Source organism: Anaerolineales bacterium (genome assembly GCA_030583885.1).
Lineage (GTDB): Bacteria > Chloroflexota > Anaerolineae > Anaerolineales > Villigracilaceae > Villigracilis.
The window spans coordinates 4,194,892-4,310,234 of sequence record CP129480.1 but is presented as its reverse complement, the minus strand read 5'-3'; the positions used below and the strand labels follow the sequence as shown (position 1 = coordinate 4,310,234).

Genomic DNA, 115,343 nt, shown 5'->3' with positions numbered 1-115,343 from the left:
TGGTTGTGGAGTTCAAAAGCAGGGTGGATGAGAATTTTTATGGAACGGCAGGTGTCATTCTACAGCCGGTCGGAACACTTCAGGCAGATGGAATGTTTGCCCTGCCATTCGATATGTTCGGTTTCTCTGTGATCGGCAGCGAGTCCACAGTCAACGGGATCAATGGTCCGATTTGTTATCTGGCGTTGAATTGGGCACCCGTCGAGGTCCAAGCCTTGAATGTGGACCCGGAAGTATGGCACACCTATCAAATCCGCCTGCATCAAGTCAGCCGGATCAAATGGACGGGAACCGTGTCGGTGGATGGGTCGGATCTGTGTCGGATGACGATGCCGGCATTTGGACCGCTGGAGATCCAGGTCTGGAGCGACAATTATCTGGTGAACACCCAGCCGCAGCGATGGTGGCAGATTGCAACGGTTCTTGAGTTGGGTTTCCAGGAGGGTGGGAACAAGGAGTTTCATCTGGATGACATTCGTATCTATGAAGAAGTGAAGTAAAAATCACGTAATGAAAAATACGCCCGGTCGTGAACCGGGCGTATTTTTGTGGGAACGGTAAGCGACACATGCAACCCACCTTGTCCTCCTGAACAGTATAGTCACGCCCATGAGTGAGTCGTACCAGTCCAAACAGGAACGCCGGCAACGGTTGTTGGAGTCAATGCCTGAGGGGCTTCGTCCACATGTTTCCGTGCGCAACATCGAAGCCGTGGCAGCGCTTTCCCCACAGGCACAGACTCGTTTGCTGGAAGCCGTTCAAGCCGGGCTCAAGCGATTGCCGCGTGCCATTGAACAATTACGCGCCGACCCGCAGACTTCTGTTGCAGACCTGCTCGCCCCTCCTACACAACCTGAAACAGAACTACCTGCACAGAACCACTCTGCATCCATTGGACAGGAAGTGGCGGATTTGATCCAGGAGTGCTTTCCGGATATGCCGCGCCTGTCGGCGGAGGCGCTGGCAGATGCGGACGTGATGCAGGTCGTGCGCTCCGTGGCAGAGACCCATCAGCAGGTATTCAAATCGGATCACATCAAAACGGATTTCGTCATGCTGACTTTGTATGGATTGATGCGACAGACACTCGAACGACTCGAAGAGATCATTGAAGAAACCCCTGCCTTACGGCAGGCTTTTGAAAAAAACAACGAATGGAGAAAAGAAGAAACATGTTGAAACGTATTGCCTCAACCGGCGTGAACCTGGTGGTGCTGGGCGTGTCAGTTGGAATTTTTTTGGTGGCGTTCATCGCCCTCAATGCCCTCGGTGCGGCACAAAAGCCGCCTACCATTTCTGTGTTATCCGCCACGCGTGACTTAAACATCGGCGACGTCATTATGGCAAATGACCTGGCGGTCAAGACCGTCTTTCAGGATGACAACGCAAGTTTATACATTCCCGGTGAGGAAGTGACCGGTGTGGTCGGCGGTGTGGTGGCTCAACCCATCTTCAATGGACAACCTATCTTTCGTTCGGCGATTTTGGCACAGGCGGCAGAAGGCACAAGGCTCTCGGCTGTGTTGGCTCAATTCCCCGGACATAGTTTGTTCCCCCTGCCATTGGACGCGATGAATTTGGTATCGCCCGATGCAGAAGCCTTCCTGCCCGGCGACCTGATCGGCGTGACGGTCGTGATCAGCACCCGCCCCCAACAAATGAGCACACCGACCCCGATGCCGGAACTCGTCATTGATCCGGGATATGTGGAACCAACCATTCAACCCTCCCCGCTTGAGTTGGAACAGGCAGATGCCATCAACCGTTCCTTCCCGCCGCTTGCCAAGGATCTGTTCCCGATGGGTGTGCGTGTGATCGCGGTACAGGGACTGCCACAACAAACAGAGTCCTCTGAAGACAGTGGTTCCTTCAATCTGGATACCCAGCCAAAGATGTTGATCCTGCTCGTGCCGAATGAAAGTCGCGAAGTGTTATCACTTGCCCTGCAGCAGGGAGATCGTTTGGTGGTCTCACTCATGGCACGTGGTGATGAGGTACCAAGCGCCGGCTTTACCTATTGGGACTTCGAAGACTTGTTCAAACAGGATCGCGAAGAAGTCCTGGGAGGAGGACAGTAATGCAAGTATTGTTACTCGGTGCAGGGACAGTCACCTCGCGTTTGAACATGCAGCTCGCAGAACAAGGTCATTCTGTTATCGCTCAGATCGCAGCCTTTACCCCGCAGCATATTGATCTGTTCGATTTCCGTGCCCTGGTGGTGGTCTCGCCTGAGTCTTCGGTCTCGCCGGAGAGTCTGGTCAAGGCTGCTGAACGTGGCAAACTGATCTTCGTGGTCGCTGGGGTCGGCGATGGCATGGCGTCTTGGGCGAATGGTGTGGGCGTGCCTTCGATTGCCTATCCACCCTCGGATGTGGATATCAATAAGTTGTATGAAGAGATGCGTAGGGCAGATGCCGGCAATCTCGCGGCGGACGATCAGTATCGCAGAGCGGTGCTTGGCAGTGATATGTCAGCTCGCATTCAATCCGGGATGGCGGTGAGAAAGATTGCCATTACTTCACCAAAAGGTGGCACGGGTAAGACCACTGTGGCAGTCAATCTTGCGGTTGCATTAGCCCTCAGCGGAATTACGACTTATCTTGTGGATGCCGATGGCAACGCCGGTGCGCTCCAATATCACATGCGCATGGAGCGGGTCAATACCACCATGATTGGCTTGTTACGGCGTGAGATCGCCAAAGCCAGTAAAGGAGTCATGAGTGATGTGGCATCCGGTGCGGCGTATCTGAATGCATTTACCCCGTTGGAAAACCTGCCGACCCTGCGAGTCCTGCCCGGTCTCATTACCGATGATCTGGGCGATGAAGTCCTGCAACAGGAAGCCAAGGTCGCGGAAGTCATTCAAGGATTGTATGAAGCTGGTGTCGCCGCAGGTGGTGTGGTCATCATGGATGTGGGCATCAATCCTGCGCATGTCGTGCATCGTGCCGCCTTGAAAGCCGCCGAAGGCATTGCGATTGTGATCAAGCCGGAAATTCCCGATCTTGCAGAAACGCGCCGCTGGATCGCAAGGATGATCAACTCACTGGCAAGTGTGGTCGGCAAGGGCAGCGCGCATGAATTCGTCGGCAGCCGCGTCAAGCTATGCTACAACCAGGTGGTTGGCGATGGCTTCAAGGCGGCGCATAAGATGTTGCAACAAGCGCTAAGTGAAGACAAGATCGAACTGGCATTAATCCCCAATGGCATCATTCCGATTGTCGATCCACGCCTCGCTGCCCAAGCTGTGAACTCGGATCGGCGTGAGGATGTTTTGATCTGGCGGTACAAGAAAGAGAAGTTGGAGGAGCTCGGACCGTTCGCTGATTCATTACTTGGCTTTGCCTCCCATTTTGTACCAGCGGTGCGTGAAGGCGCATCCCGGATTGGGTTATTGCCGAACGCTCCCAAAAAGCGCGGCTGGTTCGGGAAGGGATAGCCATGTTCGATATTGCTGGAAAAACAATGAAGCCCGTCTCGGAGGTACGATCCTCGGATGAGATGGAGCGCTGGTGGAATGTTCTTGCTGAGGAAGGACGTGCAAAGAAGGCAATTGAGTCGTTGCAGAAGAGTCTGACCTCCACAGAGATCGAAGTGCTGGCTCGTCAGGTCTTCGAGGAAGTGAGTCTTCGTGCCGTCGATGCGGGCGTCTCTTTACCCAAGGAATACATCCTGCGGCTGATCGGGGAACTATCCGGCATGGGTCCTTTGCTGGAACTGATCGCCCGTTCTGATATTGAAGACATCGCCATCAACCTGGGACATATCTATGTGTACACGACATCAAATGGTTGGGAACATGCGGGTCCTGCACCGGATGGGATCGGCGACGCATTGCGCGTCATGATCGACCGCGCCGGACAACGCGCACCAACTCCCGATTACCCGATTGCGGATGCCATGTTGCAGGTCATGGTTCCGCTGGTGGATGGAACAGTGCGGAGAAAAGGTGTGCGTATCAACTATGTTATGCCACCCGCTTCGCCTTATGGCGATACGATCACCTTACGTGTCTCTAGCTATCGTACAGCATCTGACCTCACACATGGAAGTCTTGCTTTACTTTGCCAAAATAGACTCCCACCTGTCCCACGTCCAAAATTCGACCCGAAAGATTTCCCGCGTGGCAATGGCATTCTCACCCCCGAAGCCGCCAATTACTTGTTGAGTGTGATGGTGCATGGTGGGACGCTCGTCATCGCCGGCACAACCGGTTCCGGCAAGACCTTTGTGGGGCAGCGTATCCTGCAGGAAATGCTGGACTATTACCCGCGTGGTGCGATCCGTTTGTTTATCGTGGAGGACTCGAACGAGATTATCCTGAACGGCTGGAATGGCGATGGCAAAACCGATACAGGCAACATCATCTACACTGTAACCCGTCCTGAAATTCGCGGCGGTCCGCCGCCCGTCACCATGTATGACCTGATCCGTTCAGCCTTACGTTCGCGTCCGCATGGCGTCGTCATTGGTGAAGCGCGTGGTGCGGAAGCCTGGGAATTGATCCGTGCCGCAGCGACCGGACATGGACATTCTGCCTTCACCATCCATGCCACCAGCGCCGAGCATGTCTGGCCGCGCTTTTTGCAGGTGGTACAGGCGCATCCTGATGCGGCACGCATGTCCGAGATCCAGATCGCGCAGTCCTTTGCGGAAGCCGTGACCGCAGCCGTGTATATCGAGCGCAATCCGCAGCATGGACAGATCGTGCGTGAGATCGTGGAGGTATCCACCATCGTGGAACGCTCGGCTGCGCGCCCTTCGTTTTCCCCGTTGTTCAAGTATGAAGCCGGCAAGGGGTTGATGCCAACAGGCAACCGTCCCATGCGACCGGGCTTTCGTGCCAATGACTTGAACATCCCTGAGTCCATTTTCAAGGCAGGGTTGTAATGGCGGAGCAGACCATTGGTTCGACGAGAACCTTTGTATTGGCAAAGGGCTTTATACAGGTCGGCAATCACTCGGCTTTGATGGGTGAAGATGATACCAAGCGCTTATTTGCGGAAGTGTATGCCGACCCGGATCGCCCCGATGTGCGAACGCAGGAGGCATACAAGGCGATCCTGTCTTCCATGCAGCCAGGCTGGACACTGCGCGTTTTGCAATTGTTCTGGCCTGATCCCGAACCGAGGTTGGAGTTCCAGAAACAGGCAGGCCAATGGAAGCGACCTGAGATGGAAGGCTTGGATATCCTGTATCAGGGACTGACCTTGGCAGTGCAGGAGTATCCACTCCCTTTTGTACGTCGCACTGTATTCGAATTTGTATTACCAGGCGATGAAGGCATCGCCTGGTGGGAAGGACTCGTGGGATTATGTGCCGGCTTTGGGTTGCGGATTCGGTATCTGGATCAAAATGCAATTGAAGGCTTGACCCGCTGGGTGCTCAATCCAAATTTGGAATATCAACCTTGATGACACTCTTTTGCTAATGCATATTAAGAGATTAATAAATTGTCTTTATCTTAATAATTTATTCAGCTAACCAATCTATGATTGTTAGGTCACCTGAAATATTAAGATCGAAAACTTGCAAATCCTCAACATTTACAAGCAGAATAGTATTTATTGCAGTTTCAGGTTTAAAAGCATTTATAGCAAGCCAATTACTATTCGGGCTCCACGCAAGATTCTGCCCTCCAATATCCCACTCTGCTATCTTTTCACCATTCCGATTAAAGATAAAAGTTCTAAGTTGCGGTGTTAAATCTTCGTCTGAACTTTCAATTGTTGTAAATGCTAACCATTTACTGTCCGGACTCCAAGTCATAAAAAATCAGGCCATCTGTCCCATGCCGGAAGTGCCCCCATATACGCTCCCGGGCTATAAACATAGAAAATTTTTGATGAGTTCATTTCAAGGTCAAAGACAATTACACCTATGTCACCAGCCTTTCCTATATGACTTATCCAAGCAATTTGTTTCCCATCTGGAGACCATCTGGGATTTATCAACTCTGGACCATCTTCATGTACAGGTATCTCAGTCAATAACGGCGAGTCACTGTTATTGACTGGGAAAAGAGTAATATTTGTTTTTGTTTTTATGTCATAGATATGCCCCCCATCATAAGCAATAAGTTGCTTATCAGGAGAAATTGCGGGTGGCGTCAGAACACCACTTACCTGATCTATAAAATCTTGCTTTTGGTTATTAATAAATAATATTGTTGGAAAAAGTGAACAATTTCCATTTTCCGTATGGCATTGTGCTTGAAGGGACGCGTTTTGATGTACTTCATTCCTTCTGGAGCCAATAATCATAAAGTTTGGCATTTGCCAATTTGAAATGCACTTCCCAGGGTAAATATCAATGCATGTTTCGTGAATATCAAGAGTTTTCGAAAGGTTGGTTAGCTCCTCCTTTTCAATATCAAATACAAACACATCATCTAATTGGTCATTTCCACAACCAAAAAAGGATAGTAACTTGTCATCTGGCGACCAAAAAGGATCCCGTTCCCAACATTTTTCTGTACTGGTTACAGGTTTCTGATCGCCGCTTTGCAAATCTAACAGCCAAATATCAAGTTCTTTTTCATAGGCAACAAAACGATTATTATTTGAAATAGATAGGTTGTCGCCATTGATTGGAATTTGAATTGATTTACCCTGAGCGGCTGTAATCCATAGATTTTTTCCACAATCGCTCTTGCAGTTTTGAACAAAGACTAAACCGGGTTGAGGTGCCATTTCGGGAAATACAAATTCAGTATCTGTTGGGTCGCTTGTAACCTGGATTACTTGCGGCGATACGCCAGTAATTGCGGGGACAGGTGTAGAATATTGAACAGATTGAGTACATGAAACAATCACTAGAGTCGCAATCAGGTAGATATAAATTTTGGAAACCATGAATTTTGCACCTCGTTATTGGGTGGGACAACTTAGCATGTTTGTATCATTTACAGTCTGGTATGGATAATTGTTCACAACATTTTTTGAAAATTCGACAAGCGCATGATGTTGATTTTTGTAAAAAAAGTATATTCCTATCCAGTAACATTCATTTTCAAAATATGCAGATTGTTCATATAATACTTTGCCATCGTTTGGTCCATCGTGTGGGTTGTTTGGATCATCGTATGCTGGGTAGGTAGTGATATCGAAGGCATCTAATGCGCCTAACTCAATAAATCGTTCTTCGGTGAGACTGGTAATGGCGGAATTCTATGTGAGTTTCAGGAGCCTGCTCCTGTCTCTAAAATTTCATCCCCCCCTTGGAGGTAACGCAATGCGTAAGATCTCGAGGTTCGTTTTACAAGTTACTCTGCTCGGATTTGAAATGTTGTTGCTTTTCGTTTTGCGAGATCGTGCATCTGTCACTAAACACGAACGTCGTTGTCCGCACGGGACTGTACGACTCGCGCACCGGGGCAGGTCAGCATACCTAAAACCTGAGGGCACATGGACATGCCGCCTGTTTCAATATCGATGAATCCGTTAGCCTCGAACCTGGCTGACGTTGCCCAAGGTTTGCTCAACTTAAGATTGGAAATCGGAGGGAATGGTTACACCTCACATCCCATTTTTACAGCTCGCTTGCCGCTTGAGATGACCTTCACGGTCAATTTTAAATATGCAGTGTCTATGCACGGTCACTTTGCGTCGCCCGATATGAAAGGCATCGTTGTGGCAAGCAAAACCGTCGCTTCGATCAATAGAGGCGTAAGAGCTAGATAGACTCTTTCCTACATTATTTGCGAGAGAAGCTGATTTGCTTCTCTCACAAAATCAACCTTGGATTTCACCACTCTACGGAGCGCTTTGGTAATGCCCAACTTTTCGGGATAAGTTCTCTGTTTTTGTGATGTAGAATTTCCTTTCGCTGGTGTTATGGTCAAGTAATGAGTTGGTGCAATAGAAAGTGAAGTAATCATGGCTTGTACTTACACAATTGCGTCATCCGCCACGGCTTTTGTATCTTCATCCTACGCTGAGCGAAGACTTCATTTGATTCATTAATCAAGTTTAGTCGATCAGCATATCCACTGCACGCTTCCCAAGTACGAAAACTCAGATGATGGTAGTTGCTTTTTATCACCATGTTATAGTAATAATGATTGGACCAAAATATTTATTCGAGTTTGAAATATAGTCACCAATGGAACTGGGATATTCTACAACTTCTAGGTTTCCATTTTCTACGTCTAAAATATTAATTGTTGGGATATTAGGTGACTTATCATCAATGCTAACACACAATATTTTTTTTCCGTCATCTGACCACTGCCAACTTAATATTTTCCCTAGCAATTTTGAGGCGTTCAAAATGGTCTCCCCATTTCTTGCATCTACTATTATTAAGCCAAATGGGTTTTCTGAACTTATTTCTCTTGTGGCAATCCATTTGCCATTTGACGACCATGCAAGAGGGGCCTGATATTTCCCCGCAGATGAGGATGGTAGAAAATATCCATCACTGAAAGTCTCTGTATCAACTATGTAGAGACTTAAATCAGGGTTTTCAGATTGCTTTCCAAGGATTATCAGACGCTTGCCATCTGGTGACCATGATGCCCCAAAAAACTCTTTAATTATTTTGTTTGCACCGATTACATCTATTTGCTTTTCAGGATTGTTGATATCTACAATCTTTAGTTTTTGTGAATTATCATTTAGATCAAATGAAATCACAGAAATTAAGCTACTACTAGGCGCCCAAGAAGGATTTGATCCATCTGTCAGAGTAGTAAAACTTTCATCACTATTATTCCATAGCCACACTTTATGATATTGGGTTCCCGAATTGCTGGTTTGTTGTTCGTCAAATGCTAGATAATTTGCGCTAGGTGACCATTTTAAATTACTGAAGAGCCTTTCAGTATCAATGGTTGAAACAATAGAAAGTTTGTCTAATCGCATTATTTTGATACTAGATGTGCCCATGCAATAATTTCCTGGACACCACTCATAACTTTCTTGCCATGCAAGAAGGTTACGATCCGATGATAAGGATAAATCAGATATCCTGATTTCAAATTCGTCAAAATCCATCATCCCTTTGTCCTTTACTTTCTCAACAAGATCAGGGGAAACATCATTTGAGTGTGAGGCCTGTAAAAGTGAAATCCCTACGGGCGCCTCATAAATCATTGTAGGCTCGCTTTCATCAAGAGGAACGGACCAAATTTGGTTGACATCACCCAAATACTGGATATATACAACTTTCTTGTCGGAATTCTTACCAAATGGGGCAGTTAAGCCTTCAAACACTTTTATCATGACAAAAGATGATATGCTGACAGCCAATATTAAAAGGCTGACTACTAAGATCGCTTTTTTTCTATTTGTCTTGTCCATAGAAGTTGTTTTCCTATCCGCAACTCACTGGTATCGTGTAGAGAGATTGCCAGTGTCCATAATTCTCGACCAAATCTTTAACCTGGTTACATGTTGTTTGTCCAAAAAACACATTGTCCATAGGTAATATATCTCTCCAAAGATTTATCGTATTAGGTGCGGCGTTATAATCAAACCGGGTAGTGGCATGTCCGCCATAATTTGTATTCCAATTGGGGATACCCTCTTCACTCTTGATTATATTAAATGCTCGATATTCATCATACCCCTTTATCTGCCCAAGATAGGGATCAGCGTCAACCTGCAAACTTTGTTCCCCTATTGAGGAAATGGTTTTAGCCTTATTGTATGCACTTTCAAAATCTGCGATTTGGCTATCGTCAGGATATAACATTGCGGCTAACGGATCGCGAGCTTTAAGTTCTTCGGGTCGGGTAACATTAAGTGCGCCTTCAACAATATTAATAAGAGCTAGATAGACTCTTTCCTACATTATTTGCGAGAGAAGCTGATTTGCTTCTCTCGCAAAATCAACCTTGGATTTCAGCACTCGACGTTGAGCACTCTAGCAATGCCCAATTTTTCGAAATAAGTTCTCCATTTTTGCCGATATAGAATTTTCTTTCGTCGGTGTCATGGTCAAGTCAGGAATTGGCGTAACGGAAAGTAAATCAATAATGACTTGTGCTTACATAATTGAGTCATCCTCAGCGGCTTCCGTGATTTTCTTGTCGTGTTGAGCAGACACCTCGTTTGTGAACGCACCCAACTGGTTGATGGTGGAATTGATCCTTCCATCTGCCAGTCCCTGAATGGCGGCATCCACTTTGGCATAGGTTATTTATTGGTTACACTCCACAAGGTAATTATTGCTTGGTCATTCATTGAAATTCTATCCATTTCAGTTAACAGAAAATTGCCGTTTGGGCTAAAAGCCAATATTTTCACGGCATTTGGCAGTTTTTCAGATTCAAACATAAGCTTTCTGCTTACAACATCCCATATCTGAAATGCGTCACTGCCACCAATTGCAAGTAATTTACCATCAGGGCTTATATCAGCACTATAGACCTTGGTTATTATTTTGGAATGTATAGTGACAATAAAGTTACAGGATTCAGAATCCCACAAATCAATGTCTTTTTGATTGTTCAAGTTTTTGGCAGCAATTATATTTCCCCTGGACGAGAAAGATACAGGTTCTCCCCCTGGGAAACTACAAATAATTTTTTTCTTTCCTATATCCCATACATGTACTTGTTGTTCAGCATCTTTTCCTATTTTACTCAACCCTAAAACTAAAAACTCTCCGTCTTGGCTTAATTCAAAATTAAAAGCAGTTCCTTTTTCCTGAATTAGGGAGCCTTGGCACTGCTCTCCTTCCGAATCCCACACAAATATCTCAGAATATTCATTGCCAATTCCTGCAACTGTATTAAGTGAGAAAATTTTCTTTCCGTCTGAACTATATTTGATTTGCTCAATTCCAAAACATGGCTGCAGTTTGTAATCCCCCACTTCCTTGATAAGTTCTCCTGTATTTTGGTCGAGAAGAATAAGTAACGGGAAAGTAGGAATTGCGATAACTTGATTGTCGGGGCTGAAAGCTAATCCAAAAGAAATATCTACTTTATGGAACCAATCCTTTCCAGGATCACTTGCCCTATACATGTAAACACCAAAGACATTGTCATCTTTTTCGTTGCCAAGGACTGCAAAACTTAAACTATCCATCGACCAAGTGATATTCTCAACATCGTATAACTTCCACTCACCGATAGGAGTTACCAGCAGTACTTGTGGCTGTTTCCCAAGAAAAGTATTACAACTTGAAGTCAATAAAATCGCCACAATCAAAAGAGTGCTGGTTTTTATTATTATCCTTGATATCTTATCTACGATTGGTGTAAAGAACTTTAAGTTGATCATTTTATTTACCATAGAATATTATTTGTATACCTTAACTGGCACTGGAAAGGCGCTTATAACGTTCTCATATATCCTGTATGCATTTGTCCCTTCACCAACGAACAGGTCTAAAGTTTGATGTGACCTTCTGCTGACTTCAGGACATAGTTTTTCTCCCACATCTCTTACTGTAAAAATTGTATCTTTGCTATAGCTCTGCATAAAATCTGCCATGTCTGGGATACTAATCTCTGTGCCAAAGGTTAGAGAACCGCCTTCATCCGCTAAAGAGGGGCATACCGCTATGTATGGTGTCAGAAGAAATGAGACACAAAGAGCGAATAGTTAAGGTGTAGATTTCCCGGATGGTTGGGATTATACAGCAGCTCGCAGGTTCTGCAAGCGTCGTTCCTGTAACGTTCTTAGCTTGATCTCCTGTCGTCGGGTTAGTACCTCCTTGGCTCTGCCATAAAACATATCTGCCGGAGTTAAATTGTCCAGAGACTCATGATATCTCTGGTGGTTGTAATACTCCACAAATGATGCGACTTCCCGTTCCAATTCCTCCGGCAGGAAGTAGTTCTGCAAGTTCACAATGTTCTTCATGGAGCGATGATAGCGTTCGATCTTGCCCTGAGTCATAGGGTGATAAGGCGCGCCACGTGTGTGTTCCATGTGCTTCCGATCCAAAAAATCCTTTAAGTCTTTGGACAGATAACAAGAACCATTATCTGATAACAGCCGCGGACGATGTTCCACCAAGACCTGATCCAAGCCAGTCTTGTCGAGGGCGATCTGAAGCGTAACCTGAACATCATTGGCTGACATGGTGGGGAACAATTTCCAAGCCAGAATGTAGCGGGAATAATCATCCAGCACAGTAGATAGGTAGTACCAGCCCCAGTTCAAGATCTTGAAATAAGTGAAGTCTGTCTGCCACAACTCGTTCACCCGTTTAGTAGGGTGCACGAATTTGTCTGCTGCGCTCAATACTCGGAAGGCGGGACTCTCCACCAGATCAAAGCGCTTCAGAATCCGAAACACGCTTGATTCCGAGATGAAATAGCCCTGTTGGTCGGTAAAAAGCCAGGCAATCTGCCTTGAAGAGCGGTCTGGATGGTCCAATGCCAGATCCACCACCTGCTTGCGGACCGCCTCAGGAATACGATTCCAGAATTGGCGCGGACTTGGGTTGCGGTCGATCAAGCCATCCACGCCATCTTCCTCGTACTTTCGGTACCAGCGATAGAAGGTGCTGGCAGGAACGTTTAATTCTTCCAGGGTTTTCCTGACTGACAATTGCGAGTGTTCCACCAGATGGATGATCTCCTGTTTCTCTATCTGGCTGTGTCGCATACTAATGTTCGCAACAGGTACGCTTAATCCTCCCATGAAGTGTCCTTGCCCAGCAAGCTTTTTTTTAGCACTCGATTCTTGAGTGACAGTTCTGCTACCAACTGCTTAAGTTGTTCAATCTCGCTGCGCATTTCATCCACTTCACGGCTGTCTGCTTCGCGATGGATGTCTCCCACTAATCGTTGTTTACCTGCTTCAAGGAACTCTTTGCTCCATTTGTAATATAGATTGGGATGCAGTCCTTCGCGACGACATAATTCGGCTATGCTGGTTTCCCCGCGTAATCCTTCCAGCACGATCCGCATTTTTTCTTCCGCATTGTACTTCTTGCGGGTCTTCCGCCGAATCTCCCGGACTGTGGCTTCCACGGATGAGACTTTTTCTTCGGCCATTTTCTACTCCTTGGGTTTTCTGATTTAATCAGATTTTGGCCGGGATTTCCACCTTACTTTTTCCGCCCCTGTGTCTCATTTCTTCTGACACCATACAAAGAAATATTTAGCAAACACTCCATTAATATGCCGCTATCCAAAAAATAATATGTCTGTTGGTAGCGACACGGACGGACCACCCGTCCGTGTTTTTTTATATCATTCCGCGCATGTCATCCGATCACCCCATCCAAATTCCCTTCATCCTGCGCGGTCAAGTAGTCACTGCAAAGGATCTGTTGTATCAAAGCCGGGACGGAAAGAATCAGTTTCATTTTCCTGACCCGCGTCCCTTGCTGGACCGGATCGTACTCTCCGATCCCGTTCAACTCCAGCGCGACTTTGCCTCTGTGCGTGTCAGCGAGATCATCGACTTTCTTGCCGAAGCAGGCAAAGCCATGACCCTTAATCATGCCCGCATGGAACAGGCTTGTCGTTTCGGCATGCCGTTCAGCGCCCTGCCGGAGTCCATCGTGCGCGGCAGTTATGACCTGATCCCGGTGGTGTTCTCGAAACTGGCGTTGCGCACAATGGTCGAGAATGAGATCGGCTCAAAGTATTTGGACGGCTGGGTCGAGATGCCGTATGCGGACAAGATCGCCAGACGACGAGCCTATGGCGCACGCACCCTGCATTTCATCTCCGGCAATGTTCCGGTGGTGGCTGCCCTGAGCATCGCCCGCGCCGCGCTGATCAAATCGGACAATATCATCAAGGTCACGCCCAACGATCCGCTCACCGCCGCTGCCATCGTCGGCGCGATGATGGATGTCGATCCGAACCATCCGGTCACCAAACATTTCTCGGTCGTGTATTGGTCAAAGGAATTGCAGGACTTCGAGCACGAGCTGATCCAGCCACGCTATTTGGAGAAGATCATCTCCTGGGGCGGCGCGCTGGGCGGGATCAACTCGACCCTCAATCACGGAAACCTGCAAGCCTCCGGCATCGATGTGATCGCCCTCGGTCCGAAGTTCAGCATTTCCATTTTAGGACGTGAAGCCTTCCAATCCAGTGCAGAGATCGAAAAGGTCGCCAAGCTTACCGCCAAAGATGCAGGTTCCTTCAACATGGAGTCCTGCGGTTCATCGCGCTTCCATTTTGTGCAGGCGTCTCCGGATCAGGCGATGGAATATGCCCGGCGCTTGTACGATCACATGCAGCACCAGGACCCATCCTTGAGTGCCATGCCGAAGAATTTCCCAGCTGACCTGCGCGATGAGATCAACGCTACCCGCGCCCAGGACGATTTCTATTATGTGGTCGGCGGGGATAGGAACGAAGGCGCTGTAGTGGTAAGTCTGACCGGCAACCTGCCCGACTTCTTCCCAATGCACAAGGTTGTGGTGGTCATCCCCTATGAAAATCCGCTGCAACTCGTGGATCGCATCCATCCTTCCACACAGACGGTTGGCATCTACCCCGAAACTCTCAAGAAGCCCTTACGCGACCTCCTGGTGGCGCGCGGCGTGTGCCGCTTCATTTCCATCGGACATACTGTGGAGTATTCCATCGGCGGTCCCTTCAATTCAACCGAGATCATGCGGCGCGCCTGCCGCTGGATCCTGGATGAACGTTTTCCATCCAAATGGGAACTGCCCGGTTTCTATCTACGCAAAGCCTGGCAGATCTTCAAACATCATATTTTTTAGGAGATTCATTTCATGACCAACTCTATTCTTTCGGGCACGCCCGAATCCTGGACCCGCCTGCCGGTCCAGACCTTGTTCTCGCTTTCCAAACCGGAATTGGATGATTTGCAATTGCATTGGGCGCAAACCCGCTTTCAACAATTGCAGGAGCGCATTCCCGCTTTGGATGCTTTGGCGGAAAAGCAGGGTGTGAAGATCATCGCCGACTTCGAGACTCTTGCAACCATCCTCTTCACACACCAGGTCTACAAGAACTATCCCTTTGCGTTCATCGAACGCAAGCTATTCACCGAGTTGACGCGCTGGTTGAACAAACTGACTGCGCATGATCTTTCCACGCTCGATATGCGCGGCGTGAACACCATCGATGAATGGCTCACGCGTCTGGATGAAGCTGGCATGTTCGTCTTTCATTCCACCGGCACGAGCGGCAAGTTAAGTTTCTTCCCGCGCAGCCAGACCGAGAAGGAAGCCTGGGTCGAAGGCACCTACACCTTCCTGGAAGCCTTCATGCCGGGCATTCGCGATCTTCATCTGCCGGTCTTCTGGCCCGCGTATCGCAGCGGACGGCAGGCTTCCATGCGCCTGATCACACATTTCGGTCCGGCGCTCGCGGGTAGTGAGGCGGAATATCACAGCCTGTTCAACGCACCCATGTCGGCGGATTTCATGTCGCTGGCCATGCGTATGAAACATGCCCAGGAACACGGCGACCTGACGGCGATGGATACGATCAAAGCCATCTTCAAAACGAAGGGCGAGATCGTCACGCTGAAAGCACGCAGAGCAGGTCTCACCAAAGCCTTCTTCGACAAGATGGTGCGCGAGTATCGCGGTCGGCGGGTCTTCCTGATGGCTTCCGCCACGGATCTCCTGGATGTGGCAGTCGAGGGCTTGGCAGCCGGACAGGAGAGAGTCTTTGCGTCCGACTCGGTTCTTTTGACCGGCGGTGGTTTCAAAGGACGCAAGACAATAGCCGATTGGAAGGACATCCTGAAGAAATTCTACGGCGTGGATCAGGTCTTCATGTCCTATGGAATGACCGAACTCAACACCTATAACATCGCCTGTTCCAAGGGCGTATATCATGTCTTCCCCTGGAACATCCCAATGGTATTAGACCCGGACGGCACACCTTTACCGCGCACCGGGGTGCAGACCGGACGTGCTGGCTATTTCGATCTGCTCGCTCAAACCTATTGGGGCGGCATCCTGACCGGTGACCGCATCACGGTTCACTACGATGAGGAATGTGGTTGCGGTTGGAAGGGTCCGTGGATCGAAGACAACGTGCAGCGCTTCAGCGAACTGATGGGCGGCGAAGACATCATCTCCTGCGCCGGGGTGCAGTCGGCATACAGTGACTTCATGGAATACATCGCCGCTGATGTACCGGAGGGAGCGTAGGTAGTATGGACCTTGCCGCATTGACCATGCTGGTTTTCGGCATGGTGATCGTGGGATCGGGGCTGACCGGACTCCTCGCACCACAGCTCCTTCTGAATGTGTTGGGCATATCGGACAGCGGTTCTGCCAATCAACTATTTCTGATGGCGACTTCCCAGGCATCGCTGGCGATGGGACTGTATTACATTCTGGCTTCCGTCAACGAAACACGCATCTTTTTTCAATGGAGCGTGCCCTTGCGGATCATCAACTTCCTGGTGTTTGCCGTCATGATCCCACTAGGCATTGCACCAACCCAATGGCTGCTGGTGGCAGGGCTCGAACTGGCAGGCGCATTGGCAACAGCGATTGCATTGGCTTCCAAAAGCGACTTCACATACAACCCGTTCCATGTAGTACGGATTGCCAGCCTGACTCTGGCTTTGATTGGAGGCATCCTCGCGTTCAAGCCATTTGGCATCTATGGCAGCGCCTCCGCCTTCCTGCTGATCTCCAGCGCTGGCATGATGTATGCCTATCGCCGTTTCGCGCCTGCGATCCCGGATCAAGCCCGATAAAACGATCCTGCCTCCCCTTAGCGACACGGACGGAACACCCGTCCGTGTCTTTTTGTATCATGCCGTCCATGTCTGAACCTCAAGACCAATTCGTTACCTCCATTGCTTCGGAAGCTGTGGAAGTGCTGGAAGATCAGCTGCTCTTTCCGGGCGGCTATCTATTACCGCTCTCCGCGCGTGGCACAGGTGTACCGGGAATGACAGATCGCCCCTGGTCGCGTCTTTCTGCCGATGTCTTTTATCCCAACCTGCCGGTGATGTATTCCTTATCCATGCGTCGTGAACCGCCGGATGTGCTACGCGGATCCTTGCGTGCGCGTCGCACCTTGTTCGAAGGTTTCATGATGGCGCTGGCAGAGAAGACCGGTCGCCGACCTTCAATGGCAGAACGTTCCGCCGATCACGCGATGGATGCTGCTGAGTCGGAACTGACCTTCGGCAAGCCGGCCTTCAAGATCGCCCTGATGTCAGCACTCTTTGTAGAGCGCAATCGTTTCGAAGAAGCGGAAGCCGCACGACGAGTCATTGAGTCCAATCTTCGCGCGCGTGGGCTCACAGCCCAAAGACTCTTCTATATTGCCGAACGTGCCCTGCATCACTTCCAACCCGGAGGAAAGTTATTTCCCGGATTGGATGAGCCGACGCTGTTCCTGGAAGAAACACTTCTATTATTGCCTGCACCATCTAGACAGGTCATGCCGGTCGAGGATTCCGTCTGGATCGGCACGCATGCCAGGGATGGACGGGACATCCACTTCTCGTTCACCAAGGGGCTTGATCCGGCAGTTCCGCCTCCACCCCATGCAACAACTCTTATTCTTGGAGAACCAGGTGCTGGTAAGACCAGCCTGTTGCGCTGGATCATGTTGCAACGTTTATTACAAGGCAGGACGGTCATCTCCATCGATCCCGAAGGCGAGAACAACAAACTCTGTGAAGCTGTCGGCGGAAAGGTTGTACCTGCTGGCATTCCCGAAGACACAGAAACCTGCCTCATTCATCCCCTGCAAGGCGAAAACCCGGCAGAGTTGTTGCTGGCTGTCCGTTTCCTAATCGCCTCCCTCGCCGGTGAGTCGGTCCTATCGCCAGCTGTGCAAGCTGCCCTGCATGAAGCGGTAAAGCGTCGTTGGGATCGCAGACCCGGCGCGATGTCGATTGCGGAATTCGTGGAGACGTTGGGAACCATCAATGTCCCGGAAGCCGCCATGCCCTTGGCATTACTCAGACCTTTTATGCGCGGCGGACTCTTCGAAGGGTTCTTCGATAGACCCAAAGCTCTATTATCCCCGCACTTCCCTGCTGGACAATGGTGGAATTTCGATCTGTCTTCCTTGCGCGAAGAGAACCGTGCCATTGTGCATTCGGTACTGGCATGGTTTCTATATCACGCAGTCACGGTCGGTAAACAACCGATGGACATTTTCATCGATGAAGGTTGGCGCTTGTTGCGCAGCGGTCCCTTCACCGATCTGTTGGATGAACTCGGCAGGCGCGCGCGCAAACGTGGTGTCGGCGTGACGCTCATCACCCATCTGCCTGCTGACCTGATGAAGAACCCCACTTCGTTGAGTCTGGCATCCACTGCCTTCATCGGTCGGCTTGGACCGGATGAAGCCTTTGCGTTTTATCGTTCCCTCGGCGTTCCAGAAAGCGAAGCACGCAAGAATGCTGAGACCACCTCACGTTTGCCTCCACGAGTCTTTCTTGCGGCTCCTTCTGCGGGACGTGGCGCGTTGTTTCCGGTGCTTGTCTCCATTCCACCAACATGGATCCAGTTCTGGAAGCAACTCGGGGCGATGGGGGTACAGCGATGATATGCATTCAATGTGGCTATGAACATGCCAGTGCTCCAGATCAATGCCCTTTATGCAAAGGGGATTGGCAGGCTTGGGAGTTACTCTTTGCCCCGCATGCCTTGGAGGATCTGCGCGCGCAGGTCATGGGTTGGATCGCACAACTGCCGTTTCCCACTCTCATGGAATGGATCGCATCCCCAAAGGGCTTGCGCGTGCGCTTGTATCTGCCGCCCCATGTGGCGGAAGGCGTGGTGAATTCCTGGTCTGCGATGACCGGACAACATTCCAGATGGCGCAATTTGGGCATCGTGAAGGTTCAATCCGGTGGATATGCTCTGTACACATCCAATCGCTTGCCGTCCCTGATCGCTTCTGCCAAGGACAGCGATCCCTTACTTGCCATTGGCAGCCGGCTGATCAGCGCCGCTCGGGATGGGAAGGATGTCAGCCTTCGCCTTTGGCTGCTTGGGAACGAAGATCAACTGCAGGAGAAGTTACGCAGCCTGTCCGCATACTCGTATGGTACGGAAGGCGGCGTCGGTAACGACACGCCGAATTCCTGGGGCTTGCAGTTGGATTTTCTGCGGGCAGGACTGTTCTTCGGGATGATCATGGCAGGTATCAGCGGCGGGATTCTATTCGCCGGTTGGTTCAATCCCTTTGGGGTCTCCATGTTCGTGATCGCCGGCATCACAATCTGCCTTGCATCCGCTCTTGGTATTCGGGACTGGCTCTCATGGCGTTCCATTCCAAAGGAAGTCGTGGAGAAACGGATACAGGAGCCGTTGTTGAAGGTTGCGTTCTCCATTTCTGAACCCATCCAACTTCCATTATTGGCTGGTGAACAATCGTGGCAACCCATTGAATCAGTCTGGCCTGCAATCCAGAAACACACCTTCCCATTACCAACTGGCGAACTTGCCGGACTCATTGCCCCGCTGCAACTAGGCGAAGGCTCTGGTTTGTTGGATCGCGCGGTCTGGCAGGAAGTGCCAGCACCGCCGCCTTCTCAACCCTTGCTCGAAGCGGGTTTCAAGATCGGGCAGAGTGTTGCGACCGGAGCAATGGTGGGGGTCGATCCGGATGGACATGGTCTCGCGACCGGAGGCAGTCGCAGTGGTAAATCCTCCTTTGTCTATTCGATGCTGGAACAGCTGATCGCCCGTGGCGATGATGCACCGGGAATATTTTTGGTGGACCCACATGTCTCACTGGCAGATGCCTTCCTCGATGCCATTGCACAATTGCCGGAGGAACAAAAGCAAAAAGCAATCAAGCGATTAAGAGTGATCACCCCGGATCAACCGCAGGTTATTCCCCTAAATCTTCTGTCCGTTCCCGACTTCACCTGGGCGGGCAATGCCATTGTGCAGGTTGGGCGGCGCATCTGGGATGACTACTGGGGTCCGCGTATGCAGGCAGCGCTGCTTGGATTGTTTCGTCTCGCGCATGTCTGGAACCAGCATCATCCACAAGCCGGACTGGGACTCTTGCATATCGTTTTCATGGCATTCAATAAGAGATGGCGGCACACGGCAATGGCGTTGCTGCCGCCCGGCGAACGCATGGGCGCCCTGGCGCTCGATGCCTTATTGGGTCAAATCGGGGAGGAGGATAAAAAGAGTCAGAGTTGGATCACGGAGGTGATCAGCCCGGTGCTCTCCAAGGTCATGGCATTGGAATTGTCGCCCTGGCTGTTCTCTGCCATGCACCAGGAAAGTTTCGTGGACCTCAATCAATGGATCGACGAACGCGCCTGGATCGTCTTGCGTTTGCCTTCCGGCGAGATGGGACGTGAAGGTGCAAGGTTGACCGCCTCCGTTCTCTACAACGTCTTCGAGGCTGCTTATCGCAAGGCGACCCTGGAGAAACCTGTACCTTTTTATTTCATTGTGGACGAAGCGCAGGAGATCGGGTCGGGCATGCGTTTGGAATCGATGCTGGCAGAAGGCGCCAAGTTCGGTGCGCGCATGTTCGTATTGGCACAGTCGCTTTCGATGATGCGTAAAGTGGAAGGCATGGAGCCCGTCGTGCAGGCCATGCTTGCCAATACATCCACGCAGATGTTCTTCTCCCCAGACCCGGAGGATGCCGACCTGATCCGCGCCACCTTGAGTTCGACGGTGCGCTACGGGAACATGACTCTCGATCTGCCTTCGTTGCAGTGCTGGCTGCGGGCGCGTATTGGCGGGAGATGGCAGCCGCCGACCCTGACACAGATCAAACCCCTGCCGCGTGCGGATGCCGCGAGAGTCCGGGCATTGATCGAGGAAGTGATCGCGATCCATCCCAGGGATTATCTGCCGGCGAACGGCTGGCAGGAGAAGGCATCGCGTGCGCTGAAGGACATGCTCCCCAAGGCTCTAGCGCCCCTCCTGGGTGAATTTCTAGCGGCGTGGATCGAGGAGCAACAAAACACCCAGATCCATCAGCCTGAGCCACAGGATGATGAAAGGCGGTTGGGTTTCTGATGACAGCGATGATGTTGCGTTTTCTGTTAGTGGCGTGTGGCGGTTCGTTTGCCTGCATATTGACTTGTATTGGCGTTATTTATTCCGCCTGGAGAATGTCCCGGCGGGACAACCCCCATTCTGGGGGCATTGGATGGGATCGATGAGCGAGTTAAATGTATTGATCGACCAAATGGTTTTGGATATCGGGACGCATGTCTTTCAGCTCGATGATCCACGTTTGCGAATGTTCCTGAATTGGCTGGCGGCTCATAGCGGCAGCATGAAGGTCCTCGCAGGCAATGTCCTCGATATGGACATCGCCGTGCTTCGAGGGACAGACTTGCAGGAAGGATTCAAGTCAGCTCTGAAGACCTGGCTGGAGTCCCTGCCGGCGCAGGGCATGCTTTGGGAATACCGCACCATTTCCTTTGAAATTGCCTGGTGGCGCAACCTGGACCCTGTGCGGTTGAAGATGATCGTGGAATCGGAAACTGGGCAGTGAGATGATGCGCTTCCTTGCCGGCCTGGGTGTCGGCATCTTTAGTGGGTATCTGCTGGGACTTGTGATTCCGCTCCAGGTGTTCATGATCGCCTGTCTTGTGCTTCTGGCGTTGGTGATTTTGTTGTTCTTCCTGTTCCATCTCGGCATCCGGGATTTCCAGGAATATTAGGAGTTAGTTATGAAGCGTTATCAATGGATTGGGATAATCCTCTTCCTTCCCATTCTCTTTTTGTGGACATCCGCGTCCACCCATGCAGCGCCTCTGGCGGCGTATTCATTGCCGGAGGGACGCACTTATGACCAGGCTCACAATACTGGCTACATCGACTGGAGTGGTTCTGCCCAGTACGTGTACATTACTCATCGCGATGGATCCTCACTTCCACCCGAGGAAGGTGGCACATTTTGTGGTTCCAATTGTTCCGAGTGGGTCACGCGGCTGGGCAATGGTAGCGTTGCCAGCGGCTCCTTTGACCGCGATGTTTCATACTTCGAGATCATGGTCGGCTTTACGCCTGACTCAAGTGTGGGCAATGCCGTGTTGCGGGCATGTTCCTCTGTGGATACATGGTACTTGCAAACAGGCTCTGGACTCCCAGGGTTTGTGAGTATGGCGATTGCTGTTCCAGCTGGCTGTCGTTCCTGGTCTTTAACCGCATCAGGTGGATATGTGGATTTTCGTTCCATCGACGTGGAATACATCGGTCCACCGTCCACTGCCACACCCACCCCGTCGCGGACACCCACGTTCACACCGACCATAACTCGCACACCGACAGCAACCTTTACACCCAGTCTGACGCCGACGTTGACCTTCACGCCGACCATGACATATACACCCACGGCGACCTATACCAATACCCCATCGCCCACACCGACACCGCTGCCGCCACAAATTACAGGAGTTGTGGTTTGTGATCTGTGGGGTGATGCCGGTTGGTGCCGAGGGAATGAGACTCTGGAACTCTCTGCCGGTGATCCGCAGGGGTTTGATGTGACCATCGCCGGTGATTTGAACGGAGTACCGTTTACATGTGGAGATTCCTGTGACTTGGCTTTACCAGAAGGAACTGGTACAGCCAACTACACTGTGACATCCACCAGTGGGCGAGCTGCGAGTGGTTCGTCCACCTGGCAGCGGGATTGGACGCCACCTGATCTTGAAGTCAGTCTCCCGCCTGTTGAAGGCAGGAATGGCTGGCACATCTCGGAAGTGGACTTGTCTGCTACGGCAACAGACGTGATCTCTGGACTTTCATCCCTGCTGGCAAGCGCTGATGGTGGAGCAAGTTGGGTCACTCCACCCATGCACTTCACAGATGGGTCACATGCTGTCCTGATATATGCCAGGGATGTGGCTGGAAATGAAGTGACGGTATCCAAGGTAATCCGCATAGACACGGTTCCTCCGGTCGCTCAAATCACCTCCCATTCCAATGGAGAGGTTGTACAGGGTGATGTGCCCTTCAGTGGAAGTCTAGTGGACGGTATGTCCGGTCCAGAGGGTGGTGAAGTTTCGGTTGATGGAGGAAACACCTGGCAGGCAATCTCGATGAGTGCAGGAGATGGCTGGTCTTACAACTGGCATTCTGGCGAAGTGCCAAATTGGGACTACACCATCCAGATGCGCGGCAGGGATCGCGCCGGCAATGTTGGCGATGTGATCACAACTACGTTGACTGTGGACAATGCCCCGCCCGCCGTGTCCATCACAGAACGGTGGTGGATTTGGGAGAACGGAACTCTGAAGGTTTCCCCCAATCACTTTCCGATTGCCAGCATCCAGGTGACCATCCGTGATCCGCAAAAGCGTTGGAAGGAGTTGGTGTTGGATTTTGATCCCGGCAGGAATTCCTATGTCGTGAAATGGGATCGGCGCTTTGGGGATGGAACGTTGGCGCCAGTTGGGGAATACCCAGTTCGGGCAGAAGCTTGTGATGTGAATGGATTATGTGGACAGGATACGGGTAGGATCGTGATCCCCGAGGTGGCAACATCGACCGCCACACTAACTCCATTCCCAACAGCGACCAGCACTTTGATGCCTTCGATAACGGCGGTGGCAACACAAATACCGCCAACATCGACTTTGGTATTGATCACTCCTGTGCCGGAGGAGATAACTGAACCTGCTCAGTCCTTCCTGCCACTTTGGCAGATCATTGGCTTGTTGGGATTGTTTATGGTGATCGCGTCTGCCAGTGTAGTTGACCCCCGCCCCAAAGCGCTGGAAAGATTGGGTGAAACGTTCAGGAACATGTCTGAACGCTCAGAAGACGAATCTATTAATAACAAATAACGAAAAGGAAAAGAAAAATGGAAATACTTCTTGCTATTGTGGTGGCATCCGCCGTGATCTTCTTTGGCGCATTGATCAGTATGGGAAACGAACGCCAAAGACGGGCATTAGACAACTTGCGCGAACAGGTCTTTTTATGGGCTGTAAATGATTTGCAGATCAAGAGAGAGAAATTGGCGCGTGATGTCAAGGTTGAACATCCGTTGGGCTGGTTCAAAAATGTGATTTCAAAAACATGTAACCTTGAAGGAGATCTTCAGTTAGTTGAAGTCTTTGAAAGTCCTGCAGTGATGGTATGCACCTATTCCGAATCAGGAAAAAATATTATCCTGACACCATTATCTCCTGATGCAATACGCAGGCTGGTGTATAAGAATCATAGTCGGATAACCAAATTTGCCGATGGAAATCCATTGTTGACCCTTCCGCGCAACGTCGCGGTGAAGGAAGTATCTGTGTTGAATGGCGGTTTTCTTTTTGATCTGGAATTACCACTTGCATGGAAGGGGCTGACTGGACGGGATGTACTACATATGGATCGTTTATGGGTGTATGCGTTGCCCTAGTTACTGCACCTGGGTTAGCTTCCTGCCGACCGCTCGAATAACCTTTACCATATCTTTATAGTCGCTTTACACCCTTTTCAACCACCAATCCTATACTGGTGTCATAAAACAACACACAACCGTGTGAAACACCAAAATAGGAGATTATCCATGAACAAAACTTTAAGCATGACCCTGACCGTTATTGCAGTCATTGCGCTGGCTGCAGTCGTCTTCTTCGCGGGGAGCATGTATGCCCGCGCGAACGCCTTTGGACCGTCCATGATGAGCGGTTACGGTTGGAACAATAACAATGCCTACGGACCTTCCATGATGAATGGTGGCGGACCCAATATGATGGGTGGCAACGGTGGAATGATGAATGGCAGTACTGGAATGGGACCCAACATGATGGGCGGATACGGCTACAATCCCACCAACGTTACTCCTCTCACCATTGACCAGACGAAAGCCGCCGCTGAGAAATATATGGCGAATCTGGATAATTCCGATCTGGAGGTTGCCGAGATCATGATCTTCGATAACAACGGCTATGTGATCGTCAAGGAAATCAGCACGGGGATCGGCGCCTTCGAGTTGCTTGTAGACCCCACTTCGCAGATTGTCTACCCTGAACATGGTCCAAACATGATGTGGAACCTGAAATACAGCGGACTCAATCACCAATACATGATGGGCGTCAACGGTGGAATGATGGGCATGATGGGCGGCAATAATGGAATGATGAATGGTTGGGACAGCGCCACCCCACTAGATGTCACTGCTGAACTGACAGTCACTCCCGAACAGGCTGTTCAATACGCCCAGCAATATCTTGATACAAATTATGCGGGTGCAACCGCCGCGACTGATCCTGCACAGTTCTATGGTTATTACACTCTTGATTTCGAGAAGGATGGCAAGATCATTGGCATGTTGAGTGTCAATGGCTACAGTGGACAAATCTTCCTGCACACCTGGCATGGAACCTTCATCGAGGAAACCGAGTAAGACTCGGACTCAAACTATAAGATGCGCCGAGATAAGCCATTCGGCGCATCTTAATTTATGCAGGTGAAGTTACAATACTGGCAAACTCCTCAACCAATTATCCAACTATAAGAGTAGCACATGACAAAAATCCTGGTCATCGACGACGAGCCTTCCATCGTCAATCTTGTTACCGCCTACCTCAAGCCCGAAGGCTATGAGATTTTCACCGCGACGGATGGTCCGTCGGGTCTTAAGTCTGCCCGCGCTTTCAAGCCCGATCTCATCGTCCTGGATATCATGCTTCCTGGCATGGATGGAATTGAACTGCTCTCACGCTTGCGGCGCGAATCAGAAGTGTATGTAATCCTGTTGACCGCGAAAACCGAAGAGACCGACAAGGTTGTTGGTCTTTCCGTTGGCGCAGATGATTATGTGACCAAACCTTTCAGCCCGCGCGAATTGGTGGCACGAGTCAAAGCCGCGGTCAGGCGCATTCAAACGGGATCAGGTTCAGGGCTCGAAACGAGCGTGCTGTCCTTTCGTCATTTACATATGGATGTTGGCGCACGCATCGTTAAGGTCGATGATCAAGAGATTGAATTGACCGCCATTGAATTCGATTTGTTGAAAACGCTGGCTGAAAACCGCGGCAGGGTACTCACACGTGAGCAATTGCTGGAGAAAGTATGGGGCGGCGAATACTTTGGCGAAATGCGCGTCGTGGATGTGCATCTCGGACATGTCCGTCAGAAGTTGGGACGTGAAGATCTAATCGCGACGGTGCGCGGCGTCGGTTATAGATTTGAAGATGAACCGTTGTAAGTGAGGAATGATGATTGATTATTTCCGACGTCGCTTGGGCGCAAGGCTGTTACTGTCCTATCTTGTAATCATCGTGGTCGGGGTGTTGGTATTAGTGATCGCTAGTCAATTCATCCTGCCGACCTCCTTTAACCGCCACATGAATGGAATGATGGATGGCGGTATGGGAATGGGGATGGGTATGAACAATTCGATGGGACAACTGTATGTGGATTTCCGCGCCAGTTTCAACGAAGCCCTGATGTATGCAACGCTGGCAGCCATGCTCGCCGCATCCATTCTCAGTTTATTCTTCAGTCGCAGTGTGATCGCTCCCGTCCATGCCATGTCGCTTGCCACACAACGAATTGCCGACGGGCAATATGACGAGCGCGTGCAAGTCAATGGCAATGACGAACTCGCACAACTTGCAGTGTATTTCAATCAGATGGCTGAAAAGCTAAATGAGGTTGAAACCATGCGTCGCCGACTGATCGGTGATGTCAGCCACGAATTGCGCACGCCGCTCACCGCCATCATGGGTTCGATGGAAGGATTGATGGACGGCATCCTGCCCCCTACCGACGAGACATTTCGACAAGTCCATGCAGAAGCAGAGCGGCTTAATCGCCTCGTAAACGATCTGCAGGAACTCAGCCGTGTTGAAGCCCGCGCCTATCAACTGGATATTCGCCCATTGGATGCTTCCACGCTGGTACGAACGGTGACCAAGCGCCTTTCCCCTCACGCGGAATCAAAACGCATCACACTTGACTTTGAACTGCTGCCTGACCTTCCACATGTCCTGGCTGACGAAGATCGCGCTGTGCAAGTGTTGACCAACCTAACAGGCAACGCTTTACAATATACGTCAGAAGGCGGCAGAGTTACCATTTCCGCAAGGAGAATCAGTCATGAGCTCCAATTTTCCATTCGTGACACGGGTATTGGAATTCCACCCGAACACCTCTCGCACATCTTCGACCGCTTCTATCGCGTGGACAAATCCCGTTCACGTCAGACAGGTGGTGGAAGCGGCATCGGCTTGACGATCGCGCGCGCCCTCGTCGAGGCGCACGGCGGACGTATCTGGGTAGAGTCGGCAGGTGAAGGGCTGGGAAGCGTATTCAACTTCACATTATCCATCGCAAAATAAGGGTAGCGGCGGGATTGTGCAATCTCGCCGCTATTTTGATTTTTATGGATTTTATGGAATCCAATTCGACAATACGTTCACGATCATATCGGGATTTTCAGGATCATTTGTTTTTAGATGCACCGCAAAGTTATGCGGACCGTCCATGCCTGCGTGCATCATAAAGACGCTAGACTCAACGATTGTGCTTTCGCCGGGTTTGAGTACCATCGAACCGATGGTCAGTTGAGGAGGTCAGCACCCCTCCAGAACTTCGATATACGGGTCTTCTTTGAAACGCAGTGTGCCATCACCCGTATTGGTGACTTTGATGGCGAAAGTCTTCTCGACGTTGAACTTCACATCGCCGTAATCGATCAGTTGCTGATCCACCGCAATGGATGGCGTCCCTCCTCCATTGCCACCGCCTTGGTTGGCAAAGAAAAACGCCGCCGCTGCCAGAAGAATCCCACCGAGTGCGACAAACAACCAAGGGAAATTCTTCTTTCTCTGCTTTTGATACTTCTTATTTTTTTTGCTCATTGAGCCTCCTTACTTTTGATATTCAAACTGGAACGAATAGATGTACGCAATCAGGTCCCAGATTTGTTCTTCAGTAAAAATTACGCCCCACATGGGCATGCCTGTTCCCATGCCACCGCGCAAGATTTTCCCTTGCAATAATGCTGGGCTCGCGCCAAGCATTCGCCGCGGATCGGTGAAATCCACGGGGTTCTGCATCACCATGTCCATTGCACCTTCCATTGTTTGCATCGAGGCTTCCCCCGTCTCAGCAAGATCGTCGGCAAAGACGCCGTCGCCTGCGCCGTTTTCGCCGTGACAAGCCGCGCAGTTTTGGGCGTAGAGTTCTTTTCCGTTGGCAAGGGATTCGGGTGTGGTATTCGATTGCCAAAGATAGGCAACTGCATCCCACTTTTGGGACTCGGTTAAGGATGTGTTGGATAAGTCGGTGAAGACTTGGTAGGGCGAGTGGGAACGATAGTAATCGGGAGATTGGGAGATTGGAAAATTGGTTGCGAGAAATTTACCGTTGAGTGCCAAGGGTCTTCCATTTGGAATAATGGGCGAGTCGTGCGGAGCGTCAATGTCGAGGTTGAGGGAAACGTAGAGGGGAACAGTAGCAGGCTCGGGGTCGGTAGAAGCGCCACTGACTTCTATTGTGCCGCGCATCCGCCAGTGGTTGAGTCCGCACCAGCGCGTGCAGAAGAAGGTATAGATCCCAGGCTTATCGAAGTTCAGTGTGATGTCGGTGACTTTGCCGGGTAGGATGTCCACACTTTGCATCTCCATCTGACCGACTGCAAAGCCATGTACAACGTCATCCGAAGTGATCTTTAGATGAAGAGGCTTGCCAACTTCTGCTTGAATAACATCGGGATTCCAGCCGCCATCCTCCGCCATGCGTGCATGGATTAAGGGTGTGCGCGCCCACAGGAATAATGGAGCGCCAACTGCAAGGAGAATTCCTGCGACGATCAGGAAACGGGAGATGAGTTCAGAGCGTTTCATAGTAATAACCAGAGCATGAGAGAGGTGGCGATAAAACAATACACGATCACTGGAAAGGGTGAAACCTTTACTTCACCTGCGGCTTTTTGCGCGGTGCGCGCAGACCAGATCAAGCCGCCGATCAGTGCTAATGTTTGTGCGGGCGCGAGAATGGAGGTGAGCATCGGCTGCCATGCTGCATTGGCTGTGCCAAAAATATTCCAGCCAAGCCCCAGCGGATCAGAGAGGGCAGCTATGATGTAGGAGGCGTTGGTGAGAACGAAGGACAGACTAAATGCCACCCAGAACATCAAGCCCAATGGGATCAGGGCGGTAGAGAGCGATGCAAATCTTTGTTTAAGTGGAAGCGTATTCTTTGTGTTTAGAATACCAAGCGTGAACACCCCAGGCAAAACAACGAAGATGATCGCAAGAAATGCAACGGCGTATACGAACCACGCACTTGAGCCAACATTGTAGGCGGCGTCCTTAAACATGCCCCACGGACCGAGCAGAACGCCTGCATAAATGATCGCCGAGCCTAGCATGATGAAGGCTTTTAAGGCTTCGTCCATGTGTACCGAAGGTTTGGCAAGGTCAGCGGAAAAGGGACGCAGGTTGATGGCGATATTATCGTGCGGGCAGGTGCGGATACATTCCATGCACAAGCCGCAATAGGTATTCCTGGTCAAGCCGCCAGGGAAGACATCCCACGGACAGCCGTAACCTGCTGACGAACCGTTATAGCAGGGCTTGCCTTCACAAGTAACGCAGACCTGCTTATCTTTGATGCGCAATTCGATGGGAGCGGTTTGGGAATACAGACCGATAAATCCGCCAACCGGGCAAAGATAGCGGCAAAAGGCACGGCGTTCAAAGACTGTGCTAAGTCCAATGGCAGCAAAGAGCATGGCGGCTAGGACGATGCCGGTGATATTCGGGGTTGTCAGCAGCACGCTGCTGAAGAGAGCAAGAAGTAGAAATGAAATATTCTGCAGCCAGATATTGCGGAACATCTTTGGCACGCGCAGATTGAGCCACTTCGGTCTTTTATCGGGGGGACTTAAGATTGCTCCGCGCTGTAACCACTCGCCTGGAAGTGGGATCGGGCAAACTGCGCACCATCCACGCCCGAAGAATGGGACGGCGACAAGGATCAGGATCGCCCACCATGCGATCCACACGAAGACAATGCTAAAGTTATGACTCCCGACAGGCGTCCCGATGAGTCCTGCAAGGATGGCAAAGATGTAACCGATCAGCATCACGATAAAGACTGCCAATTGCGGGTAACGGCTTTTGAGAGCGTTCTTTATAAAGGGGATACGGGTAAGTTCGATCTTTGCCATGATGGAATTATGTTTTTTGTTTTAGAGATAAAGTTATGCCAAGCACAGCCAACATTGCCAAACCGATCGAGCGATACAGCCAGATGTTCGAGCCGACCGTCAACTTGCCGATCATGAACGGGTGCATGGCTCCGCAGGTGACGTTGCATCGAAAGCGGAAGGAGCCGGACTTGTCCGCGACAAAGGTCAAGGTTGCGGTTTGACCGGGATCGGCTTCGACGGAAATATCGTAGCCATCCACGTAGAGTCCGTGAACGACATCGGCGCTGACCAGTTGGATGGTCACGGTGTCGCCAGCGTTGACTTTCAGTTCGGAGGGGGAATAGGCATATTGGCGCGCATCCACCTCAAAGGTCCGCTCCTGAGGCGCAACGGCTGGAACTGGCAGAGGCACGAACGCCACCACCAGTCCAGCCATCACGAGAAGGAGAAGAGAGAAATAAAAGCGCATGAGATTAGGGGATGTTGGAGGGTCCGTACTTGGAATACGTCGCGTCGATGTAAGCCCTGGCATCCTGCGGACTTTTGCCGTCCCGTAACATGCGCATCACATCCTGTGTGATGTCCACGCAGATGGAACAGCCGAGGGCATGGTTGTCGAAGGTGATGTTGTTCTTGTCATCGATGTTCGAGACGTAGCAATCGTAATTCGAGGTGTGACCGATGTCGCCGCATCCGCAGTAGCAGGGAATATTTTTCATGATGTCGGGGTTGGCGGTGTTGAACTGATAGGCCTCCTGTACCGCCACAGGCGCGGACTGAACTTCCATTGGCATTTGGTCGAGCGGCATCATGGCAAGATGCGCGTCATCAGAGTTGGAAGTGGAGCAGGCAGAAACCGCAGTAGCGGTCAGCGCCAAAATAACGAGAAGGAAAAGGAACTTTCTGGTCTTTGAAAACATATTGGGTCCTCCGTGTTCGGATGACCCAATAGTAGTCTGACCATTAAGTTATCTCCAGCGCAGTACGGCGGGTGGGGATATACGCCAAATGGCTTATGATGAATGTCATCTGACGAAAGGTCATTTACGATGCTATCACTTGCGCTTGATAATTGTGACGTCCATCGTTCCCTGCTCCAATTACCGCCTGGATCAGCATCTCGGCAGAGACCATATTCTCATCGAAGTAAACTTCCGCCATGCGCATGTTCAACATCACATCAGCGTCATGGACGCCATCCAGTAACAGAAGTCCATTACGTACCCTTGTGGCACAGTTGGGACAGCCCATCCCTGAAACGGACAGCAGGATTCGGTTGGCAGACTGGATGACATGATCCAGCGCGGACTTTTGGATCGGTTCAACGTGACAATTGTCGCTCATAAAGGTTTCCTTTTAATTGTGTTGTTTTACGGGATGGTGCTGGACTTTCCTTGCCTTCTCTCCCAATTCGGGCTTGGCAAAGGTTTTTGGGGAACGTTCAAACTGAGCCTGGCATTGCGGACAGCACAGAAAATAGTTCACACCTTCGAACTCGATGGTGATATGGGCTTTGCCGCGATTGACGCGTTTTCCACAGACGGGATCTTTGAATGACATGTTGACACTCCTTGGTAATTGTATTTCTTCATGTGCTTCTTCCATTTAAGTTGACTGACTGAGTAAAAACACCAAAGACTGGGCCAATCTCAATCAGCAGGATGGAGTCTACAAGATTTGACATTAAATGCAGAGAGACATCTTGCCTATTCCGGGCATACGCCATTTTGCGGATATTGTTTTTCAGGTAGTTTTCATTTGAGCTGTGTACCCTTGGATAAGCAGGAATACCTGTGTAGCTGAGTACAAAATGGTGCCTGCATGGAAAATAATTTGATCAAATAGACATTCATATGAAGAAGATAACAAACACCAAACTCGCAATATTTTTTCTGCTGGGGTCAATTGTTGTGATTCCCCTGATCTATTCCATTCCTGTGGTTCATGAAAAAGTTGCATGGCGAGTCAATGAAGCATGGGCACAGATCAAGTATGCAATATCTCCTCCGGAGAAGGTGCTATTTGTCCCAAAGCAGATCCCCACAACTGAAGTTCCTCACCCAACCGCGACTGGGACAGTTCCCGCACCCCAACTTATGCCAGCAACGACGCCAACCCTCGTAGTGTCGCCAACACCTTTACCTGAAAAAATAATTCTCAATGGTGCCCAGCATGAATATCAAACCTGGAATAACTGCGGCCCGGCTACCTTGGCAATGGCGCTTACTTACTGGGGATGGGACGGTGATCAGCGACCGATTGCCGCCTTCACCAAACCCAATTCGCGAGACAAGAATGTAATGCCTTATGAACTGTCGGATTATGTTCTGGAGGAAACAGGATTTGAAATTGTTTACCGTACAGGCGGTGACATCGAACTACTCAAACGTCTGTTGGCTGCCAAATTGCCGGTGATCATCGAGAAAGGCTTCGAGGGACGCGGTTTTGATGGTTGGATGGGGCATTATGTCCTCGTGACCGGTTACGAGGAAATCGAAGGCAGGTTTATCGTTCAGGATTCGTATTATGGTCCCGATCAGTCTATTCAGTATGAGGATTTGGAGAGCAATTGGCGGGCGTTTAATTTCACATATCTTGTTATTTATCCGATTGAACGGCAGAAAGACGTGGTCGTGATTTTGGGACCCCATTTTGATGTGGAATACAACAACCAAAGCTCAGCACAGGTGGCAAAGGAAGAGGTCGTCCAATTAGCCGGACGGGATCAATTTTTTGCATGGTTCAATCTGGGCAGCAGTCTGGTTCAACTCTGGGATTATGACGGTGCAGCCGTGGCGTTTGACAAAGCATTTGCCATGTATCCTGATATTCCAGAGCAGGAGAGACCCTGGCGTATGATGTGGTATCAGACCGGTCCATACTCGGCATATTTTTACACAGGACGTTATCAGGATGTGATGGAACTTGCTACCACCACTCTCAAGGCTATGAGTGAACCGGTACTCGAAGAAAGTTACTATTGGCGCGCCCGTTCCCTTGAAGCATTGGGGGATAATGACAGAGCCCGGATGGATCTTAGGACAGCACTCAAATACCATCCCGGTTTCGAGCCTGCATTAACCCAGCTTCATCAATTAGGAGATGTTCCCTAAAACAGGTGCTGGGCAGGTGCAGCAGGGCTATGCATTTTTCTACTCTTATTAAGCATATGGGTATCCTCCGAATTCGGAGGATACCCATAATAGTCTGACGACTTAATACACGACAATATCATGCAGATTCAATGTGGAATGATTGGCCCACAACCACAGCCTCATAATGATGCCGCCCGTCATTGCCAGCTTCGGCAACGGCATTGACCAGCATTGCTTGAGTGATCTTGCTTCCGTCAAAATACACTTCCACCAACCCTGACTCCAAATAAATCTCGGCGTGGTGAACACCATCAAGTGAAACGAGTCCATTACGTACTCGGGCGGCGCAGTTGACACAGCCCATGCCGGAAACTGCCAACAGAGTTGTATCGGCATTTTTTAGTACGCTATCCAAGACTGCTTTTTGAATGGGTTCAACATGACAATTTTGATCCATGAAATTTCTCCTTTAGAAAAATAATCTCGGTTACATTCTCATCGCCATTGGCAGGGTGAAGAGAACAACGTTCATGACGGTCAGGACGACCATCAACACGGCAAAGGGTGCAAAGGTTCCCCAGACCTTTTCGCCGGAATGATTCGATTTGGAGATGCGGTAGGCGGTGTAGAGGGAGCCGATAAAGCCAAGGGCGATCAAGCCGAATTGAAGCCACTGGATCTCCTGCATGCTGAGAATGGCAGGTGATGCACCGTGGGTCTCCATCCCAAACAATGCCATACCGGTGTATAGAATAGACTTGCCTTCCGCCAGCAGGTGGAACAGGTTATGCGCGATGTGCCCTGCCATATCCAGTGCGATTATGGCGTAGCCAAAGCGGGCAAAGTTTTCAACAAGCGTGGCTTTGTTGAATTTACTTGCGATCCAGGAAGTCAGACCGAGCAAAGCCACCGGGATGACAATGGCAGTTGCAAACGTGATACTGAAGGTGACGGCATAGCTGGTCGTGCCGGTTACGTTCTCCAGCCATTTCAACATGGATTCCCAGATTTCGAGCATGGTCACATTCTGGACGAATACGATACCCATAATGACCGCCGAAAGGAAAGCTTCTTCGATTTTCGGCTTACGGATGAACCACAGTTCCTTGGTAGGCGGGCGCACGGTCAATTGAATGGAGTTATTCGGGCAGCCCTTGATGCATTCTGCACACAGTACACAATTGGCGCTGGAGGTCATGGTCTTGGGGAATTCATACAAAGGGCAAGGTAGGGACTTATCCGTGCCTTTGTAACAGGCAGCGATGGTACAGGTAGCGCAAATTTCCGGAGTGCCACGCAAACTCAACATGCCGTTGCGGGCATAGTTACCTGAAAGACCGCCCAGAAAACAGACATATCGACAGAATGTGCGGCGTTCGTAAAAGGCACCGGAGACGATCACACCGGTGGTGAGGGTCAACATCAACACGCCGGAGCCAAGCGGGTTTTCCACCACGCCAAAGACGTGGTCACTCCAGGTAATGAAGATGAAAAGCGCATCGATGATCCAAATGCCATATTTCTTCAGGAAGCGCGGCGCGGGTTTGTTGTTACCGACAAAATTTTGTACAAGGTCATTGATCTTCGCAAACGGACAAATGGCGCACCAGAAACGCCCGAGGAACAAGAAGATGATCGGGATGAGCGGCCACCACAATACCCAGGTAAGAGCCGTTCCGAAGTTATCATGTGCCGATTCGGGTCCCAGAATGAGTTCGAACATGATGACCATAAAGATCATCAGGGTGGGCCATTGGATAATGCCGGGATACCAGCGGCTGCGCAGGAAACGGTCGATCCATTTGTTGTTTAGAAGGTTGCCGCCATTTAGTATGGATGGGTTGGGTTTGGGAAGGGATGTTGTCATGGAATTACCTCTTAAGCCTTTTGAGCAATGGATCTTCGTTTGGAAATGGCAGCCGCAGAAATGACCGTGGCATTGATGCCAAAGAAGCCAGCCAGAATGCCATATTTCGCATCAATGCCTGCAACCGCGACGGGCATTTCAACTTCATTCAGTTGCCCGTCCACTGTGAATTGAACATGGAATGTCCAGTCACCTGAACGATTCAGGGAGATACTCCCTTCATACTCACCGGCTTCATGCCCGGCTTCCAAAACAATTTCCTGAATGGCAGTTTCACCATGCTCATCCTCCGAACCGTGGCTGTCTTGCGATTCGCCGTGAGAATCTGCGTTTGCTTCATCAGTCGGTTCTTCCTCAGGCATATCCATGCCAGGCATGGAAGAAGCTTCCTCTTCAGTTGGTTCTGCTTCGGGCATGTCCATTCCGCTCATGCTGTCTGTATCGTGAGATTCCTCATTGGAGTCTTCTTCATGTTCAGACATATCCTCGTAAGGCGCTGCCATAATCATCACTTCTGCATTTGTCACAGGCATGCCCATTGCATCCGTGATCTGAATATGAAAAGCATTCTCGCCTATCTTGGGAGCATCAACTAACACAAGCCGCACATGATAGCCATTAACTTCTTTTTCGATGCCTTCTCCCTCCCCATCTGCTAGGACGCTTTGCAACGGCAATGCCAGTAAAAGAAAGATACTCAAACATGCAGCCAAAAATTGGAACATTCTATTTTGCATACGAAACCAGCCTCCTGATGTGAACAAAGTTGCCAAATCTTATCGTGTTCAACTTGAGATAAAGAGCGCGAAATGGCGCAACTTATAGCAGGCTGAATGACTTATGCCAAACATCATGATGTTTGTATGACAGTTTCTTGACTTATGGCTTACGACTCATTACCTTTCTAAAAAACAATCATCCCCTGATTAGTCAGGGGATGATTGTTCAAATATTTGTATATTGATTACTTACGCTGGAATAACAAACCGGGTTGCCAGGGGGTGCCCACCTGTACCAGAAGCCAGCGATCCAGACCAAGCCAACCGGAGGTTTTCCAAGCCAGGACGAGCAGGATCGAGAGGATCAGGAATACAGGATTGACAGAAGCCGAGCCCGCCATCATAAAATTCCAATTCATAAAACCGCCAATAAAAGCGGAGAACCAGATGAAGATGCCCAGGATCAGCGCCGCGCCCACCAGCAATTCGCCCACCGCCACGAGTTTGGCGAACCAGACGTAATTGCCGCTGTCCAGCATAAACTGGATGAAATTGCGATACCAATCGAAGGCGATCAATGGGCGGGCAGGTGCATCGGGAATAACGATGGCGCGCTCCCAGAAGCCCTTCAATGCTTCGCCGCCCTGCATCCAGGCGGGGTTGGTGATCTTGCCCCAACCCGATTCGATCCATTGGTATCCCAGATACAGACGGATGGCAAGCCAGAGCCAGGCAAACGCCTTGCCTTCGAACAGGGTTTTCGTAAAGGGAACATCAGCGAGTTGATATTCCCGGGATAAGGTTTGAGTAGTCATTTTTTCTCCTTTGAGGATGAATTTTGTCTTGCTTTGAACTCATCTTACAACTCCCATGAAATAATCAACAGCGCATTTCGACCTGTTTCGAAATGCGCTGATTTGCTTATGATATTTATCAGGAATGATTTCCTGATTGTCATATTGAATTAATCAAGAGGGTGTTCGATTTCACCAGCCATAAAAGGGTCGGGATTCAAAAGAAATACATCCAAACATGCCTGCGTACAGAAATATATCCTCTCGCCGTTATACTCTGCGCTGGGATATTTGGATGGATCCTTGATTTTTCCTCCACAAGCCGTTATATATTCCGGTTGTGGAGGGGCAGGGAGGATTTCGTTTTGGTCCAACGTCATTGTTTTCCCTTTCCATGATGTTGATTTTCATTCCTGAGCCAGAAGATAGTCACAGCGGTCGCGGTTCCAATCATGCCAGCCAGAACCATCAGACCGGATGCCGAGCCGAATAACATCCTCCATAATACGGCGAAAAAAATCACGCCAATGACAAATGCCGCAATGAAGGAAAGGTTTGGCATATGGATTTTTTCGTGTTTCATTTTTACATGTTCCTTTCGTCATTATTCCACGATCAACTTGCCACGTAACATTCCCATCTGGCATTGGAAGCCATATTCGCCTTCTTTGGCAGGGGTGAATTCAAGCGTGACTTGTTCACCTTCGGGTAATAATGCGTTTTGATTGAAGTCAGGGAACAACACTTTCTCAGAACACGCCGAACTTTCCTGGCGCGTGAACGTCAACCGCACGGGACGTCCTTTTTGCACAACGATCACATCGGGTGTGTATCCGCCCTTGACCGTGACTGCCACCTCCTGTGCGCCAGATGCAGATACCGCAACACGCGTCTGCGCCTTGGGGGCAAACCAGAAATACCAGGCGATCAATACGGTCAACGCGATTCCCGAAAGAATCACAAAGATTTGGATTTGAGTCATATCAAGTTCCTTTCATTGCTTGGATGATGGATAACGGACCGAACACCGTGACGAAGTTCTCCGCTTCTTTTATAGACCCGAAGCCTGCCTCTGCCACGAAGCGCGGGATCAAACCGTCGAAGTTATCGGCGGTTTCCTCGAGACGACGCATGTAGGTCGTCATGAAACGTGTCGTTGAAGAATGCGGTGCGCCAAAGTCAAGCACATACAATTCTCCATCTGGTTTGAGCACACGATGGATTTCCTTGAATGCGAGTCGTTTATCGTCCGTGATGAGGTGGTGAATGACCAGGCTGGTGACTACTCTGTCGAAGGTGGAATCAGGATAGGGCAGGGAGGAGGCGAGTCCTTCATCCCATTGAATATCCGAACCGCGAGATTTATCTAGCGCAATTTTCAATACATCAGGGTCGCCATCCACGCCTGTAACCTGCGCGTTCGGATGGATTTTTTTGAGCATGATGGTGAGCGTACCTGTGCCGCAGCCGAGATCGAGAACCTTCATGCCTGGACGAATGTTCGCGTGTTGGATCAACCTTTGTTTAAAAGTTTCCTCGCGCATGACCCATTTGAGCAGAGGATCATACAATGGCGTGAGCCAGCGAAAGCTCAAGGCAGGGATATAACGTTTTTTACCAGACGCTTGCCTCATTTGGTTCGATCCTTTCCCATTGTCTCAACAAGACAATGCAAATAATAAGAACAAGCAACCCCATCACTTGCGCGGCGCGATAACCATCCAGCCAGAGTACACTGTCGCCGCGGAAGGCTTCGAGAAAGACTCGCGCCAGCGCGGAAAGAGAGACGAACTGCGCAAAGCGAATTCCTGGCGCGTGGGCTGGAAGAACTTTTGGAAGCACGAGTGTAAAGATCGCCAGCGCAAGAAAGATTTCATAAAGTTGCGTTGGGTGACGATAATCAGACCACACGTACATTGCCCAGGGGACACGAGACGGCGAGCCGTAGGCATTTCCGCTGAGCAGGTGGGAGACACCAATTGAGATCATGAAGAATGCCAACCCAGGCGTGAGCGCATCCAATGATCGGCGAAACGGAAGTTTCTGACGATATCCATATATCAAGGCTGTGGACATACCGATTAGAAAACCCCCGATGGGAGAAAGCGTGCTTGTGCTCAGCGAGAACAAGCCCAATGGGTTTGCCACATAAACTGAGGCGTATTGCGCAGCATAGACAAGCCTTGCTCCGAGAATCCCGCCGAGCAATCCGTACCCAATCAGGTTATTGATTTTCTCCTTGTTTAAACCAAGGCGGGGGGCTTCACGCTCGGTGAATGTTGAGCCGATCCAAAAACCAATGAACAACATCAACAATGGCATTTGAAGCAGGAAGGGTCCAAGTCGAAGGTAAGGGAACATTACTCGCCCTCCTGCAATAGCTCTTCCACCTTGGATTGAATCAATGCCTCGCTCATGGGTCCGCCGACCACAACGGAACGAATTACTCCCTTGCGATCAATGAAGTACGAAGTCGGCAGGGCAGTGATGCGATACAGGTTCCCAGTCGCATTATCGCGGTCGAGCGCGATGGGAAAAGTTAAACCGATTTCTTTTGCAAAATCAGCCGCGGCTTGTTCTGAATCCTGGGCGGTGAGGTTCAAGCCGATCACCACAAAGCCAATGTCCTTGTAACCGCGGTACGTCTTTTCGATGGCTGGCATTTCCAGACGGCAGGGTGGGCACCACGATGTCCAGAAGTTGACCAGCACCACCTTGCCGCGTAAATCGGAAAGCGCAACTGTGCTGCCGTCCAACAGGTCGAGGGTGAAGTTGGGCGCAGTGAAGCCTTCTTTGGCAACTGCATCCTGCTGCGCTTTAGGCTGGTCGGGCGAGACGCGCGAGAAAACAGTCCAGAACATTCCGAGAATCAAAGCCCAGGTCATCCATGTGATAAAGCGGGAGTTTTTCATTATGGTGTTCCAGACAGTGATTGCAGTTTTTCCCGCAGCATATGGACAGTGGGAAATCCCTTGACGCCTTCAGGCGTGGAATAGACGCGGCAACTCATCGAATACGTTTCGCGTTCCTCATGCCATAAATCCATACCATCAACACGAAAATGAGGGGAACCGAGGAATTTCAAACGCTCCGCATCTTCATCGGTCTCTACTTTCACCATTTCCACAGTGGCGGAGATTCCCTCCTCTTGTAAAGCAGTCCGAAGACTTTTCAAACCAGCTTCCCAGGAGGGACAACCATCGAAATAGAGAAGTTCAATTTTCATAACAGCTCACTTTACACTAAACTTCGGTCTGAAGCCTCGCAGGCGGTTGGCATTGCCAACTACGGTCACGGATGAGAATGCCATTGCTGCCCCCGCGATCAATGGGCTGAGCAACAATCCAAAGAACGGGAACAATACGCCCATAGCAACAGGGATACCCAACACGTTGTATATAAAGGCGCCAAATAGGTTTTGGTAGATGTTGGTCATGGTAGCGCGGCTGACTTCGATGGCAGTCACCACACCTTTGAGACTGCCCTTGATCAGCGTGATGTCCGAGGCTTCGATGGCGACATCCGTGCCTGTTCCGATGGCGAGACCGACATCCGCTTGTGCGAGCGCGGGGGCATCATTGATGCCATCGCCAACCATCGCGACTTTTTTGTTTTCCGCTTGCAACAGGTGAACGTTGTTTGCCTTATCTTCGGGCAATACTTCCGCCAGCACGCGCGTGACCCCAACCTTGCGAGCAATCGCTTCAGCGGTGCGGCGATTATCGCCGGTGATCATCACAACTTCAATGCCCATACCTTGCAGAGCTTTGATCGCTTCGGCAGAATCTTCCTTGACCGTGTCTGCCACGGCAACAATACCAGCGGCTTTGCCGTCAATTGCGACGAACATTGGGGTCTTGCCATCGTCGGCGAGCGATTTGGATCTATTCTCCAACTCGCCCAGCGCGATGTTCTCTCGGTTCATCAACTTGAGATTGCCAATCAGGATATTTCGTCCTTCAACCTTCGCGGAAACGCCATGTCCAGGGATGGCTTCAAAATCCTGCACATCGGTCAATTCCAGTTTTCGCGCCTGTGCTCCGTCCACAATGGCTTGCGCCAGGGGATGTTCACTGACCTTCTCAACGGATGCCACCAGGCGCAACAACTGATGGCTGTTACCATTCATGGAATTGGTAAGGATGACATCCGTTAACTCAGGCTTTCCCTTTGTAATCGTGCCCGTCTTATCCAACACCACGGTTTGAATGGCTCGCGCAGTTTGCAGGGCTTCGCCAGAGCGGATGAGAATCCCATGTTCCGCACCTTTGCCAATGCCGACCATCAAGCTCATGGGCGTGGCAAGACCCAAAGCGCAGGGGCAGGCAATGATGAGCACGGTTACACTGGTAACGAGTGCATATACCAATTGCGGTTGAGGTCCAATCACGAACCAAATGACGAACGTCCACACGGCGAGAATCATCACGATGGGTACGAAATAACCAGAGATGGTATCGGCAAGACGGGCAATTGGTGCTTTGGAATTTTGCGCGTCCTGCACCATCTTCACGATCTGCGCGAGAGCCGTATCCTTGCCGACCTTCGTGGCGCGGAATTTGAACGCGCCTGTCTTGTTCAAGGTCGCTCCGATCACCTCATCTCCCTGTTTCTTGGAAACTGGCAACGACTCACCCGTCAGCATCGACTCATCCACGGCAGAACTGCCTTCGACGATAACGCCATCCACGGGTATTTTCTCACCGGGACGGACCTGGATCACATCGCCGACCAACACTTCTTCTACAGGCAGATCAAGTTCTTTTCCATTGCGAATCACGCGGGCAGTCTTCGCTTGTAGACCCAACAATTTCTTGATCGCCGCGCTGGATTGTCCCTTGGCGCGTAGTTCAAGTGCCTGCCCCAACACAACCAATGCAATGACAACTGCAACTACATCGTAAAACGGCTCGGATGTCCCTTCAGGAAACACGGACGGAAATGCAATGGCAAACGTTGAATACAACCATGCCGCGCCGGTACCGAGCGCGATCAAGGTGTTCATGTTGGCTGAGCGATGTTTGAAGGCCGCCCACGCACCTGTGAAAAAGTCATACCCGGAATAGAACAACACAGGTAGTGTTGCAACGGCGGAAAGAACCCATGACCATCGGATGGTCTCCATTGACAAATCCCGGATGCCGGGAACGTATTGCGGGTATGCGAATAACAACACCGGAATGGAAACAATTGCCGAGAACCAGAACATTCTCATCAGCCGGATGTATTCACGGGCATGTGCCTCTTCTTGTTTGTCTATTGGCGCGCCAGTCAGCGCAGGACGTGGCTTGTATCCCCAAGCCTCAATGGCTGCATTCAATTGTACAAGGGTTGCCTTTTGGGGGAGATAATCCACGCTCGCTTCCTGTGTGGCAATGTTGACCGTTGCGCTTAATACGCCATCTGTGGACTTCAGTTCATCCTCGATGAACTTTACACAGGAGGCACAACGCAGGTTCTCGATTCCGATTTTGAGATTCGACCCGCCAGGTTGAAACCCCGCCAAGCGGATGACTGCCGCCATTTGCGGAATGTTCACCTTTTTGGAATCATATTCCACCTGCAACACACCCGCACCTGCATTGGTGGTTACTTGATGAACGCCCTCCAGGGCGCGCAAACCAGATTCCAGGGCGGTGACAGGTTTGTAAAACGGCAGATCGGCGACGGGTAGTTCGATGCGGGTGAGCGTCCGTTCGGGATTAAAACCCGTTGTTGCCGAAGTCATCACATAATGGTGCGGGTCGATATCGAACTGTTCCACGCAGGATTGTGAGCAAAAATACAACGTCTGCCCCATGTGTTCGCGCTCGGCGAAGGCACTTTGGGGTTCAATTTCCATTCCACATACAGGGTCACGGACAGTCATGGTTGCCTACCTTTTATAAAGATGCCAATAGTGTATATCCAATAGACGATGGCAGGGAGCGGATTTCAGCCTAGTGGTATATAAGCAAAATAGCCTATCTTCCGACAGGCTACTTTGAGAACGCGAGGTTACTTTACTTCAAGGAATTGCCGCAGTAGGGGCAAGTCTGCCAATCGGCTTGGGTGCCCTTTCCGCAGTTGGAGCAGGGCGTCAGGGATGAGGCTTGGGGAGGATTTCCTGTATTTCGCACCAGGGATGCGACACCAAACCCAATGAGCACGAGGATGCCGATGGGGATGAGCCACATGAAGATCATGCCCAATCCCATTCCGAACCAGCCGAAGGGAGAGTAGCCCCAGTTACCCATCATGCCATAACCGCCCATCATGCCATATCCACGGTTGCCCCATATCATGCCGCCTCCGAAAAGGAACAGAGCAGCAAGAACAGCTACGATGCCAACGATCCACCAGTTACCTTTTTTCATTTTGACTTCCTTTCATAAAGTTTGTCCGCAGTGCGGGCAGTTTTTCCAGTCGTTTTGCGCAGCCTGTCCACATTTGTGGCAGGTACGGCTTGCAACGGGCTTGAGCGCATTGACCAGATTATTGCCAGAAACGCTGTAGACGATCAAACCGACAAGTACTAAAGGGACGATCCACATGAGAAACATACTGTACTCCTTTCGATGATCCAAGAATACCCGGCATGATTAAAGAATGTGTAAAGGCACGGCAAAGAGTGATTGAAGATTTTGTTTCGGCAAATTGTCTAAAATAAAATAACCTGCCCAGTGGGCAGGTTACCTGAGGAGAAGAGGATGGAATTAATGATGATGCGCGTGTTCATCAGTCTTGCTGAGATACTTCTCGGGATCGGCATCAAACGCCTTCTTGCAGCCAAGCGAGCAAAAATAATACGTTTGCCCCTTGTATTCGGATGTGCCGGCAGCAGTAGCGGGATCGATATCCATGTGGCAAACGGGGTCATGTACAGTGGTTGTCATAAGCTGGTCTCCTTTCCTTTGTATTATGCAATTAATAGACAGCCTCAACGAGAGCCATATTACTGAGGCTCTTATAGGCAATTCTGCCTATTCTATTTCTCGATTTCGCGTCCTGTCTGTTCCCATGCCACCATGCCGTCTTCGAGATTCCAGATATTGGTATACCCGAGCGAAACAAGTTCCTCTGCCGCAATTGCGCTCATGCGACCACTGCGGCAATACAGAACGATCCTTGCATTTTTATCCGCTGGCAACTGCGCCAGATTTTCCGGCGCACTGATCTGGTCGTAGGGAATGGACAGGTCTGTATCGGCAATGTTCCCTGCGAAAGGAGTATGCACATTGACAAGGATAAGATCCGTGTTCTTCAACATCGTGTCCAAATCGACAGGAGTGATGTTTTTATAGGAACCGTCAACGGTTGTAACCTCTTTGCCCGTAATCTCTTCGACGCTGCTCTGGCAGGCGGTCAGTGTCACAAGCAGAAACAAGGATATGAGGAGTATCTGTTTCATGGAATTTTTCCAGCCAACTCAAGATCGATGATCTGTTTGAACGCTTCAAGAGGTTGCGCGCCAACGATTGCCAGCCCGTTGATGAAAAATGTTGGGGTGGATTGAACGCCAAGGTTGAGCGCAAAATCCATATCCTGTTGGATGGCGTCCTTATATTTACCTGAATTGAGACACTCCTCGAAAGTGACTGCATCCAAATTGAGGTCAGCGGCGATCTGCAGGTACAACTCACGCCCAAGTTTGTCCTGATTCTCAAAAATCCTGTCATGGTAATCCCAGAAGGCCCCCTGTTCGTTGGCGCACATCGAGGCTTCCGCCGATGGAAGGGCTTCGGGATGAATGGATGTCAGGGGAAGATGACGATAGACAAAACGGATTTGACCGGGATACGCCGCCAGCAATTGTGCAGCCGTCTCATCCTGGAAGCGTTTGCAGAACGGGCACTGAAAGTCGCTGAACTCGACAATTACGATGGGTGCATCCACCGGTCCCTGGCTGGGAAAGCCTTCGAATGGGATTTCATAACGGGTGAATTGCGGTGCCTGTGTCGCTGCCGGGGCTTCGACAATGGGTCCCTGGGCAACAGATGGATTATTGACAATCGCTTGTTGTGAACGGGGGGCAAGCCCCCAGACAACATAACCCGTCAATATGCCGATGGCAAAAGCCAGTATCACCAGGACCGAATAAAAATGGGTTCGTTTAAAGGTGATGGTATCTTCCAAATTAATGGGGGAATCCATAAGGGTATCTTCTCTAAAAATATTATGATCTTTGTATCGTGTGCCCGCTCAGATAACCAAGATAGGCAGGCACGAGCGGCAGGACGCAAGGTGAAAGAAATGACAATAGACCGGCAAGGATGGCGGTGAAGTATGTCGGCGCGGCAGAGAACAGGGTAAACTTTTCGATATATAGACCATTCTTGAATGCCCAGATCGCTATCAGACTCATTGTGTTCGTAAGAAGCAGAACACCAATGGCAATGATGAAAACACCGCTGGCAATTTTGAAATACTTTTGATAGGGTCGCATGCGTTTGATCCAGCCTGAAGCGCGCTCCAAACCAAGCGCCATCGCCAGGAAGGGAAGCCCCAAACCAAGCGAGTACCCTGAAGATAGCCACATCGCCTGTCCGACCGTTTGCTGGCTGAGCCCCATTGTTAGGATTGCGCCCAGTGTGGCACCAATGCATGGGCTCCAACCTGCTGCAAAGAAAATGCCCATTAACGCCGAGCCACCATAGGTTCCGCGCTGACCTGTGTATTCCGTCCGGGTATCATAATAAAACCAGGGAAGGCGAATTACATCCAGAGTCGCCAGTCCGAACATGATCACGATCACGCCGCCTAATTGCGCGATAACCCGTTTGTATGCGCCGAACAATTGACCCAGCGCCGTCACCGAGCCGCCCCAGCCGATTACAAACACCAATGAGAAGCCGAGGACGAAGAGCAGCGCATGTAAAAATATTTTCAAACGTTCTGTTTGGGATGGAAAGGGGGGAATCGCAGTATCAGAGGTCATGAGTCTTCCTTTTCAATAAGGATATAACATCATGATACGCAAATCCCCGCCCCTGCATTAGCGCAGGATGGCGGGGAAATCGGTAGGCAAAATGGCTTATGACCTTTATCGCTTTACAAGCGAATTTCGATCCTGGTTCCCTGTCCTTGGGTGGACTCAATTCCCAGCCGTGCCCCGATCAGGTCCGCACGTTCATGAATACCGAGCAGTCCAAAATGCCCGTTGGGAGCAAATTCCGTCGGGCTGGCAGGAGCGACAAAGCCGTGGCCATTATCAGAGATCATCAGTGTTATTTCCGAATCAGAATAACGGATGGACAAGTCGGCACGAGTCGCCCCGGAATGTTTAGCCACATTATTGAGCGCTTCCTGCGCAATGCGATATAGCGACAATTCCACCTCGCGCGAGAGACGACGTTCGTTACCGGTTTTTTGAAAATCAACGATCAGAGAATTAACCTGGCTGATCTCCCGCGCCAGCATTTCCAACGCAGTGACCAGTCCCAGATCTTCGAGATAAATGGGACGCAGCGCCCGTGTCAGGCGGCGCAGGTTTTCGATGGTCTGCTCCGCCAGATTTTCGAGTTCCTTAAGGGATTGTTTTCCATTTTGATCCTTGACCGATCTCTGCGCCAGTTGCACCCGTTGTTTCAATGCAATGACCGCCTGAATGGTGTCGTCATGCAGTTCCCGCGCCAGTCTGGCACGTTCTTCTTCCTGTGCCGAGGTGATCGCGCCGATGTAATCGTGCAATCCCTCCTGAGCCGCCTGCACTTTACGCGACATTTCGGTCAATTCCATTTGCAGGTGTTGGACCTCAGATATGCCGCCAACTGACTCCTTTATGGCTTCGAAATCCCCCCATGCCAGCGCCGCCGCCTTGGACTCAAGTTTTTGCAGGGGCTGGACGATCTGTTTGGCGCCGAACCAGATGGCAATCAATGCCAGGATGAAGGCGGGCACCATTACCAGCGGAGCCATCTGGGTCAATTGCAGGGAGGGGCTGATCACCATTTCCCATTCCTCCTCCGTGATCAATGCCCAGCCTGCAGTTTCAATGGGGCTATAGGCGACTACATGTTCCGTCGCTTCCTTTTTCACATACAGAACGCCACTCCTGCCTGCCAGAGCTTCCGCCACTCCAGGATGGTCCGCATCCAGGCTTTCGCGTTCGAGCGCACCGCTGACGAACAAAATACGGCGGGAATTATCCAATAGATAGATGGTCACGTGACTGCCCGCCGGGTAGGTGGGTGTCAGGGTTTCGGACGCGAGTGTCTCGGGTGAAAACGCGCCGGCGACAATCACATCGCGGGAGTCAGAATAGGCTGAGATGATGACAAAGAGTTGGTTGGAGTTTGGATCCAGGGTCGGGTCGGAGAAAACAAGTTGAGGGCTGGATGAAGAAGCGAGTTTGATCGAGTAGGAGTTTTGGGATACCCATCCCCAAAATCTGTCATTCCCCGTTTTCTCGATTAAGTGCCCATCCGTATTTAGAAAGGCAATCCCCCCGTTGAAATCCTTTGCCAGGTCGGTGGTGGTGGCAAATATATCCTTGAAGGAAATATCCTCGGATGCCAGCACCGCCATGCTCGAAACAGTCGCCATGCGATGATGAAGTTCGGATTGCAGCGCTGCGGCGGCGGACTGCACGGCGCGTTCGTCACGTTCCCCGACCAGGGTGCGCATGTCCTGCTGGTGCATGTTGACCCCGCCGAACGCAATGAACAATAACAAAAGCGTCAGCGGCAGAACCGTGACGGCAAAGAGTTGCGTCAGACCGCGCCAGCCTGGCAGGATTCGTTTCATTCTTCTGGAATATTGCCCGAGCTTTGTGAGATCAACCCCAGCGCCACCCCGCGCATGACAGCCTCGGTGCGGCTGTTGGCTTGCAGTTTGGCGAAGATGTGCGCAAGATGTCCCTGCACGGTGCGGTCGCTGATATTCAGTTGCACACCGATGGATTTGTTGGTGAACCCCTTCGCCGCGAGTCGCAGCACATCCAGTTCACGGTCAGTTAATGGTTCGACGATCTTTTTTTCCGGTCCTTTGAAGATGGTGGACATCAACTTGCTGGTGATGGATGGATCGAGTGCAGACTTACCTTCATAGACATCACGCACCGCCTGGATCAGCTCATCCGCCTGCCCAGTTTTGAGGACATAGCCATTTGCACCTGCCTGCAAAACCGCCATCACGTAGGGATCATCGTTATAAGCGGTCAGGATTAACACGCCCACTTCGGGCAGATGGGCACGCACCCATCGTGTGACTTCAATACCGCTGGCTTTGGGCATCTGAATATCAAGCACGGCAACATCCGGCTTGTGTTTTTGGATTAAGACCTGCGCCTCCTCCCCGTCTCCTGCCTCGGCAATGACCTGGAGGTCGGTCGCACTCTCAAGCAGTTGTCGCACCCCTGCACGGACGATATGGTGGTCATCCGCCAGGAGAATGCGTATTTTGGTTTTTGATTTGCTCGATGACTTTGGCATGGCTTAATGTATCCAATTGCTGATTATAAACTTGTGATTGATTAATGAACGGGAAGGCAAGCCAGACAAGACCCAGCCCCGCCAAAAGCCCGGTAAGGAAGCGCATGAGCGAGTTGAACGATCCCAGCGCATCACCGGCGTAAAACGTTGCAGGAAAGGTGTTGTTTGTCAACACTGCCAGCCATGCATTTGTATCACGAAATCCATTTCCGATACCGGCAAAATCGCTGACCATGTGTGTTCCACCATCCAGCGCCATCGGCAGCAGGAGCAGAATAAATCCCCACCAACTCAAAGTCTTTATCGTGTGTCGGAAGGGATACCACAATGCCGCAAAAAGCCAGACGCTGGTATAGAACGAGATCATGCGATCCGACCACGCCACCTTCCAGCCCATCGGTTCGTTGCCGATGAATTGGCGCAGGATCATGGGATTGGATGTGTTCTGCCAGACCGCCTGGATTTCGCCCAGGGAATACATGGTCTTTTCGCCGAACCAAAAGAGGGAGCGTTCCGGGAGTTGGTGGCAGAAGAACGAGTAAATGAAGTAGACCGCCCTGCCTGCACCCGTCCAGCCGATCTGCATGAAAACCGGCGCAAGGAAGGGAACAAATACCCAAACACCATAGATGGTCAGAAAAACGGCAAACCAATGAGTGCCTATCCACTGAAAGGCATTCGTTATTTTAGGGGCATTCAAGGTGGTTGTTGACATTTTATTCCCTCATGGGGCGTTTGGTTCAGGGGCGCGATTGAGGTTGGCGCGGTAAAAAGCTTTGGCTAAATCCATGTCGAAGATCTCGAACCTTTGAATCCGCCCCCAGGAGGTTAATGCGACCGGAACATCAATGGAATTCCAGGGATAGGCAATCAGCTTCACTCCACCCAGGTCGTTAATGACCGTGCGGATCTGTGATTTCAACTCCGCGCATCCCGTCTCATTCAGCAGGTCGCAGTTGTACCAGATGATCACATACCCGTGCTCCAGGTTATGGACAAGATAAGCAGCAGGATATGTATAAATATTCTCTTCATAAAACCCCGCCTGGGCTTCGGTTGCATAATGCAATCCGGATGTTGGCGGGTCGGAATTATATTGTCCCGGGTCAGAGTCGGTGGGGAGATGCGGATCGCTCTTCATAATGGCAACTGCCTCCCCTGCGGCTGGTTTAATCCCCTGCCAGACCATGACTCCAAGGATCACCAATACGGCGAGTCCGGTTCCGCCCCAGATGATGCCTGCAAGCAGTTTTTGTTTTCTATTTCTTTGTTGAATGTGTTGTCGTCTTTGTTTGTTGTTCATGAATTCACTCTGCCGGCTGGAAAGCAGGCGTCACATCGGGTAACGCCTGCCTTCGACGGCTGATTATTGCACTTTGAACTCGATATCTTCCTTGTAATCCAGACCATCCTTGCGGACATACACGGTAATCTTCCAATTGCCGCTCATGCTGAAGTTGGCATTGATGGAATAGCGCCCTTCACCCTGCTCGGTGGCGAGACCGCTCATCCCCATGCCGGTCATGTCCGTGTGGTCGGCAGAAACATCCACAGTCGCACCCTCGATGGGCTTGCCATCTCCATCCGTGATCGTCAGGATCAATTCCATGTCGCCCATCATGGCAGGATTGGGATTGGTCTCCACCTGGATATTTACCGGACTCGATGATCCTGTCTCGACTGGTGCAACAGGCTGTGCGGAACCGCCGCAAGCCGCCAATACACCTGCCAGCAAAACCAACATACTAATAAAGAACATCTTTCGCATTTTTACTCTCTCCTTGAGTATTTTATTCAACGACTTCGATCATCAACATCAAACCACCTGGTTCAACATTGTCGTTGGTGGTGTGGTGCAGGATGTGACAGTGCAACATCCATTGTCCGGTCTCTGTGGCGACGAACTCAATGTCGTAGCGTTCTCCCGGTGCGACACTGACCGTGTCCTTGGTCAACTGTGCCACCTCGGGGACAGGATGCCCATCCGTCGCCACGATCCTGAAGGGTACACCATGCAGATGCATCGGATGAATGAATTGACCAATCGCGATGAAACGCAGCCGAACCAGATCGCCTTTCTTGACAGTGATGGTTTCGGTGGCAGGGAAGGACTTGCCGTTGATCGTGAAGTAATTGGGCTCCATCCCACTCATGGGCATGGCGGCATACGTTTGCCCATCCGTCATACGCCATTCCGAGATCATCAGGGTTTTATCCACAACGGGTGGATTGGCATCCGGTTCCTTTGGGTCAATGATGAAGGGCGCATAAAGCCCGGCGCCAACCTGCACATCGCCCTCATAATGCGAGTGATACATGAACGTCCCTGCCGGCTTGGCGGTGAACTCGTAAGTAAACGTCTCACCCGGCTGGATCGGATCCTGGGTAACGCCCGGAACGCCGTCCATTGCATTTGGGACTTCGACTCCATGCCAGTGGATCGTAGTTGGATCGGGTAATTCGTTCTTTACGATCACCCGAACCTGATCACCTTCCGTAACGCGGATCATCGGTCCGGGAACGGTTCCGTTATATGTGAATGCGGTGACGGTCACTCCATCCAGGATTTCCCATTGAACAGCCTTGGTGGTTAACTCAAAGACCTTGACGCCATCTTCCAGGCGGTATTCCAAGGGCTGTCCGCCATCAGCTTCGGTGGCAGGCTGGACGTTGGGAGCCGTGATCGGCTCCATCATATGAGCCGCTTCGGGGTTTTCCATCATCATGCTGCCCGGGGTGGGCGTCCCATCCGCCATACCTGAATTGTCATTATTCATGGGCATGTCCCCATTGGAGGCTGTGGCTGGCGCGCAAGCCGATAATATCAAAGCGAGACTCGTTATTGTAAAAAATAAAATCTTCTTCATTATGGTTCCTCTGCAAAGTTGGAATAGTGCTTGAATATAAGGATTTCCCCTTGATCCATCCAGCGCAATTTGACGCGGGAATCCATAGGCAATATTGCCTATGTGAATATCAGACAGAAACTGCCGCCCTGATATCCAATGCCTCTTTGATGGAGGCGACCAACTTTTTATCTATCCGTTGGGATGGGTCATCGGCAATGGAGAAGCGCGTTTGTCCGTCACTTCCGTGCAGGATCAGTGGGACAGGTTCAGCAGACTCCCCATAAACCATTAGAACAACCATCTGGCAATCACAGTCCGCTGTGCCATGATGCGGGCAGGGACAATCCTGCTGGGTATGTCGCGCGGTATGCAGGTCAAAGGTTTGCAAAGCCCGCAAACCACCTTGCAATAATTTTTTCTTCGCTGCCTGCAAAGCCATGTCGCAGGGCAGATCAACAATCAGGAAGGAAGATGTGGTCATGGAACACCTCTATCATTTGGATGTTCTCCATTGTAGGTATGTTTCCAATCGAATAGGAGAGCCGCGTGGCGTATTCGGGCTTAGGCAATATTGCCTATAAGAAATCCCCTGTCATTGTACCGACAGGGGATTTCTTGGGCTGCAAACTTCAGATTCTCACGGCATGGGCATATTCATGCCACCCTCCGGGATTTCAAGTTGAATTTCCGCAGAGACATTCCCCGGCGCGGGAAGCGGCGAGAAGCTAATGCCATTGGGAGCCATGCCCGTTGGGACGGTGGCGACAACCGCCATTTTTTCCAAGTCAATGGCCGATACCGTGTCTTCATAGATATTCGATATGTAGGCGTATTGGCTCGATGGATCAATCACGACTCCGTGTGCGCCCTGCCCTGTTTCAATGGTTGCAATCACCTGGAAAGTCGCGACATCCACAACCGACACAGTGGTGCTTGGGGTATCCTTTGTCCCCTGATTGGCGGTCAGAACAAACTTGTTGTTGGGGGTCACAAAAACCTGGATCGGACCTCCGCCCACATCCACCTTGCCGACCAGTTTCTGCGCAGCAACGTCCACCCTGCCAAGGGCGTTTTCACCGTTGAGGGAGAAGTAAACAAACTCACCGTCGGGCGAAAAGCCCACTTGAACAGGACGCTCGCCAACTTCTATATCGGCGACCTTCACATCCTGCGCGGTGTCAATCACGCTCAGAGTGGTGGATTTGGCATTGGCAACGTAAACCCACATCCCGTCGGGGCTGACGCGCAAACCGTGAGGATACTCGCCGACCGGGATCGTGGCAATGGCAGACATCGCTTCCACATCAATCACAGTGACCGTATTATCCCCGCCGTTCGTGGCATACGCTTTTTTGCCATCGGGTGTCAGCACGATATGTGCGGGCATCATCCCGGTCGGCACGACACCATGAATCTCAAAAGTGACGGCATCGATCATGATCGCCAGTGAGTCGTGCCCGCTCACCGCCCAAACAGTTTTGCCATCCGGGGCAACCTGTAGGTTGTGGGCGCCCTCGACTCCGGTAAGCGTGGTCAGGACTTGATTCGTCGCCGCATTGATCACGGTAATGCTGTTGCCCTCCTCGTCTGCCACCCAAACTGTTCCATCCAATCCTGCAACGGGTTGATCCGGTTGGGTCTGGGCGGGTTGTTCGGTCATTTCAGGTTTCGCCGGCGCGCCACATGCACTCAAGACAACCGTGGCGATGATCAGCGCGGGCATAATCTTCCAAATCAAAAACTTATTCATATGGTTCAACTCCTTCTGGTTGGATCGAATATCGTCCGCACTTATACAGCACCCACCCTCAAGTTGAACATACGCATTTTTGCCTAATACGTCATGCTTTATCTAAATTACTCACAAATTCGATTTCAAACTTTATCTTCTTCAATTCGAACATATTGATCGGGAATACGTTCAAAAAGATGTTTGCAGACCTCGGAGCAAAAGTAATAAGTCCTCCCTTTGTGAACAACCTGAAAGGGCGGGTTCTTTGGATCGACTTTCATTTCACACACAGGATCGATTTCAAACTCCTGCCCGGTCGGATAAAATTTCCGCATATTAAAACTATTCATGATACTTCTAGTCTCCTATTGGCTCACCGCATGAAGAACAAAAGCGAGCGTTCGATTCGTTTTGAGTTCCCCTCGATCACACATGGAAACTACTTAACGGCTGAAAATCCTACCCGATGAATGTAAAAAACACATGAAGAATTATTGAAGATCAACATAGGCAGTTTTGCCTACGCTTTGTTCAGCCACTTGGCGCAAGACGCCGCCCACTGCAAGCGCTATGATGACGCAAAAGGAATATTTTCGATGAAACGATTCTTCATTCCACTTGCGGCATTCCTGCTCGGCTCGGCGCTGATCGCCTCGTTCTACATCGGCATCCTCACCTGGGCGCAGGGCTGGGACTACGCCTCATCTCAATTCATCCGTGACCGTTGGTATGTCATCCCGATCATCCTCGGCTTTGGTATCCAAGCCGCGCTCTATTCCATCCTGCGATTCCGCCTGTTCATTCCAGTTACATCCACAGGACATGCCGGCTCAATGATAGGCGCGAGCGGAGGCGCATCCGCCACTGCGATGGTCGCGTGTTGCATTCATCATGTCACCGATGTTTTACCCATTCTTGGTTTGAGTGCGGCGGCAAGTTTTCTCACCCGTTATCAACGCCCCTTCATGCTTATCGGACTCGCCATGAACCTCATCGGAATTGGCGTCATGCTCTTCGTGCTTTATCGTGAACGACAAAAACTTCAACCTGTACTTCTGGAGACAAAATGAAACGACTCTTACTTCCCGCCCTTATTATTTTGACTTTTGTTATCACAGCCTGTTCAGCGACTTTATCCCCGCTTCCAACCCAGCCGCCATCTGATCCTGTTTCGACGGTATCAGCCTCCCCCGAATTTGACTCTGCCTCTCGCATGGACGACCAGGGAGCGATTATCTTTGAAGTCACCCCACTTAACTTGGACTCAGCGACTACCGAATCTGTTGAGTTCAATATTGTCCTGACCACCCATTCGATTGACCTGAGCATGGATCTAGCCGCAACTGCAACGCTCTTAACCGATACAGGAGTCAGCGTGAATTCAACCCTCTGGGATGCGCCGCGCGGTGGTCATCATGTGGAAGGAAAATTGATTTTTCCAGCGGCGCAGGATGGTAAATCCATTCTGGATGGAGCGACAAAGCTCACCCTCACCATTACCAACGTGGATGCCCCCACCCGCATCTTTGAATGGGAGTTGAAATAGCAAGAGGAAGAAATGGCGCACAAAACAGATATCAGCCGTCGTGACTTCATCAAATCGGTTGCCGGATTCGTCGGAATGCTCATCGGCATTGGGATCGGCCTTCCCTCCATTTTGTATCTTCTTTCGCCATCGCTTGAAAAAACGCAAGACGATTTAATCATCGATCTTGGCTCGCTTGAAAGATATCCGATTGGCATTCCAACCCGGTTTGAATTTACCCGCACCAGGGTCAACGGATGGGAACGGACGGCAACCAACTATGGCTTGTTCGTTCTGCGTAAGAGTGAAAGTGAAGTAAGGGTATTCTCTAACATTTGCACCCACCTTGGCTGTCGTGTTACCTGGCATCCTGACCAGGGACATTACATCAGTCCCTGCCATGACGGTCATTTTGATATGGTTGGTAATGTGGTCAGCGGTCCGCCGCCGCGTCCTCTGGATGAATTCACTGCTGAAATAAAAAATGGCAATCTCATTGTTTCCCTTCCGCCTGTAAAGCGGAAAGGGTAAAGGAAGGTTCACATGAATAAACGTCATATCTGGATCATGCTGCTTGGCTGCTTGCTTCCCATTCTGGGTCTGGCAGCTGTCCTGCTCCTGAAAGTCCCCGTCAATACAGTCGTCTATGTGGGGCTGGCATTGCTTTGCCCGCTGGCTCATTTTTTCATGATGGGCAACATGCACAATCACAACAGCCAGCCGGACCAGCATCACGATCATTCCGTCCATGACAAGACATCCACTCACTCGCCGTGATTTTCTAAAGATCGCCGCATTGGGCGCCGGCGCACTTGCCTTTCGACCATTTACCTGGCAGGGGATTTCAGAATTACAACAGTCGGAACTGTTGGGGCGTATCACGGTTGGCAAGGTGGATGTATATGCGCGCCCAGATGGGAATGAACAGATCGTGGGCGCTCTGTATGAGGATCAGGTTATCCCCTGGATTCGGGAAGTGGTTGGAACCATGCCCGGCAGGATCAATCAACGCTGGGTCGAGACTCCCTATGGTTATGTGTGGGGCGGAAACCTGCAACCCGTGCGCAACCTGCCAAATTCGCCAGTGTCCACTCTGCCAAGTACGAGTCTGGGACCTGGCATGTGGGTTGAAGTCACCGTTCCTTATGTAGACTTGATTCTCGATAATCCGCCATCGCGCGCACCGTGGCTCCAATACCGCGAATCGATTGGGCTGCCGGCGCGGTTCGTCTATAGTCAGGTGGTCTGGGTGGATCAGATTCGCGCCGAAGCGGATGGAAGAGTCTGGTATCGGTTGAATGAACGCTTTGGATCCGGCGACCTGTTCTGGGGTCCGGCTGAGGCGTTTCGTCCACTGACTGCGGATGAAATCGCTCCCGTTAACCCGGAAGCGGAAGAAAAAAGGATCGTGGTCAATATTGATTATCAAACCTTATCGTGCTATGAGGGAAAGAATGAGGTGTATTTCGCGCGTATTTCCAGTGGCGCACTGTACGATGCATGGGGCAATCCTGTGGATGCATGGGCGACCCCGGTAGGCGAATTCCCGATCTGGCGGAAGGCGATCTCCTTGCCATTAAGCGGTGGAAGTGCATCAGCAGGCTGGAGTCTGCCGGCTGTTGGGTGGGTCAGTTTATTCGTTGGCTCCGGTGTGGCAATCCATTCCACCTATTGGCACAACAATTATGGTGAACCCTCCTCACGAGGATGCGTCAACGCCAGCCCGGAGGATGCAAAATGGATCTTTCGCTGGTCTCAACCACTTGTATCTTACGACCCTGGGGATGTTACCGTGGAGATGCCAGGTGGAACCCGGGTGAGCGTTGAAAAGAAAGAGTTTTAGCCTATAGCATGAAGGGATAAGTAGGAGCGTTCATGCTGAATTAATTTGACTCGGTAATCTGAGATTACTTCCAGGCATCTTCATAATCTGTTACATATTGCCTGAATGTGATCGGGCTAATCCCAGTTAATCGCTCGACTTCATCTGTGATCGGTTCCGCCATTCCGAAACGTGTGGATGTGTACAAACCCGTCATCACCAGGGCAAACATGAAAGGCGTACCCCTGCGTATCGTCTCGATCAGGAAATAAAGCGGGTTCGGGTTGCGGTAGGTGATTCTTCGTCCCAATACCTCGCTCATGATCCTGGCTGCTTCCCAATAATCCAAGCGTTCACTGCCAGTCAGGTCGTAGTTCCTGCCGGCATGTCCATCCTCCAGCAAAGCCACCGCCGCCACCGCCCCGATGTCGCGCGCATCGACAAAGGCGGTTTTTGCCTTTCCCACCGGCACAAAAATCTCATTTCTTTCCTTGATCTCACGGCGATGGGTGGTATTCAGATTCTGCATAAAGAAACTACAGCGTAAAAAGGTTGTTTGCATGTTGATTGCCTTCAAATAGGTCTCCACCTTGTAGTGGGGGACATATTTTGTGTTCTCGATCCCGATCAGGGAGAGAAACACGGCATGGGTTACACCCGCGCGTTTGGCGGCATCCATCGAAGGAACCATATCCCGCTGGATGTTCGTGATATGCGGTGGACGCATGTAAAACATTGCCGTTACACCTGTAAACGTCTCTTCAAAAGTGGATGGATCGGTAAAATCAAAACGAACCGCTTCGACCACTTCGCCAAATCGCTCCCTGAGTCTATTCACATCCATATCCGCCGCGCGGACTTTTCCACCTCTGGCAAGTATCTGCCTTACGACCTCCGTACCAACATTTCCAAGCGCACCAATTACCAATATAAGGGATGACATTCTTTTGCTCCTGACTTGACCATATATAGACCAGTCGTTATAATAATTCAATAGTCGCATTTTGGAAAGATGACAAAAGACATTTTTTTGGACGGAGATTAATATGAGCAATGCCCGCGAACAAATCCTGCAAACCACCTGTGCCCTGCTGGAAAAACAGGGCTATCACGGCACCGGCTTGAACGAGATCGTCAAGGAAAGCGGTTCTCCAAAAGGCTCGTTGTACTATTATTTTCCAGAGGGCAAGGAACAGATTACGGCAGAGGCGGTCCTTCAATCCGGAAAACAAACTACCGAGCGGATTCGCCAGGGATTAACAGAAAGTTCCAACGCCGCCAAAGCAATTTCTGACTTCATTCTGAATATTGCGGAACATGTCGAACGATCCAGTTTTGCGGCGGGCAGTCCACTGACGGCTGTGGCGATGGAAACGGCGACCACCTCACCACGGATCAATGCAGCCTGTCACGAGGCGTATCAAATGTTGAAATCCGCCTTTCATGACAAGTTGATCGAATGTGGGTATTCGAAAACGAAAGCTGATGAATTGGCGACCTTCATTGTTTCTGCTATCGAAGGTGGGGTCATCTTGAGTCGCACATCGCATACTGCCGACCCGCTGCGCCTGGTGGCAAAACAATTGAAAATCTTGTTGGCTTTATAGCCATCATTGATAAGAAACAATTTCAAAGGAGTCTTATGAAGATCATAGTATTTGGTGCATCGCGTGGGGTTGGGCTGGAAGTGGTCAAGCAGGCATTGGAGGGAGGATATCAGGTGACTGCATTTGTGCGTTCCCCTGAGAAGTTCACGGTGACACATCCCAACTTGACCGTATTCAAAGGCGACTCGATGGATGCTGAAGCTGTCGAGAAGGCGATTGCCGGGCAGGATGCAGTCATCAGCGCCCTGGGTCCGACTCGTCCGCCTGTTCCCCACATGATGGAAACTTCAGCAAAAAACATAGTAGCCGGGATGAGGAAACATGGTGTGCGCCGGCTGGTCTCCACGACTGGCGCAGGAGTACGGCAACCCGAAGATCAACCTAAATTTATTGATCACTTCATCGGATTTCTGCTCAATCTATTGGCAAAAGATGTAGTGCTGGATTCTGCTGCAAATGTGAAGGTGATTCGGGAGTCTGATTTGGATTGGACGGTAGTGAGGTATCCGCGCCTGATGGATGGCGAACACAAAGGTAAGTATCAGGTCGGGTATGTAAGCAAGAGTTCGGGTACGCAACTTTCCCGTGCCGATGGCGCAGACTTTGTCTTGAAGGAACTGACCGAACTGAAGTGGTTGAAGAAATTACCAGTGGCAAGTTATTGACCTGAATTGGTCGGATTCGACTTTCCTTGATTGAAAGAACAGCGCCCCGACATGGGGCGCTGTTCTTTTTTTCTTTTTTTTGTCCAGTTCTACGTCCATAATTGGGCAAAACCAGCCTTGCGGTAACCATATACGGTGTTCCATTATGACAACATAGCGAAGGCTATATTGGGACAAGCTTGGGCGGTGACAGAAGTAGATTTCATATGGAATTTTATTCAAAAAATCAGATGTTTTGGCTTATTTTAGCGTTTTTTTCTTGTTTTAGGCGACAAATGAAGCTGGTCGATTGAACCAACATGGCAACCTGCTAAGTAATGGGGAAACAGAATCAGTTTACCATGTCCTTGGGATTCACTTTGCTTTTCACCTGGAACCGGTAAAATTATTTACTTCGCCGATTCACCGTGCAAATTCTTCGTATGAGGTATGCATATGACAGAAGCAACCTGGGGTATCCGATTTAATGAATATCCGGATTATCAGCGCTTCCATAAAGGGAACAAGCCAGAGGGGTGCCCGGAATGGCTTGAATCACATCGTATCTCCATCTGGCAAGAACAAGGGTTGATCATCTGGAATAACATCGACAGGAAATTAGAGTCTCTACGAGGCGCTGAAGCGCTGAGATTATTACATGAATTGAATTCGCAAGACACCTGGAAATCCGATGGCGTATCTGTTACTCGTTTAGTTCATCGATTCGATTTAAACCTAACACCCCGCAAGAAACGAAAGAAGGGTGAGCCAGATCCTGAAGTTGAAAAGCCCAAGGGTGAAGATGTTTACGAAGAAATCATGCATTTACCACCCGAAGCCGGCTATGAATTGATCGAGCTTCTGGAGTCAAAAAAACAACTTATTTCCCAGATGGCGGAGCAGGAGAAAAAACGCATTCAAGAGGCAATGAGACAAGTCTGGGACCTCATTATTGAGTCCTCCCATAACAAAGAGCTGAGCGAATTTGATTTCAAAACCAGATCCTTTGAGTGGCAAAGTGATGATTCTTCTCGCATGATTTGTCGCTATCTGACAGCCGAAGGGCGGATTTGGTTAGCCAATGATAAACTCTTTTGGAACACCTGCGTCAAACGAGAAGGCCACGTGGGGAATTCACACTATTTTGTGAAGTTGGTTGATGCAGTGGATTGGGTGGAAAAGGAAATCGTTGAGCTGGCAAACAAACCCGATGTGAAGAAGGAAGGGCGAATCCTAAGCGATGAAGAGATCAAAGCGAACCGTATCCGCCTAAAGGAGAAACTGATAAATGGACCCTATTGGATCGACGCCGCTCGGATGGAACCGCAACGAGTTACTTATAGGGTTCTAATCGATCTGGAGGTTAAACCTATTTCCTACACAAGCTTCGAGACCATTTGCGGTGACACCTATAAATATGCGGATCGTTATCCAGCTCCAAGTAAGCTCGCGAATGATATAAACCTTGACTCCAATCATTTCCAAATTGACCAAATGCTTGGAGATAATTCTGAGTACTTTCGGTTTACATCTCTCACCAATTATTATCAAGAAGCATCAGCGGCAGAGCAAGCTCAGAAATTTTGGAATCAAAGTCAGATTTTGCAACAGTTCAAAGCAGGTGAAATCATTCGTGGGCAATTTGGATACCAGGAAGTTGAGACAGGATTCATTGTCTTGCTAGGTACATGCGGACAGACTGCTCATATATGGCATGAGGAGAAGAGTCGGGGTGAATTTATGGAATGGAAGGCGCTGCGAGAATCACTGAGTTTTGCTCTGGACGTAAATGATTACCGCGATTTCCTGGGTGTGTCTAAGGAATTCATTGATGACGAACGACTATTGGAATTCATGCACGAAACCAGGAGTGACTCAAAGTTTATTCCGGATGAGGCAAGAAGAGAAAGCCGGGTTTGGTTGGCACAGCATAAGCCACTGAATTGAATACATCCCATCAACCAAGATGTAATCACCGCCCTGCTTAGGACACCTCCTTCCTTAATGACAGGGCAGCGGTACCAGAAGAACAATCCTAATTTTTGCCGCTATGAATCCCTGCCCCTAAGGATTCATGGCATCCTAAAATAAAATTACGCCCCTGCACAGAGGAGGCGTAATTAGTTTCATGAATTTGTCCTTGGCGACCCCTATATTGGGGCAAAACCAGCCTGGCAGTCACCATATACTGTGTTCCCTTGTGACAACTTAGTGAAAGCTATATTTGGATTCGCTTGGGCTATAGCGGTGGTCATGGAGCGATGATACCACTAGAGGCTTACCAAGCAGCAAGACTCGAGACCTGCGGTCAGATCTCGGGCAATCCTTTCGAGCAAATGTTTTTTTCAAACCCTGCACTGGTTCATTGCCAGTGCAGGGTTGTCGACGTGTGCTCGGGAGGAGAAGAAAGGAGGAGCCAGCACGTCCCGATGAGCACAACGGTGAGCCGTTAGTGACACAAGGCTCCAATATCATTCTTCGTCTGTACTGCTAATCCCCAGGCGATGTAAGACCGGGTCGCGGAGTCAAGGTTAAGGCCGTAGGTAGCATCCACACCGCAGGCCACCGCTTTGGCTTGCGCAATATAAGAACGGGTAGCCGAATCCGCCGTGCTGGGTTCCGCTTCGGCTGCCTTGGCCCACGCGGTGTAAGAACGGGTGGCAGAGTCCACCGTGCTGGCTTCTGCTTCGGCTGCCTTGGTCCACGCGGTGTAAGAATGAGTGGCAGAGTCCACATTGGCCACGAGGGATGCGGTAGCGTTAGCTTCCCGGACCACCAGAACAACGACAGCTAACAGTAAAATGGCAGTGAGCAGGCTGATGAAACGATTGACATACATTTTGATCTCCTTTTTGGTTCAACAAGTTATAATGTTTTCAGAGACCCGAGTTGGTCTCTACTATGCCCATACTGTAGCAAATCTCCCTTCCGGTTTGGTGGCACTAAGTGCCACAAAAAGTGTGACTTATTCGTAATCTGAAGCGATACTGTTTATTTAGAAATTGATGCAAGAACAACATTCTTTTGGCTACTGGCTCAGGCTCAACAGAAAGGCGCTCGATCTCACTCGAGAAGCTCTGGCTGACCGCGTCGGGTGTTCCGTATCAACCATTCGTAAACTTGAAGAAGAAGAACGGCGTCCCTCAAAACAAATTGCTGAGCTGCTCGCTGAAATCTTCAAGATTCCCGCGACTGAAAGAACAGCCTTTTTACGGTTTGCGCGTGGCGACTGGAGATCTGCTCCCAGCTTGGGGGACGAAGAAACCCGCTGGCGCGTCTCAAAACCAGAAATTCCCCAACATCCCCGTTCGAATTTACCGGCAACCTTCACTTCCTTAATTGGGCGGGATAAGGATATTGCGGCCGTCCATGACTATTTGACCAATCCAGATATCCGCCTGGTTACCTTGATCGGCGCGCCGGGCATCGGGAAAACGCGCCTGAGTATCGCCTCAGCGAGGGAGTCACTGGCTGATTTCCCCGATGGGATTTTCTTTGTCGCGCTGGCTCCGCTGGATCAGCCATCCTTGATACCTTCTGCCATTGCACAAGCGCTTGGATACATTGAAAAGAATAACCTGCCTCCCGAGGAAGGTCTCATCAAAGGCATCGTAAACAAACGAATGCTGCTTGTGCTGGATAACAGTGAGCACCTGATCGAAGATGTAGCCCGGCTCGCCTCTTCCCTCCTTTCAGCCTGCTCCCGCTTAAAAATCCTCACCACCAGCCGCGAAGCGCTACAAATCCCTGGTGAATGGCTTTATTCGGTACCTGTACTGGACCTGCCAAATAAGAACTCTGTCGTTGACATGGAAACCATTTCGGAGTTCCCAGCCCTGGTGCTGTTTGCCGAGCGTGCCCGCGCAGTTCGTTCCGATTTCGCACTGAACGCCGAAAACATCCGGGCCGTCGTATCCATCTGCTCGCAACTCGAAGGATTGCCATTAGCCGTCGAACTGATCGCCGCGCGCGTCAAGACGTTATCAATAGAGCAAATCGCTGCACGGCTCGATGACCGTTTCGCATTGTTAACCAGCGGTAGTCGAATCGCGCCCTCCCGACAACAAACATTACGCGCGACTTTGGATTGGAGCTATGAACTGCTGACAGAGCCGGAAAGAGAACTTTTACGACAACTTTCGGTCTTTGTAGGTGGTTTTACATTGGATGCGATCGAATCGGTGGTGCTTCTGGATACCAATCAATCGATTCTCGATGCGCTTTCACGCCTTGTGGACAAATCACTGCTGCTCGTCGAACAGCAAGATCAACCACGTTACCGGTTTCTTGAGCCAATTCGTCAGTATGCCAGAGATAAACTGAATGAGACCGGAGAATCGAACTTGATTCAAGATCGTCATCTTGAGTACTACCTCCGCGTCGCGGAGGAGGTGGAGCCGCACTTATTTGGCGCCGCGCAACAGGACTGGAAGGTTCGATTGGAGTTGGACCATGATAACTTGCGGGTCGCGTTGGCATGGTCGCTTGAAAGCAATCAAATCGAAGCGGGGCTGAAATTGGCAGGGGCGCTGGCATGGTTCTGGCACGGTAAGGGACATTTAAGCGAAGGGAACCTATGGCTGGAGAAAATCCTTGCAGCTGGAATCGGCAACCAGGGAAAGGAGCGAGCGAAGGCGCTGCGCGCATCCTCCATCCTATCAACAGGTACAGGCGATTACGTTCGAGCCAGAGCCTTTGCAGAATCAAGCGTTAAGTTATATCGAAAAATAGGAGACAACCGAGGCGCAGGCTTGGTGCTTGCTGACCTGGGCGCAAGCCTTCATTGGGGCGGCAAGGAAGAGGAGGCAATCGAGTCGCTCGAAGAGAGTTTGCGCCTGCTTCGGGCAACTGGCGAGCGTTGGGGGATCGCCTACGCACTCCTTTGGTTGGGCGATACGTGGTTCAGGATGGGAGATATTGAGCGCGCCGCCACAAGCTGGGAAGAGAGTCTGCGCCTCACCCGTGAGTTGGGGGATCCCTACCTGATGGCTTGGTCGCTTGGCGGTTTGGCGGATGTGGCGCGTCTGCGCGCTGATTACAAGCGTGCATCAGGAATGTTTAAAGAATCCCTGTCGCTGTATCAGAGTTCAGGAAATAAGTTCGGACCACCGTTCTCCATGGAAGCGCTGGCATTGGTTGCCGCTGCGATAGGGGATGCGAAGCGGGCAGCGCGTCTTTGGGGTGCCGCATCCGCCTGGCGCGAAGCGATCAACGAATCGCTCCCCCTGAGCTATCAGAGGGATTATGCTGCCGCTATTACCCAGGCGCGTACCCAACTTGGGGAGGAAGTGTATGCCTCCGCATGGTCGGAGGGCTACGCAATGACACCCGAACAAGCCATCACCCTGGCGTTTGATGAATAAATGCCTCCTGAACAAGATGAATTTCAAATGGCAACCCAAGATTTCCAATCAGCACGGTAGACGCCTAGACCAAAAAAACTGGGCAAGCTGTAAAGCCTGCCCCGCGCCGGGTCTCATGCAATTTGTTTATGGCTGTCTTGAAAAAGCACATCATCTAAGGAAAGTTAGCCATAAAACAAACCTTGCGGTTAGTTCTATGGAGTTTCCGGTCTGAGTATTTGATAAAAGCAATGTTTGGGTGGGCGAGGGCGGTTGCGGATGTCATGAAGCGATGATACCACCGCTACTGTAGTCCCCTCAATATCGCTTTCGTTGGCGCATGAGAGTGACGATCTCAGTAGATCATCGAGTGAGTGACAGGGCGGAGGCGGCTCAGTTCATTCAGTGGATTATCCGAGAGGATCACCATATCCGCCAGTTTGCCGGGGTGATGCTTCCCAACACATCTTCCTGGAAATCCGCATATGCGGCATCGATGGTCAGCGCGCGCATGGCTTGCTCCGCGGTAATGGTCTGATCGAGCATCCACGTTTCAGGCTGTACGCCAAGATTACCAACGCGGGTGACAGCCTGGTAAATGAGATGGATGGGCGAACCAAAGGGCGCGCCGGTGGGTTCATCCACATACAAAGTGGGCCAGGCGGAACCGTTTACGAAAATTACGTTCGACTCGGCAAGCGAGCGTCACGGAAATACCGAACCGGCTGGCTTATTTGGAAGAAAGAAGGACAAGCACAGTGAGATGGCTTCGATATTTCATAATCAGCCTTTCTTCAATTTAAGGATTCTGGCAGCTGAACAACGGCACGATGCCCGGTGCAAGTTTCCAACTGCATCCATTCGCCTCGCAGGAACCTTAATTGTTGAAACTTACTTCAATCACTCCGGGCGCGGCGATGCTGGTGTTGCCAGAATTATCTGTGATCAATACTTCCAGCGTATGAATACCGTTGGAAAACTTTCGGGTGTCCAACGAATATAGATATCCAAAATTGGTTCCTTTTGAAAGGGTGGGGTTGGCTTGTGCCACATCTGGTCTTGAATGACCATACTTTGCGGTTCCAATGACATTCCCATCCACAAGAACTTCAACTTTTTCGATGCCACGATCATCCAGCGCCCAGCCAGCCACATCCACCACTCCTGAAAGAGTTGCCCCGGCAGGGATGGAATCCATAAAGCCCTGCCCGTCCATGATGTCGGCGAATTGATAGCGTTCATGTAGGGCGGCAAACTGAACCCGCGCATCCTGCCAGTTGCCGATGTATAGGAAGACATTGACCTCCTTGCTGAGTTGAGGGCTGAGTTCCAGGCTTGCCAATGGAAGCAGGTAAAAACAGGAATTTTCGACGGGAGGCAGGTTATCAAAATAATTGTAGGTAAAGGCGGGGTAGTTCTGCGGGGCATACAGAAGCAGTCCCACTTCCTGGTCGTTGACGTAGCCTCCCCAATATTCGGTCGCCCTTGTGCCTCCCCGGTTTGGGGCGACCGGTGATTGTTCATCTACGAAGACCGCATCGTTTGTCCAGGGAGCGTTCCCCGCGTACGAGACAAAGCGGTAAAACGGACTGCGAACATAAGCAAAAGGAAGTTCCTGCGAGGCAATTAGATGACGGTCATCTCCTTCGTGTGTGAACCGGTATGTAAGTTGGATGAGGCGCGGGTCGCCCAGGAATTTTGCCCATGTCTCCACGATCACATCGGTTTCCACCGGGTTGTTCCGCCCGCCGCCCTTGTCGAGCGGGAACCATTGAATGTAGCGGGTTTTGAGATAGAACTCATTATCGGAAAATGAATATTCCAACGGCTCGTTGACATTATCGAACATATCTGATGGCGTTGGGTTCCAGCCGGTGTCATTGGGGTGACCGGTGCTCCCCTCTGTTGTACTGCCATCGTAAAAGGAAACACCGAGCAATCGTCCGCCATCATAGTTGTTGACCATGTTTTCGCCATCAAGCCAGATCTCGCGTATCACCCCGCCCCAGTATTTATCGAAGACGACCTTCACATTACTGCTTTGGAATATTAAATTCCTGCCGCTTTCTTCGAAAGTTGAATCAATGACGGGCAGAGGTTTGGGAGTTGGCGCGGATGGCGGTAAATTCGACGTGGGCGCTAAAGGATTGGGCGTCGGCACGTCAACCGATCCAGTGGGAAGTCCGCAGGCGAGCATGGACAGGATGAGAACGAAAACTGCAAGCAGGTATTTTTTCATGGATACTCTATGGGTTCTGGCAGCTGAACAACGGTACGATGCCCGGTGCAAGTTTCCAACTGCATCCATTTGCTTCGCAGGATGTCTGGTCAAGATAACTGGAGCAGGCGGGAGCCGAACCGCAGGCAAGCACGGCGATGTCGCCGAACACGGGGGTGCGTGTGGATGTGTCGCCCGAGTCGGTCTGGAGCACGGCTTGATATTGCATGGTTCCCTGATCAAAAGGTATGCTGTTGCCGAAGAGTCCGCCGACATTCACGGTCTGTTGATACAGGTCACCCCCCGCTGAATTCATGGATACGCTCTGCCATTCTGATGTGCTGCCTGCCTGGAAGCGGTAGAAAAGCACGATCACCTTGAGGCCTTGCGGATGACTGGCGCGGACCGTGAAAACGACTTCGCGCGTGCCGCAGCTTGTTCCGCCGATGTATACGGTGTTGGTGGATATGCTTTCGATGGAAACGGAGGCGGTTCCGGCAGGCGTCGCTGTGGATGCGGGCGTGGAGGTTGCCGTTGATTCCGGGGCCGGCGTGGATGTCTCCGACTCGCTGATCTCCGATGCCGGAATGAAATCATCGTCATCAGAGATGACAATGTTCGTCTGGGCAAAGTTGCTCCAATTGCCGGCATTGTCCTGAACGCGCATTTCAAGCAGATAGTCACCCGGCTCACTCAATCCGCAGTCCTGTGACAGAGTGACCAGCGAACTATTCGTATCCGGGCTGGGGATGGATGTACTCGACCCGTTGATCGAAAGCTCAAAGAGAACGATCCCATTCGGTGAAGCGCCGTGCGCCACGATATTGCACGGGTTCGGCGGCGCGAAAACCGTGCCGGGCAGTGGCGCATCGAACCAGGCGCGGGCGAGCGCGGCATCCTCTCCGGATAAATCAGCCGACAAATTGCACGCCGAGAGCAGGAGGACAAGCGACCATACAAAAAAGGGTTTAATTTTTGCTTTCATCGTCCTGCCTCCTAGGGAACAAAGAAATGGATTTCCAACTGGACATACGCCAGCTCCGATTCACAAACACCAGAACCATCCGTCGCCGGGTGCGGTGCGTTGAGGTATCGTAGAATGAAGCCGTGATTGGACTGCGGATTTTTCATCCAGGAATTCACCACAGACGTAACGTCCACTTCAGGAGAGTGGTTCCAGCCATTCAACGATGAAATCGGGCTGTAGTAGGCATACGAATTTAGGATATTTTTGCCAACAAAGTGATTCCCACCTCCCAAACCGGTCCAGTCCTGTTTGGCTTTACCCACGCCGCCCACACATAGAAGTTTGTAATTGGTTGCCACACCGCTGGCGGAATAATATGTGGAACTGGCTGCAAACTTCAATACAGCTTTTTGGATGATCGCGCCATTAATCAAACCCGGGTGCGGAAACTTCACCCCGCCGTCATAATCCCCCTGCGCGAAGCAGTCATTATCATCGTCATCCACAATATATGATCCAACCAGAACCTCCCCCGGCTGATTGCCAAAACCAAAGTTACTGTTGGCAAGTAAATAAGCATTTCCCGTGCCATACGTATCACAATCCCCATCCTGAACCCATTCCCCGCCGGATGTCAGCCAGTTAATCGGGTCCAATGTGATGTTTTGTGCCGCGGGTGGCTGCCCGGGGCAATATTCTGCAATCTCGGATGGCTCAAGCACCGGGTCATCGATATATGCCTGCACGCCATAACAGGGTGCCCCCCAGGGTAACGGCACGGCAACCACTTTTTGCTTTGGATTTTTAACACCCGCTATAAATTTGGGGGTTTTGGTAAGCGGGTCAATTTCATAGATATGATACCCGTCAATCTCGTTGAGCCAAAGGTCATACCCCGGCCAGTTGACTCTCGGCTCCCACTCCCATTGAAGGACGCGATATTGCTTTACGGAGGCATTCAATAGTGCATCGCACACAAATCCTGCCAGGACATTGCCATAATGTTTTGTACAATCTGCCGTGTCGGCAGGTTCGCGCATCGCAAACGGCGGCGGAATGGTTTTTGTGTTCCCCCCGCCGGTCTCCGGTGGATTTCCGCTTAATGGGATCTGCAGCTTGCCGGTCAACTGGAAACCCTGCCCAAGAATCACCAATTTATCAGCGGGCTGAAACACATCAAATTTCGTTTCCCCTTGTCCCAAAAACTTGAGCGTCCCGCCCAGCCAGCCCCAGCACCGCACCTGGATGACACCCTCGCTCCCTTTCGGAATAAAATCATATTGAATATATTTCAACGGCGACCCGCTGAAAAACGTGAAGGATTGTTTGGGGATCTTTATCCAATTTCCATCTCCGGCGGATGTATAACAATAGGATTTATCCACTGGCGTCAGAGGTGTAAACTCCCAGAAGATCAGCGGGATGGAAACCCCTTCGCCTCCCTGCCCGGACCCGTTGCCTGCTGCTCCATCCCCAATCGGGACCTGCACTGACGCCCCATCCGGCACCGGCTGTTCTGGATCAATATTGGGATTTGCACCCGCCATCTGCGCCGGCGGGACGCCAAAACCCGCGCCTATTTCTTCCAATGTCTGTCCATCCAATGCGGAAACTTGTACCAATCCATCCCCCTCCAGCACATTCACAATGACCGTCTGCGACTGCCCAACCTCACCATAAATATCAGTGACTCGTGCTGTCAGGCTGTAAATCCCCACCGACAGGGGCTGCCAGACCCAGGATGCATTCTCCAGAGAATTTTTCTCCACCCCCAGAGATACTCCATTTACGAACACTTCAGCGTTGAGCAGTGTATTCAATCCAACCGCTTGTAGTGTTACAGGCACATAGTCCCCCACTTCCACCTCATCGCCGCTGGCGGGTGACAGCAGGAAGACAAACACCGTTGCGGGTGGAGATGCATCCGCTATTTCAGCGCCTAAGTATAAAAACCACCATCCTGCCCCCATCAAAAGGATCAAGAGTGCAATAAAACCACCCACTACGAAACAACCACGGCGAGATCGATTCTTCATACGAATCCTCCTGGTTACAGGCGGTAGTTTTAGTAACTACCGAGACATCAGTTGTTGAAAAGATTATTGCATTTTTTAGAAGTCAATCCAATCACCCCCTGCTCCTAATTGGGATTATTTTCACATATTCCCAAGTTCCTTCAGAAATTTTTCTTTATTTGCCGAGCGCGCCGTCTTGCCGCTGGAGGTCTTGATGATCCACTTGTCATCCACCACCTTGACGTGGCGCAGGGCGATGGCGGAACTTTTTGTGACGTGTTTGCGGATGGCGTCCGCGATCGCCTCTTGTTCCGACGGGACGGTTGATTCTGATTCGGCGATGATGACCACCTCCTCCGTGCCTTCTTCTTCGTCGTACATGCCGAATGCAACGGTTCGTCCCGCATGCACGCCGGGCACTTCGCTGGCGAGCGCTTCCAAATCCTGCGGATAGACGTTCTTGCCGCCAACGATGATCAAGTCTTTCTTGCGCCCGGAAATGTACAGCTCGCCGTCTGCGATGTAGCCGTAATCACCTGTCAGATACCAGCCGTTTTTCATGGCGGCTTCGGTCGCGTCGGGACGGTTGAAGTATTCGGTCAACATGCAGTCGCTTTGCACAGCGATCTCACCGACAGAGCGGTCAGGCAGTTCGTTAAAGTCTGTATCCACCACGCGGATGCGGGTGTTGGGAAGGGGATGTCCGGATGTGGTCATCTTCATGGAGGGCTGACCCGCTACAGGCGGAGTCGCGAGGCGCTGCGTCATGAAGGTCTCGCGGTCGATCTCATCCACGGTTGGGATTTCATCCAATGGGCTTTGGGTGACAGCAAAGACGTTCTCCGCCATTGCATAGCACGTTTGCAGCACGGACTTCTTCAAGCCATATGCCGAGAATTTTTCAAAGAAGAGGTCGTGGCTTTCGACATGCACGGGCTCGGAGCAGTTGATGATGGCGCGCCATGAGGAGAGGTCCACTCCTTCGAGATTGCGCTCGCGAATTTTATGGGCACAAAAGTTGTAGGCGAAATTCGGCAACCAGGAGAGTGTGCCTTTGTATTGCGAAACGGCTTGATGCAGGCGGTAGGGCGCGCGCACCCAGTCAAAGGGCGACATGTCCACGAGCGGGATGCGCAACAGCACGGGCAGAAGGAAGCAGGCGATGAAGCCCATGTCGTGATAGAGCGGCAGCCACGAAACGATGACGTCTTTATCCGGATCAAGTTTGATGGCCTTGCCATACGCATCAAGTTGATTTAACACAGCGCGATGCGAAAGCGCCACGCCTTTTTGCAAGCCCGTTGTGCCTGATGAATGCTGCAACACGACGATATCTTCGGGCGAGGATTTGAATCCTTGCAGGGAATCAAAATTGGGTTCGGCTTCCGCTTCGGTCTGATTTGTGAGAATGACATGACGAACCGAATCGCCTTCGACCAGCGCGCTGCGGACTTCTGATTCAAATTCAGGATATGTGACAATGGTGGCCGGCTTGGTGATGGAGATGAGCGAAGCAAGGTCGGCGCGGTATTTTTCGGGTGCGAGTTTTTCCGTCAGGAACGGCATGATGGACGGAATCGCGCCGTGCAGGATGGCACCCCAAAATGAATAGATGAGGTCTTCGCCGTGCTGCAAAATAAGGATGACCACCTCGCCAGGTTGGATGCCTTCGCGAGCGTAGCTGAGAGCGTAGCGATTTGCGCCGCGGATGAGGTCGCGATAGGTGAGATGCGTATCGGGTTGTCCTGCGTGCTGCAGGATGATGCTGGTCTTATCAGGGGCGTCCTGATAGGAGTGTTGGAGGAGCTTTGGGAGGGTGGTCATGTATGTCTCTGCAGAGCGACTGGCCAGTCGCCCCTACGATTTACGCGATGTAATCAACGCAGCAAGTTGATCCAGGGTATCGAACGTATCCGCATTCAATTCGGTGTCTTCGATGCGGACGCTGAAGGTGTCTTCGATGAAGAGCGCAAGGTCCATCAGGCTGAACGAGTCGATCAGTCCGCTGGAAATGATGGCCTCATCCGCGGCGATGACCTTGCCCGGCTGTTTGAGGATCTTTTCGGCTATGAATTTAGCGAGGGAGGCGATGATTTCGGTGGTCATGTTTTTTCCTTTTTCTATTTAGTGATTCAACCCAATTCTCACCGCGTCCAATGCCTGCAAGGCGGTCAGGTTGCGCCAGGGCCAGCCTCTCAGCATGTTCCTGGGCTGGTCGAAGAAGTTGCGTGAGAAGGAAAGGTGGAAGCCATCATTCAACTCGGTGTCGAAGCCAGTATTCGGCAGGGGTTGAAGCGCGGCCCAGAAATTCCACAGTGGGATATCGTATTCCACAGCGATCTTTGCGATCTCGGCATTGATGCTGTGGTCGCCTTCGAGGTTGTCGCCTTTGGTGGCGAGGATGGGAACCACACCCTGTTCGAGCGTATATTCGATAATCTGGCGCATGTATCTGCCATAATCATCGGCGGGGCGGTCGTTGAAGTTGGTCTCGAGGCTGATGATTGCAATGCTGGGGTTGTGCATACGGAATTCACACGCAATCGGTGTCTCACCCTTTTCACATTGCTTCGGATCGGCGCGCAACGGCGTGAGGATGGCAGCGACATTATATCCGTCACGCATGGCAAGACTGGTGCGGGAGAAGGAGCCTTGATAATAATCAATCGTATCCTGCAAATGAGCATGGTCTTCGCCGAGGCTGTACCAGCCTTCGTGGTCGAAATCAACAAGATAAAAGCCTGTGTTGGTCTGACAGTCGCCGACCTTCGCGAACGCGTTTGGGTCATTCCCCATTTCCAACCCGCGTCTGTAGACTTCCTTCATTGATTCGCTGACCATGGGCACAATGGGCAGGGATTTCCATTCATCGGGTGCGAGGGTCGGGCGCGGCATGGCGCTGGGAACTTCAGAAGTCGATTCCACAACCATGGTTACAACTTCAGTTGCTTCCACTGGCGCGGACGTGGATTCCGCTTCAGGTTGTGATGTCACTGGCGTGCTGGTGCAGGCGGCCAGTAAAACAACGATTAATGGAAAAAAAGATCGGACCTTCATACAAACTCCTGTTTTCAACTATGGGGGCGACCCATCCATGATGGTGAACGTACTCGACCAACCAAGGCGGGTCGCCCCTGCGGATTATTCACACATTTCCAAAATGTAGGGCGCGAGATTTTCTGCTACTAATTTTTCTCCCGCAGGCGTGAGGTGGATTGCACTGTTGGTGAATTCATTGGCTGGGACGATGTTCCACAAGTCCACATACGTCCAGCCGTTTTGCGCACTCAACGCGATCATCATCTCGCGGTAATCATCATACGCCCAGCGCGGGTAGAAAAAATTATAGCGGATATCGCTGTTCGCGCCTGAACTTATTAACATGGGCTCATTTACGAGCAGCATCGGCGTCTCGTCCGCCACGCGGAACCCTGTCTCCAACGCGTTCAGCGCAAGACCGTCTTCATTCAAATCAGGCAGGGTGAAATCGTGATACCTTTCATCCGCATCAAAATCGGTTTGGGCACGTTCGTAATTGGTGGGGTAGAACTGGTCAATGCCTGTGGATGCCCACATCACCCCATAAATTTGAAGACGGAGGATATCTGCCCATGAGCGGCGGTCGCCGACGAAGGTTTTACCCCAGAAGGATTTTTTCACCAGATTGGGATCATCCGCCTCGACTCTTAACCCATAGTTGGTTGCCAGTCCCCGAACCGTTTCTTCGTTGTTAGCCACCAGCGGCGTGGACGTTTGCTTTTCCAACGGGAACGCATCGAGCGTGGTCATCCAGATGACAAGGTCGGGGTCGTATCCCATTCCATGGGAGAGCAACATCACATCTTTGGTCAGTGAGATGGTGGGATACCCAAGGTTATACACGCGGACATTTTTTCCGCAGGCGTTGAGGTTATCTTGGTTGAGTTGTCCTGCCAAAGTTTCTTCGGGTTTGAGCAACGTGCCCCACACTGACGAGTCTCCCACGATGATGACGCGGAATTCATCGTCACCTTTGGACATACCAGCGATGACATGTGAGGCGAACATCGCGTCAAGGTTGAAGAGGCTGAGGTTGTAGGATTGTTTGGGGTTCTCGCCGAAGGGAAGCCGCTCCCGCCCGGGATAGAGGCTGTTGTAGAGGGAGAGCTGTCCAATCCCCGGCTGCCATGCGGCGATGACGAGGGTGAAGAGCAGGAATAAGAGCAGTCCCTTGAAAAGGACGTTAAGGGGTTTGATTTCTTGGTTCATAAGAGTTTCATGTCATTGCGAGTCTTCGTGAAGCAATCTCCCAATTGTCATGAGGTTGCTTCGCTTGGTCTGGATACGCCGCTGGGCGTCTACTCGACCAGCGCTCGCAACGACATTAGTTGACTCCAAACAATATCAAAATGACCTGCCATGACGTGGCAGGTGATGAAAGCGCAAAGAAAACCCAGCCCAATGCCACAAAGTGGAACGTTAACAAGATGCCGCTACTATTCAGCATCGCCTCTCGAGCGGGTGTAGTTGCCCATGCCGCGGCTTTGGCTTTGGTGGCGTCGTTCCAGCGGTTGTGGATGAAGAGTCCCAGCCCGTGCCACAAGCCCCAGAGGGTGAAGTTCCATGTGATGCCGTGCCAGAAACCGATCAGCAGCATGGTGGCGACTTGGGTCAGCAGGATCATCATTGGGATGGACATCGGTTTTTGCCAAGACCTGAGCCAGCGGGTGATGGGATTGAAGAAGTACGCGCGGAACCACTGGGTGAGAGTCATGTGCCAGTTGTTCCAGAATTGGGTCAGGTTGGGTTTGAGGTAGGGAGATGCGAAGTTCTCGGGCAGTTTGATTCCGAGCAGTCCCGCGATGCCAAGAGCAATGTCGGTGTAGCCGCTGAAGTCGAAGTAGATCTGGAAGGCGTAGGCGTAGACGATGACCCACATCCATAAGGTGGACGTCACTTGGGCTGCGTTTGCCTCGTTCAGGGCGATGAGGGCGAGAGAGTCGGCGAGAACGAATTTTTTGAAGGTGCCTATCAGCAGTCGCTGACCCGCGGGGTAGACTGTTTCGTTTAACCACGAAGACTCAAAGGCACGAAGCCGCGAAGATTTTTCGCTTTGAGTCATAGCGTCTTTGTGACTTTGTGGTGAAGGAACGGCTCGTAAATCTTTGATGAAGCGCTCAAGGCGGTCAATGGGTCCGGCGGTGAAGGCGGGGAAGAAGATGACGTAGGTCAGGTATTCACCCAAGTCCACGGATGGCAGTCGTCCCATCTGGCGGTCGCGCAATGTATGGAGGAGGCGAAATGCCACGTAGGAGAATCCAAGCCAGTGGAAGTCGTTGGCGGAGACACTCGTCAGCGATTGGCTCATCAACGCGCGGAGTCCGTAACTTAGCCAATACGTCAGCGCTGGGATTTTCAGAACAAGAAAAACTACGATCAGGATGAAAATGCCAATGACGAGCAGGGTCACGTTGAAGCGGTTCAGGTGCGCCGTTCCAAAAAAGACCATGCCTGAGATTGCAATGACCGCCAGCAAGGTTTCGATCGGTGGCGGACGCGAGGCGGTGAGAATCTGTGCGATGGGGAAGTAGCGGGTGAGGCTGAGCAGGAGGACGATGCCTGCGACGAGAGCGAAGACGCCCCAGTTTTTTCTTTTGCGCCGGGCTTCGTCATTCGCAGTGATATACCAACTGAAAATGGCGATGACGAGCGTTGCGACGGGAATCCAAAAATCGAATCCGCGGATGGGGAGGGTCGGCTGCAGCCAGAAGATGACGAGCACGCTGGCGATGAGCATGAACCACGTCCGCCCGCGGTCGCGCAGGAGGGCTGCCCAGAGAAACGAGGCGGCGGCGAGAATCAGGATGTTTTCAAGCGCCATTTAGAAGCCTTGATAGATCCACGTCGGGCTGCTGTCTGCGGTGACGATGACGAGGGCGATGAGGATGAGGCAGAGCAGGAGGGCGAGGAGGTTTTCGCGGGTGAAGAGCTTCATTTCTTTAAACACGAAGGACACCAAGGGCACTAAGGAAAAACCTTAAAACCTTTGTGTACTTCGTGTCCTTTGTGTTTAATATTCTTAGCGAACGCCGCACACGAGCCAGTCACCGCTTTGGTTGATGACTTCGTAGGTACGGGCGGAAAGATCGAGTACCTGCGGTTCGCCTCCATAGCTCATCTGGAAGGTGCCCTGACAATCCACGAGAGTTTTATCTCCATCCGTACCTGATTCGGCGCAGGCCATGCCTTCCACGGTGACTTCGACGAGGGCGAAGGAGTCGAGTTCGAGCAGGGCGTCATCTTCCCAGTCGGCGCAGGAGTTGGAGATGAGTGCCGCTTCGTCTTTGGCAGCGAGGGCGGTGATGTAGCCCTCCACGGCGGGAGCCGCGCGGCCAGAGGTGGACGCTCCGCAGGCGGTGAGAATGATGCTCAGGGCGAGCATGAATACGATAATTCGTTTGTGCATAATTAACCTCCGTTGGTTGGTAAAGGCAATGGCGGATTATAGCTCAGGAATATCTTTTCATTCAAACGCGGGTTCTAATCTGCAAATCAAAAATCAGGAGATTCCCTTGAACAATATCATCGCACTTATCGTCACCTTTGCCGCTTCACTCGCCTTTCTGCGTTTGATGAACCACATCGCCCAGCGCGGCTGGCTGGATGGCAAACTCAGCCGCAAGCTCATTCACATTGGCACGGGCCCGCTGTTCGTATCCTGCTGGTTCCTGTTCAATGACGACCTGTCCGCACGGTGGCTGGCGGCGTTGGTTCCATTTGCGATCACGGTCCAGTTTGCGTTGGTCGGACTGGGAGTGATAAAAGATGAAGCGTCCGTGCAAGCCATGTCCCGCACGGGCGACCCGAGGGAGATCCTGCGCGGTCCGCTATACTACGGAATCATGTTCGTTGCCTTGACGTTGGTCTACTGGAAGGATTCCCCGATCGGCATTATCGCGTTGATGATGATGTGCGGCGGCGACGGCGTGGCGGATATATTTGGCAGGCGCATCGCTTCGCCGAAACTGCCGTGGAGCAGGGACAAGTCCATTGCGGGGACGGTGAGCGTCTTTCTGGGGGGATGGCTGATGTCTGCGGCGATGATTTTTACCTATCTGGCGGGGGGAGTCTTCGCGGGTGCATTCACCAATTATCTTCTGCCAATCACTGGAATTGCATTGGTGGGTGCAGTGGTCGAGTCACTGCATTACAAGGATATTGATAATATCAGTATGACGCTGGCGTCCGCGCTGGTGGGGCATTGGTTCTTTTAACCTTTTATTTCTCTGCACTGATGCGCATTAATTCGTTCGCAACCAGTTGGGTGAATAATTCCCTGCCGTTCTCATTCAGGTGGATCGAATCGCGGAAAAATTCAGGAGTGAAGCGACGGTCATTGCCAAAGTCCAGCAGCGGGAAGTTTTGTTCGTTAAGGTAATTCCCTAAGTCAGCGAGATACTTGTCAAGGTGGGGTGAATCATTAATTCCTGACAAGACCTTGATGCGCACAAAAACGAGTTTGATATCATTCTCATTCGCAATCTCAATCATGTCTGGCAGAAGCGATCTGTCGACTTGGGATTCGAAATTCAGCTGCCCGGGTGTATAAAGCAGGGACTCGGCTGCCCCCACCGCGTCGACAAGCGCCCCGGGTTCCATATCTGCACCTGCGAAGATTTCACCAAGTGCGTAATCTGTACAGTACTCATCACAACCAAACAAAGGCGGGGCAAAATAGCGGATCTTTGAGTCAATTCCCTTGCGGATGTCCGGGCGCGAAACATAGAGCGGAAAATATTTCTCCGCCGCGATCTCAAGCGGATTCATCAGATTGACGAATGATTTTTCCATCAGGACGGGTTCGTTGCGCCTGGCGTATTCATCAAGCAGTTCAAAGTAACTTCCCTGCACGCGGTAACCGGGGGCAGTCAAGATGGAGTCGCGGAATACCACCAAAACATATTCAGGCTTATAGCTAGCCTTGGCGATGTTATTTTTGAGCAGTAAATACCAGAGCGCCGAAGCGGACCCCGGAATGCCGATGCTGTAAACGGATTTGCCCGTCTGTTCGGCAAGCGCATCCGCGTCCACGCCGAGAACGAGGGTGGAGTCGCCGAGGAGTACGATCTGCGGCTGATTTTCCTCAATATGCTTCAGATGATTGTCGCGGACTTGTCTATCCAAAGTGGGACCGGGGTGACGAGGAAATGTCAGCCCATAGGTGGGCGGGAGAATGACCGACGTGACAATCATAATGATGGTGAGAAGCAGGCTGAATTTAAGAAAGCGGCGCATGTTCATCCTAGAATTGGAAATAGATAAAATCTGAATTAGCCGAGTTAATATAGATGACCACAAGCGTTATCGCAATGGCATGGTAGGCAGCTTGTGTCCAGCCGTCGGGCATATATCGGTCAATTAAATATTTGATTACGAGTGGAAGCGAATAAGCCAGCGACATGGTCAATGCAATCAGGCTGAGGATGAATTCGTTTTGGGTTGGTAGGAAGGGTGAATTGAAAATGACATTGATGAACCACGTCATGGAAGGCGCGCGGAAGATCCCCCAGCCGAAAACGATGAAAGAAAACATAATGAGCCATGCGAAAAATGATTTCAGACTGGAGTTTGGTTTCCAGTCGCTGCGAATGCCGATGAGTTGATAGATGATGATCAGTACACCGTAATATAATCCCCAGATGATGAAGTTAAGAGTTGCGCCGTGCCAAAGCCCGCTGATGAACATGGTGACGAGCGGCGGGATGGATATTGCCAGTTTTTCATTGAATTTATAGCGGAGCAGGGCGCGCCGCACCGGGAAAAAGATGTAATCCCGCAGCCACGTCGAAAGCGTGATGTGCCAGCGATTCCAAAAATCGGTTGGGGTCAGGGAGAGATAGGGCTGGCGAAAATTCTCGGATGTATCGAAGCCGAGCAGATGGGAAACGCCGCGTGAGAGATCCACATAAGCGGAAAAATCTGCAAGGATTTGCAGAGTATAGCCAAGTGCGCCGCACAACAATAAGAAGCCGGATGGTCCAGAAAACCCGAATATACGGTCAACGATCACTTGGATGCTGTTAGCAATGACAAGTTTTTTGAAGAAGCCCATGACCAGCAGGGGCCACGCTTTATAGAAAAAATCCGCCTTCCAAATGCGTTGCAATTCGATCTGCGGCAATAATTTTTGCGGACGGTCAATGGGTCCGGCAATGATCTGCGGGAAGAAGGATACATACAGGGAAAAGTCAATGAACCTATGGCTGGGTTTAAGTGTGCCGCGCGATACATCCAACATGTATGCAAGTTTTTTCAGGGTGAAAAAAGAAAGCCCCGCGGGGAGCAGGATCCGCACCAGCAAGGGATCGGTGTTGAGGCCGAGCGTGTTCAGGAGTGCAATTACATCGCCACTGAAGAAATTGTAGTATTTGAAGAATGCAAGCACTCCCAAATTCAGAAAAAGACTCAACCCCATGAACAGCCGTTTTCGGCCGGGATGGGTATCCATGCCGCGCGAGAGGCAAAAATCCGCCAGTGTGGATGCCCCCAGCATGACCGCGTACCACACCTGCACCCAGCCGTAAAAATAATAACTAGCCGCCAGCAGGATTAAATTCTGCCAACGGTGTTCACGGACCGTCCAATATAAAATGAAAACGATCAGGAAGAAAAGCAGGAAATCATAACTGGTAAAAGCCATAATGGATCTGTTCTTGAATTGGTTTCAACCATTACCTAATGATGGAGCGCAACTCGTCTGCAAGCATCCTTGTGAATTCCCGCCTCCCATGGTTATTCATGTGAAGTCCATCGACATGGAATTCCTCTGTAATGCGCGGATCGTCGGAAAAATTGACAAGAAATACATGATCCTGTTCCCATAGATAAGCATCAAGCGCCTGGCTGTAATCCACCAGCGCAAGAGGCTCCGTCCCGAGTATCTTCGTTCGAACAAAGACTAGAGTGACAATGTTTTTCTGCGCCAATTGGATCATATACGGAAGGAATGACCTGTCAACCTGCCTGTCGAAATCCATTTCCTCGGGCGCATATAGCACCCTGGATGCGTCCTCCATCATCTGATTCAGAGCGAGCGGGTCAACATTGCTGCCAAAGACCGAACCCATGGCTTCATCTGTACATTCCCTATTGCATCCCGCTAATACAACTGCAGGTGTGTATCGCAGCAGGTTATACAGTTTGTCACGGATTCTTAACCGCATGGTGTATAAAGGAATGTATTGTTCCAGAATTCTTTCCAATGGGCTCATCTGGTTAATAAATGCGAGTTCCGCTACAAGCGGTTCATTTTTAGACGCAAAATCACCTAGCAGTTCGAAATACCTTCCAGTGGTACGGTATTGCGGCACGGTCAACATGGTATTTCGAAAGAGGATGACAATGTATTTGGGGCGATGGTCAGCTTGTAAAATGATGTTTTTCATGACCAAATACCACGATGCAGTACCAGAGCCGGGAACCGTAATTGCATAGGATTTTTCCCCCAGCTGTTCGGAGAGCAGAATCGGATCTACGCCTTCATACAGCACAGAATCTCCAATCAGCACAAGCTCCGGCTGGTTTTCCTCTATTCCTTTGATATGTTCCTTTTTAATTTCTGGTTTAAACCGGGGACCAAGAGCTGCAGGATAAGCCGCGTTAAAACGAGCGGACAGATAGAAGCCGCTTGCCAGCAAAGCTCCACACAGGAATAGTAGATAGCGGGTGAAGATGCGTTTTGAGTTCATTAGAATTGAAAATAGATAAAATCGGGCGAGGATGAATTCATGAATATCAGGGTCAGCAGTGTTGCGGCCGTATAGTAAAAAGCGTGAAGATTCGCGAATTCGGCCGCATATTGTTCGATGACATGCCTTGCGAATAGAAGCGCTGCATAAAAGACGATCATCATTAGTATGACAAACGCCGCGGTCAACTCCTGCGGACTATGATAGAGCGGGCTAAAAACAAATACATTCCACAGCCAGGACATGGATTGAGCGCGGAAGATGATCCAGCCAAAGACAATGAGTGAAAACATCAAGAGCCAGGCAATAAAACGTTTAACGGGGTGGACCGGTTTCCAATCCCCCTGGATTCCAAGCCATTGATAGAGCACGATCAATACGCCATAATACAGACCCCAAATAACAAAGGTCAGTCCGGTTCCATGCCACAATCCGCTAATAAACATCGTTGCAAGTGGAGGAACGATCTGTGAAATGCCTTCAGGAACGTTCCTGCCTCTCAGCAACATGCGCCTCAACGGAAAGAAAATATAATCACGCAGCCAGCTTGAAAATGAAATATGCCAGCGCTTCCAAAATTCGCTGGGTGTGTAGGCCAGATAAGGTTTGTTGAAATTTTCCATGGTCTTCAGGCCGAACAGGAACGCAATTCCGCGGGAAAGGTCAGTATACGAGGAGAAGTCAGCGAGGATTTGCAGGGTGAAACCCAGCCCGCCCACGATCAGGAATATTTTGGACGGTTCCTGCATCAGAAAGATATGATCAACAAAAACTTTTACTGTGTTCGCGATCACGATTTTTTTGAATAACCCCATCAGGATCAAGTGCCAGGCATTGTAAAAATGAGACGACATCCATGCGCGTGGCGCTTCCAATTGCTTGAGTAGTTTTTGCGGGCGGTCAATTGGACCGGAAAGCACCTGTGGAAAAAAGGACACATAGGCTGCGAAAGCGATGAAATCGCTCGTGGGCTGCATGACCCCTTTTCTGACCTCGATCAGATAGCTGATCTTTTTCAAGGCGTAAAAGGAAACCCCCAGCGGCAGGATGATGGATGCGAGAAATACATCCCCTGAAAGCCCGGCCCGATCTGCCCAGCCGGCAAGCACATGGTCGAACGTAAAATAATATTTTATAAAGGAAAGCAATCCAAGATTTAGTGCCACGCCCAGCCACATGAAAATCCCGGCTTTGGACCTCCAGCGTCCCATGGCCAGCGCCAGAAAGTAATCCGCCACAATAGAGCCGAATAAAACTGCCGCATGCCAGGGGACAAGCCAGCCATAAAAAACGGCGCTGGATGAAAGCAGAAGCAGGTTCTGCCAGCGCCGTTTTGGAACAAGCCAATACAGGGAAAAAACGATCAGGAAAAAAGTAAAAAAACCGTAACTGATGAATCCCATAGATTACTTTTCCACTTCGTCGCTCTTTAGGACCATCACCCTATATGCCTCGGCATATTCGAATTCCTTATCTTTGGCTTCCTCTTTCGCCCACTCGCGCATCCATTTATCAACTTCATCCACCGGCACCTGGCTGGCGTGTTTTTGTAATGCCGCGATTTTGACTTCAATCGTCCCGCTGATATCCACCCAGGTATCGGGATTATCCATGCCGTGCACATACAGGTGCTTGACCTCGTGCGGCTCGAACCCCTCTGCGAGCAGGTCGGCGAACATCAGCCGTGACCCGGCCGATGGAAAGACCGCTTCACAGGCGGCGCGGGCGGCGGCGCGATGGTCGGGGTGGTTGATATATTCATTACCATAAAACCATGCTTCGGGATTTCCCGAAAGGACCACGTCGGGTTTGTACTTGCGGATGAGAAGGGTGAGTTCCCTGCGCAGTTCCATCGTTGGTTCGAGTTCGCCGTCGGGGTGGCGCAGAAAAACCGTCTGTGTGGTGCCAAGCACCTCGTTGGCAGCCAGTTGTTCGGTCTCGCGGAGGCGCGCCAGTTCGGGTTTGTATTCCGCTCCTTTGGTACTGTCATTCGAGCCCGAGTCGCCGCTGGTGATGACGACGGAGATGATCTCGCATCCGGCCCTGGCCCATTTGGCGAGCGTGCCGCCGACCGAGAATTCCTGGTCGTCTGGGTGGGCGTGGATGCTCATTGCGGTTTTTGGGATGTATTCGTTTTCCATGACGACCGATTGTACTCGAAAGAAAAACTCCGAGGCATTGTGTCTCGGAGTTTTTCTGCTCTGCAACGGATGGCCTATGGCAGTAATATCGATTGATAGAGCTGGAAGCTCCACACATAGACCAGGGCCAGGTCAACGCACAGCCCGATGATGATGGCTGGGACCGCGCGGTCGAACCGTTTCACCCGGCTGTGTGAAGCATGGGATTGGTGATGGGACCAGGACGTCTTGAGAGCATGGATTTTGTGATGTGTCATGATTGGCTCCTTTCTTGGTTCGGCAGGAGCGCGATGGCGCCGATGATGTTACTCCCTTGTTTCTGTCTTAATTATACAACGAAGAGAATCGGATTACAATTGGTTCGCAGAACATGGGGGAAGCCAGTGGTCGGAAAATTAGATTTGTAGTAAAATAGAACTCTTGTTCTGCTTTCTCCTGCCCCTTAAATTGTGAGAGCCGGGGCGCCGACCCCGGCTCTCGCTTGCAAAGGAGGAGAAGAGAAATTTGTTACGCCCGCAACTTTATCACGCACCTGCAAAAAGTACTTGACGCCCACCCTACGCCCCGCAAACGATTGATCAACGCATTTCATTAGCCTTTATTAAGGAGAAGAATGTCCGCTTTACTTGCAATCGAAACCCATAATCTCGGCCGTATTTATAAACTGCGCGGCAGCAAAAAGGAAACCCGCAAGGAACTCGTCGCCTTGCAGGATGTAAACTTGACTGTCGAACGCGGCGAACTGTTCGGACTTTTAGGTCCGAACGGCGCCGGCAAAACGACCTTGATCAAAGTCCTGACCACGCTTCTCTCCCCGACCTCGGGTTGGGCACACGTTGCCGGGGCAGATGTCCACACTGAACCAGACCTGGTGCGCCCGAAGATCAACATGGTCTCAGGTGGCGAATCTTCGGGCTACGGCCTGTTGACCGTGCGCGAAAATCTGTGGATGTTCTCGCAGTTCTATGGCGTACCATCAAAAGAAGCCAACGAACGCATCGAAGCACTGCTCGAAATGGTCGGCATGAAGGACAGGATCCACACGAAATCATCCGACCTCTCGACGGGTTTGCGCCAGAAGATGAACATTGTGCGTGGCTTCCTGACCGACCCCGAGGTTCTGTTCCTCGATGAACCTACGCTTGGTCTGGATGTGGGCGCGTCGCGTGATGTCCGCAAGTTCATCATCGAATGGCTGAAAGCGGATAAGACCCGCACACTTTTGTTGACCACGCATTACATGGTCGAAGCAGACGAGTTGTGCGACCGCGTTGCCATCATCAACAAAGGTCGCGTGCTGGCCTGCGATACGCCGTCCGCGCTGAAACAGCGTTTGCAAAAGGATGCGCTGTTCGAGATCCAGACGAGTCCGCTGAACGGGTTGACTCCGCAAATGCTGGTGGACCAGCCCGAAGTCACGAAGGCGGCGATTGAGGAGACAGAGACGGGTGCTAAGTTGAGTCTCGGCCTGGTCGAAGAATCCGCTCTGGCGCGAGTCATCAATCTGTTCACGCAAAAGGATGTGAAGGTGATGAGCTTGAGCAAGCGCGAACCCACGCTCGAGGATGTTTTTGTTGATCTCGTGGGTCGTAGCATGGCGGAGGAGGAAGAACATGGACAACCAGCGTAGCGACGCAGCGTTGATGCGTCCGTATTCGCGCAAGGATACGGGCTGGCGGCTGTTTTTCAAGACCATCATCGCGCGCGCATATCCGCGGTTGATCGGGCAGCAGCGCGAAGTCTCCTGGCTGGTGTTCGACCTGATCATGCCGATGCTGGCGGTGATCGCGTATGTGTTCGTCTATCGCGCGTTGAACGCACCTGAGGAATATATCGGTTTCGTAGTGATGGGCGGCGCGATGACCGCGTTCTGGATGAACATCTTATGGAGCATGTCCAGCCAGTTGTACTGGGAAAAGGAGCAGGGCAACCTTGCGCTCTACATCATGGCGCCGAATTCGATGATGGCGATCCTGCTTGGCATGGCATTGGGCGGAATGCTGGCGACGGCATTGCGCGCCATTGTAGTGACATTGCTTGGCATCTTCCTGTTCGGTGTGACCTATACCGTGCTCAGTTATGCACAATTGATTCTGGTGTTCATGCTCGCGATGATCGCGTTATACGGCATGGGCATGATGATGGCTTCAATATTCCTGTTGTTCGGGCGTGAAGCCTGGCACATGGCGAACCTGGCGCAGGAACCGATCTTCCTTGCTTCGGGTTTTTACTTTCCGATCAAGTCTTTGCCGTTCTGGGTGGCGGCGGGCGCCTCGATCATTCCGCTCACGCTCGGTATGGACGCGATGCGTCAGTTGATCTTCCCCTCGGGATCCCAGTTCGGCTTCATGACAGTGCGGACCGAGATCCTGATCCTTGCGATTCTTTCGGTGGTGTTCGTTGTAACCGCAAAGATCCTGCTGGCACATATTGAAAGAATCGCTGTGCGTGAGGGCAGGATTACGGAGAGCCGGAGATAGAAAAACACCGGTGGTTGATAAGCGGAGATTTTATGCAAACAACAACTTCATGGCGTTCGTTCCGCATGGCGGCGTGGCTGGGATGGCTGATCGAATCCAACTGGACTGATCCCTTCCTGTTCGCCGTGTATTCCGTCGTCAAGCCGCTTTCGGGCGCGGCAATCCTGGTCGTGATGTACGGCATCATCACGCAGGGCAATTTCGACAGCGCATTGTTCCCATACATCTATCTGGGAAATGCCTTTTACATCTATGTCGGCGCGGTGATGACGGGCGTCTCCTGGGCGGTGGTGGATGATCGCGAGCATTACAAGACGCTGAAATACATGTACATTGCGCCCATCACCATTCCCATTTACTTGCTGGGACGCGGCGTGGCGCGCTTCGTCACAGGCTCGATAGCGGTCTTCATTACCATTGCCGCAGGGGTCCTGTTCTTGAAAGTCCCGCTGAAACTGGCGGAAGTGGACTGGCTGTTGTTCATCGTCACGCTCATCCTCGGCGTGGTGATGCTTGCGCTGCTGGGCCTGCTGTTGGCTGGCATCACGTTGACGGTTGCCCGCCACGAAGGCTTCATCGGCGAAGCGACGGCTGGCGCCTTGTACATTTTCAGCGGCGCAGTCTTCCCGCTGGATGTCCTGCCCGAGTGGATTCGTCCCGTTGGGTATTTCATGCCGACAACCTACTGGCTGGAACTGTTGCGGCGATCACTGGTAGGGAATGTGGCGCAAGCCTTCCCGACTCTGGCAAATTTCAGCAATATGGAACTCCTCGGCATATTGCTGGGACTGAGCCTCTTCTTTGGTGCAGTCAGTATCTGGGTGTTTAAAGTTTGCGACGCCCGTGCGCGCGAACTCGGTCTGATCGACAGAACGACGAATTATTAACCACGTGGCATAAAACAGGAATAACGAGAAAGGAGAGCGGTATGCTTAAAGGTAAATTGATCACTCTTCGACCTGTGCATGACACTGACCTCGAAAAGCTTTATGATTTCCACACCGACATCCAGAACCGGGGGGATTATTTCCCGCGCGGCATTCTGTCACAGCCCGCGTTCCAGAAGCAATTTCAGGAGAACGGCTTTTGGGGCAGGGAGGACGGCATGTTTCTCATCGTCAACCCTGCCGATGAGATATTGGGACACATCGAGTTTTTCAAGACAGTAAATTATTTGGACGAATATGAACTCTCCTATCAAGTCTATGATACAGAACAGCGCAGGAAAGGCGTGATGACAGAAGTTGTGGATATGATGGTCCGCTATCTGTTCGAGACCAAGCGAATGAATCGGCTCAGGCTGGTCATTCACCCGGAGAATGCGGCTTCGCGCCGCCTGGCGGAGAAATGCGGTTTTCGACACGAAGGTACAGCGCGTGGGGCATGGTACAACAAGGGTAGATACCAGGATGTCGAGATCTATTCCATCCTGCATGATGATGTGATCACCACTGGCTGACAGGATGATGAGTTCTAGTGTTTAATGCGACGCACCCTGAATTGTGTAGATGACAGACGCCGAGGCGCACTCCGCGTCTGTTATTTCATTTATCCTTTGGAGTACAATTTCCCCATACCCCCTTTGAGGAGAAGTGCCCATGACCATCATTCTGAACGGCTCGGAACTCACAGTTGAAAAACTCGTTGCGATTGCGCGGGATAACGAAAAAGTGGAACTTGCCCCCGAGGCCCTCGAGCGCATCAAGGTCTGCCGCGCCATGCTGGAGGAGAAGCTTGCCAACAAGGAGGTCATGTATGGGACGAATACCGGCATCGGCGAATTTTCGGAGACGATGCTCAACGATGAGCAGGTGAAGGAATTCCAGAAATACCTCATCTATAATCACGCGGCGGGGATCGGCGACCCTGCGCCCATTGAACATGTCCGCGCCGCGCTGGCGGGGCGCATCAACGTCCATGCGCATGGGAACTCCGGGTGCCGACCCGAGATCACGCTGACAATGGTGGAGATGCTTAATAAAGGCGTCACACCAGTTGTTTGTCAGAAGGGATCGGTTGGCGCGAGCGGTGACCTTGCTCCGATGGCGCAAGCCGCGCTGCTGCTCATGGGCGAGGGAGAGGCTTTTTATAACGGCGAACGACTCACAGGTCAGGAAGCGATGCGGCGGGCGGGAATCGAAGTCCCCGGCTTGCAGGCACGCGACGGTCTCGCCGCGATCAATGGCTCGAATCTATTGACCGCCATGTCTGCGCTGCACATCTACGACATGGAGCGTTTCCTCAAGCAGGCGGAGATCGCCGCGGCGATGTCCATCGAAGCGCTGCTCGGCAACATGAAGCCGTATAACACGAAACTGCATGAACTGCGTGGGTTCAAAGGCGCGGTCATTTCTGCACAGAATATGATGAAGGTCATCGCAGGCTCGGATTTGACGACAGGCAAAATGAAAACGAAGGTTCAGGATGCGTACTCGATGCGCTCCACGCCGCAGGTGATCGGCGCGGCGCGTGATGCGATTACGTATGCCCGTTCACAAGTTGAAATTGAATTGAACGGCGTGGGCGATAACCCGATCTTCATCCCCGAAGATAAGCTGACATTGACGGGTGCGAATTTCCAGGGGTCGCCTGTGGCACTGCCCATGGACATGGCAGGTGCGGCGGTCACGATGGTGTGTGTCCTCTCCGAGCGCAGGTTGAACCGTTTGACCAACCCCGCTCTTTCTCAGGGATTGCCTGATTTCCTTGCCCACGAGCCGGGATTCTACTCCGGGTTGATGCTCAGCCAATACACCGCGGACAGTTTGATCGTGGAGCAGAGAATCCTCTCCGCGCCCGCTTCGATCCAGTCCATCCCTGCCGCCGCGGATCAGGAGGATTTCGTCTCGATGGGCATGAACACCGCCCTCAAGAACGGACAAATTCTCGATAACGCGTATGGCATTTTGGGAATCGAGTTCATGGCTGCGGCACAGGCATTGGACTTCCGCGAGTTCACGCCGGGGGCAGGGACGCAGAAAGCCCGCAAAGTGATTCGTAAATACGTGAAACATCTCGACATTGACCGTCCGTTGTATCCCGACCACAATGCGATGAAGACGCTGGTGCAATCGGGAGAGATATTGAGTAAAGTGGAGGATGTGGTGGGGAAGCTGGGATAAATCGCTTTGTTGAAAAAGCGAACAACCATGAAAACCACCGTGCGCATCGTATTTTTAGCGGTTGATTTTTCCGATTTCCAACCACCTCGTCATCCCCATCCCCGCCCGTCGTCCGCTCGCCATACAGGCCGTGATCAAATAGCCGCCCGTCGGCGCTTCCCAATCCAGCATTTCACCTGCGCAAAAAACGCCGGGCAACTTCTTCAACATTAAATTCTCATCCAACGCCTCGAACGTCACACCGCCCGCCGAACTGATCGCCTCATCCAGCGGGCGCGTCGCGATCAACGGCACGGGTAAATGTTTGATGTAGAACGCAAGCCGCTCCATATCCGTAAACTCCTCTTTTGGTACGAACTCGCGCAAGAGTCCCGCCTTCACGCCCTTCATCCCTGCCGTCTTTTCCAAATGGCTCGCCATCGTCCGTGACCCGCGCGGCTTCGACAACCGCTCGGCCAATTGTGCCTCCGTTTTATCCGGCGCCAGGTTAAGCATCATCACCGCCTGCCCATTTGAAATAAGCGCATCCCGCATCAGCGCCGACGCTGCATACACCAAACTTCCTTCCACACCTTCCTTCGTGACGATAAACTCCCCCTGTTGACGAAACTCCCCAAACGACAAAATCACTGACTTGATCGGATGCCCGTCAAACTTCTCCTTGAAGACCGGACTCCACGCCACATCGAATCCACAATTGGACGGTTTCAACGCCTCCACCTTAACCCCAGCCTGCTCCAGCCAATGGACCCATGCCCCGTCCGAGCCAAGTCTGCGCCAACTCCCGCCGCCAAGGGACAGGATCACAGCCTCCGCTTTTATAGACTTGATTCCATTGGGTGTTTCAAATTCAATGCTGCTCCCACCGCCGTCCTCGGCGGCGATGACTCCATTCCATCTATGTTTCAAATGAAAATTGACTCCGGCCCCATCCAATCGTTTCAGCCACGCCCGCAATAGCAGACTTGCCTTCATCCCCACCGGGAACACCCGCCCTGATGTGCCGACGAATGTTTCAATCCCAAGTCCGCGCGCCCATTCGCGCAAGTCATCGGGTGTGAAATCCACCAGCCATTTTTTCACTTCTTCTTTTCGGCTGGCATATCGTGAAATAAACAGTTCGAACGGCTCCGAGTGCGTGATGTTCAACCCGCTTTTGCCCGCCATCAGGAATTTACGTCCCGGCGACGGCATGGAGTCGTACACATCCACCTGCGCACCCTGCTGACTCAACACTTCCGCCGCCATAAGCCCCGCAGGCCCGCCGCCGATGACCGCCACTGTTTTATTCATATCGTCATTATATAATACCGTAGCGGTATAAAGCGAAAACTCCCGAACGCGTTCGGGAGTTTCACGATTCACGATCTGCTGTTCACGTACGACTATCTTTCCACGCTCACGATCCCGCCCAGCGCATTCAGCTTCAGCGTCCATACACTGCCGATCGTAAATTGCTGAAACTCACTGAGCGATTTCGGAGAATAGGTTTCCTGTCCATCCGAGGTGCTGAAATACACGCTCAAATTTTCAGAGGTGGAGCCGACCCGCTGGTCACTGGCAATGGATGGATTTGCATAGCTCGGGAAGAGGTCGTTCCCGCTCAGATCATAGGTCTGGATGGTTTTCCACTCATCGCGGGTGTAGCTGCAATACTGTTCGGTCTCCGTATGACAATCCTCCACCACTTCACCGAAACCAGTGCCGGTATCTTCCACCCGTTCCGTGCATACTTCCCTGCTCTCGTTTCGGCACGAGACGTTGTACGCATCCGAAGGCGGGCTTCCGCGCTCGTTCGAATAATCCACTGCGCGGATCTCCTGCACCGGCACGAAGGTCTGCCACTGCACATTCGTCACTGTCCCTTCCAGTGATTTGGAGGGGAGCAAAAAGAGCACGGCAAGTGCCACACAGCAAAAAACAAGGAACGCCGCAATGCCTCCGAACAGGAACCAGTTCGTTTTCTTCTTTGGCACAGTTTGTTGAGCGGCGCCAGCCTGTGCCTGCATCGGTTTCGGCGCCTCGAGCCTGGGCAATGGGGCGCCGCACTTGGAGCAGTTCCGCTCCGTACCGGGGTTTTCGGTCCCGCAGTTCGTGCAGGTCAGGGCTTTCGGCGGAGTGGGAGCTGCCTGCAAAACCCGTCCTTTTTGGCGCGCCATCCCTTCCTCCAAATTCCCGCCGCATTGCGAACAGGTAATTGCTGTCGCAGGGTTGCGTGTGCCGCAAAACCCGCAGTGAATGTCTGCGCCCGAACGCACTGCCTCCGCCACTTTTTCATCGGTGATGATCTTCTCTTCCGCCGCGCGCTGGAATTGCACATTCTCCGGCTGCGGCGCGCCGCAGCTCTGGCATGTCTTTTCGGGTCCGGGATTTCGCCCATCGCAATTCGGGCAAACCCATTCCAATTGAACAAAACCCTTGGTTACTCTGCGAGCCATCTCTCACTCCTTTTTGCGTGGATCGAATGTATTTTACATCACCCGATTCTATTTTACGATGCCGTTCCATTTCAAGACTTCATGAATGTGTGACTCGTGGTCCGGTTCCGGATATGGCGACGGGTCGTTCGCCTCATTCTTGAACCGCGCGTTGGTCAATGCGCCGAAGACAGCCGCCGCCCCGTGAGCGACGTTGTGCGGATCATAGCCGCCTTCGAGCACGAACACGATCTTGCCGTCACAGTATTCTTCAGCAAGTTCAACCAGTTTCCTTGCGATGTTGAAATATCCCTGCGTGGAAAGCCCCAGTGACGTGAGCGGATCGTTCCAATGCGCATCGAACCCAACCGAGATGAACAGCATCTGCGGGCGGAATCTTTCCACCGCCGGTTTGAATATCTCATCAGCGATCCGTGCGAATGTTTTGTCACCGGCATGGGCGTGCAAGGGGACATTGAACAGCCGTCCTTTTGCGTGAGGCGCGTCTTCGATCCAGCCTGTGCCGGGGTAGATGCCCCATTGATGGGTGGAGATGAATCCCGCGCGTTCGTCATCCATGAAGGCTGCCTGCGTGCCGTTGCCGTGATGCGCGTCATAATCGATGACCATCACGTGCTCCATGCCGTGCGCCAGCGCGTCCTGCGCGGCGATGGCGATGTTATTGAAAATGCAAAATCCCATGGCGCGGTGCGGCTCGGCGTGATGTCCCGGCGGGCGGACAATGGCAAATGCATTCCGCGCTTCTCCGTTCATCACAGCCCGCGTACAGGCAAGCGCTCCGCCTGCCGCAAACAGGGCATCTTCGAAGGACGTTTTGGTCACATACGTGGGGGCGTGGTCAATGATGCCCATTCCCTGTTGGCAAAGCTCTTCAATCGTCCGAATCAATTTCGGCTCATGCACACGCGCCACTTCGTCAGTTGTTGCGCGGATCGGCCCGATGCGTTCCGCGTTGAAGGATGCCAGTATCGGCTCCAGCAGATCCAGCCTGGCGGGGCGTTCGGGGTGATCGGGATATTCGTGGTTGGGGGAGCGGACAAACGTGAAGATGGAATTCATTTTTCAATTATATCCCCTGTAATTTATTAAAAGGTTCCGCCGCCAGTCAGCATGGGGGGGACATGCTAAGCATGGCGGCGGTAGACACCAAAATACCAGTAAAAGGGAGGGCAGGTGTCAATACAGAGAATATACACCCGATTTGTCCTGATTACATTAAAAATAAATTAGAAATCGGAGTAAGGCGGTCTGAATTAATTTCCTTTTCCACGAAAAAGTCTTAGCCACTCATCCACCTCCTGCGCTGAAAGGTTTTTATCCTCCGGGCTGGTTTGCGGCGCGGAGGCGAGGATAGTTTTCAATAGTTTTGCAAACTCTTCGGAGGAAATGAATTGCGCCTGATTGGCACGCGCGGCGCTTTGTACCTCGCGGTCGGACGATACAACGATCCAATTCCTTGCCGATTTTCCCATCGTGACCAGACGAGCGCGGATGGCTGCATCTGCGGTTTGCCCGCGGCGGATGAAATGCGCTCGGACCGTGCCCAGTTTGCGGGTCCCGGCATGAGGCGCTGGCGCGCCGTCAAAATAAACTTCGACCTGTTTCCGTTTGAGCCGTGCAAATTCCTGCAGGAGGGCGGCCAGTTCCATTTCGTCGTCCATGGATTCCAGCCGCAGTCCAAGTTTTGGTATCAGGTTATGTCCGTCGATCAGGTAGGGCATGGATTAATTTTACCCCCGAAAAAAAACAGGCAGTCGTCTTCAAATGACTGCCCGTTTTCATCCCTACGCGGCCTCGACCACTTTTGTTATTACATCAAATGTGGGCGGGTTTTCCAGGGTTTTCTTTACCTTGCATAACTCTGCCGAACGGATCAACGCGGCATGGTATTGCTCCGGGAACGTGGACGGAACCTGGATCTCCAGCTCGATACTGTCCATCAACCCGCTGGCCGGATTCGGGTGATTGCGCTGGATGATACGGATGCCCTCGGTGGGCAAATTGCGCTGGCGGCAAAAGCCAAGCACATAGATCCCTGCGCATGTGCCGATCGAGGCCAGGAACAGCTCGAACGGCATCGGCGCGGAATCCGCCGGCGGTTGGTCTGTTTCAACAGTATGACCGCGAAAATGGGCATCCACCTTCAGCCCGCCGGGAAAGTCAATTAGCATCTCCATGAGAAGCCCTCCAAAAAAATGATGTGTATCATTTATTTGTGATGCCGCGAATCCCGCAGATATTACCTGCCGCATCGGATGGGTTCGAATTTCGTACGTAAATGTGTGCAAACGCAAATCGAATATAATGGAACCAATTATTAAAAGGAGAACCAAATGGCAAAAACGAAATCATCAGATATCACCGTCTCGCAGGAGGGCGGTGTGGTACGGAATATCCTCAACCAGCTCAAACTTATCGCCCGCCTCATGGGCGACCGCCGCGTCAGTTTCTTCGCAAAGCTCATCCCCGTTGGCGCGCTCATTTATCTGATCTCCCCGATTGACGCGATCTCCATCCCGGTCATCGGGGTGGTGGACGATGCCGCGCTGCTCTGGCTTGGCTCCTACATTTTCACGGAACTTTGCCCGCCGGAAGTCGTGGCGGAACATATGAAGGAACTGACCGGCAACGTCAATTCCGGCGGACAGGATGATGTTGTGGACGCGGAAGCCACAGACGTAAAAGAAGAATGAATAAACTCCTGATTATTTTGACTCTGCCAATGCTTGCCTGCGGGGCATTGGCAGAATCCATTTCTCCGACCATCACGCCTCTCTCCCCGCCGACAGCGGTTCCAGCCGCCCAAACCGACTCGCAACCCGAGCCTTCTGCCGCGCCGACGCAGGTTTCCAGCGTGAATGACTTCCCCAATGCAAATGACTACGAATGGCGCCCCATTGTCGGCGGATTAACCCGCCCAGTAGATGTCCAACCCGCCAACGATGGCTCGGGCAGGCTGTTCATCGTCGAAAAATATGGTGTGATTCGTGTTTATGAAAACGGTCAACTGCTCGACCAGCCCTTCCTGAACATAGCGGAGCGCGTGAATGACAGCAGTAACGAAATGGGTTTGCTCGGCCTGGCATTTCATCCCGATTATGAACAGAACGGCTATTTCTACGTCAATTACACGGGCACTGGTGGGCATACCCGCATCTCCCGTTTTCAGGCAAACGGAAGCACTGCCGACCCAAACAGTGAACTTGTCCTGATGGTCATTAACCAGCCGTTCCCAAACCATAATGGCGGCGCGGCTGCCTTCGGACCGGACGGTTACCTCTATCTTGGGCTTGGCGACGGCGGACTGGCGGGAGACCCGCAGAAGCATGGGCAAAATCCGAATACCCTGCTTGGTGCGGTGCTGCGGATCGACGTGGACAGCGGCCACCCGTACGCCATCCCGGCGGATAATCCCTTTGGCAACGAGGTTTGGGCATACGGCCTGCGCAATCCCTGGCGTATCTCGTTCGACCGCGCCACCGGTGACTTGTGGATCGGCGATGTTGGGCAGGGAAAGTGGGAGGAGATCGATTTTCTCCCCGCAGGTTCGACCGGCGCTGCAAACTTCGGCTGGAGCATCATGGAAGGCAGTTACGGCTATGATGGTTCGCCGCAGCCCGGCCTGCTGTTGCCTGCTGCGGAATACAGCCATGACTTCGGCTGCTCGGTCACCGGCGGATATGTCTATCGCGGCGCGGCAATGCCTGAATGGAACGGAATCTATCTTTACGGTGATTATTGCTCTGGAACTGTCTGGGGGTTGATTCTTTCCAATGGACAGTGGCAGTCGCGGGTCCTGTTTGAAACGAATCTGAGAATTACTTCGTTTGGCGAGGATGAAGCGGGTGAAATCTATTTCACTAGTGACAATCACGAAGGTAAGCCCGGCAGTGTTTACATCCTTACAAAAAAATAAGGACTCATCATATCCAAAATAAGCGTTTTGTCATACAACTTTGTGACGCCTGTCACTGGCACGACGGGCGTTTTTCTTTTAAACTGGACATATCGGAGTTAGGAGGCTGTGATGGCAGAAAAGATTTGGCAGGTTGAAAAAATCAAGTACTGCGAACATGTCGGCCGCGAGATCGCAATGGAAAATGAAGTTGTGTATCCCGCCGAACATTTACCTGACCAGCCCCCGCGCATCCTCGCCCACCGCTGTTCCAACGCGATCGAATGCAATATGATCGAAAAAGCGGCCTGCGTTCTGTGCGGAACCAACCCTGACCTTGACCCTGTGTAATTGAGCAATCGCAAGTTGCTCTTCCAAACTCTCTCCTCCCTCTGAGTTGGTCTTAAGGCTGCGCCGCGTGAGAACGCGGCGTATGCCGTTAAATTCCCAGGAAAGCCGCCACGTTGGGATCGAGCGGCTGGCTGTCAAGGTCCTGCGGCGTGCCGGTTTGCATGAGTTTGCCGTCCAGCAAAATTGCGAGGCGGTTGCCCAGTTTGCGCGCTTCGTTCAGGTCGTGGGTGATGAAGATCGTGGTCACGCCGTTTTCAGGCAGGATGCGCCCCAGGTCGTCGATCAGCCGCGCACGGGTGGGGGAATCGAGCGCGGAGAACGGCTCGTCGAGCAGGAGCAGTTCGGGGTCCAGCACGAGCGCGCGCGCCAGGCTGACGCGCTGTCCTTCGCCGCCCGAAAGTTCGCTGGCGCGCCGGTCCGCCAGGTGTGAAATCCCCAACGTCTCCAGCCATTTCGCGATGCGCGGCTCGCGCTCTTTTTTGGCGCCTCCGCGAAATTTCAAGCCGGATGCGACATTTTCACGAACGGACATGTCGAACAGGAGCGGATCCTGCATGACCAGTCCGATTCGCCGCCGATAGCGGAGCGCGGACTCGGCCGCCGCTGGTTTGCCGTTGAACCAGATTTCGCCTCGCTCGGACTTGAGCAGGCGCGCCAACGTCAACAGCAGGGTGCTTTTTCCTGAACCGTTCGGTCCGACCACTGCCAGCACCTCGCCTTTTTTGACGTTGAGTTCATTCGCTTCCAGGACCACCCGCCCGCCGCGCCTGACTGAAATATTCTTGAGGCTTATAATTTCATTATTCATCGTTCTGCCTTCATCCCCTCCTTATGTTTCTTTGCTGGATGACCGTCAGCGCCCAGTTGATCAGGAAGGTGATGGTCAAGAGCAATACGCTCAACCCAATCGCCATGTCGAACTGACCCTTGCCGGTTTCGAGCACGATGGCGGTGGTCAGTACGCGCGTCTGGAAGCGGATGTTGCCGCCGACCATCATGCTCGCGCCAACCTCCGAGATGACCGCGCCAAAGCCAGCCATCAGCGCGGCGAGCAGGGGCATGCGCGCCTCGCGCCATAACATCCAGACCATTTGCGGGGTGGATGCGCCCAGTCCGCGCAGTTGCAGTTGCAGGCGCGGGTCGAGTGCTTGCAGGGCGGAGGCGGTCAACCCAGCCACAACGGGGAAGGCGATGATGACCTGCGCAATAACGATGGCGGTGGGTGTGTAGATGAGCCGCAGGTCACCGAGCAGACCGGAGCGCCAAAGCAGCATCGCTACAAACAAACCGACGACAACCGGCGGCAGACCCATGCCGGTATTGATCAGGCTCAACAAAAGGGAACGCCCGGGGAATTTTCCCAGCGCCAGCAGGGTGCCGAGCGGCAAGCCCAACAACAGGCTGATGCCGGTGGCAGTGCCGGAGATTTGCAGGGAGAGGGTTGTGATTTGGAGTATTTCGGAGATGAATGTAGTGTCCATAAATGGGGCGGGTGGTTGAAGAATGAGTTGACAAGTTTACTGCAAAACCTGTCAACCCATTCTTTTGTTGCGCGTTGGAAAGTGTCCGAAAAGTCGGATTCTTCACCACAAAGCCACGAAGACACCAAGACCCGAAGAGGAAAAACTTTGTGCTTTTGTGGCTTTGAGCCTTGGTGGTTGGTTTTCAGGCACGCTTTTAATCGTCCAAGCCGAGTTCAGCCGGGTCGCGGCCCGCATCCGGGAAGAAGAGCGGCATTCCGAACTTGTCCACGCCGAATTCTCCGATGATCTTCTGGATATCCTCGCGCACGATGAAATTCGCAAATGCCAGCGCGCCGTCGTAATTGACCTTGGGCCACATGGCAGGATCGACGGTCATAACATGGTAGACATTCAGCAGGACGCTGTCGCCTTCGACCAGGATTTCAAGGTCGAGTCCGCTCATGAGCGACAGGTAGGTGCCGCGGTCGGTGAAGGTGTAGGCTTCGCGCTCGGATGCAATCGTCAGGGTGGGACCCATACCCTGTCCGCTGGAGATGTAGACATCGGGAGAGAAGGCTGTTGGGTCGAGTTCGGCTTTTTGCCACAGGGCAAGTTCGGCTTTGTGTGTGCCGGAATCATCGCCGCGGGTAACAAAGGGCGATTGGGTTTCAGCGATCGCTTTATAGGCATCCAGGACGCTCATACCCTTAATGCCTGCCGGGTCGGAAGCAGGACCAACGATAACGAAGTCATTGTGCATGACGAGGAAACGGTCTTTGACCACTCCGGCGTCGACCAGCACTTTCTCGGCGACAGGAGCGTGGGCAAGCAGGACATCTGCATTGCCTTCCTCACCCATCTTGAGCGCGGCTCCGGTGCCAACCGCAATGGTCTGGACACTGTAGCCGGTCTCTTCCTGGAACATCGGCACAAGTACATCCAGCAGACCCGAATCCTGTGTGGACGTGGTCGTGGCGAGGATCAGGGTTGGGTTGGCGGGAGCAGTTGCAGGCGCGGCGCATGCCGTCACTGCCAATGCAAGAACGAGCAAAAGAGTCAAGAGGGTGGTATGGGTTGGGTGTTTCATTGGTCTCCTTTTGATTTACTTTTTCTATTAAGTTTATACTTAATTGAAAGGGCAAAATAAAAAACGCGGATCAGACAGTCACCTGCTCCCCGCTGTGAGATGGGTTATAGCCGCCGAACGAATTGAGCATGGCGCGGAAGTCTGCCGTTTGGATGAAATCGAGCAGGGGATTAAGTTGTTTCTCTTCTTTACGCGGCAGGACGAGGTCGTAGCGTTCCTCGAACAACGGGATGAAATCCAGCCCGTGCTGGCGCGCGGCGGCTAGCAGACCGAGCGCCGCGTCCGCCTTGTCTTGTTGGATGACGTGAGCCGCTTCGCTATGTGTTTTGACCTGATTTTCGTACCCGGTTATTTTCTCCACTGGGAGTTTTTGCCGCCGCAGTTCGGCATCCAGCCAGATGCGCGTACCGGAGCCTGCATTGCGGTTGACGAACCTGACGTTCGCGCGCGCGATGTCCACGATCCTTTTAATGCCTTTCGGATTTCCCGCCGCAAGGATCAATCCCTGTGTGCGGTGTGCGAGCGTGATGATCTCCACGTCCCTGTCGGGGAAGAGGTGTTTGACGAAGGGAATGTTGTATTCGCCGTTTTCATCCAGCAGGTGTGAGCCTGAAAATTGACACAATCCCTGCCGCAAATTGACCAGCCCATCCAGCGAGCCGACGGGCAGGCTGAGCAGGTTCAAGTGTTTTGCCAGTTGTTCGGCGATGCCTTCCAATGCCAGGTCGTGACTGCCCGAAAAAATCACGGACGGCTTTTTGCTCTTCGGCAGGACGACTTCCTGTAAAAAGAGCGCATCCGCTTTGGCGCGATAATACTTCTCCATTACCTTGCCCGTGCGGCGGATCTCGCTGACCTCGATCAGGTCCGCGGATTCCAATGCCAGGATGTGATGCCGCACCCACGCGGGAGACTGCTTCAAGGTCCGCGCAAGAAGCGTGAGCGTGGCGGGAGATGCCATCAACAGGCGCAAAATATCCATGCGGCGGGAGTCCGCCAGCAGCTTGATCTTGTCGAAGGAGTGGAGCGGGGTGACGGTTTTCATTTTGAAATAAGGGAAAACTTAATCGTGAGTCTAATTGTTAAAACAGGGTGAGTCAAGTACTATTTTTATTTGACATTCGTCTGTCCGCGTGATATAAAACGCGGAAACCTGTACTCATCCAGAGAGGCTGAGGGACCGACCCGATGAAGCCTCGGCAACCGATGTAGTTGTATGGTTGGGTAGTCAAATAGTTTGGTAGTCAATCACTACGAAACTATGCAACTACAAAACCACCAAACTAATCACGGTGCCAATTTCGGCGGATGTACGGACGATGAATATCGTCCGTACATCCGGGAGATGAGAGATGATATGCTCTTGCGTGTCGCCTCTCTCCGTGAGAGGTTTTTTGTTTATGATGTACACCGTTGGTTGAGTAGGACGAGTGCTCTTCTCGTCCGTATCGAAACCAATACTTAACATGAACGCAGAAAATAACTTGAAATGTAGTGGTTTCGATGCGACATTCGCTTTGCTCGTGTCTACTCAACCACCAGTCGTCGCAATGACATGGAGAATCTAATATGGAAATTGGCGAAACAATTTATGTGACCACGCGTGAGGAATTCCGCGAGTGGCTGGAAGCAAATCACAAGACCAGCAAAGAGATCTGGTTGATCCAATACAAGAAGGTGACGAAGAAACCATCCATCCCATACGCGGATGCGGTGGAGGAAGCCATCTGTTTCGGCTGGATCGATGGCTTCGAAAAAGGTATGGATGGCGACCGTTATGCCACCCGTTTCACGCGCCGCAGACAGAAATCACACTGGACAGATACGAATATCGAACGCGCCCGCAGGATGATCGAAGAAGGCAAGATGACCGAAGCGGGGCGGACGTTTTTGCCAAAGGGCATCTAAAACATGCGCGAAGATATTTTGAACATCCAGCAGGTGATCGCACGCTTTGCCACCAGTTTCGATGTAAAAGATTGGGACGGCTTGCAAGCCTGCCTGACCGAATCTGTGTTCACGGATTATTCCGACCTGCGCGGTACGCCACCCGAGACGATCACTGCGGCTGACTATGTCAGATTGCGCCGCGAGGCGTTAGACGCTCTGAAATTACATCATCTGGCGAGCAATTACGAAACTCACTTTCCCGATTCAGGCAGCGCGACCTGCCGCGCTTCGATGGTCGTCTGGCGTCAATCGGAGGCGGAAGAATTCATTACTCACTGCGTTTATAATTTCCAGTTGATTAAGTTGAATGGAGATTGGAAGATCAGCGGGATTACGCAAAAAGTTTTGTGGAGTGATGGGAATTCGTCCATTCACAAAGTCGCAAAATAAATAAACGAACAATCTTTGGATCGAATTTAGGAGACTTAATGAAAAGACAATACACCAACCACCGTTACCTCGATGCCCTCGAAAAGAAAGTGCTCGTTTTCGATGGCGCGATGGGCACGAGCCTGCAACTTCAAAACCTAACCGCCGAGCATTTTGGCGGCGAGCAATACAACGGATGCAACGACTATCTCGTCATCTCGTATCCTGAAGCCGTGGAAAAAGTCCACCGCTCGTTTCTCGAAGTCGGTGTGGACGTGCTCGAAACGGACACCTTCCGTTCCAACCGCCTCACGCTGGCGGAATACAAACTGCAAGACCGTATCATCGAGATCAACGTCGCCGCTGCGAGCCTCGCACGCAGGCTTGCCGATGAATATGGTGAGAAGACAGGGCAGCCGCGTTTTGTCGCTGGCTCCATTGGACCGTCTGGTAAATTGCCGTCCACCAACGACCCCGAACTCTCGAACGTCAAATACGATGAACTGATCGATGCTTTCCGCGAACAGGCGGTGGGTCTCATTCAAGGCGGCGTTGATCTTCTGCTTATCGAAACCTCGCAGGACATTCTCGAAGTCAAAGCCGCCATCACGGGCATTCATCAAGCCTTCAGCGAAACCGATGTCTATTTGCCGATTCAGGCTCAAGTCACGCTCGATACGACCGGACGCATGTTGCTCGGCACCAACATCAACGCCTCCCTCACCATCCTCGAAGGCATGGGCATCGATGTCATCGGTCTCAACTGCTCCACGGGTCCCGAACATATGCGCGAGCCGATCCGCTTCCTCGGTGAAAATTCCACGCTGCCTGTTTCGTGCATCCCCAACGCAGGTCTGCCGCTCAATGTGGATGGTCAAGCCGTGTATCCGCTTGAGCCTGAGCCGTATGCCAATGACATGTACGAGTTTGTGACCAAGCACAATATCTCGGTTGTGGGTGGATGCTGTGGCACGACGCCTGCTCATCTTAAATTGCTTGTTGACAAGCTGAATCAGATTCCTGCTCCCAAGCGACCGCTTCAATCTGCGCCTCAGCTTGCCTCTGCCATGTCAGCGATTGCCATGCGGCAGGATCCTCCTCCCACCCTGCTGGGCGAGCGCTGCAACGCGCAGGGATCGCGCAAGTTCAAACGCCTGCTGCTCGAAGAAGATTACGACGGCATCCTCGACATTGCGCGTGAACAGGTGGCGGGCGGCGCGCACGCCCTCGATATTTCTGTCGCCGTCACCGAACGCGCGGACGAAGGCGAGCAGATGCGCAAGGTCATCAAGAAACTGCAAATGGGTGTGGACGTTCCGCTTGTGATCGACACCACCGAAGTGGACGTGCTTGAGATCGCGTTGCAAACTGCGCCTGGTCGTTGTCTCATCAACTCTACGCATCTTGAATCAGGTCGCGAAAAAGCCGATAAGATTTTTGGTCTTGCGAAAAAATATAATGCCGCTGTCATCTGTCTCACCATTGATGAGAACGGCATGGCGAAGACCGCACAAAATAAATATGAAGTGGCAAAACGCATTTACGACATTGCCGTCAATGACCACGGACTCAAACCCGAAGATTTAGTCTTCGATACCCTAACTTTCACCCTCGCCACGGGCGACGTTGAATTCGTAGACTCCGCCAAGGAAACCATCGAAGGCATTCGGCTCATTAAACAGAAATTGCCCGGTGTGATGACCTCGCTGGGCGTGAGCAACCTGTCCTTTGGTCTTGCTCCACAAGCCCGCCCACCATTGAACTCCGTCATGTTGTATTACTGTGTGCAGGCTGGCTTGGACATGGCAATCGTCAATGCCGCGCACGTCAAACCCTACGCCGAGATCGACACCGAAGAGCGCAATCTGTGCGAAGACCTGATCTTCAACCGCCGCGAAGATGCATTGCAGAGATTCATCGAACATTTTGAAACTGTGACTGTTTCAAACGAATCCACCCTCGTTGACCCGACCGAGGGCATGACCCCTGAACAACGCCTGCATTGGAAAATCCTGCACCGCGTCAAGGACGGCGTCGAAGCGGATATTGACGAGATTATTAATCGCGGCGATTTTCCAACCAAACATGAAACTGCTGTTCATACTTTGAACAACGTCCTGCTCCCCGCCATGAAAGAAGTTGGCGACAAGTTTGGCGCGGGCGAATTGATCCTGCCCTTCGTGCTGCAATCCGCCGAAACCATGAAGAAGACTGTTTCCCATCTTGAAAACTATCTCGAGAAAGTGGAAGGTGTCACCAAGGGAACCGTCGTCATCGCCACCGTCTACGGTGACGTGCACGACATCGGCAAGAACCTTGTCAAGACCATTCTCGCCAATAACGGCTACACCGTGATCGACCTCGGCAAGCAAGTCCCTGCTGAAACGATTATCACCGAATCTGTGAAAGCCAATGCCACTGCAATTGGTTTGTCCGCACTGCTTGTATCCACCTCCAAACAGATGCCGCTCATCGTCAACGAAATGCAGCGCCGCGGACATAGGATTCCCATTCTGATCGGCGGCGCCGCCATCAATCGCCGCTTCGGACGCCGCATCCTCTTTGCTGAGGATGGCAACGCCTACGAGCCAGGCGTCTTCTATTGTAAGGACGCCTTTGAAGGTCTTGACACGATGGACCAGTTGATCGATCCCAACCGCAAACCCGCCATGCTCGAACAACTCCGCAAGGACGCGGATATGGAAATGAACCGCGCTTCGCAGACTCCCGATCACCGCAAGACCGAAGGCACGCGTTCGAACATCGTCCCTGCGCCGATTGTCCTGCCTCCAAAATTAGGTCAACGCATTGTCAAAGACATGCCCCTCGAAATGGTTTTGAAGCATCTCAACATCAATGAGTTGTATCGTCTCTCATGGGGTGCAAAGAACACCCACGGTGCAGAATGGGACAAGATGAAAAAAGATTTCGATACCCGCCTAGCCAAAATGACCAAAGCGGCTCTCAAAGCTGGCTGGCTCAAACCCCAAGCCGTGTATGGTTATTTTGCTTGCCAAGCTGATGGCAACGACCTCATGATCTACGAGGACGCCGTAAACAAAAAAGAAATAGCGCGCTTCAACTTCCCTCGCCAGCCCCATGATGACCATCTTGCACTCTCTGATTACTATGCTTCCGTTGAGTCCGGTCAAATGGATGTAGTTGCGCTTCAAGTCGTCACTGTTGGTCTCGAAGCCACCGAAAAATTTGAAAAGATGCAAGCCGCCAACGATTACACCGAAGCCTACTTCACCCACGGGCTTGCCGTTCAAACGGCCGAAGCGACAGCAAATTATCTGCACGAACACATCCGCCGCGAACTGGGTCTCGCCGAAGAGCAAGGCAAGCGTTATTCGTGGGGCTATCCCGCCATCCCCGAATTGGAAGACCACTTCAAGGTCTTCAAGCTGCTTCCTGCTGTCGAATCAGAACTTGGCATGAGCCTATCCACATCAGGGCAACTCATCCCCGAACAATCCACTGCAGCCATCATTGTCCACCACAAGGATGCAAAGTATTATAGTGTCGGCGAATCAAGAGTTGAGCAGTTAATGAAGTAATTGCGCAAAAAGACAGAGGGCACATTCGCATGTGTGTCTCTCTGTCTTTTAGGTTAAACTTGCTAATAATGATGAAGAAATCCCTGCAAACCGCCTTCCTGATCTGGGTCGCAGCAACCATTCTAATGACCTTGCAACTTGTTGCCATCCACCTCCGCAACGGCATGGATGGGCTCAACCTGTTCATTCAACAATGGCCCCTTTCCAATCCATCCGTCACACTTGCCGCCACCGCCCTCACATGGATGCTGGCGGGCGCGTTGCTATACCTGCTTGCGAATGACAAAATAAACAAAGAAAACGCATGGCAAACGCTGGGATTTTTTCTCATTCTTTTTATTTATCTCAACATATTCCGTGAACGCTTCCGATATGGCGACTATCACTACTACCTCGATGCCGCCATCGCGCTCTCAAAAGGCGAAGCCCTCCCCGCCACCTATGTCTACCTGCCCCTCTGGGCAACCTTGCTCCAGTTCATCGTCTCCCTCGGCGATCAGGGCGTGATGATCGTCCTGTGGATTCTCAACATCATCGCCCTCGCCGCTTTCTACTTTCTACTTTCCACGGTTCTGCAACGATACGGTTTCTCAAAACATCTCTCCGTCCTCATCAGCGTCCTCTTCCTGCTCATCAACGTCCCACTTTTGCGTACGCTGGGATTCATCCAGGTCAACCTGCTGGTCATGGATTTGATCCTGCTCAGCCTGCTGACCTACCCAAAGAACTCGCTTCTCTCCGCGCTGACGCTTGCCCTTGCTGTGCATCTGAAGACCTCGCCCGCGGTCATCGTCCTCGCCTTCCTGCTCGAATTCAACTGGAAATGGCTGTTCTGGTTCGCAGTCAGTTTCCTGCTCATCGGCGTGTTCCCTGTGATGGTCAATGGTGTTTCGCCATATTACGATTATTTCAACAACACCTTTTTGCTCACCCAACTGACCACCACCAACTTCCACGACACCTCGTTCGATTCGTTCTTCCGTTTCCTCAATCCTTTCTTTGGTATTCAAATCGAAACCACCCGCATCATCATCCTGCTTGCCAAAGCCCTCTTACTCGGCACGACCCTCTTTGTCATGACGCAAAACATCCGCGAGCAATCCTTCTCAAAGCAAAACCGCCTGCTCAATGCCGTGCCTGCCTTGGTCATCTTTATGACCCTCGGCTCGCCCATCGTCTGGGACCATCATGGCATGTTCGTCACGCTCGCCTTCCTGCTCCTGCTCAAACGCATCCACACCTCCACGCATTGGATGATTTTCCTCTCCATTTACTTCTTCCAATTCATTTTGGCCTCCTTCGATTTCTTCCCCTGGTCGTACGGGCGTCTCTTTGCGCCGATGATCGCGCTCTGGCTGATGTATGCCACACGGGAGAATGAAGAGCCTTCGCCGTTCATTACTTCCGCGAATCAATGGCTTGCAAAAATAACAAATTAAGAGCGAACCACATAGTGCCACGAAGGGTCACAAAGGAAACCCTTAAACCCTTGTGTACCGTTGTGACCCTTGGTGGTTAAATCTTTATTACATGAAAAAACATTTCCCCGCCATTATCCTTGCCTGTCTCTTCCTCGCAGGCTTGCTCACCTTCAACCGCTACGGCGAAAGTTGGGATGATCTTTCCCTGCAAAAATACGCCGCGAAATCCATCAACGCCTATTCCACTTTCCCACAGGAAGGCATCGTCAACCTCACCCGTGAAGACCTCGGCTTTTACGGTCCCTTCTTTGTCATGCTCACGGATGTACTTTCCAAATCCCTCAGCGCCATTCTCCCATTCTCCCTGCCCGACCTGCGCCATCTCGTTTATTTCCTCGCCTACTTCGCGGGCGTCCTCGCTTTTTACTCCATTGCAAAACGCTGGCTGAGCGACCTCCCCGCCCTCAGCGCGACCCTGCTCTTTGCCACCCAACCTGTCCTCTGGGGGCACGCCTTCATCAACCCCAAAGACACGCCTTTCCTTGCGCTCTTCCTTCTTTCTCTTTCTTTGGGGATGCGCGCTTTCGACTCCCTCAAACTGGATTCGCCCGCCGAACTTTCTCCACGCTCCAAACGGACTCTCACGCTTCTGACTTCGCTCTGGCTTGTCTCTGTCTTCGGACTCTTCATCTTCACCCAAGCCATTCACGCCTATATCGAAACGCTTGTCCTCTCCGCGCAGGCTGGCAACACCAACCTGTTCTCACTCATCGCCAAAAACATCACCGAAGTCCCCGCTGAAACCTACACCCAGCGCTACTTCATCCTCTTCCTCGAACTCCGCACCTTTTACTTTTTACTTTTTACTTCAATCCTCCTCTTCACCTGCTACCGCCTTAATCGCCAACTATTACTTGTTCTGCTGTCCATCCTCCCTGCTGCTTTATTACTCGGCTTCACCACCTCCACCCGCATCCTTGGTCCGTTCGCTGGCGTGCTCATTGCATATTATGCATTTCGTACCAAGGGTAAACAAGCCATCCCTGCATTGACGATGTATGCCGTGATCGCGCTGATTGCCCCCTACATCTCCTGGCCCTATTTGTGGATGAATCCCATTCCCAATTTTGTCAGCAGCCTGCAAGAGATGTCCCTCTACCCCTGGGCGGGACTTGTGCTGTTCAATGGCGTGTCCTATCCAAGCACAGACTTGCCCATCTTGTATCTACCCGGCTTGTTGCTAATTCAACTGACCGAACCCGTCTGGGCGCTGTGCATTGCTGGATGGATCGTGGCAATTATCGGTGGAGAAAAGAAGCGTGGGTTGGCCGAGTTATCGCTGTTGTGGTTTATCATCCCGTTTGCGGCCTTGATGGTTTTGCGAGTTGCGTTGTATGATAATTTCCGCCAGATCCTGTTCATCCTGCCGCCGATCTTTTTGATGGCGGGTGTTGCGTTGGAACGAATAAGGAATGTAAAATGGCAGGCCGTGTTGATCGTGGTATGTTTGCTGCCGAGCCTGTTCGGGATCGTTTCCCTGCATCCGTATGAGTATATGTATTACAACCGCCTCATCGGCGGTGTGGATGGTGCGCAGGGACACTTTGAACTGGACTACTGGGCGATCTCCTACCGCGAGGCGGCGGAATATGTGAATCGCGTTGCTCCACCGAATGCGAATATTTGGGTGGAGGGCCCCGACCATTTGTTCGCATTGTTTGCGCGCGAAGATCTGAAAATCTACTCATCGGGTGAAGTGGAGCGTGCGGAAAGTTATGAGTTTGTGGTGGCCATTACACGGTATAACTTTGATGAGACCGTTTATCCTGATGCTGAAATTGTGCATGAAATCATGCGCAGTGATGCGGTGTTAACCGTGATCAAAAAACCCTGAAAGAGAAAAAAATGAATCTTCTTGAAGTCCTATCTGAAAAAATATTGATTGCCGACGGTGCGATGGGAACCATGCTGCATGCGCGCGGTATTAACTTTGACAAATCCTTTGACGAACTGAACCTGACCAACCCGTCCGCAGTTGCCGAAATTCACCGCGAGTATATTGAAGCGGGCGCGCAGTTGATCATCACCAACACCTTTGGCGCAAACCGCTACAAATTGAGCAGGCACGGTTTGGAAGATGACGTGGCGGAGATCAACCGTGCGGGTGTGGAACTGGCGAAGCGCGTGATTGCGGCGTCGTTCAAGGATGTGCTGATCGCGGGGGACGTTGGTCCGCTTGGGGTGAGGATCGCCCCCTATGGACGGGTCAAGCTGGAGGAGGCGCGTGAGGCGTTTGCGCAGCAGATTCAAGCACTGGCAGAAGCGGGTGCGGATTTGATCGTCATCGAAACAATGAGCGACCTCTATGAAATTCAGGAGGCGATCAAGGCGGCGAAGGAAGTTTGCTCCCTGCCTGTGGTCGCGTCGGTGACGTTCACCCGCGATGACCGTACCCTGCTTGGTGATGACCCTGCGAAGGTGGCGCGCCGCGTTGCGAATGCGGGCGCGGATGTGATCGGCGTCAACTGTTCCGGCGGACCCTCGCAACTGTTGCGGATTTTGAAGCAAATGCGCCAGGCGGTGCCGACTGGGAAATTTTGGGTGAAGCCCAACGCAGGCTGGCCCGAGCAGGTCAGCGGACGGATCATGTATCCTGCCGATGCGGATTACTTCGGCGAGTATGCGCTTCAGTTCCGTGAGGCGGGCGCGAACATCGTTGGCGGTTGCTGTGGCACAACCCCTCAGCATATCACCGCAATGCAGAAGGCATTGGAGGCCGCTCCTGTTGGCGCAGTAGTGGATGTTTCCATTTTGCCCGAAGATGAGATCACCGCCGAGCCAGCCGAACAACCTACTCTGTTTGCCCAAAAACTTGCAAACGGAAAATTTTGTATTTCGGTAGAGATGGATCCCCCGCGCGGACTTTCCACTCACAAATTATTGGCGGGCGCGTCGCTTCTGCATGACTCAGGCGCGGACGTCATCAACGTGGCGGACAGCCCGATGGCGCGTATGCGCATGTCCGCATGGGCAGTGTGTGAGGTGGTGCAGCGCCAGATCGGCGTGGAGTCCACCTTGCATTTCCCGACGCGCGGACGAAACCTTTTGCGCGTGCAAGGCGACCTGCTTGCTGCGCATGCGCTTGGCATCCGAAATGTCTTTGTTGTCATGGGCGACCCGACCTCCATTGGCGATTATCCCGAAGCCACCGACAACTACGACCTTGTCCCTTCGGGTCTGATCAAACTTATCAAACAGGGTTTCAACATGGGTGTGGACCATTCCGGCACGAGCATTGGTCAACCGACCAATTTCTTCGTCGGCGCGGCGCTCAATCTCTGCCCGCAGGATGTGGACGTCGAAGTGAAGAATCTCCGTCGCAAGATCAATGCGGGTACAGATTTTTTCCTTACCCAGCCCATCTATCGAACGGACGATGGGCCCAAACTCATCGAAGCCTACGAAGCGAAACACGGCAAATTCGATAAACCGATTCTTGCGGGCATCCTTCCACTGGTCAGTGCGCGCCATGCCAACTTCCTGCACAACGAAGTGCCGGGCGTGTTCATTCCGGATGAGGCGCGCCAGCGCATCGAAACTGCAGGTGACGAATCCGCAAAGGTTGGCGTGGAACTGGCTGTCGAATTAATTCAAGGCATCAAAGGCTGGGCAGGCGGCGTTTACATGATGCCTCAATTCCACCGCTACGACATGATCTCTGACATCATCATGGCTGTGAAGGAATGAATTCTTCGCGTCTCTTTTTCAGTATGGCGCTGGGCTTCGCCGCCAGCATATTTCTGGCAGTGGCCTTCTTCGGCTATTTGACCCTCGATGCGCTGATAGACCGCCTCTTTCTCACCCTTGTGCCTGCTCTTGCCATTGGGCTGCTTCTATACCAGGTTTTCCCATCCCTCTCTGCATGGGTGGGTCGTATCCGTTCGCAATTCAACCTGCTCTATTACCTGCTCAGCTATCTGATGAGTTTCAAGCTCACCTACGGACTGGTTGGATATTTGCAGGAACCGCTTCGCACGCCATTTAACATGGTTTTGTTTACAGGGTTTTCCATCACCCTCGGTAGTTTGATCGGCTACTATCTCTTTCGCCGCGCTGTCCACTCCCTGCGTGAAGATTTTTTGAGCAGGCCATTAAACCTGCTGCTTGTCCTTATTCTGCCCTTGCTTGTCTCTGCTGTGATATATGGGAGTGTTCAATTTCCTTCCATGTTCGTCTGGGAGTACATTACTGTTCCGCAAAAATGGATGACGTTGTTTTATGTCACTGCGATTCCAGCAGGAATATGGAGCCTCTCTGTTTTAGAGAAATTTGAACTCGGCACGTATTACCTTAAAGTCAAGCAATCAAAATTAATTGTGTTTCTCTCCCAAAACCTGCCTGGACTGTATGCAGGCGGCATGTTCTTTATGGTGCAAGCCATCCTCGCCCGCGCGTTCAACCACCCTGCGCTCAATTACAACACCGTTCTCTTCGAAGCGGATGCGGGTCCGTGGATGGAGATCCTTGCCAGCCCCGAAAGCGGCATGGCGGGGCGTGCCGTGCATCCCCTCAGTCTCATCATCATCCGCCCGCTGGTGCGGCTCGTAGCGGGACTGATGGGTGAGCACTACACTCTCGGCGGAATGCTGGTCACCTCCGCGATTGCGGGGTTGTGCGTTTTCATGGTTTGGCTGTTCATCAAACGCGCCACGGACTCAAAGACCTACGCCTTCCTCTTCGCCATCCTGCTCGGTTCAACTGCCACGCACCTTCTCTTCGGCTCACTGACCGAAAACTATATCTTCGGTGCGGCATCGTTGATCTTTTTCTTCCTGCTCATCCAGGCGGGAGAAAAACGATTTGCGTTTCTTGTCCCTGCGGGATTACTGCTTTTCGGTATCACCATCACCAACATTGTGCAGGGTATGATCGGCTTGTTCTTCAATAAATTCGGTTTCCGCCGTCTTGTTCAATATGGCGTGACAGTCTTTGCGTTCGGCGTGCTGCTGACCGTTTTTACCAATATCTTGCATCCCGGCCGGCAGGGGTTATTCTTTGTCCCAGCCGATATTGCGTTTGAGATGAATTTCGTATCATCTGACCGGGGCACATTGTCCGATCCGATGCGCCTGTCGGATCCATCGTCCATAACTCGAAAACTACAGGTGGTTACCCGTTCGGCTCTACTCTATGGTGTGGTTGGACCAAGATCACTGGAAGTGATTTCTGAAAAGCCGCCCTTCCCTACCATTGATTTGAAAACCTTCGATGTGCGCACGGCGGGACTCGCCCCTTACAAGGGGCTTGCCAGACTTCCCGTCATTTTGTGGCTGGCCCTATTGATGGGCGGATTTTTACTGTTCGTGAAAAACGTACGCACCTCCAAACACTCGCCTTTAATGCTGGGATTGCTCGGCGCATTCGGTTTCAACATGATCCTGCACCTGTTCTACGGCACGGAGCTTTTCCTCTACTCGTCCTACTGGGTGTATGCGCTGGTTCTTTTCTGCGCGCTGGCTCTCTCAGGCTTTGCGAACAAAGCCTGGTTTCAATGGGGCGTAGCAGTCATCGTGCTTGCGATCATGGTGAATAATTACTGGTTCATCTTCACAATCCAGCAGGCGCTCACACCGTTCTATGCGGCCGCTCCGTAGGTTACGCATGACAGTTGAAAGGGGTAAAATATCCCCATGCTGCTCACAGTTGACATCGGCAACACCAACCTGACACTAGGCTTGTACGAAGGCGAGGTACTTGGCGCGCACTGGCGTCTCGCCACCGACCATAATCGCATGCCCGATGAATACGGCTTGCAGTTTCTGGGTCTGCTCCAGAACGCAGGGAAGACAATCAACGACATCACAGGTATTTCACTTGCATCTGTCGTTCCGCCGCTGACCGGGCGCGTCATTCAAGCCTGCCGCGAGTATCTCAAACAGGAGCCGCTCGTGGTGGACGCGGGCGTGAAGACAGGCATCCGCATCCTGTATGAAGACCCCAAAGCCGTCGGCGCGGACCGCGTCTGTGACGCCGTCGCCGTCATGAAACTCTACGGCGGTCCCGCCTGCGTGGTGGATTTCGGTACCGCCACCACCTTCAACGCCATCACTAAAGACGGGGAATATCTCGGCGGCGCAATCATGGCGGGCGTCAACCTTGCCGCCGAAGCGCTCTACACCCGCGCCGCAAAACTCCCACGCATTGATCTGCAAGTGCCGCCCTCCGTCATCGGGCGCAACACTGTCCATGCGATGCAGTCGGGTCTGCTGTTCGGGTATGTGAGCATGGTCGAGGGGATGGTGGACAGGTTCAGGTCCGAGTTGGGAGGCGATATGAAAGTCGTCGCCACGGGCGGTATGGCCGAAGCCATCGCCAAAGAGACGAAGGTCATCGACATCATCGCCCCCTGGCTCACGCTCGAAGGTCTGCGCCTGATCTGGGAACTGAATCAAAAGTGACAGCTATCATTCAATGAGTGTCACTTTAAGTGTGCCCCCACGGAGTCTCGAATAGCATCCCCTCAATGGGGGCTGCGGTTTTGAAAAAAAACAGTCACTTTTTAGTGACTGTCATTTGTGCCCCCACGGAGACTCGAATAGCATCCCCCTGCGGGGACGACGGTTTGAAAATAAAAAACACCCGCTATTAAGCGGATGCTTGTGTGCCCCCACGGAGACTCGAACTCCGGTTTTGGCCTTGAGAGGGCCACGTCCTGGGCCGCTAGACGATGGGGGCGTTAGCGGGCGAGATTGTATCACTGGGATATTGAATCGTCAACGAACACATGCAATTCCTTCGGTCCATGCACGCCGATGGTCAGTGTCATTTCGATGTCTGCGGTGCGCGAAGGTCCCGTGATGAAGACGGCGTTTTTGTCCTTCACCAACGGTGTTGCATCGGGCAGGGATGGAAGGATGTCACCTGCCTTCAATACGGCAATGTGGACCTCCGGCAGCAGCGATCCCAGCAACTCCCCATCCGCTTCGAGGATCGACCCCGTATCCGCCAGCCCGACCCGAGCCTTTGTCACGCCGACAGTGATCCCCGGGTTGGCTTCGTGGGTGAAGTCAATGCCCGCTTTTTGTAGAAGGGATTCGTCAAGAACGTCTGGCTGCAAATGGATTTTCTTAATGTCTTTCAATACCAGATATTCGATGATTGATTGGGTTGGGCTGCTCGTTTGATACACATTGCCGGAGAGGGCGGTGAGTTCGGTGGTGAATTGGTCAATTCGACTTTGGAGTGCAGGAGCTTGCTCCTGCATGGGTTGGCTTTCATGGTTATTTCTTTTTTTGACTTCAATCTGAGATTTCGACAGCAAGCTGTCTGACTCCAAAAATCTCTCCCGAAACGTCTTCCCCGCGAATCGCGGTAAATCCTTGCTGTGGCCCCAGCCGGTGAAGGCGGGCAGACGCATCCACCCCGAGCGGGGGGAGAGGAGGAAACTTCCCAGCGAGGCGAATTTTTGGGAGAGGGCGAACAGCTTTGGCCGAGTCGCGAGGCGGGTATAGATTTGAAGGAAGAGCTTTGTAGTCCATGTCAATCCTGCGCCGCCACTCTCACCCCCAGCCCCTCTCCCTGAGAGAGAGGGGGACTGCCCCGCACGCACGCGAGTCAGCAACTTTGGCAGGTCAATATCCACGGGGCAGGCATCCTTGCACGCGCCGCACAGGGACGAGGCTTGCGCGAGTTGGACATAGTTTTCGCCGAGCAGGCCGGGTGAAACCACCGAGCCAATGGGACCGGGATACGGCGCAATGGACAGGTCGCGCCCGATGTAAGCGTGTCCGCTCAGCTCGCGGAAAACGGGACAGGCGTTCAGACACGCGCCGCAGCGGATGCAAAACAGGCTTTCCTTGAGCGGCGAGTTGCGCAGGCGTGAACGTCCGTTGTCGAGGATGATAAGGTAACGGGTTTGGTTGGGCTGGGATGTGAGCAGGAGTTGGGTGTAGACCGTGAGTTTTTGCCCTGTGGCCGAACGCGGCAGGAGCGAGAGCATCAGCGCCAGGTCATCGAGGTTGGGGACAAGGCGCTCCATGCCCATCAGCGCTATGTGTATTTTCGGCAGGGTGGTGACCATGCGCGCGTTGCCTTCATTGGTGACGATGCAAACTGCGCCGGTCTCCGCCACGCCAAAGTTGACGCCGCTCACGCCGATGTCGGCGGTGAGGAAGATTTCACGCAGAACCTTGCGGGCGGTGGCGGTCAGGGTCGGGATGTCTTCGGTGTAGGGAATGCCAAGTTTTTCGTGAAAGAGTTGCGCAACTTGTTCTCTTTTCAGGTGCGCGGCAGGCGTGATGATGTGACTCGGTTTTTCATGACGCAGCTGCACGATGTATTCGCCGAGGTCGGTTTCGACGACGTTGATACCATGTTTTTCAAGCGCATGGTTAAGCCCGATCTCTTCCGAGACCATGCTTTTGGATTTGGCGATCAAAACCTTTTTACCACGAAGGGGCACGAAGGTTGCCTCTCCCCCCCTTTGTGTACTTTGTGCCCTTCGTGTTAAGCTTTCCGTAATTTGCAAAACGATTTGCACTGCCTCCGCCGCATCCTTTGCGCGGTGGACGATGACCCCGTTGGCTTCGTTCCTGGCGATGAATATTTCAAGGTATTCATCAAGATGCTCGATCACATCCGCGCGGATGTGGTGCGCGCGCTGACGGCGTTCGCGCCAATCGGGGATGGATTCGAACGCAGCGGCGCGTCCCTTCAGGCGGCGCGCGGAATTGTTGTCCAGCGCGGCTTGAAGGGTTTCGTCATTTATTGACTCAACGATTCTTTGACGGAATGATGTGCTACTCATACTTGTTCATCTCTGGTTCAACACTTCCGCGATATGCACCACTCGTTGACCCTTCTTCTGCCGATGCAGTCCGCCCATGATGTGCATGAGACAACCCGCATCGGTGACGACCAGCATGGGGGATTTGCTCGCTTCGAGGTTGGAAATTTTACACTTCAACCACTCTGCTGAAAGCTCGGGGTGTTCCACGGACATGATGCCGCCAAAGCCGCAGCATTCCTCGGCGTTCGGCAAATCGACCAGTGTTGCGCCGTGGACGTGCTGCAATAAAGTTCGCGGCTGCCTGTCCACGTTGATTCCGCGCAGGGTGTGGCAGGAAGGATGATAGGTGAGGGTTCCGTCCCATTTCGCGCCGAAGTCGGTGACATGGAGTTTGTCCACCAGATATTCGGTGAATTCGTAGGTGCGTTCCGCCAATGCCTTCGCGCGCGGATGCCATTCTGCATCCCCTTCGAATAATTCCAGATAGTTATGTCTGAAGTGATGGGCGCACGACCCTGACGGCGTGACGATATCCCCGTTTGTTTTCTCGAAAACTCGAATCGTATGCTCCGCGATCGCGCGCGCATCCTTGCGGAGACCGGCGTTGAATTGCGGCTGTCCGCAGCAGGTTTGGTCGGGGGCGAATTCCACGTCACAGCCGAGGCGTTGGAGTATGTTTACAACCGCCTCCCCAGTTTGCGGGAAGAAGGAATCGGTCAGGCAGGTGATGAAGAGTTGGACGGCAGGCATATGTCCATTTTAATCCCATTCCCGATTTCCAAATCCCAATTCTTCATTTTACGGTATCATTCGCCCCTATGGAATTCATCACTTCACCTTCTCAAAAATTTGACCTTCCCAAACGCATAGCGCGCCTGGGCGAACTTGCCACAAATTTGTGGTGGACGTGGCAGCCCGAAGCCGCGCGCCTCTTCGGACGGCTCGATTATGACCTGTGGGAACGGCTGGGGCATAACCCGATCCGCCTGTTGAATGAAATTGAACGCACGCGTTTGGACCAGGCCGCAAAGGACAGAGATTATCTTGCGCTGTATGATGCGCTTTTCGAAAGATTTGATCTGTATTTCAAAAAGGAAGCATGGTCGCAAAAGGCGCATCCTGAATTGAAGAATCCAATCGCCTATTTTTCAATGGAATTCGGGCTGCATGAAACACTGCCCATTTATTCGGGCGGTCTGGGCGTGCTCTCGGGCGACCATCTTAAAGAATCATCCGACCTTGGTTTGCCGCTGATCGGCGTCGGGTTCATGTATGCGCAGGGATATTTCTCCCAGCGCATCAGCGAGGACGGCTGGCAGGATGCGCTCAACAACCCTTTGACCTTCGATCACCTGCCGGTTGCGCTGGTTACCAAGGGCGGCAAGCCCGTCATGATCGAAATTAAATTTCCAGACCGCAGCATCCATGTGCGGGTCTGGGAAACCCGCGTGGGCCGCATCCCGCTCTATTTGCTCGATTCAAATGTCGAAGGCAATAATGACTATGACCGCCTGCTGACGGCCCGCCTGTATTGGTCGGACCTGGACCGCCGCATCATGCAGGAGATTTTACTTGGCATTGGCGGCGTGCGCATGCTGCGTGCGCTGGGATATTCCCCCGATGTCTGGCATATGAACGAAGGACACGCCTCCTTCCTGACCCTGGAGCGGGCGCGTGAATTTGTCGTAAAGGGACTTACCTTTGCGGATGCCGCAAAAAAGACCCTCGGACAAAACGTCTTCACCACGCACACTCCCGTCCCTGCGGGCAATGACGAATTCCCGCTCTGGCTCATGGACAAATATCTCGCCAACTACTGGCCCGAGCTTGGGCTGACCCGCGAAGAATTCATGGAGGTCGCCCTGCACCACCAGCCGCACGGCGAGACCTATTCCATGCCGATCCTTGCCTTGAAATTATCCGGCGGCAGCAACGGCGTTTCGGAATTGCATGGTGAGGTCTCGCGCGATATGTGGAAGTTCCTTTGGGAAGACCGTGATGTGAAGGATGTACCGATCAACCATGTCACCAACGGGGTCCACACCGCGAATTGGATGGCGCGCCGTTTGAACATCCTGCTTGAAACATATCTCGGCGCAGACTGGTACGACAGCCTGGACAACCATGCGTTGATGAAGAAACTAGACTCCGTCCCCGACCCTGAACTGTGGGGCGTGCGCCTGCACCTTAAACGCAAACTTGCCTTTTACCTGCGCGAGCGCGTGCGCGACCGCTGGACACATGGCGGTTTCCATCCTGTGCAGGTGGTCTCCTCCGGCGTGCTCATCAACCCCTATGCGTTGACCATCGGGTTTGCGCGCCGCTTCGCCACCTATAAACGCGCCAACCTGATCCTCTCGGATATCGAGCGCCTGCTCGACATCATCAACCGCCCCAATATGCCGGTGCAGATCATCTTTGCCGGCAAGGCGCATCCCGCCGATGAGCCCGGTAAGCAGTTGATCCAGCAGGTCTATCGCACGGTCAAGAAAGCCGAAACCGGCGGACGCCTCGTCTTCCTCGAAGATTACGACATGAACCTGGCCCGTTATCTCGTCCAGGGTGTGGATGTGTGGATGAACACCCCGCGCCGTCCCATGGAGGCCAGCGGCACTTCGGGCATGAAAGCCGCCATCAACGGCGTGCTGAACTTCTCCGTGCTGGACGGCTGGTGGCGTGAGGCATATAACGGCAATAACGGCTGGTCAATCGGACGTGATGAGCCCTATGAGTCAAATGAGATTCAAGATTCCGCCGACGCCGGGGACCTGTATGACACCCTTGAGCATGAGATCATCCCCATGTACTATAACCGCGACCCGAAGGAAATGTCCCGCGAGTGGATCGCCCGCATGAAGGATACGATGAAGACGATCATCCCGCAATTCTCCACCCGCCGCATGGTCAAGGAATACGTCGAAAAGTTCTACGCGCCAGCCGCGAAAAAATAGCCCAAGACTCTTCACC

At 52.0% G+C, this 115,343-nt stretch carries 114 protein-coding genes, 1 tRNA gene, 3 pseudogenes and 1 riboswitch (1 of these 119 running past the window's edge); of the genes and pseudogenes, 47 read left to right on the top strand and 71 right to left on the bottom strand.

The window, feature by feature from the left end; genetic code table 11:
• From QY332_21625 to QY332_21600, 6 genes are all read left to right on the top strand, one after another.
• Positions 1 to 500, top strand: partial view of a hypothetical protein gene (locus tag QY332_21625; protein WKZ36211.1) — the 3' portion only. It extends 442 nt beyond the left edge of the window; 500 of the gene's 942 nt are visible here — the last part of the coding sequence; its start codon lies off the left edge, out of view; the stop codon is at positions 498 to 500.
• A gap of 163 nt (positions 501 to 663) precedes the next feature.
• A complete protein-coding gene (locus QY332_21620; protein WKZ36210.1) occupies positions 664 to 1,179 on the top strand; it encodes a hypothetical protein in 516 nt (171 codons plus the stop codon).
• Positions 1,173 to 2,078 carry a hypothetical protein gene (locus QY332_21615; protein WKZ36209.1) on the top strand — a complete coding sequence of 302 codons (906 nt, stop codon included), beginning with the start codon at positions 1,173 to 1,175 and terminating at the stop codon, positions 2,076 to 2,078. Before QY332_21620 ends, QY332_21615 begins: the two co-directional genes overlap by 7 nt.
• Positions 2,078 to 3,439 carry a ParA family protein gene (locus QY332_21610; GenBank protein ID WKZ36208.1) on the top strand — a complete coding sequence of 454 codons (1,362 nt, stop codon included), beginning with the start codon at positions 2,078 to 2,080 and terminating at the stop codon, positions 3,437 to 3,439. The genes QY332_21615 and QY332_21610 overlap by 1 nt, the downstream gene beginning before the upstream one ends.
• 26 nt (positions 3,440 to 3,465) lie before the next feature.
• Positions 3,466 to 4,890, top strand: a complete 1,425-nt coding sequence (locus tag QY332_21605; GenBank protein ID WKZ36207.1) for an ATPase, T2SS/T4P/T4SS family — start codon at positions 3,466 to 3,468, stop codon at positions 4,888 to 4,890.
• Positions 4,890 to 5,414 (top strand): hypothetical protein, encoded by a 525-nt coding sequence (locus QY332_21600; GenBank protein ID WKZ36206.1) that lies wholly within the window; start codon positions 4,890 to 4,892, stop codon positions 5,412 to 5,414. Before QY332_21605 ends, QY332_21600 begins: the two co-directional genes overlap by 1 nt.
• Positions 5,415 to 5,472: 58 nt before the next feature.
• Here QY332_21600 and QY332_21595 read toward each other — a convergent pair whose 3' ends face one another.
• Positions 5,473 to 5,769: a hypothetical protein gene (locus QY332_21595; protein ID WKZ36205.1), complete on the bottom strand. Its 297-nt coding sequence runs from the start codon at positions 5,767 to 5,769 to the stop codon at positions 5,473 to 5,475.
• The gene (locus tag QY332_21590; protein WKZ36204.1) at positions 5,766 to 6,854 is read right to left on the bottom strand and encodes a hypothetical protein; all 1,089 of its coding nucleotides are present in this window, start codon (positions 6,852 to 6,854) and stop codon (positions 5,766 to 5,768) included. The genes QY332_21595 and QY332_21590 overlap by 4 nt, the downstream gene beginning before the upstream one ends.
• A gap of 552 nt (positions 6,855 to 7,406) precedes the next feature.
• Here QY332_21590 and QY332_21585 point away from each other — a divergent pair.
• A complete protein-coding gene (locus QY332_21585; protein ID WKZ36203.1) occupies positions 7,407 to 7,682 on the top strand; it encodes a hypothetical protein in 276 nt (91 codons plus the stop codon).
• A 357-nt stretch (positions 7,683 to 8,039) separates the two neighbouring features.
• Here QY332_21585 and QY332_21580 read toward each other — a convergent pair whose 3' ends face one another.
• From QY332_21580 to QY332_21565, 4 genes and pseudogenes are all read right to left on the bottom strand, one after another.
• Positions 8,040 to 9,302 (bottom strand): hypothetical protein, encoded by a 1,263-nt coding sequence (locus QY332_21580; protein ID WKZ36202.1) that lies wholly within the window; start codon positions 9,300 to 9,302, stop codon positions 8,040 to 8,042.
• Positions 9,303 to 9,315: 13 nt separating this feature from the next.
• On the bottom strand, positions 9,316 to 9,696 hold the full coding sequence (locus QY332_21575) for a hypothetical protein (protein ID WKZ36201.1): 381 nt from the start codon (positions 9,694 to 9,696) through the stop codon (positions 9,316 to 9,318).
• 443 nt (positions 9,697 to 10,139) lie between these two features.
• A complete protein-coding gene (locus QY332_21570) occupies positions 10,140 to 11,231 on the bottom strand; it encodes a hypothetical protein (GenBank protein WKZ36200.1) in 1,092 nt (363 codons plus the stop codon).
• Between the two features lie 354 nt (positions 11,232 to 11,585).
• A pseudogene (locus QY332_21565) lies at positions 11,586 to 12,958 on the bottom strand (IS3 family transposase).
• A gap of 209 nt (positions 12,959 to 13,167) precedes the next feature.
• Between QY332_21565 and QY332_21560 the strand changes: the two are divergent.
• The 12 genes from QY332_21560 (at position 13,168) to QY332_21505 (ending at position 27,158) form a co-directional block, all read left to right on the top strand.
• Positions 13,168 to 14,649, top strand: coding sequence for an acyl-CoA reductase (locus QY332_21560; protein WKZ36199.1), 1,482 nt, complete (start codon positions 13,168 to 13,170; stop codon positions 14,647 to 14,649).
• A 12-nt stretch (positions 14,650 to 14,661) separates the two neighbouring features.
• Positions 14,662 to 16,056: a hypothetical protein gene (locus QY332_21555; protein WKZ36198.1), complete on the top strand. Its 1,395-nt coding sequence runs from the start codon at positions 14,662 to 14,664 to the stop codon at positions 16,054 to 16,056.
• 5 nt (positions 16,057 to 16,061) lie between these two features.
• Complete coding sequence (locus QY332_21550; protein ID WKZ36197.1) at positions 16,062 to 16,613, top strand: hypothetical protein; 552 nt, start codon at positions 16,062 to 16,064, stop codon at positions 16,611 to 16,613.
• A gap of 68 nt (positions 16,614 to 16,681) precedes the next feature.
• Positions 16,682 to 18,427, top strand: a complete 1,746-nt coding sequence (locus tag QY332_21545; GenBank protein ID WKZ36196.1) for a hypothetical protein — start codon at positions 16,682 to 16,684, stop codon at positions 18,425 to 18,427.
• 125 nt (positions 18,428 to 18,552) lie between these two features.
• Positions 18,553 to 20,880 (top strand): type IV secretory system conjugative DNA transfer family protein, encoded by a 2,328-nt coding sequence (locus QY332_21540; GenBank protein ID WKZ36195.1) that lies wholly within the window; start codon positions 18,553 to 18,555, stop codon positions 20,878 to 20,880.
• Positions 20,855 to 21,364 carry a hypothetical protein gene (locus tag QY332_21535; GenBank protein WKZ38484.1) on the top strand — a complete coding sequence of 170 codons (510 nt, stop codon included), beginning with the start codon at positions 20,855 to 20,857 and terminating at the stop codon, positions 21,362 to 21,364. The genes QY332_21540 and QY332_21535 overlap by 26 nt, the downstream gene beginning before the upstream one ends.
• Before the next feature lies 1 nt (position 21,365).
• Entirely contained in the window at positions 21,366 to 21,533 is a 168-nt protein-coding gene (locus QY332_21530; protein ID WKZ36194.1) for a hypothetical protein, read from the top strand.
• 9 nt (positions 21,534 to 21,542) lie between these two features.
• Entirely contained in the window at positions 21,543 to 23,663 is a 2,121-nt protein-coding gene (locus QY332_21525) for an Ig-like domain-containing protein (GenBank protein ID WKZ36193.1), read from the top strand.
• A 17-nt stretch (positions 23,664 to 23,680) separates the two neighbouring features.
• A complete protein-coding gene (locus QY332_21520; GenBank protein WKZ36192.1) occupies positions 23,681 to 24,229 on the top strand; it encodes a hypothetical protein in 549 nt (182 codons plus the stop codon).
• Between the two features lie 150 nt (positions 24,230 to 24,379).
• Entirely contained in the window at positions 24,380 to 25,219 is an 840-nt protein-coding gene (locus QY332_21515; protein WKZ36191.1) for a hypothetical protein, read from the top strand.
• Between the two features lie 120 nt (positions 25,220 to 25,339).
• Complete coding sequence (locus QY332_21510; GenBank protein WKZ36190.1) at positions 25,340 to 26,023, top strand: response regulator transcription factor; 684 nt, start codon at positions 25,340 to 25,342, stop codon at positions 26,021 to 26,023.
• A 7-nt stretch (positions 26,024 to 26,030) separates the two neighbouring features.
• The gene (locus tag QY332_21505; protein WKZ36189.1) at positions 26,031 to 27,158 is read left to right on the top strand and encodes an ATP-binding protein; all 1,128 of its coding nucleotides are present in this window, start codon (positions 26,031 to 26,033) and stop codon (positions 27,156 to 27,158) included.
• 234 nt (positions 27,159 to 27,392) lie between these two features.
• Here the strand turns inward: QY332_21505 and QY332_21500 are convergent, their stop codons facing one another.
• From QY332_21500 to QY332_21470, 7 genes are all read right to left on the bottom strand, one after another.
• Positions 27,393 to 27,680 (bottom strand): hypothetical protein, encoded by a 288-nt coding sequence (locus tag QY332_21500; protein WKZ36188.1) that lies wholly within the window; start codon positions 27,678 to 27,680, stop codon positions 27,393 to 27,395.
• A gap of 9 nt (positions 27,681 to 27,689) precedes the next feature.
• Positions 27,690 to 28,667: a c-type cytochrome gene (locus QY332_21495; protein ID WKZ36187.1), complete on the bottom strand. Its 978-nt coding sequence runs from the start codon at positions 28,665 to 28,667 to the stop codon at positions 27,690 to 27,692.
• Positions 28,664 to 29,995 (bottom strand): 4Fe-4S binding protein, encoded by a 1,332-nt coding sequence (locus QY332_21490; GenBank protein ID WKZ36186.1) that lies wholly within the window; start codon positions 29,993 to 29,995, stop codon positions 28,664 to 28,666. The genes QY332_21495 and QY332_21490 overlap by 4 nt, the downstream gene beginning before the upstream one ends.
• 7 nt (positions 29,996 to 30,002) lie before the next feature.
• A complete protein-coding gene (locus QY332_21485; protein ID WKZ36185.1) occupies positions 30,003 to 30,389 on the bottom strand; it encodes a cupredoxin domain-containing protein in 387 nt (128 codons plus the stop codon).
• Between the two features lie 61 nt (positions 30,390 to 30,450).
• Entirely contained in the window at positions 30,451 to 30,897 is a 447-nt protein-coding gene (locus QY332_21480) for a PCYCGC motif-containing (lipo)protein (GenBank protein ID WKZ36184.1), read from the bottom strand.
• 124 nt (positions 30,898 to 31,021) lie between these two features.
• Positions 31,022 to 31,321, bottom strand: a complete 300-nt coding sequence (locus QY332_21475; protein ID WKZ36183.1) for a heavy metal-associated domain-containing protein — start codon at positions 31,319 to 31,321, stop codon at positions 31,022 to 31,024.
• Positions 31,322 to 31,333: 12 nt separating this feature from the next.
• Positions 31,334 to 31,537 carry a YHS domain-containing protein gene (locus tag QY332_21470; protein WKZ36182.1) on the bottom strand — a complete coding sequence of 68 codons (204 nt, stop codon included), beginning with the start codon at positions 31,535 to 31,537 and terminating at the stop codon, positions 31,334 to 31,336.
• A gap of 293 nt (positions 31,538 to 31,830) precedes the next feature.
• Between QY332_21470 and QY332_21465 the strand changes: the two genes are divergently transcribed.
• A complete protein-coding gene (locus QY332_21465) occupies positions 31,831 to 33,090 on the top strand; it encodes a C39 family peptidase (protein WKZ36181.1) in 1,260 nt (419 codons plus the stop codon).
• Positions 33,091 to 33,208: 118 nt separating this feature from the next.
• On the opposite strand, the gene QY332_21460 is transcribed toward QY332_21465, so the two are convergent.
• The 27 genes and pseudogenes from QY332_21460 to QY332_21330 form a co-directional block, all read right to left on the bottom strand.
• Complete coding sequence (locus QY332_21460) at positions 33,209 to 33,529, bottom strand: heavy-metal-associated domain-containing protein (protein ID WKZ36180.1); 321 nt, start codon at positions 33,527 to 33,529, stop codon at positions 33,209 to 33,211.
• Between the two features lie 30 nt (positions 33,530 to 33,559).
• The gene (locus QY332_21455; GenBank protein ID WKZ36179.1) at positions 33,560 to 34,939 is read right to left on the bottom strand and encodes a 4Fe-4S binding protein; all 1,380 of its coding nucleotides are present in this window, start codon (positions 34,937 to 34,939) and stop codon (positions 33,560 to 33,562) included.
• A gap of 11 nt (positions 34,940 to 34,950) precedes the next feature.
• Entirely contained in the window at positions 34,951 to 35,676 is a 726-nt protein-coding gene (locus QY332_21450) for a hypothetical protein (protein WKZ36178.1), read from the bottom strand.
• Between the two features lie 227 nt (positions 35,677 to 35,903).
• A complete protein-coding gene (locus QY332_21445) occupies positions 35,904 to 36,473 on the bottom strand; it encodes a DoxX family protein (protein WKZ36177.1) in 570 nt (189 codons plus the stop codon).
• A gap of 355 nt (positions 36,474 to 36,828) precedes the next feature.
• Positions 36,829 to 37,035, bottom strand: a complete 207-nt coding sequence (locus QY332_21440; protein ID WKZ36176.1) for a hypothetical protein — start codon at positions 37,033 to 37,035, stop codon at positions 36,829 to 36,831.
• A gap of 21 nt (positions 37,036 to 37,056) precedes the next feature.
• Positions 37,057 to 37,434, bottom strand: coding sequence for a cupredoxin domain-containing protein (locus QY332_21435; GenBank protein ID WKZ36175.1), 378 nt, complete (start codon positions 37,432 to 37,434; stop codon positions 37,057 to 37,059).
• 1 nt (position 37,435) lies between these two features.
• Complete coding sequence (locus QY332_21430) at positions 37,436 to 38,086, bottom strand: methyltransferase domain-containing protein (GenBank protein ID WKZ36174.1); 651 nt, start codon at positions 38,084 to 38,086, stop codon at positions 37,436 to 37,438.
• Positions 38,067 to 38,813, bottom strand: a complete 747-nt coding sequence (locus QY332_21425) for a prolipoprotein diacylglyceryl transferase (protein WKZ36173.1) — start codon at positions 38,811 to 38,813, stop codon at positions 38,067 to 38,069. Before QY332_21425 ends, QY332_21430 begins: the two co-directional genes overlap by 20 nt.
• Complete coding sequence (locus QY332_21420; protein WKZ36172.1) at positions 38,813 to 39,364, bottom strand: TlpA disulfide reductase family protein; 552 nt, start codon at positions 39,362 to 39,364, stop codon at positions 38,813 to 38,815. Before QY332_21420 ends, QY332_21425 begins: the two co-directional genes overlap by 1 nt.
• Positions 39,364 to 39,678: a hypothetical protein gene (locus tag QY332_21415; protein WKZ36171.1), complete on the bottom strand. Its 315-nt coding sequence runs from the start codon at positions 39,676 to 39,678 to the stop codon at positions 39,364 to 39,366. Before QY332_21415 ends, QY332_21420 begins: the two co-directional genes overlap by 1 nt.
• Positions 39,679 to 39,684: 6 nt before the next feature.
• A complete protein-coding gene (locus QY332_21410) occupies positions 39,685 to 42,321 on the bottom strand; it encodes a heavy metal translocating P-type ATPase (protein WKZ36170.1) in 2,637 nt (878 codons plus the stop codon).
• Between the two features lie 133 nt (positions 42,322 to 42,454).
• The gene (locus QY332_21405) at positions 42,455 to 42,808 is read right to left on the bottom strand and encodes a zinc ribbon domain-containing protein (GenBank protein ID WKZ36169.1); all 354 of its coding nucleotides are present in this window, start codon (positions 42,806 to 42,808) and stop codon (positions 42,455 to 42,457) included.
• A 12-nt stretch (positions 42,809 to 42,820) separates the two neighbouring features.
• Positions 42,821 to 42,994, bottom strand: a complete 174-nt coding sequence (locus QY332_21400) for a zinc ribbon domain-containing protein (GenBank protein WKZ36168.1) — start codon at positions 42,992 to 42,994, stop codon at positions 42,821 to 42,823.
• A 153-nt stretch (positions 42,995 to 43,147) separates the two neighbouring features.
• On the bottom strand, positions 43,148 to 43,327 hold the full coding sequence (locus QY332_21395) for a YHS domain-containing protein (protein ID WKZ36167.1): 180 nt from the start codon (positions 43,325 to 43,327) through the stop codon (positions 43,148 to 43,150).
• Positions 43,328 to 43,419: 92 nt separating this feature from the next.
• On the bottom strand, positions 43,420 to 43,842 hold the full coding sequence (locus QY332_21390; GenBank protein WKZ36166.1) for a rhodanese-like domain-containing protein: 423 nt from the start codon (positions 43,840 to 43,842) through the stop codon (positions 43,420 to 43,422).
• Positions 43,839 to 44,585 carry a DsbA family protein gene (locus QY332_21385; GenBank protein WKZ36165.1) on the bottom strand — a complete coding sequence of 249 codons (747 nt, stop codon included), beginning with the start codon at positions 44,583 to 44,585 and terminating at the stop codon, positions 43,839 to 43,841. The genes QY332_21390 and QY332_21385 overlap by 4 nt, the downstream gene beginning before the upstream one ends.
• A 43-nt stretch (positions 44,586 to 44,628) precedes the next feature.
• Positions 44,629 to 44,739 (bottom strand): annotated as a pseudogene (locus QY332_21380) (cytochrome c biogenesis protein CcdA).
• 75 nt (positions 44,740 to 44,814) lie between these two features.
• Positions 44,815 to 45,369, bottom strand: a pseudogene (locus QY332_21375) (cytochrome c biogenesis protein CcdA).
• A 113-nt stretch (positions 45,370 to 45,482) separates the two neighbouring features.
• Positions 45,483 to 47,177: a histidine kinase gene (locus QY332_21370; protein ID WKZ36164.1), complete on the bottom strand. Its 1,695-nt coding sequence runs from the start codon at positions 47,175 to 47,177 to the stop codon at positions 45,483 to 45,485.
• Positions 47,174 to 47,863 carry a response regulator transcription factor gene (locus QY332_21365; GenBank protein WKZ36163.1) on the bottom strand — a complete coding sequence of 230 codons (690 nt, stop codon included), beginning with the start codon at positions 47,861 to 47,863 and terminating at the stop codon, positions 47,174 to 47,176. Before QY332_21365 ends, QY332_21370 begins: the two co-directional genes overlap by 4 nt.
• Entirely contained in the window at positions 47,808 to 48,578 is a 771-nt protein-coding gene (locus QY332_21360) for a DUF2085 domain-containing protein (GenBank protein WKZ36162.1), read from the bottom strand. The genes QY332_21365 and QY332_21360 overlap by 56 nt, the downstream gene beginning before the upstream one ends.
• A 9-nt stretch (positions 48,579 to 48,587) precedes the next feature.
• A complete protein-coding gene (locus tag QY332_21355; protein ID WKZ36161.1) occupies positions 48,588 to 49,166 on the bottom strand; it encodes a DUF3105 domain-containing protein in 579 nt (192 codons plus the stop codon).
• Positions 49,167 to 49,229: 63 nt separating this feature from the next.
• Positions 49,230 to 49,631 (bottom strand): FixH family protein, encoded by a 402-nt coding sequence (locus QY332_21350; GenBank protein ID WKZ36160.1) that lies wholly within the window; start codon positions 49,629 to 49,631, stop codon positions 49,230 to 49,232.
• Between the two features lie 22 nt (positions 49,632 to 49,653).
• Positions 49,654 to 50,640, bottom strand: a complete 987-nt coding sequence (locus QY332_21345) for a copper oxidase (protein ID WKZ36159.1) — start codon at positions 50,638 to 50,640, stop codon at positions 49,654 to 49,656.
• Positions 50,641 to 50,839: 199 nt separating this feature from the next.
• Complete coding sequence (locus tag QY332_21340; protein ID WKZ36158.1) at positions 50,840 to 51,193, bottom strand: hypothetical protein; 354 nt, start codon at positions 51,191 to 51,193, stop codon at positions 50,840 to 50,842.
• Between the two features lie 156 nt (positions 51,194 to 51,349).
• Positions 51,350 to 52,462 (bottom strand): beta-propeller fold lactonase family protein, encoded by a 1,113-nt coding sequence (locus tag QY332_21335; GenBank protein ID WKZ36157.1) that lies wholly within the window; start codon positions 52,460 to 52,462, stop codon positions 51,350 to 51,352.
• Positions 52,463 to 52,587: 125 nt separating this feature from the next.
• Positions 52,588 to 52,794, bottom strand: a complete 207-nt coding sequence (locus QY332_21330) for a YHS domain-containing protein (GenBank protein WKZ36156.1) — start codon at positions 52,792 to 52,794, stop codon at positions 52,588 to 52,590.
• Between the two features lie 246 nt (positions 52,795 to 53,040).
• On the opposite strand from QY332_21330, the gene QY332_21325 reads away from it, so the two are divergent.
• The 5 genes from QY332_21325 to QY332_21305 are packed head-to-tail and all read left to right on the top strand — an operon-like array spanning position 53,041 to position 55,812.
• On the top strand, positions 53,041 to 53,514 hold the full coding sequence (locus tag QY332_21325) for a hypothetical protein (protein WKZ36155.1): 474 nt from the start codon (positions 53,041 to 53,043) through the stop codon (positions 53,512 to 53,514).
• The gene (locus QY332_21320; GenBank protein WKZ36154.1) at positions 53,511 to 53,990 is read left to right on the top strand and encodes a hypothetical protein; all 480 of its coding nucleotides are present in this window, start codon (positions 53,511 to 53,513) and stop codon (positions 53,988 to 53,990) included. Before QY332_21325 ends, QY332_21320 begins: the two co-directional genes overlap by 4 nt.
• 12 nt (positions 53,991 to 54,002) lie before the next feature.
• On the top strand, positions 54,003 to 54,500 hold the full coding sequence (locus tag QY332_21315; GenBank protein WKZ36153.1) for a ubiquinol-cytochrome c reductase iron-sulfur subunit: 498 nt from the start codon (positions 54,003 to 54,005) through the stop codon (positions 54,498 to 54,500).
• Between the two features lie 12 nt (positions 54,501 to 54,512).
• A complete protein-coding gene (locus tag QY332_21310; GenBank protein WKZ36152.1) occupies positions 54,513 to 54,746 on the top strand; it encodes a hypothetical protein in 234 nt (77 codons plus the stop codon).
• Positions 54,718 to 55,812 carry a L,D-transpeptidase gene (locus QY332_21305; GenBank protein WKZ36151.1) on the top strand — a complete coding sequence of 365 codons (1,095 nt, stop codon included), beginning with the start codon at positions 54,718 to 54,720 and terminating at the stop codon, positions 55,810 to 55,812. The genes QY332_21310 and QY332_21305 overlap by 29 nt, the downstream gene beginning before the upstream one ends.
• A gap of 64 nt (positions 55,813 to 55,876) precedes the next feature.
• Here the strand turns inward: QY332_21305 and QY332_21300 are convergent, their stop codons facing one another.
• Positions 55,877 to 56,734: an NmrA family NAD(P)-binding protein gene (locus QY332_21300; GenBank protein WKZ36150.1), complete on the bottom strand. Its 858-nt coding sequence runs from the start codon at positions 56,732 to 56,734 to the stop codon at positions 55,877 to 55,879.
• A 103-nt stretch (positions 56,735 to 56,837) separates the two neighbouring features.
• On the opposite strand from QY332_21300, the gene QY332_21295 reads away from it, so the two are divergent.
• From QY332_21295 to QY332_21285, 3 genes are all read left to right on the top strand, one after another.
• On the top strand, positions 56,838 to 57,398 hold the full coding sequence (locus QY332_21295; protein WKZ36149.1) for a TetR/AcrR family transcriptional regulator: 561 nt from the start codon (positions 56,838 to 56,840) through the stop codon (positions 57,396 to 57,398).
• Between the two features lie 35 nt (positions 57,399 to 57,433).
• Entirely contained in the window at positions 57,434 to 58,063 is a 630-nt protein-coding gene (locus tag QY332_21290; protein WKZ36148.1) for an SDR family oxidoreductase, read from the top strand.
• 435 nt (positions 58,064 to 58,498) lie between these two features.
• Positions 58,499 to 59,989, top strand: coding sequence for a hypothetical protein (locus QY332_21285; protein ID WKZ36147.1), 1,491 nt, complete (start codon positions 58,499 to 58,501; stop codon positions 59,987 to 59,989).
• A gap of 502 nt (positions 59,990 to 60,491) precedes the next feature.
• Here QY332_21285 and QY332_21280 read toward each other — a convergent pair.
• Positions 60,492 to 60,881: a hypothetical protein gene (locus QY332_21280; GenBank protein WKZ36146.1), complete on the bottom strand. Its 390-nt coding sequence runs from the start codon at positions 60,879 to 60,881 to the stop codon at positions 60,492 to 60,494.
• A gap of 166 nt (positions 60,882 to 61,047) precedes the next feature.
• Between QY332_21280 and QY332_21275 the strand changes: the two genes are divergently transcribed.
• On the top strand, positions 61,048 to 63,405 hold the full coding sequence (locus QY332_21275) for a tetratricopeptide repeat protein (GenBank protein WKZ36145.1): 2,358 nt from the start codon (positions 61,048 to 61,050) through the stop codon (positions 63,403 to 63,405).
• A gap of 402 nt (positions 63,406 to 63,807) precedes the next feature.
• Here the strand turns inward: QY332_21275 and QY332_21270 are convergent, their stop codons facing one another.
• From QY332_21270 to QY332_21220, 11 genes are all read right to left on the bottom strand, one after another.
• Positions 63,808 to 64,029: a hypothetical protein gene (locus QY332_21270; protein ID WKZ36144.1), complete on the bottom strand. Its 222-nt coding sequence runs from the start codon at positions 64,027 to 64,029 to the stop codon at positions 63,808 to 63,810.
• Positions 64,030 to 64,261: 232 nt separating this feature from the next.
• Positions 64,262 to 65,623 (bottom strand): Ig-like domain-containing protein, encoded by a 1,362-nt coding sequence (locus tag QY332_21265; protein WKZ36143.1) that lies wholly within the window; start codon positions 65,621 to 65,623, stop codon positions 64,262 to 64,264.
• A gap of 7 nt (positions 65,624 to 65,630) precedes the next feature.
• Positions 65,631 to 66,587 carry a hypothetical protein gene (locus QY332_21260; protein ID WKZ36142.1) on the bottom strand — a complete coding sequence of 319 codons (957 nt, stop codon included), beginning with the start codon at positions 66,585 to 66,587 and terminating at the stop codon, positions 65,631 to 65,633.
• An 11-nt stretch (positions 66,588 to 66,598) separates the two neighbouring features.
• Positions 66,599 to 68,605 (bottom strand): hypothetical protein, encoded by a 2,007-nt coding sequence (locus QY332_21255; protein WKZ36141.1) that lies wholly within the window; start codon positions 68,603 to 68,605, stop codon positions 66,599 to 66,601.
• A 120-nt stretch (positions 68,606 to 68,725) separates the two neighbouring features.
• Positions 68,726 to 70,408, bottom strand: coding sequence for an AMP-binding protein (locus QY332_21250; GenBank protein ID WKZ36140.1), 1,683 nt, complete (start codon positions 70,406 to 70,408; stop codon positions 68,726 to 68,728).
• A 33-nt stretch (positions 70,409 to 70,441) separates the two neighbouring features.
• Complete coding sequence (locus QY332_21245) at positions 70,442 to 70,690, bottom strand: acyl carrier protein (GenBank protein ID WKZ36139.1); 249 nt, start codon at positions 70,688 to 70,690, stop codon at positions 70,442 to 70,444.
• An 18-nt stretch (positions 70,691 to 70,708) separates the two neighbouring features.
• Complete coding sequence (locus tag QY332_21240) at positions 70,709 to 71,641, bottom strand: SGNH/GDSL hydrolase family protein (GenBank protein WKZ36138.1); 933 nt, start codon at positions 71,639 to 71,641, stop codon at positions 70,709 to 70,711.
• Between the two features lie 84 nt (positions 71,642 to 71,725).
• On the bottom strand, positions 71,726 to 72,832 hold the full coding sequence (locus tag QY332_21235) for a hypothetical protein (GenBank protein WKZ36137.1): 1,107 nt from the start codon (positions 72,830 to 72,832) through the stop codon (positions 71,726 to 71,728).
• 115 nt (positions 72,833 to 72,947) lie between these two features.
• Entirely contained in the window at positions 72,948 to 74,444 is a 1,497-nt protein-coding gene (locus QY332_21230; GenBank protein ID WKZ36136.1) for an MBOAT family O-acyltransferase, read from the bottom strand.
• Positions 74,445 to 74,570, bottom strand: a complete 126-nt coding sequence (locus tag QY332_21225) for a hypothetical protein (GenBank protein ID WKZ36135.1) — start codon at positions 74,568 to 74,570, stop codon at positions 74,445 to 74,447. It abuts the gene before it with no gap.
• 72 nt (positions 74,571 to 74,642) lie between these two features.
• Complete coding sequence (locus QY332_21220) at positions 74,643 to 75,029, bottom strand: hypothetical protein (GenBank protein ID WKZ36134.1); 387 nt, start codon at positions 75,027 to 75,029, stop codon at positions 74,643 to 74,645.
• A 106-nt stretch (positions 75,030 to 75,135) separates the two neighbouring features.
• Here QY332_21220 and QY332_21215 point away from each other — a divergent pair, with 106 nt between their 5' ends.
• The gene (locus QY332_21215) at positions 75,136 to 75,837 is read left to right on the top strand and encodes a phosphatidate cytidylyltransferase (protein WKZ36133.1); all 702 of its coding nucleotides are present in this window, start codon (positions 75,136 to 75,138) and stop codon (positions 75,835 to 75,837) included.
• Positions 75,838 to 75,841: 4 nt separating this feature from the next.
• Here QY332_21215 and QY332_21210 read toward each other — a convergent pair whose 3' ends face one another.
• From QY332_21210 to QY332_21185, 6 genes are all read right to left on the bottom strand, one after another.
• Positions 75,842 to 76,858, bottom strand: coding sequence for a hypothetical protein (locus QY332_21210; GenBank protein ID WKZ36132.1), 1,017 nt, complete (start codon positions 76,856 to 76,858; stop codon positions 75,842 to 75,844).
• A gap of 7 nt (positions 76,859 to 76,865) precedes the next feature.
• Positions 76,866 to 78,263, bottom strand: a complete 1,398-nt coding sequence (locus QY332_21205; protein WKZ36131.1) for an MBOAT family O-acyltransferase — start codon at positions 78,261 to 78,263, stop codon at positions 76,866 to 76,868.
• A 31-nt stretch (positions 78,264 to 78,294) separates the two neighbouring features.
• Positions 78,295 to 79,311, bottom strand: coding sequence for a hypothetical protein (locus QY332_21200; protein ID WKZ36130.1), 1,017 nt, complete (start codon positions 79,309 to 79,311; stop codon positions 78,295 to 78,297).
• The gene (locus tag QY332_21195; GenBank protein WKZ36129.1) at positions 79,311 to 80,714 is read right to left on the bottom strand and encodes an MBOAT family O-acyltransferase; all 1,404 of its coding nucleotides are present in this window, start codon (positions 80,712 to 80,714) and stop codon (positions 79,311 to 79,313) included. The genes QY332_21200 and QY332_21195 overlap by 1 nt, the downstream gene beginning before the upstream one ends.
• Before the next feature lie 3 nt (positions 80,715 to 80,717).
• Entirely contained in the window at positions 80,718 to 81,452 is a 735-nt protein-coding gene (locus tag QY332_21190) for a PIG-L deacetylase family protein (protein WKZ36128.1), read from the bottom strand.
• 74 nt (positions 81,453 to 81,526) lie between these two features.
• Positions 81,527 to 81,709 carry a hypothetical protein gene (locus QY332_21185; protein WKZ36127.1) on the bottom strand — a complete coding sequence of 61 codons (183 nt, stop codon included), beginning with the start codon at positions 81,707 to 81,709 and terminating at the stop codon, positions 81,527 to 81,529.
• A gap of 356 nt (positions 81,710 to 82,065) precedes the next feature.
• On the opposite strand from QY332_21185, the gene QY332_21180 reads away from it, so the two are divergent.
• The 5 genes from QY332_21180 (at position 82,066) to QY332_21160 (ending at position 87,054) form a co-directional block, all read left to right on the top strand.
• A complete protein-coding gene (locus QY332_21180; GenBank protein ID WKZ36126.1) occupies positions 82,066 to 83,082 on the top strand; it encodes an ABC transporter ATP-binding protein in 1,017 nt (338 codons plus the stop codon).
• On the top strand, positions 83,066 to 83,932 hold the full coding sequence (locus QY332_21175; protein ID WKZ36125.1) for an ABC transporter permease: 867 nt from the start codon (positions 83,066 to 83,068) through the stop codon (positions 83,930 to 83,932). Before QY332_21180 ends, QY332_21175 begins: the two co-directional genes overlap by 17 nt.
• Before the next feature lie 32 nt (positions 83,933 to 83,964).
• Positions 83,965 to 84,819 carry an ABC transporter permease gene (locus tag QY332_21170; protein WKZ36124.1) on the top strand — a complete coding sequence of 285 codons (855 nt, stop codon included), beginning with the start codon at positions 83,965 to 83,967 and terminating at the stop codon, positions 84,817 to 84,819.
• Positions 84,820 to 84,860: 41 nt separating this feature from the next.
• Positions 84,861 to 85,391, top strand: coding sequence for a GNAT family protein (locus QY332_21165; GenBank protein ID WKZ36123.1), 531 nt, complete (start codon positions 84,861 to 84,863; stop codon positions 85,389 to 85,391).
• 139 nt (positions 85,392 to 85,530) lie between these two features.
• Positions 85,531 to 87,054: an aromatic amino acid ammonia-lyase gene (locus tag QY332_21160; protein WKZ36122.1), complete on the top strand. Its 1,524-nt coding sequence runs from the start codon at positions 85,531 to 85,533 to the stop codon at positions 87,052 to 87,054.
• A 54-nt stretch (positions 87,055 to 87,108) separates the two neighbouring features.
• On the opposite strand, the gene QY332_21155 is transcribed toward QY332_21160, so the two are convergent.
• The 5 genes from QY332_21155 to QY332_21135 form a co-directional block, all read right to left on the bottom strand.
• Complete coding sequence (locus QY332_21155; GenBank protein ID WKZ36121.1) at positions 87,109 to 88,491, bottom strand: TIGR03862 family flavoprotein; 1,383 nt, start codon at positions 88,489 to 88,491, stop codon at positions 87,109 to 87,111.
• Entirely contained in the window at positions 88,440 to 89,492 is a 1,053-nt protein-coding gene (locus tag QY332_21150; GenBank protein WKZ36120.1) for a zinc ribbon domain-containing protein, read from the bottom strand. Before QY332_21150 ends, QY332_21155 begins: the two co-directional genes overlap by 52 nt.
• 48 nt (positions 89,493 to 89,540) lie before the next feature.
• Complete coding sequence (locus QY332_21145) at positions 89,541 to 90,551, bottom strand: histone deacetylase (protein WKZ36119.1); 1,011 nt, start codon at positions 90,549 to 90,551, stop codon at positions 89,541 to 89,543.
• Positions 90,552 to 90,745: 194 nt separating this feature from the next.
• The gene (locus QY332_21140) at positions 90,746 to 91,213 is read right to left on the bottom strand and encodes an NYN domain-containing protein (GenBank protein WKZ36118.1); all 468 of its coding nucleotides are present in this window, start codon (positions 91,211 to 91,213) and stop codon (positions 90,746 to 90,748) included.
• Positions 91,214 to 91,276: 63 nt separating this feature from the next.
• Entirely contained in the window at positions 91,277 to 91,669 is a 393-nt protein-coding gene (locus QY332_21135) for an OsmC family protein (GenBank protein WKZ36117.1), read from the bottom strand.
• 156 nt (positions 91,670 to 91,825) lie between these two features.
• Between QY332_21135 and QY332_21130 the strand changes: the two genes are divergently transcribed.
• The 3 genes from QY332_21130 (at position 91,826) to QY332_21120 (ending at position 93,738) form a co-directional block, all read left to right on the top strand.
• On the top strand, positions 91,826 to 92,185 hold the full coding sequence (locus tag QY332_21130) for a YkvA family protein (GenBank protein ID WKZ36116.1): 360 nt from the start codon (positions 91,826 to 91,828) through the stop codon (positions 92,183 to 92,185).
• Complete coding sequence (locus tag QY332_21125; GenBank protein WKZ36115.1) at positions 92,182 to 93,408, top strand: PQQ-dependent sugar dehydrogenase; 1,227 nt, start codon at positions 92,182 to 92,184, stop codon at positions 93,406 to 93,408. Before QY332_21130 ends, QY332_21125 begins: the two co-directional genes overlap by 4 nt.
• Positions 93,409 to 93,519: 111 nt before the next feature.
• A complete protein-coding gene (locus QY332_21120; GenBank protein ID WKZ36114.1) occupies positions 93,520 to 93,738 on the top strand; it encodes a hypothetical protein in 219 nt (72 codons plus the stop codon).
• Positions 93,739 to 93,826: 88 nt separating this feature from the next.
• Here the strand turns inward: QY332_21120 and QY332_21115 are convergent, their stop codons facing one another.
• From QY332_21115 to QY332_21100, 4 genes are all read right to left on the bottom strand, one after another.
• A complete protein-coding gene (locus QY332_21115; protein ID WKZ36113.1) occupies positions 93,827 to 94,546 on the bottom strand; it encodes an ABC transporter ATP-binding protein in 720 nt (239 codons plus the stop codon).
• 10 nt (positions 94,547 to 94,556) lie between these two features.
• Entirely contained in the window at positions 94,557 to 95,219 is a 663-nt protein-coding gene (locus QY332_21110; GenBank protein WKZ36112.1) for an ABC transporter permease, read from the bottom strand.
• 196 nt (positions 95,220 to 95,415) lie between these two features.
• Entirely contained in the window at positions 95,416 to 96,288 is an 873-nt protein-coding gene (locus tag QY332_21105) for a substrate-binding domain-containing protein (protein WKZ36111.1), read from the bottom strand.
• Between the two features lie 70 nt (positions 96,289 to 96,358).
• Positions 96,359 to 97,333, bottom strand: a complete 975-nt coding sequence (locus QY332_21100) for a substrate-binding domain-containing protein (protein ID WKZ36110.1) — start codon at positions 97,331 to 97,333, stop codon at positions 96,359 to 96,361.
• Positions 97,334 to 97,444: 111 nt separating this feature from the next.
• A riboswitch (SAM riboswitch) is annotated at positions 97,445 to 97,640 on the top strand.
• Positions 97,641 to 97,857: 217 nt separating this feature from the next.
• Between QY332_21100 and QY332_21095 the strand changes: the two genes are divergently transcribed.
• The 8 genes from QY332_21095 to QY332_21060 all read left to right on the top strand — a co-directional run bounded on the left by QY332_21095 (position 97,858) and on the right by QY332_21060 (position 110,046).
• Positions 97,858 to 98,196, top strand: coding sequence for a hypothetical protein (locus tag QY332_21095; protein ID WKZ36109.1), 339 nt, complete (start codon positions 97,858 to 97,860; stop codon positions 98,194 to 98,196).
• Positions 98,197 to 98,199: 3 nt separating this feature from the next.
• Positions 98,200 to 98,628: a nuclear transport factor 2 family protein gene (locus QY332_21090; GenBank protein ID WKZ36108.1), complete on the top strand. Its 429-nt coding sequence runs from the start codon at positions 98,200 to 98,202 to the stop codon at positions 98,626 to 98,628.
• Positions 98,629 to 98,666: 38 nt separating this feature from the next.
• Positions 98,667 to 102,167: a methionine synthase gene (gene metH, locus QY332_21085; GenBank protein WKZ36107.1), complete on the top strand. Its 3,501-nt coding sequence runs from the start codon at positions 98,667 to 98,669 to the stop codon at positions 102,165 to 102,167.
• Between the two features lie 68 nt (positions 102,168 to 102,235).
• Positions 102,236 to 103,606: a glycosyltransferase family 87 protein gene (locus tag QY332_21080; protein ID WKZ36106.1), complete on the top strand. Its 1,371-nt coding sequence runs from the start codon at positions 102,236 to 102,238 to the stop codon at positions 103,604 to 103,606.
• Between the two features lie 91 nt (positions 103,607 to 103,697).
• Positions 103,698 to 105,482 carry a hypothetical protein gene (locus tag QY332_21075; protein WKZ36105.1) on the top strand — a complete coding sequence of 595 codons (1,785 nt, stop codon included), beginning with the start codon at positions 103,698 to 103,700 and terminating at the stop codon, positions 105,480 to 105,482.
• Positions 105,483 to 105,493: 11 nt separating this feature from the next.
• Complete coding sequence (locus QY332_21070; GenBank protein WKZ36104.1) at positions 105,494 to 107,335, top strand: bifunctional homocysteine S-methyltransferase/methylenetetrahydrofolate reductase; 1,842 nt, start codon at positions 105,494 to 105,496, stop codon at positions 107,333 to 107,335.
• The gene (locus QY332_21065; GenBank protein ID WKZ36103.1) at positions 107,332 to 109,242 is read left to right on the top strand and encodes a hypothetical protein; all 1,911 of its coding nucleotides are present in this window, start codon (positions 107,332 to 107,334) and stop codon (positions 109,240 to 109,242) included. The genes QY332_21070 and QY332_21065 overlap by 4 nt, the downstream gene beginning before the upstream one ends.
• Positions 109,243 to 109,278: 36 nt before the next feature.
• Entirely contained in the window at positions 109,279 to 110,046 is a 768-nt protein-coding gene (locus QY332_21060) for a type III pantothenate kinase (protein WKZ36102.1), read from the top strand.
• A gap of 204 nt (positions 110,047 to 110,250) precedes the next feature.
• Here the strand turns inward: QY332_21060 and QY332_21055 are convergent.
• The 3 genes from QY332_21055 to QY332_21045 all read right to left on the bottom strand — a co-directional run bounded on the left by QY332_21055 (position 110,251) and on the right by QY332_21045 (position 113,126).
• A tRNA-Glu gene (locus QY332_21055) sits at positions 110,251 to 110,323 on the bottom strand.
• Between the two features lie 19 nt (positions 110,324 to 110,342).
• A complete protein-coding gene (locus QY332_21050) occupies positions 110,343 to 112,394 on the bottom strand; it encodes an LUD domain-containing protein (protein WKZ36101.1) in 2,052 nt (683 codons plus the stop codon).
• Between the two features lie 6 nt (positions 112,395 to 112,400).
• The gene (locus tag QY332_21045; protein WKZ36100.1) at positions 112,401 to 113,126 is read right to left on the bottom strand and encodes a (Fe-S)-binding protein; all 726 of its coding nucleotides are present in this window, start codon (positions 113,124 to 113,126) and stop codon (positions 112,401 to 112,403) included.
• Between the two features lie 68 nt (positions 113,127 to 113,194).
• Here QY332_21045 and glgP point away from each other — a divergent pair, with 68 nt between their 5' ends.
• Positions 113,195 to 115,327 (top strand): alpha-glucan family phosphorylase, encoded by a 2,133-nt coding sequence (glgP, locus tag QY332_21040; protein ID WKZ36099.1) that lies wholly within the window; start codon positions 113,195 to 113,197, stop codon positions 115,325 to 115,327.
• The last annotated feature ends 16 nt before the right edge of the window (positions 115,328 to 115,343 follow it).

Bases quoted from the DNA above. Each gene is read 5' to 3' on its own strand.
- QY332_21620 (WKZ36210.1), top strand. From the start codon at position 664: ATGCCTGAGGGGCTTCGTCCACATGTTTCCGTGCGCAACATCGAAGCC.
- QY332_21615 (WKZ36209.1), top strand. From the start codon at position 1,173: ATGTTGAAACGTATTGCCTCAACCGGCGTGAACCTGGTGGTGCTGGGC.
- QY332_21610 (WKZ36208.1), top strand. From the start codon at position 2,078: ATGCAAGTATTGTTACTCGGTGCAGGGACAGTCACCTCGCGTTTGAAC.
- QY332_21605 (WKZ36207.1), top strand. From the start codon at position 3,466: ATGAAGCCCGTCTCGGAGGTACGATCCTCGGATGAGATGGAGCGCTGG.
- QY332_21600 (WKZ36206.1), top strand. From the start codon at position 4,890: ATGGCGGAGCAGACCATTGGTTCGACGAGAACCTTTGTATTGGCAAAG.
- QY332_21595 (WKZ36205.1), bottom strand. From the start codon at position 5,769: ATGACTTGGAGTCCGGACAGTAAATGGTTAGCATTTACAACAATTGAA.
- QY332_21590 (WKZ36204.1), bottom strand. From the start codon at position 6,854: ATGGTTTCCAAAATTTATATCTACCTGATTGCGACTCTAGTGATTGTT.
- QY332_21585 (WKZ36203.1), top strand. From the start codon at position 7,407: ATGGACATGCCGCCTGTTTCAATATCGATGAATCCGTTAGCCTCGAAC.
- QY332_21580 (WKZ36202.1), bottom strand. From the start codon at position 9,302: ATGGACAAGACAAATAGAAAAAAAGCGATCTTAGTAGTCAGCCTTTTA.
- QY332_21575 (WKZ36201.1), bottom strand. From the start codon at position 9,696: ATGTTATATCCTGACGATAGCCAAATCGCAGATTTTGAAAGTGCATAC.
- QY332_21570 (WKZ36200.1), bottom strand. From the start codon at position 11,231: ATGATCAACTTAAAGTTCTTTACACCAATCGTAGATAAGATATCAAGG.
- QY332_21560 (WKZ36199.1), top strand. From the start codon at position 13,168: ATGTCATCCGATCACCCCATCCAAATTCCCTTCATCCTGCGCGGTCAA.
- QY332_21555 (WKZ36198.1), top strand. From the start codon at position 14,662: ATGACCAACTCTATTCTTTCGGGCACGCCCGAATCCTGGACCCGCCTG.
- QY332_21550 (WKZ36197.1), top strand. From the start codon at position 16,062: ATGGACCTTGCCGCATTGACCATGCTGGTTTTCGGCATGGTGATCGTG.
- QY332_21545 (WKZ36196.1), top strand. From the start codon at position 16,682: ATGTCTGAACCTCAAGACCAATTCGTTACCTCCATTGCTTCGGAAGCT.
- QY332_21540 (WKZ36195.1), top strand. From the start codon at position 18,553: ATGGGTTGGATCGCACAACTGCCGTTTCCCACTCTCATGGAATGGATC.
- QY332_21535 (WKZ38484.1), top strand. From the start codon at position 20,855: ATGATGAAAGGCGGTTGGGTTTCTGATGACAGCGATGATGTTGCGTTT.
- QY332_21530 (WKZ36194.1), top strand. From the start codon at position 21,366: ATGATGCGCTTCCTTGCCGGCCTGGGTGTCGGCATCTTTAGTGGGTAT.
- QY332_21525 (WKZ36193.1), top strand. From the start codon at position 21,543: ATGAAGCGTTATCAATGGATTGGGATAATCCTCTTCCTTCCCATTCTC.
- QY332_21520 (WKZ36192.1), top strand. From the start codon at position 23,681: ATGGAAATACTTCTTGCTATTGTGGTGGCATCCGCCGTGATCTTCTTT.
- QY332_21515 (WKZ36191.1), top strand. From the start codon at position 24,380: ATGAACAAAACTTTAAGCATGACCCTGACCGTTATTGCAGTCATTGCG.
- QY332_21510 (WKZ36190.1), top strand. From the start codon at position 25,340: ATGACAAAAATCCTGGTCATCGACGACGAGCCTTCCATCGTCAATCTT.
- QY332_21505 (WKZ36189.1), top strand. From the start codon at position 26,031: ATGATGATTGATTATTTCCGACGTCGCTTGGGCGCAAGGCTGTTACTG.
- QY332_21500 (WKZ36188.1), bottom strand. From the start codon at position 27,680: ATGAGCAAAAAAAATAAGAAGTATCAAAAGCAGAGAAAGAAGAATTTC.
- QY332_21495 (WKZ36187.1), bottom strand. From the start codon at position 28,667: ATGAAACGCTCTGAACTCATCTCCCGTTTCCTGATCGTCGCAGGAATT.
- QY332_21490 (WKZ36186.1), bottom strand. From the start codon at position 29,995: ATGGCAAAGATCGAACTTACCCGTATCCCCTTTATAAAGAACGCTCTC.
- QY332_21480 (WKZ36184.1), bottom strand. From the start codon at position 30,897: ATGTTTTCAAAGACCAGAAAGTTCCTTTTCCTTCTCGTTATTTTGGCG.
- QY332_21475 (WKZ36183.1), bottom strand. From the start codon at position 31,321: ATGAGCGACAATTGTCACGTTGAACCGATCCAAAAGTCCGCGCTGGAT.
- QY332_21470 (WKZ36182.1), bottom strand. From the start codon at position 31,537: ATGTCATTCAAAGATCCCGTCTGTGGAAAACGCGTCAATCGCGGCAAA.
- QY332_21465 (WKZ36181.1), top strand. From the start codon at position 31,831: ATGAAGAAGATAACAAACACCAAACTCGCAATATTTTTTCTGCTGGGG.
- QY332_21460 (WKZ36180.1), bottom strand. From the start codon at position 33,529: ATGGATCAAAATTGTCATGTTGAACCCATTCAAAAAGCAGTCTTGGAT.
- QY332_21455 (WKZ36179.1), bottom strand. From the start codon at position 34,939: ATGACAACATCCCTTCCCAAACCCAACCCATCCATACTAAATGGCGGC.
- QY332_21450 (WKZ36178.1), bottom strand. From the start codon at position 35,676: ATGCAAAATAGAATGTTCCAATTTTTGGCTGCATGTTTGAGTATCTTT.
- QY332_21445 (WKZ36177.1), bottom strand. From the start codon at position 36,473: ATGACTACTCAAACCTTATCCCGGGAATATCAACTCGCTGATGTTCCC.
- QY332_21440 (WKZ36176.1), bottom strand. From the start codon at position 37,035: ATGAAACACGAAAAAATCCATATGCCAAACCTTTCCTTCATTGCGGCA.
- QY332_21435 (WKZ36175.1), bottom strand. From the start codon at position 37,434: ATGACTCAAATCCAAATCTTTGTGATTCTTTCGGGAATCGCGTTGACC.
- QY332_21430 (WKZ36174.1), bottom strand. From the start codon at position 38,086: ATGAGGCAAGCGTCTGGTAAAAAACGTTATATCCCTGCCTTGAGCTTT.
- QY332_21425 (WKZ36173.1), bottom strand. From the start codon at position 38,813: ATGTTCCCTTACCTTCGACTTGGACCCTTCCTGCTTCAAATGCCATTG.
- QY332_21420 (WKZ36172.1), bottom strand. From the start codon at position 39,364: ATGAAAAACTCCCGCTTTATCACATGGATGACCTGGGCTTTGATTCTC.
- QY332_21415 (WKZ36171.1), bottom strand. From the start codon at position 39,678: ATGAAAATTGAACTTCTCTATTTCGATGGTTGTCCCTCCTGGGAAGCT.
- QY332_21410 (WKZ36170.1), bottom strand. From the start codon at position 42,321: ATGACTGTCCGTGACCCTGTATGTGGAATGGAAATTGAACCCCAAAGT.
- QY332_21405 (WKZ36169.1), bottom strand. From the start codon at position 42,808: ATGAAAAAAGGTAACTGGTGGATCGTTGGCATCGTAGCTGTTCTTGCT.
- QY332_21400 (WKZ36168.1), bottom strand. From the start codon at position 42,994: ATGTTTCTCATGTGGATCGTCCCTTTAGTACTTGTCGGTTTGATCGTC.
- QY332_21395 (WKZ36167.1), bottom strand. From the start codon at position 43,327: ATGACAACCACTGTACATGACCCCGTTTGCCACATGGATATCGATCCC.
- QY332_21390 (WKZ36166.1), bottom strand. From the start codon at position 43,842: ATGAAACAGATACTCCTCATATCCTTGTTTCTGCTTGTGACACTGACC.
- QY332_21385 (WKZ36165.1), bottom strand. From the start codon at position 44,585: ATGGATTCCCCCATTAATTTGGAAGATACCATCACCTTTAAACGAACC.
- QY332_21370 (WKZ36164.1), bottom strand. From the start codon at position 47,177: ATGAAACGAATCCTGCCAGGCTGGCGCGGTCTGACGCAACTCTTTGCC.
- QY332_21365 (WKZ36163.1), bottom strand. From the start codon at position 47,863: ATGCCAAAGTCATCGAGCAAATCAAAAACCAAAATACGCATTCTCCTG.
- QY332_21360 (WKZ36162.1), bottom strand. From the start codon at position 48,578: ATGTCAACAACCACCTTGAATGCCCCTAAAATAACGAATGCCTTTCAG.
- QY332_21355 (WKZ36161.1), bottom strand. From the start codon at position 49,166: ATGAACAACAAACAAAGACGACAACACATTCAACAAAGAAATAGAAAA.
- QY332_21350 (WKZ36160.1), bottom strand. From the start codon at position 49,631: ATGCGAAAGATGTTCTTTATTAGTATGTTGGTTTTGCTGGCAGGTGTA.
- QY332_21345 (WKZ36159.1), bottom strand. From the start codon at position 50,640: ATGAATAATGACAATTCAGGTATGGCGGATGGGACGCCCACCCCGGGC.
- QY332_21340 (WKZ36158.1), bottom strand. From the start codon at position 51,193: ATGACCACATCTTCCTTCCTGATTGTTGATCTGCCCTGCGACATGGCT.
- QY332_21335 (WKZ36157.1), bottom strand. From the start codon at position 52,462: ATGAATAAGTTTTTGATTTGGAAGATTATGCCCGCGCTGATCATCGCC.
- QY332_21330 (WKZ36156.1), bottom strand. From the start codon at position 52,794: ATGAATAGTTTTAATATGCGGAAATTTTATCCGACCGGGCAGGAGTTT.
- QY332_21325 (WKZ36155.1), top strand. From the start codon at position 53,041: ATGAAACGATTCTTCATTCCACTTGCGGCATTCCTGCTCGGCTCGGCG.
- QY332_21320 (WKZ36154.1), top strand. From the start codon at position 53,511: ATGAAACGACTCTTACTTCCCGCCCTTATTATTTTGACTTTTGTTATC.
- QY332_21315 (WKZ36153.1), top strand. From the start codon at position 54,003: ATGGCGCACAAAACAGATATCAGCCGTCGTGACTTCATCAAATCGGTT.
- QY332_21310 (WKZ36152.1), top strand. From the start codon at position 54,513: ATGAATAAACGTCATATCTGGATCATGCTGCTTGGCTGCTTGCTTCCC.
- QY332_21305 (WKZ36151.1), top strand. From the start codon at position 54,718: ATGACAAGACATCCACTCACTCGCCGTGATTTTCTAAAGATCGCCGCA.
- QY332_21300 (WKZ36150.1), bottom strand. From the start codon at position 56,734: ATGTCATCCCTTATATTGGTAATTGGTGCGCTTGGAAATGTTGGTACG.
- QY332_21295 (WKZ36149.1), top strand. From the start codon at position 56,838: ATGAGCAATGCCCGCGAACAAATCCTGCAAACCACCTGTGCCCTGCTG.
- QY332_21290 (WKZ36148.1), top strand. From the start codon at position 57,434: ATGAAGATCATAGTATTTGGTGCATCGCGTGGGGTTGGGCTGGAAGTG.
- QY332_21285 (WKZ36147.1), top strand. From the start codon at position 58,499: ATGACAGAAGCAACCTGGGGTATCCGATTTAATGAATATCCGGATTAT.
- QY332_21280 (WKZ36146.1), bottom strand. From the start codon at position 60,881: ATGTATGTCAATCGTTTCATCAGCCTGCTCACTGCCATTTTACTGTTA.
- QY332_21275 (WKZ36145.1), top strand. From the start codon at position 61,048: ATGCAAGAACAACATTCTTTTGGCTACTGGCTCAGGCTCAACAGAAAG.
- QY332_21265 (WKZ36143.1), bottom strand. From the start codon at position 65,623: ATGAAAAAATACCTGCTTGCAGTTTTCGTTCTCATCCTGTCCATGCTC.
- QY332_21260 (WKZ36142.1), bottom strand. From the start codon at position 66,587: ATGAAAGCAAAAATTAAACCCTTTTTTGTATGGTCGCTTGTCCTCCTG.
- QY332_21255 (WKZ36141.1), bottom strand. From the start codon at position 68,605: ATGAAGAATCGATCTCGCCGTGGTTGTTTCGTAGTGGGTGGTTTTATT.
- QY332_21250 (WKZ36140.1), bottom strand. From the start codon at position 70,408: ATGACCACCCTCCCAAAGCTCCTCCAACACTCCTATCAGGACGCCCCT.
- QY332_21245 (WKZ36139.1), bottom strand. From the start codon at position 70,690: ATGACCACCGAAATCATCGCCTCCCTCGCTAAATTCATAGCCGAAAAG.
- QY332_21240 (WKZ36138.1), bottom strand. From the start codon at position 71,641: ATGAAGGTCCGATCTTTTTTTCCATTAATCGTTGTTTTACTGGCCGCC.
- QY332_21235 (WKZ36137.1), bottom strand. From the start codon at position 72,832: ATGAACCAAGAAATCAAACCCCTTAACGTCCTTTTCAAGGGACTGCTC.
- QY332_21230 (WKZ36136.1), bottom strand. From the start codon at position 74,444: ATGGCGCTTGAAAACATCCTGATTCTCGCCGCCGCCTCGTTTCTCTGG.
- QY332_21220 (WKZ36134.1), bottom strand. From the start codon at position 75,029: ATGCACAAACGAATTATCGTATTCATGCTCGCCCTGAGCATCATTCTC.
- QY332_21210 (WKZ36132.1), bottom strand. From the start codon at position 76,858: ATGCGCCGCTTTCTTAAATTCAGCCTGCTTCTCACCATCATTATGATT.
- QY332_21205 (WKZ36131.1), bottom strand. From the start codon at position 78,263: ATGGCTTTTACCAGTTATGATTTCCTGCTTTTCTTCCTGATCGTTTTC.
- QY332_21200 (WKZ36130.1), bottom strand. From the start codon at position 79,311: ATGAACTCAAAACGCATCTTCACCCGCTATCTACTATTCCTGTGTGGA.
- QY332_21195 (WKZ36129.1), bottom strand. From the start codon at position 80,714: ATGGGATTCATCAGTTACGGTTTTTTTACTTTTTTCCTGATCGTTTTT.
- QY332_21190 (WKZ36128.1), bottom strand. From the start codon at position 81,452: ATGGAAAACGAATACATCCCAAAAACCGCAATGAGCATCCACGCCCAC.
- QY332_21185 (WKZ36127.1), bottom strand. From the start codon at position 81,709: ATGACACATCACAAAATCCATGCTCTCAAGACGTCCTGGTCCCATCAC.
- QY332_21180 (WKZ36126.1), top strand. From the start codon at position 82,066: ATGTCCGCTTTACTTGCAATCGAAACCCATAATCTCGGCCGTATTTAT.
- QY332_21175 (WKZ36125.1), top strand. From the start codon at position 83,066: ATGGACAACCAGCGTAGCGACGCAGCGTTGATGCGTCCGTATTCGCGC.
- QY332_21170 (WKZ36124.1), top strand. From the start codon at position 83,965: ATGCAAACAACAACTTCATGGCGTTCGTTCCGCATGGCGGCGTGGCTG.
- QY332_21165 (WKZ36123.1), top strand. From the start codon at position 84,861: ATGCTTAAAGGTAAATTGATCACTCTTCGACCTGTGCATGACACTGAC.
- QY332_21160 (WKZ36122.1), top strand. From the start codon at position 85,531: ATGACCATCATTCTGAACGGCTCGGAACTCACAGTTGAAAAACTCGTT.
- QY332_21155 (WKZ36121.1), bottom strand. From the start codon at position 88,491: ATGGACGCTGAAGCTGAATGCGCTGGGCGGGATCGTGAGCGTGGAAAG.
- QY332_21150 (WKZ36120.1), bottom strand. From the start codon at position 89,492: ATGGCTCGCAGAGTAACCAAGGGTTTTGTTCAATTGGAATGGGTTTGC.
- QY332_21145 (WKZ36119.1), bottom strand. From the start codon at position 90,551: ATGAATTCCATCTTCACGTTTGTCCGCTCCCCCAACCACGAATATCCC.
- QY332_21140 (WKZ36118.1), bottom strand. From the start codon at position 91,213: ATGCCCTACCTGATCGACGGACATAACCTGATACCAAAACTTGGACTG.
- QY332_21135 (WKZ36117.1), bottom strand. From the start codon at position 91,669: ATGGAGATGCTAATTGACTTTCCCGGCGGGCTGAAGGTGGATGCCCAT.
- QY332_21130 (WKZ36116.1), top strand. From the start codon at position 91,826: ATGGCAAAAACGAAATCATCAGATATCACCGTCTCGCAGGAGGGCGGT.
- QY332_21125 (WKZ36115.1), top strand. From the start codon at position 92,182: ATGAATAAACTCCTGATTATTTTGACTCTGCCAATGCTTGCCTGCGGG.
- QY332_21120 (WKZ36114.1), top strand. From the start codon at position 93,520: ATGGCAGAAAAGATTTGGCAGGTTGAAAAAATCAAGTACTGCGAACAT.
- QY332_21115 (WKZ36113.1), bottom strand. From the start codon at position 94,546: ATGAATAATGAAATTATAAGCCTCAAGAATATTTCAGTCAGGCGCGGC.
- QY332_21110 (WKZ36112.1), bottom strand. From the start codon at position 95,219: ATGGACACTACATTCATCTCCGAAATACTCCAAATCACAACCCTCTCC.
- QY332_21105 (WKZ36111.1), bottom strand. From the start codon at position 96,288: ATGAAACACCCAACCCATACCACCCTCTTGACTCTTTTGCTCGTTCTT.
- QY332_21100 (WKZ36110.1), bottom strand. From the start codon at position 97,333: ATGAAAACCGTCACCCCGCTCCACTCCTTCGACAAGATCAAGCTGCTG.
- QY332_21095 (WKZ36109.1), top strand. From the start codon at position 97,858: ATGGAAATTGGCGAAACAATTTATGTGACCACGCGTGAGGAATTCCGC.
- QY332_21090 (WKZ36108.1), top strand. From the start codon at position 98,200: ATGCGCGAAGATATTTTGAACATCCAGCAGGTGATCGCACGCTTTGCC.
- metH (WKZ36107.1), top strand. From the start codon at position 98,667: ATGAAAAGACAATACACCAACCACCGTTACCTCGATGCCCTCGAAAAG.
- QY332_21080 (WKZ36106.1), top strand. From the start codon at position 102,236: ATGATGAAGAAATCCCTGCAAACCGCCTTCCTGATCTGGGTCGCAGCA.
- QY332_21075 (WKZ36105.1), top strand. From the start codon at position 103,698: ATGAAAAAACATTTCCCCGCCATTATCCTTGCCTGTCTCTTCCTCGCA.
- QY332_21070 (WKZ36104.1), top strand. From the start codon at position 105,494: ATGAATCTTCTTGAAGTCCTATCTGAAAAAATATTGATTGCCGACGGT.
- QY332_21065 (WKZ36103.1), top strand. From the start codon at position 107,332: ATGAATTCTTCGCGTCTCTTTTTCAGTATGGCGCTGGGCTTCGCCGCC.
- QY332_21060 (WKZ36102.1), top strand. From the start codon at position 109,279: ATGCTGCTCACAGTTGACATCGGCAACACCAACCTGACACTAGGCTTG.
- QY332_21050 (WKZ36101.1), bottom strand. From the start codon at position 112,394: ATGAGTAGCACATCATTCCGTCAAAGAATCGTTGAGTCAATAAATGAC.
- QY332_21045 (WKZ36100.1), bottom strand. From the start codon at position 113,126: ATGCCTGCCGTCCAACTCTTCATCACCTGCCTGACCGATTCCTTCTTC.
- glgP (WKZ36099.1), top strand. From the start codon at position 113,195: ATGGAATTCATCACTTCACCTTCTCAAAAATTTGACCTTCCCAAACGC.